Source organism: Microbacterium suaedae (assembly GCF_003254645.1).
Lineage (GTDB): Bacteria > Actinomycetota > Actinomycetes > Actinomycetales > Microbacteriaceae > Microbacterium > Microbacterium suaedae.
The window spans coordinates 1-98967 of record NZ_PNFD01000006.1 but is presented as its reverse complement, the minus strand read 5'-3'; the positions used below and the strand labels follow the sequence as shown (position 1 = coordinate 98967).

The window sequence follows — 98967 nt, the reverse complement described above, 5'->3', positions numbered from 1 at the left end:
GTTGTCGTGGTCATCGTTCTCCTTCAACGAGGGGTGCGCCGACCGGCCGGGACCGGCCGGCGCACAGGGCCGGTCACTCCTCGCCGACCTCGTTCGCGACGCGCTCCTCCGCCTCAGCAATCGCATCCTCGACGCTCGAGGATCCCGAGAGGATCGCGGAATGCAGATCGCTCAGAATGTTCTGGATCGCCGACGTCCGGTCGGAGGTCGGGTTCTCCGGCAGCGTCTGGTGCGTCTGCACCGCGAAGGTGGACAGCTCGTCGCTCGGCGCTCCGTCGGCGCTGAAGTAGGCCTCGACGACGGCGTCATCGAGGTACGCAGGCGTGATGCCGATCTCAGCGAGCGCGGCGGCGGCCTCGGAGCTGGCGGCGTAGGCGAGGAACTCCTTCGCGAGCTCCTGCTTCTCCTCGGAGATGCCGGTGTTGATGCCGAAACCTGTCGGGTCGCCGAACGTCACCGGAGTGTTCTCGGTTCCCGTCGTCGACTCGTCGATCTGCGGGATCGGCGCGATCCCCCATTCGAAGTCGTCGGCCTCGCCCGCCTCCTGCTGCGAGATGAGCGTGGCGACGTACCACGTGCCCATCGGCATCATCGCGGCGCGCTGATTGCCGAACTCGCCCTGATACGTGAGCTGGTTGGCCGAGACGGTGTTGAAGGTCTCCTGCGCGCCGGCATCCTGCAGCGCGAGCGAGCGCTCATAGAAGGGCGCAAGGTGGTCGTAGTCGCCCGCGAGGATATCGGCGCCCGACTGCGCGTTCGCGAATCCCTGCACGACCGACTGCCAGTTGTGCTGGTACGCCCCCTTCGCATCCGTCGACTCTGCGAGTTCCTCGGCCGCGACGACGTAGTCATCCCAGGTCCAGCTGCCATCGGGCTGCTCGACGCCGGCGGTCTCGAAGAGATCCTTGTTGTAGAAGAGCACCCACGCGTCCTGACGGTACGGCGTCGCGTAGGAAGATCCGTCGATCTCGTAGGCCTCGACACCGCCGATGCCGTCCGGCAGCTCGACGTCCGAGACGTCGACGAGCTGACCGCCGTCTTGGAAGGTCGTGACGTACTTGACCTCTTTCTGAGTGATGATGTCGGGCGCGCTCCCCGCGGCGAGGTCCGCCGTGACGAGCGTGTTGTACTCGGTCGGGTCGTAGTCGACGATCTCGACCGTGACGCCGTCGTTCGCGGCTTCGAAGCCGTCGGCGAGCAGCTGGAACTCGGGCGTCGTCGAGACGCTCCAGCCGGAGATCGTGAGCGTGTCGGGGTCTCCGCCGGATCCGCCGTCGGCGGAGCCGGAGCAGCCCGCGAGGAACAGGGCGGCGCCCGCGGTCGCGGCGACGCCGATCTGAGTCGAACGCTTCATTGCGTGGCCTTTCGTCATGATTTCGTGTGTCTCTCGGTGTGGGTCAGAGCCTGCGCGCGGCAGGACTCGCGGATGCCGGATCGATGTCGGTGGCGCCGCCCTCCGGCCAGGTGATGCGCCAGGTGTCGGATGCGTCGCGCGTCGCCGTGGGCGCACGCTCGGCGCTCTCGGGTTCGCCGAGGAACACGGCGGCGACGATCCACTCGCCGCTCACCGCCTCCGCCGCGATCGACGGGACGGAAGTGGTTCCTTCGAGGGGCGTCACATCCCCGAGTTCCGTCGTTCCCGCGTCTGCCGTCCCGTGTAGCGCGACAACGCGGCTCGCAAGACGATCGGTGCGGATCCACGCCTCGCCAGCGTCGACGATGTCCCCCGTGAGGGGCCAGCCGCCGATGCGAACGACGCCGTCATGGTCGACGGTCTCTCCGGCCCGGACGCGGACGAACCGCACCTCCCAGGCGCCGCGGACGAGCGAGACGGTGTCGACGAGCGGACCGACCGCGGCGCGGACGACCGCATCGCCGCTGCCATGATCCGGTTCGCCCGCCAGTTCCTCCGGCCACCGGGCGCGCGCCGTCGACGCGGCAAGCGCCGTGTTGCCGTCGCACGCCGTGAGGGCGCCGCGGGCGAAGCCGGAGCGATGACTCGCGGCGCCGCCGCGCAGCAGGCCGACGTGGCTGTCGAGGGGGTCGATGACGGTATCCCCGGCGAGTGCCGGGGCCGTGGCAGTCGAGTACCCGAGCCGCGCGTACAGCGGACCATCGGCGTCACGGGATCCCTCGTGACGATGGTCCGTCCCGTGATTCACGACCCGCACGATGCCGTCATCTGCTCCGGAGGCGATCCATCCGGGCGCCTCGATCACGCGCGTGAAGGCACCCTGCTCCGCGGGCAAGGGGAGTTCGGTCGCGCTCCACACGGAGTGGTCCTCGGGCAACGCGATGCCGAGCAGACCCTTCGCAGCCCAGTATGGCGATCCCGGCCCCGAGTACCGCTGCGCCATCGCGCGCCACGGCCCGTGCCACCCGATCGGCAGCACTCCGTCGGCGCCCGGCGCGCCGCGCGCGACGAAGTGAGCGAGCTGCCCGCTCGCGGCGCGGCGCAGGACGCCGAGATCGTGGCGCGAGGATCCCCCGAACACAGCAGCCCACGCGGGCCCCGCGGTCGCGAAGCGATAGGTGAGGCTTCGCCCCTGGAAGAGCGGGGCGCCGTCGGATCCGATGAGATGGAGCGCATCGTCGAGGTAGTCGTCGAGCGCGGCGCGGGAGCGCTCGATGCGGTCCGCCCACCGCGGATCCCCCTTGACCATGTCGGCCCAGATGACGGGGTAGAACGGCAGCGCCCAGCCGCAGTAGTGGTCGTAGGAGCGCTCGTGCCCATCCGAGGACCACCCGCCGCCGCGTTCGAAGCTGTCGAGCAGGGCGAGGTCGGACTCGATGTCGTCCGGACGGTGCTCGGCCCCGACGCTCGCCAGGAACTGTGCGACGATAATCCGGAACCACGCCCAGTTGTTCGGCGGGTACGACGCTCCGAGGAATCCGGAGAGGTAGTCGACGACGTGCGCGCGCGTCTCGTCGGAGAAACGCGCCCAGATCTGGTCGCGGGTGAGATGGAGGCCGAGTGCGAGCGCCGCTGACTCGACCTTGGCCTGGTCGACCTCATCGGGGCGCAGCCAGCGCTCGGGGGACGCGGGATCGACGCCCGCGGCGAAGCCCCGGGCGTACCGCTCGGCGAGTGCGACGGTACCGGTGGGGTCGCCGGCGATGCGGAAGGAGGCAAGCATGAACGTGCGCGCGAAGCCCTCGAGCGCGTCGACGTCCGCGCCGTACCCGCCCGGCTGACCGGGGTACCGGACGAGGGCGCCACCTGGGCTCGTGTGACGGCGCGCGCCGTCGAGGATCGCGTCGGCGACGCGGATCCAGTGCGCGCGCGTCCACCCTGTGTAGGGCGACAGCTCGCGGTCGTCTGCGGGCAGCGTGAGGAGCGTCATGCGGTCATCCCCATGTCCTGGGCGTGGATCCGGTGCATCGCCGGGCGGCCGGCGACGAACGCCTCGAGCTCGTCGATCGCGGCGTCCGCGAGACGACGCGTCTCGCCTCCGAGCGACCCCGCGATGTGGGGCGTGATCGCGACGTTCGGGAGGGCGAGGAGGGGCGACGCCGCGGGGAGCGGCTCGGGCTCGGTGACGTCGAGGATCGCGTCGATCCGGCCGGTCCGGCACTCGGCGAGCAGCGCATCGTGGTCGAGGATCGAGCCGCGCGCGGTGTTGATGAGCACGGCGCCGTCGCGCAGGGCGGCGAGCTCAGCACGCCCGATCATGTGACGGGTCGACGGCAACGACGGTGCGTGCAGCGAGAGCACGTCCACGGCCGGGATCATCTCCTCGAGGGACACGAGCTCGGCTCCCGCCGCGGCGACCCGATCTGCGTCGGCGAAGGGGTCGGACACGAGCACGCGAGCGCCTTCGAGAGCGCGCAGCTTCTCGACGACGCGGCGCCCCGTCCGCGAGAAGCCCACGACGCCGATCGCGCGGCCGAGATTGCCGTAGCCGAGGCGCGGTTCGTGCCCGAACCATCCGCGCTGGTGCTCGTGGGCGGTGCGCACGTGGAAGAACGTGCGCTTGGTCGCGAGAACGATCGCGGCGTGCGTGAACTCGGCGACGGGGATCGCGTTGGCATCCGCGGCCGTCGTGACGACGATGCCTCGCTCCCACAGGGCATCGGTCGCCACCTCTCGCACCGTGCCCGCCGCGTGGAAGACGGCCTGAAGGCGCGGCATCCGCGAAAGCGCTTCGGCGTCGAGCCGGGGCGCGCCCCATGACGTGATGAGTACCTCGGTCTCCGCGAGCGCATCGGCGTGCGCCGGGTCTTCGAGCGAGCCCAGGAAGAGCGGGTCGCCTGCATCGGCGATGGCCGCGATCCGATCACGACGCGCTTCGTCGAAAAGCAGGCGGAAGGTGTCCTCACCCATCGCGAGGTGGGTGCGCGGTGCGTAGGACATGTGCTCTCCAGCGGGGTCTTCTTCGGCCCTTGCGGGTTCGTTCACTTCCAGTAATGCTGATGAAGCACACAAGCTCAAACATAGCGAACGTAGTGGATCGTACTCGAACATGATCGAACATTCCGGGGCCGCTGACCGCCCCGTTTCCCTCATCCCTCGCGGATCCCTTCTCACCCTCTGGCGCACCGACGCGACACACGGGCTGGGGATCCCCGGATCCGACGACCGCGCCGCCTGGGACGCCGTCGCGGACCCCGTCCGCTCCGCCCTTCTCGCCCAGGCGGACGCCGACCGCGGCGAGCCGTGGCCCGAGCTGCTGCTGACGGACTGGTCGGCCTACCGAACGCGAGGAAGCCGGCTCGCCTACGAGGATCCGTTCTTCGCGCGCAGCGAGCGCACGCGGCGCGCCGTGCTGGCGGCGGCGCTCGATCCGAGCGACGAACGCCTCGCCGAGGCCGCGAACGGCCTCTGGCTGCTGTGCGAGCAGTCGAGCTGGTGCTGGCCCGCGCACGACGACGCATTCGGACGGGGCCTCCTCACGACCGACGTCGCACGCCCGTTCCTCGATCTCGGCGCGGGCGAGGCGGCCGCGCAGGCTGCCTGGGCCGACATCGTCATCGGATCGCGCCTCGAGGCCGCCTTCCCCGGCGTCCGCGCCCGCCTGCGCCACGAGGCGACGCGCCGCACGCTCGAGCCGCTTCTCGCCGAGCGCTGGCACTGGGAGGGCACCGAGGAGCGCATGCACAACTGGGCGCCGTGGATCTACGGGAATCTCTTCGTTGCGGCGCACGCCTTCGCCGACGGCGAGCTGCGCGACGCCGTCTCGGAACGCTGCATCGACGGAATCGACCGCTATCTCGCGCAGCTGCCGTCTGATGGCGCGATCGACGAGGGCTTCGCCTACTGGTGGCAGGGCGCCGCCCGCGCCCTCGACGCTCTGCACCTCGTCGACGCCGTCACGGGCGGCGCGGTCAACCGGGAAACCGCCCCCGGCGGATCGCTCGCGGGCCTCGCCGAGCTCGTGCGCTTCCCTGAGCGGGTGCATCTCGGCGGAGACTGGTACGCCAGCTGGTCCGATGCCGAGGCGCGCGCCGCGGAACCGCTCCCCTGGTCGTCGCTGCGCCGGGCCGCGCGACTGTGCCACGTGCCGTCGACCGCGGCCTTCGCGGCCGCGCACGAGGATCCCGTTGCGATGGCGACGGCCTCATCCGACACGCAGAGCGGCCTCGGTCGCCAGGTGCTCGCGCTGCTCGACGCCGATGCGCACCGCGACGGCGGGGATCCGCTGCCGGCGCGCGTCGAACTCACGTCGATCGGGATCGGGATCGCGCGCTCGCGCGAGGGATCCGCGGAGGGCCTCGCGGTCGTCGTGAAGGCGGGGCACAACGACGAGGCACACAATCACAACGACCTCGGCGCGATCGAGATCGCCGTCGACGGCGTGCCCGTCGTGATCGATCCGGGTCGCGAAACCTACACGGCGCAGACCTTCTCGGACGAGCGATATGGCCTCTGGTACGTCTCGAGCGACTGGCACAGCACGCCCCTGCCCCGCGGCCTGACGCAGCGCCCCGGCGCGGACAGCAGATCGACGGCGACGGCGGGTCCCGCAGCTTGGACGATCGATCTGAGCCGCGCCTACCCGCTCGCGTCCGAGGAGCGATGGCGCAGGCAGGTCGAGCTGGACGGTGAAACTGTGCGTATACACGACTCGTGGAGCCTTGCCGAGGGAGCCGGGGCGGTCGTCCTCGTCTGCGCCGGGACGCCCCGCGTGGACGGCGACGATCTCATCCTCCCGTCCGTCGACGGTGGCCGCGGACTGCGCATCGCGCACGACGCGGCCGCGTGCCGCATCGAGCATCGCGACATCGCGGATCCGATCATGGCACGGTCATGGGGCGATCGCCTCAGCCGCATCGTGCTCGAGGCCGCGCCGGGAAGCTCCTCGCTCGATGTGCGCGCCCGGGTGGAGGCATCGTGAGCGATCCGTCGCGCCCCTTCGGCCTCTCGAGGCGCGAGCACATCATGGACGAGCTGCGCCGCGCGGGATCCGTACGCGTGAGCGACCTTGCCCGCGCGCTCGGCGTCGCGGAGCTGACGATCCGTCGCGACATCGGGCGCCTGGCCGACGAAGGCCTCGTCACCCGCGTGCACGGCGGCGCCACCCTGCGCAGCGCACTCGACACGACCGTCCCGACGCGCGCGTCTTCCTCGGCCGCCCGGTTCCGCGTCGGGATGGTCGTGCCGTCGCTGAACTACTACTGGCCGCAGGTCGTCGTCGGAGCGCGCGCTGCGGCGACCGAGCAGAGGGTGCAGCTCGCCCTTCGCGGTGCGAGCTACGCGATCGACGACCAGCGCCGACAGATCTCGTCGCTCATCGACAGCGGCGGCGTGCACGGCCTCATCGTCGCCCCCGAGAACCTCGGCCCCGACGGCCACGCGATGCTCGAGTGGCTCGACGCGCTCCCGATCCCCGTGGTGCTCGTCGAGCGGCAGGCCCCCGCCTCGCTCGGGCTTACGCGCCTCGAATGGGTGACAACGGATCACGTGTTCGGCGGCGAGCTGGCGCTGCGCCATCTCGCGGCTCGAGGTCACCGGCGCGTCGGGCTCGTCACCTCGGCGCAGTCGCCGACATCGTCCCAGCTGCGCCGCGGCTGGCTCCGCGCGACGGCCGAGCTCGGCGTCGACTCGCCCATCGACGTGTCGGCTTCCCTGGATCAGCTAGCCAGCACGGCTCGCGGCGACGCGCTCGACACGCTGCTCGACGACGTCCGGAGCATGGAGTGCACGGCCCTGATGGTGCACTCCGATCCTCAGGCGGTGCTGCTGCAGCAGTTCGCGTCGGATCGCGGGTGGAACCTCCCCGAGGATCTCGCGATCATCGCGTACGACGACGAGATCGCCGAGGGCGCGGATCCGCCCCTCACCGCGCTGCGGCCCGCCAAGGAGCACGTCGGCCGACGCGCCGTCGAGACGATGGCGACCCGCCTGGCCGAAGGGCCCCGCCGTCCCGTCGAGCGCGTCCAGATCGTGCCGCAGCTGCGCGAGCGGGCCTCGACCCAGGGCGCGCCCCGCGACGACTGATCTGCGTCAGCCGCGACCGAACTGGGCAGCCGCAGGGCACTCGAACGGATCACGCGCCGCGAGACCCACGCGGTTGAGATACTGCACGACGATCGCGTACGACTCGATGAGCGAGGTCTCGGTGTACGGCACGTCGTGGCTCGCGCAGAAGTCGCGCACGATCTCGCGTGCCTTCGCGAGGTGCGGGCGCGCCATGCTCGGGAAAAGGTGGTGCTCGACCTGGTAGTTCAGGCCGCCCATGAGGGCTGTGGCCCACCATCCGCCGCGGATATTGCGCGAGGTGCGCACCTGCTTCGTGAAGAAGTCGAGCTTCGCATCGGGGGCGATCACGGGCATGCCCTTGTGGTTCGGGGCGAACGACGCCCCCATGTAGACGCCGAAGACCGCGAGCTGCACACCGACGAACGCGAACGCCATGCCGAGCGGCAGGAAGAGGAAGATCGGCGTGAGATAGAGGGCGAATCGGGTCACGATGATCGACAGCTCCGTCCACCGGCCCTTGACGGATCCGCGCGAGAAGAGGTGCACGAAGCTGAGGTAGTGCAGGTTCAGCCCCTCGAGGGTGAGCAGCGGGAAGAACAGCCACCCCTGGTGCTTCGTGATCATCCGGCGGAATCCACGCGCGCCCGCAGCGTCCTCGTCGAGGAACGAGATCGTGTCGACGGCGATATCCGGGTCCTTGTCGACGCGGTTCGGATTCGCGTGGTGACGATTGTGCTTCTGGTTCCACCACGCGGCGCTGAGGCCGATCGACCCCGCGAGGATCCGCGCGAGGCGATCGTTGGCGGGGCCCGTCGCGAGGATCTGGCGGTGCGCTGCCTCGTGCGCGAGGAACGCGACCTGCGTGAAGATGATGCCGAGCGCGCCAGCGATCAGGAGCTGGAGCCAGCTGTCGCCGAGGAGGATGAACCCCGTCACGGCTCCGCCGAAGGCCACGACGAGCGCGGCTCCGACGAGGGCATAGAACCAGCGGGCGCGCCGGAGGAGGCCGGTCTCACGGGCGACCTCGGACACCTGAGAGTAAGCCTTCGCGACGTGGGGGAAGTCCTCGGCGCGGGCGTAGGTCTGTCGGATGGGGCCGAGTCGGCTCGGCGCGGTGGTCTGGCTGGAGGAGATGTCAGCACCGTTTCGATCGCGACGGGCCGGAGCGCCGTCTGCGTGGAAGCCATGGGCAGTCGCCGATCGCTTTCTCCTACGGTAGGCCCTTCCACATGCAGTCCGCGGCATGCGGGCATCGTCATCTCGCTCGGCGCACGGTGCCGAACGTCTCGCACGAGTTCGTGACGATCCTGCTCATGGGCATCATCCTGGGCGCCTGGCCGCCGAGTGGAACGGTGTGAGACCGGAACCTCAGAACGTCTCGGGCTGGTATCGGTCGCCGCCGAATCCGACGATGAGGTAGCCGATCGGCGCGAGCAGCCACAGAAGGAAGAACGAGAACGCACCACCGTGACCGAAGTTCCGCCCCACCTTGATCGCGACGATGATCATCAGGATCAGGTTCACGATCGGAATCAGGTACAGAAGCGCGAGCCACATGTTCATGCGCGCGACCTTCAGGAGAAAGATCATGTTCACGATCGGGATGATCCCGAGGATCCCCGGGATGTCGGCCTTGCTGAACGTCTTCCACAGGCCGATCGCGACGAAGACGTAGATGATGATGCCGACGACGCCTCCGCCGACGCCCATCCCTGCGAGGATGCCAGCGAATGCCCCCGTTCCTCCGAAGTCCCCGTACATGTTCGTCACGAGCCCGGTCTGCTGGGCGAGCGCCAGAGTGGTCATGCGTACACGGTAGCGACGGAGTGGCTCTGTGTCACCGGGGGTGTCCGGTCAGCGCCCGGGCGGCCCCGTCGACGCGCGTGGGCGCAGCGATCGCCCTCACATGACGCACGGCGCGCACGTGATCCGCAGTCTCGGTAGGTTTGCAGCATGACTGCTCCTGTCGATCCCACCTCCACCGCAGCCTGGGCCGAGCTCGACGCGCATCGCGACGGCTTCGCCCCCGATCTCCGCACCTGGTTCGCGAACGATCCCGCCCGCGCCGAGCGCCTCACCCTCGACCTCGCCGACCTTCACGTCGATCTGTCGAAGAACCTCGTGACGGATGAGATCCTCGCATCCCTCGTGAAGCTCGCCGAGGAGACCGGCGTCGCCGAGCGCTTCGCCGCGATGCTCCAGGGCGAGCACATCAACACCACCGAGGATCGCGCGGTGCTGCACACGGCGCTGCGCCGGCCGGCGGGATCGCCGCTGGTCGTCGACGGGCAGGACATCGACGCCGACGTGCAGGGCGTGCTCGACCGCATCACCGCATTCGCTGACCGCGTCCGCTCGGGCGAGTGGACGGGCGTCACCGGCAAGCGCGTGACGCACGTGGTCAACATCGGCATCGGCGGCAGCGATCTCGGCCCCGTCATGGTCTACGAGGCACTCGCCCCGTATGCCGACGCCGGCATCGAGGCCCGGTTCATCTCGAACATCGATCCGACGGACCTCGCCCAGAAGACGGCGGATCTGGATCCCGAGACGACGCTGTTCATCGTGGCGTCGAAGACGTTCACGACGCTCGAAACGCTCACGAACGCGCGCCTCGCGCGCGACTGGCTGTGGTCGGGGCTCGGCCTGAGCGCCGACGAGGAGCGCGCCGGCGCCGTCTCGAAGCACTTCATCGCGCTGTCGACGGCGCTCGACAAGGTCGCCGAGTTCGGCATCGACACCGACAACGCGTTCGGGTTCTGGGATTGGGTCGGGGGCCGCTACTCCGTCGACTCGGCGATCGGCGCCTCGCTCGCCATCACGCTGGGGCCGGATCGGTTCCGCGAGCTGCTCGACGGATTCCACGCCGTCGACGAGCACGTGCGCACCACGCCGCTCGAGAAGAACGTTCCGGTACTCATGGGCCTGCTGAACGTCTGGTATACGAACTTCCTCGGCGCGCAGTCGCACGCCGTGCTCCCCTACGCGCAGCAGCTGCACCGCTTCGCCGCCTACCTGCAGCAGCTCACGATGGAGTCGAACGGCAAGTCGGTGCGCTGGGACGGATCGCCCGTCACGACCGACACGGGCGAGGTGTTCTGGGGCGAGCCCGGCACCAACGGCCAGCACGCGTTCTACCAGCTGATCCACCAGGGCACGCGTCTCATTCCCGCCGACTTCATCGCGTTCGCGAATCCCGCGTACCCGTTGGCCGACGGCGGGCGAGACGTGCACGGCCTGTTCCTCGCGAACTTCCTCGCGCAGACCAAGGCGCTCGCGTTCGGCAAGACGGCGGAGGAGGTCGAGGCCGAGGGCACGACGGGAGCCCTCGTTGCCGCGCGCACGTTCGAGGGCAACCGGCCGACGACGTCGATCTTCGCTCCGGCGCTCACACCGAAGGTCCTCGGCGAGCTCATCGCGCTCTACGAGCACATCACCTTCACGCAGGGAGTCGTCTGGGGCATCAACTCCTTCGACCAGTGGGGCGTCGAGCTCGGCAAGCAGCTTGCGCTGCAGATCGCCCCGGCGATCGAAGGCGACGCCGAGGCTCTGGCGTCGCAGGATCCGTCGACGCAGTCGCTCCTCGCGTACTACGCCGCGCACCGCCGCTGAGCGGAGCCCTCACCCCGACGCCGACGCCGGCGCCGCCCCTCCCGACGGCGCCGGCGTTCGGCGTTCGCGGGTGCGGTGTGGTCGTTCTCGAGGACCGAGACGACCACGCCACACCCCCGACCCCAGGGCGAGCAAAGACCCCGACGCCACCGGTGCCGAAGGGTCACACCCGACGGGGGCAACGACCACGCCGCACCCACGAAACGGGCGGGTCAGTGTGAGAGATCGCCGAAGCCGGTGCGGGGCAGGTCACGGAGCATGGCCGAGCGACGACGCGCCGCGATGACGCGGCGCAGACCCTCGGCGCGGTCTCCGAAGACGTGCGGAGACGCCAGGTGGAGATCCTGCCACCCGGCCTCGTGCAGCCGGGTCGTGCGGTCGATGTCATGCAGGAAGCGATCTCTTTCGCGGTGCACGGCGCCGTCATACTCGATCGCCAAGCGCAGGTGCGGATAGGCCAGATCCGCACAGGCGACGAAATCGCCCGATTCGTCGAAGATGTCCAGATCGAGCTCAGGCTCCGGAAGCCCGCCGTCGACGATGATCAGGCGGGTCCAGGTCTCCGGCCGCGACGACGCCCCGGTCCTTGCACGATTGAGCGCGCGACGCAGGAGCGGGCCCCCTCGCCAGCGATTGGCGGCCAGGATCTGTTCGAGATCGGCCCGGGAGGCGAAGGCACGAGTGCGGGTGAGCTGCACGAGGCCGCCAGGGCTGCGCGGTATCCGCAGCAGGTAGTCGCTGGCCGCGACCATGTCGTACTCGCCAAGGTACGGCGCGAGGCTCGCCCAGGTCGTCGCCGGATCCGCCAGACGCATCCCCGCCCAGCGCCTCGTCTCGGCGACGGAAAAGCGGCGTCCGCGGATCCCCGGGCGACGCGGCAGCGTGCGCGGGTCAAGCACGCCAACGTGCAGCTCGTCGTGCAGGCCCGACGGCAACGGCACCCCGGCGATGAGGGCAGCCGTCGGGCCGACGAAGAACGCGTGCTCCGGCATGACCGGGACGTAGGCGCGGATCCTTCGCCACGCATCCGCTTCTTCGGACTCCACGGGCGTCAGCGAATCATCCCGCGGAAGTGCGATCGACCGCGCTCCTCGAAACGGTGCCGCAAGGTCCGGTCGTCGCAGGCGCGAGCGCCCGACTCCCGCGTCGCGCGCCTCGGACACGGAGAAATCCCCACCGAGTCCCCCGGGAAGACGCTTCGGTACGCGCACGACGATCACCACGCCTCTGGCGGGTGCCGAATGGTCGATGATCGATGGTGGAACGACCACGTGGCACCCGCCAGCACAAAACTGCGACTCACGCGCACCATCGCGGCCTGCGGGATGACACCAGCGCCGTCATTGCCACGGGGAGCGGACAGCCGCTGCCTGTCCGCTGAGCCTCGGCGAGATAGGTGAGCGCGACCGGTCGCCGCCCGCGCGCCCATTGCAGCCACCCGATCGCGCAGAGCAGATGCGTCCTCAGTTCGGGCGGCGCGAGCGACGTGGCTCGCCGAAGGATCCGGATCGCCAGGCGCGTACGCTCGTCATCAGGAAGCCGACGCACTTCGCCGCCGAACTTGCGCGCGGTGCGGTTGGATGCGAGGCGCTCTGTCTCGGCGAGGTCGTCGATGTATCCGTCAACGCTGCGGTTCTTCTGTCTCGCCCGCGCGCAGGTGCGCTCGAGATCGCGAATCGTCTCCTCCCCCGCTCTCCGCCCGAAGGCCGCCTGCACGACGATCAGATCGGGAATCGCCGGGTACTCGACCATATGGATGAGCTGTGCGTACGCGGCGAGGGAGATGTCGTCGAACGAGCCCTCCAGCAGCGACTCGAAGAACGGCACGATGAGCCCCAGCGATTCCACGTGCCCGATCGAGACGACCGCGTCGACTTCGTCGGTCTCGTCGGCGAGATTCGCCAGCGCATCGAGGATGTCGTTGAGCCGCGCTACGACCTCACCAGACTCTGCGTCCGTCACCGGCGGAAGGTGCACCAGACTCTCGCCTTCGTCGAGCAATGTGTCCATGTCTCCAGTCAAGCGAGCCTGCCGCGCCAGTGAGAGGAGAGCTCAACTCTGTGGAGAACGCGTCATTCGCGGGTGCCTCGTGGTCACTCGGCCATTCGCGGGTGCCCCGTGGTCGATATCGCCCTGGGGAACGACCTGTCGGCACCCGCGACCGTGGGCGGGTCGATCTCGGTCGTGCGTGCGGTCGGGGAGGGATCTCTCGCTCGAAACGTCCTCCCTGACCGCCCGCTGACTCCGTCGGGCCCGGAAGGTGTGTACCGTCGCGGGGAACCCATCCGCATTCTGGAGGCCTGATGTCGATCACGCGCTCGTTCCTTGCCGCTTCGGTCGTCGCCACTCTCGCACTCGCTGGTTGCAGCGCAGGCGGCGACGGCGACGCCGAGGAGACCCCCGCCCCCACGGCGACCGCCGACGATTCCGCGAACGGTGCGACCGAGGCCGATCTGGAGGGCCTCCCCGACGTCGTCGCCGTCGTCAACGGCGAAGAGATCGGCCTCGACGAGTACACAACGGCCTACGAGGCACAGCTCCAGAGCGCCACCATAGCTCAACAGCAGACCGGCCAGGCCGTCGATCAGGACCAGCTCAAGCAGCAGGTGGCCGAGCTACTCGTGAACAATCGCCTGCTCACCCAGGCTGCGAGCGACGCCGGCATCGAACCGACCGAGGACGACGTCGAGACGGTGCTGATGGATGCGGCCGAGCAGAACGGACTCAGTTCGGTCGAAGAGATCCTCTCCGCGTTCAGCGATCAGGGCATCTCGGAAGAGCAGGTGCGCAAGGACGCGGCGAGCCAGTTCCAGATCGACGGCTACATCGACGCAGAGACCGATGTGCAGCCGCCGAGCGACGAGGAACTGCGCGAGCAGTACGACGCCGTCGTCGAGCAGGCGCAGTCGCAGGGCGAAGGAGCCGATGCGGCGGGTGAGATCCCGCCGTTCGACGAGGTCAAGTCGCAGCTCGCCGATCAGGCCGTCACGCAGGAACGCAACGCGGCGATCGAGCAGATCCTCGCCGAGCTCCGCGAAAGCGGAGAAGTCGAGGTGAATCTCTAGACCGCCACCTCGCCCGGCGCGAGCTCATCGTCGACGTGCACGACGGTGAGACGGATCTCGGGGCGTTCTTCGTTTCGAACGCCCACGGCCGCGCGGATCGCGTCGTGCACGTCGCGCGCGACGGATCCCGCGCCGTGCACCACGCGCACGCCGATCGCGACCTCGACCCGCACGCTCGATATTCCCTCCTCCACGCGCACACGCGGCGCCTCATCGTCGCGCACTCCGAGCAGGCGCGCGCCCACGTCCACAGCGCGAGAGACGAGCGAACCCACCGGATAGACCTCCGCGACGCCGGGTACGTCCCGCACGGCCGCCTCGATCCGTGCGGGGATGCCCTGCCGATCCTCCAAGCTCATCTGTCTTCCTCCTCGGACGACGGGAACAGCTGGATGTCGTGAACCACAACGTCGACGGCGACGACGTTCACGTCGGTGTGCCGGCGCAAGCGCCGAGCGATCTCGTCCCGGAGCCGATCCGCCATATCCGGGATCCGTCGCCCATACGGAACGCTCGCGTCGACGCGCACGCGCACGGGCTCGCCAGGAATTGTGACGTCGCCGTCAAGTTGGCACCTTCCGATGAGGGCGCCCGTCACAGCGCTCTCCGCCCCGCGGACGATGCCGCGCACGGCTCCCTCGGTGATGCCGAGATCGGCATACGCGTCGTGAGCCTCGAGGGGGATGCGGCGCCCCGCACGGGCGTCGCGGGTGATGCCCGCGAGGATCTTCTGCACCCACCCTTCATCAGCCGGCTCCTCCGCGGCGGCGTCGGCCTCGATCAGCTCAGGGGTGAGCCCGCGCAGACGTTCGAGCGCATCGAGCGCGAGCTGGCATCCGGGTGATGCCTCGATCGACGCGTCTCGCGGCGCTCGCCCGGCGTCCAGATAGTCGGAGAGCTCCTCGATCGTGTGCCCGTCGAGCGTCTCGGAGTCGAAGTCGAGGCGCTGACGTCTGGGGCTGTCATATTCGTCGGTCATCGCCACTGCTCCATCCGAACGATGATGCTCTTTCGGGCGCGGGCGAGAAGGCCGCGCACGGTGGATGCCGGGAGACCGAGGTCGTCGGCGATCTCCTCGTAGCTGTATCCCCCGATTTCGCGCAGCACCCAGCATCGGCGCTGCTCATCGGCGAGCTCCGCGAGTGCACGGCTCAGCGCGGCGACGCCGACGCGAGCCTCGACCACGTTCGGCGGCGCCGTGTGGGGCGGCGCCGCCGGATCGAACTCGTCGATGTCGTCGCTCGCCCGAAGGGCGCGGATCCGGTCGACGGCCTTGCGGCTCGTGATGCGCATGAGCCAGCTCTTCACCTTGGCCGGCTCATCGAGATCCGGCAGCCGCTCCCACGCGGTGATGAAAGCGTCCTGCACGACGTCGTCGACGTCAGCCGTCCCGGGGAGGATCCGACGGGCGTAGGCGCGCATCATCGGCGTGTACCGCCGCACGAGCACGGCGAACGCGGCCGTGTCGCCGTCCGCGGCGCGGCCGGCGACGATCCGGTCGTCCGCAGCATCCAGCGCGCCAGGATGCCTCTCGGCCCTCATTTCGCGGTTCCTCCCCGAGTGACCTGAGGCGTCATTTCGTCGTGCGACGCCCCGTGATCAGGCCGTAGACGAGCAGCACGATCAGGGATCCACCGATCGCGAGCAGCCATGTTGAGAGGGAGAAGAATCTCCCCAGGTCGACGTTGAAGATCAGACCGCCGAGCCAGCCGCCGATCATGGCGCCGACGACGCCGAGCAAGAGAGTGACGAACCAGCCGCCGCCCTGCTTACCGGGCAGGATGAGCTTCGCGATCGCCCCCGCGATCAGTCCGAGAAGAAGAAAACTGAAGAGTCCCATGACGTGTCCCTGTCTGTTGTCGTTCGGAATCGCGGGGCGGGCCTTCACGGCCCGCCCCGCATCGGCTTCACTTCTCGAAGGAGTCCTTGACGTCCTTCGCCGCGTCCTTGACCTCGCCGGCCGCATCGCGGGCGTGCCCCTTCACCTGGTCGGCCTTTCCCTCGGCGACGAGCTTGTCGTCGTCCGTGACCTTCCCGGCTGCTTCCTTGGCCTTGCCCTTCGCCTTGTCGGCAGCGGCCTTGATCTTGTCCTCAGCGCTCATTTCTCTCCCTCTCGATATCGCGCCCCGCTCGTCGGAGCGCTTCCTCGGGAACGCGGTTGCGTCCCCCGTCTTCGGCAGGTCGATTCGTCGACTCGCGCACCCGCGTCGGGGTGTGCCAGGCGTCGACCCATCGCCGGTCGGCGATGTGCACCATGACGGGCACCTCGCGCCCGGCAAGAGCATCCCACTCCGCCACTGCGGCCTCCGCCGCACGCAGGATGCGCGGCAGGTCTGCTCCACGGCGCGCGCGAATCCTCAGCGCGATCATCGGCGACGCCTTGACGAGATAGCTCCTCGTCCGCACGCCGAGCACATCGGCTCGCTCGCGCAACGCGCCGGCGAGCACGGCATCCGCAACGCTGCGATCCACGCTCACGAGACCATTGTCGACGTTCACCACCGTCGCCGTGCGCCCGCCGCCGCGCGTTGCGATGAACGCACCGAGGGCAATCACCAGAACAAGCGCCGCGCCGCCCGCGACGACGAGCACGAGCGGAATGCGCACGCCCTCCGCAAGCGTGATCGTCGGTTCCGCGAGAGCCTCGACGGACGGAAGAGCGTCCCCCGCCCGTCCGAGCCAAGCCGATCGCGATGCCGTCAGGATGAGCGCGGCGCCCGCGGTGGCGAGCACGACGCCGACGACGAGCAGAAGCCCGCGGTTGAGAGCGCGATTCGTGGCATTCATGACACCACTCCTCTCTCAGTGACACGCACTCTCATCTTCGTATCGAACCCCAGCGCCGCAAAAGAGGCGTGCGCCGCTTCGCGTACGGATCCTTCGTCGACGGGGACCCCGCTGGTCGGCGTCACCCGGACGATGGCCAGACGATGCCCGACAGTCACGGAGACGTGCTCGCGCACGACGGCGCATCGTCGCGCGACCTCGTCGGCCGCGGCTCCCGCGAGGACGCCGTCGTCGACAAGCACGGCGATGCGGCCGGCGACCCGCCCGCGGCGGGCACGACGGCCTGGAAGGACACCGAATGCGATGAGCACAGCTGCGACGACGAGCGCGACGACACCGGCGGTCGACCCGATCGCCGCCACGTCGGCGGATGCTGTCAGCTGCTCGGCCGCCGCGCGCAGCGCCGGATCCGCCATCCACCATGCACCCGCGAAGACGAGCGCCGCGGTGAGGACGGCGACGATGACGGCGGGCACCGTGCGCGCACGGTGCGTCTCGCGCCGCAGCACACGGCGATAGACGACGCTCGCCGTCATAACACCCTCCTCTTGCGTTGTCGGCGCACTCCCTCGAACCTCACGGACACGGACCCGACACGCCGAGCGGCGAGCGCGTCCATTCCGCGCGTGACCGCCGCGCGCAAGTCTGCCCCGCGCTCGACGAGGGATGTGTTCTCGATACCCCCGACGACGGCGGGCAGCGTGATCGAGACGGCCAGGCTGCCGGCTTCGTCACCGAGCGACACGACCACATCCCGCCCCGCGACGTGGCCCTCGTCGGCGACGAGGCCGACCGCCATGCGGTGCAGGGCCCGCGAAGAGATCGTCGTTCGCCCCGGCACCTCCGCGCCCGGCCGCTCGTTGCCGGTCATCATGACGAGCGGCGGCCGCGGAGGGCGTCTGCGAGGACCCGCACATCGATGCGTCCGTCAACGACGCGACCGATAATCGCGCCCGCGGCCATCGCAAGGCCGACGAGGACGAAGGCCCAGAAACCCAGCGCGATCCACGTCACTGCGAGCGCGGCACCGACGGCCGCCCCGACCGCCGTGGCGTTCACTGGACCCGCGCCTCCTGCGTGCCATCCTCGTCATCATCCGACGGGATGTGGACATCGTTGATGGTGACGTTGATCTCTGCGACGTCCATGCCGATGAGATCCGTCATCGCGCGGAACACCGCCTCTCGTACTCCATCGGCGACCTGCTGGAGGGACACGGGGTACTCGGCGACAACGCTCACGTCGACCGCAACCTCCTTCTCCCCCACCTCGACGCTGACGCCCTGAGCGAGGTCTGTGGTGTTGAGCGCCTCGCGGATGGCACCCACCACCCGTGCCGCGCCACCGCCGAGCGCGTGGACGCCCTTCGCCTCTCGCGCCGCGATACCGGCCACCTTGGCGACTACGCCGTCCTCGATTGTGGTCTTGCCGCTCGGACCCTTGACGCTCTGCTGCGCCGTGCCCTGTGAGGTGTTCTGGGAAGCGTTCGACATGGTGGACTCCTCGGATGGTCACCGCGTATGCGACGCGGGTCGCGGATTCTTGCGACATCAGTAGGACGTACGGGAGCAGGGAAACGTCACGAAATCGTCGGGATCAATTGCTCACGTCACTATTCCGGCGATCGCGGGCCGCGGCGCACTTCCCGCCTTCGCACAGCATCCGGGACGGCACACGTCGACCCACGGGCCGATTCCGGTCACGTTCGCACGGGCGCCGACAGGACGGCCGAGGAGTCGTTCGCGCACGAGGTCGACGAGCGCGTCGACGAACGCCGGTTGCACGCCGGGCGTCGCGGCACGCGCGAACCACATACCGGCGGCTTCCGCCGTCTCGCGCGCTTCGCGGTCGAGGTCCCACAGCACTTCCATATGGTCGCTCACGAAGCCGATCGGGACGACGAGCACGGCGGAACGGTCTGTGAGCGAGACGATCGCGTCGTTGATGTCGGGTTCAAGCCACGGCGTCGCCGGCGAGCCGGAGCGCGATTGGTAGACGAGCTGCCACGAGGTGCCCGGCGCGGCGGCCGCGATGATGTGCTCGGCGACAGCGAGATGCTGGGCCTCGTATGCGCCGCCGGCGACGTCACCGAAAGCGCCCCCGCCGGATAGGGCTGCGTCGGCGGAGGGGATGCTGTGCGTCGTGAAGAGTACCTCGATCGCGTCGCGCCGGTGACCAGCCCGCTGCGCCGCCGCGATACCGTCGCGCACGCCCTCGACGAACGGTTCTACGAATCCCGGATGAGAGAAGAACTGGCGAACCTTGTCGATCTGAAGCACCTCCTGCAGGCCGGCCGCTTCCAGGGCATCCGCCCAATCCTCCCGGTACTGACGGCACGACGAGTACGACGAGTACGCGCTCGTCGGGATCGCAATCACACGACGCACACCGTCCTGCGCCGCCTCCGCGAGGACGTCATCGAGGTAGGGAGCCCAATTGCGATTTCCCCAATACACCGGGAGATCGATCCCCGCCGCCGCGAGTCCGACGCGCAAGGCCTCCCGAAGCTCTCGATTCTGTGCGTTGATCGGGCTGACGCCACCGAAAGCCCGGTAGTGCTGTGCCACATCTTCGAGCCGCTCGTCAGGGATCCCGCGTCCGCGTGTGACGTTTCGCAGGAAGGGCAGGACATCGTCTTGCCCCTCCGGCCCACCGAATCCGGACAGAAGCACTGCGTCGTAGGCTACGGGCTCCGTGACATGCGGGGAACCTTGCTGCGCCGCCGCAGTCGCAGAGGCGACAATCGCGCCGGGTTCGACGTAGAGCCCGCGGGCCTGCGGGGGTTTGGTCTCGCGACGGTTCGCGGCGGAAGGGAAATCGGTCATACGTACCTCCAGGGTTCGGGAACGGTCACGATCAGGCGCCGCGCGAGGTTCCGCGCTCCGCTCTCTCCCAATCAGCGATCGGGCCGTCGACGATCGAGAACATCGGATGCGGATCGGGCAGCGGCAGGGCTCGCCAGCGCTCCCAGACCGCAGGGCTGCGCTGGCGGAGCTTGGCCAGCAGATGGGACCATTCGTAGCCGAGCTGTCCCGTCGTGACGCGGAGCGGTGTCGATGATCCCGACGCACGGATCTTCTCTCGTGCGAATCGGTAGCCGCGCACATCCGCCTCGTCGACGATCGCGATGAGAAACTCACCGACCGCGCGCTCCGGCTCTTCCGCCTCCCGGAAGCGCTGGAGCTGCGGATGGCGCGAATAGCCGCGAGCCGGATCGGAGATCACGGCTTGCGCAAGCAGACCCTCGCGCCATGCGGCGACGAGTCCGACGCGGTCGAGGTGGTGCGGATGGAAGGACCAGAGCCTCACGCTCTGCCCCGATTCGCACCCAGGAGGATGACGTGCGTCATGAGAAGAGCCCTTCTTTCATGCTGATGATGAGGAGAACGGTGACCGCGGCGCCGGCGACATAGTTGATGGCGAGGAATCGGCGCCACGCGCGATGGACGGCTCCCGATTGCTCGTCGGACACTGAAGAAAAGGGCAGCGCGCTCATCATGTACGGCATGGCAACGACCGCGGTGAGCGCGGCAGGCCACGGCGCGAACAGCATGAGCGTCCCCGCTGCCATCCACAGGGCGACCGCGAGCCGCACGGTCGTCGCGGCACCCAGCGCCGTGGCGATGGACCCGATGCCTGCGCTCCGATCCGGAACGATGTCCTGCACGGCGCCGAAGGCGTGGCTTGCCATCCCCCAGAGGAAGAACGCCACGAGGGCGAGGACGAGAGGAAGGGTGATCGTCGTTCCGGCGAGCGCGAGCGCGCAGAGCGCAGGCATGACAAAGTGCGAGCTCGACGTGAGCGAATCGAGGACAGGGATCTCCTTGAATCGCAGGCCAGGTGCCGAGTACGCGATGACTGCGAACAGGCTGATCCCGAGCATCGCCCAGCTCCAGGGACGCTCCGCCCCGAACCACGCGAGCACGACGACGAAGGGAACCGCGAGCGCGGCCGCCGCAATGAGGGTGACGCGGTGCAGACGCGGAGGCAGCGTCGCCCCCTCGGCGCCGCCCTTGCGCGGATTCGCGATGTCGGAGGCATAGTCAAAAACGTCGTTGATCCCGTACATCAGAAGGTTGTAAGGGACAAGGAAGAAAAGCGTGCCGACGACGGTCTTCGCGTCGATCGCACCCGTCGTGAGCACCATCACCGCCGCGAACGGATACGCCGTGTTGATCCAGCTCAACGGGCGGGAGACGACGACGAGCGCACGTGCCGTTGCGAGGGCGCCCGTCATGAGCGCCTTATCCCATCGCGATCTTCAAGCAGCTCGAGCGCCCCCGCGAGGAGCAGTGAGCCGACGCTCGGATACAGAAGATCTTCGAGCGGTATGAGCCCCCATCGTATGCCCGTGGTGTGCCCCTCGCCGTAGTCGAAGAGACCCGCCGCCATCATCGCGTTGTCAAAGACCACGGTAAGGATGAGAAGGCACACCATCGTCCCCGCCCAGCCGCGGAGATATCGAGGAAGATCGCGCCGTCGGGATGCGCGGAGCGCGCCGAGCGAGAAGACGAGCAGACCCGCGGCGGCGAACGGTACGGACATGAGCAGGTAGGTCATCGCCCATCCCTCCGCGCGGGGATCCGTCGCCAGGCGCCGAGCAGCACAAGCGTCAGATACGTGAGGAACGCCACGAACATCAGCTCCTCGACCGGAAGCTGCGGTGCAAGCATGATGCCCGTCGCCCAGCGAGAGTCGAGGTGGCGGAAGACGCCGAGCCAGATGCCGACGGCATCCCACGCGAGGAAAAACACGATGCCGACCCCGAGCAGCGTGGCTGTGCGGCGCGGCGCGCGGCCGAAAGCGAGATGAAAGCGTCGGTCGAGGAGGGCGATCCCGGCCGCGCTTGCGAGGAGCGCGGCGGCATAGGCGAGGATCACGATTCCTCCAGTGGTCCTGCGGAGCGATCGCCTCGCACGTGCTTGAGGACGATCTCGGCGCCGATCAGGCACATGGGAACCCCCACGCCCGGCACCGACGTGGCTCCGGTGTAGTAAAGACCGGGGACCCGTCGCGATCGCGTCCGACCACGGAGGAAGGCGCTCTGTCTCAGCGTGTGCGCAGGCCCCAACGCGCTCCCGCGATACGAGTGGAAGTCGTCGGAGAAGTCGCCTGGTCCGACAGTGCGCCTGACGACGACGCGCTCCGCGAGGTCGGGGATGCCCGCCCACTCGGACAGCTGGTCAATGGCGCAGTCGGCGATCTCGGCGACGGTGCGGTCTCCTGCGCTGTCGACGCCCCCGCGGCCGATCGAGACGTCCGGCGGGACGGGGATGAGGAGGAAGAGGTTCTCGTGTCCTCGCGGTGCAACCCCGTCATCGGTCGCGCTCGGCATGCACACGTAGAACGAGGGCGGGTCGGGAACGCGGGGCGTGTCTCCGAATATCGCGTCGAAATTGTCGCGCCAATCGTCCGAGAACAGAAGCGTGTGGTGTCTCAGCTGCGGCAGTTCGCCCTTCACGCCGAGCATGACGAGCACGGCGCCGGGGCCCGTGACCTGTTTTCGCCAGCGCGCATCGGGATAAGAACGGTCGCCCACGGCGAGCAGCGATGTTTCGGTGTGGTGCTCGTCGATCGCGGACACGACGATGTCTGCGTCAAGAATGCGACGCTCACCGAACCGCTCGACCTCGACGCCGGTCACGCGCGATGCATCCCGTCGGATCGCGACGGCCTCGCAGCGCGTCTCGATGGTGACGCCCTTCTCCCGAGCGATATTCACGAGAGACTCTGCGAACCGGCGGAATCCCCCGATCGGGTACCGCACGCCGTCGACGAGATCCATGTGACTCATCAGGTGGTACAGGGCTGGCGCGTCGAATGGCGACGTGCCAAGGAACACAGCCGGATACCCGAGGATCTGACGGAGCCGCCGATCAGCGAAACGACGACGAATCATCGTCCAGAGCGAGCGCGCGAGCAGCGGTATGACCGCGGGGGCATTCCGAAGCACCCGCGGGGCGAGGAAGGCGCGCCAGGACGAGAACGGGTTGTAGAGATACGCCTCCCGCGCGGCTTGGTAGGCCCGCGTCGCGGACCGGAGGTACCGCCGAACGCGCCGCCCCGCGCCCGGCTCGCGGCTTTCGAACAAGGCGACGACAGCGTCACACCCCGCGGGCACGTCGATCGCGGCTTCTTTCGTTCCCTCGTTCGGCTCGCCGTATACGCGATATCCCGGGGCGAGGTCGACGAGGTCAAGGTGGTCGGAGGTCGTGGTACCGACCATTCGGTAGAAGTGCTCGAACACCTCGGGCATGAGATACCAGGACGGCCCCGTGTCGAAGACGAAGCCATCGCGCTCCCACGTCCCCATGCGCCCGCCGAGCTCCGAACGACGCTCGATGAGCGTGACGTCATGCCCTTCCCGGGCGAGCAGGCTCGCCGTGGCGAGTCCGCTCACGCCGCCGCCGATGACCACCGCACGCGATCCGGTCATCGTGCGATCTTCCGAGCGAGGGCGCGGAGAAGGATCCGCGCCTTGACGTGGTCCGACACTCGCACGCGCTCGCGGACGAGGACGGAGACCGGTGCGCGATCGAGCCGTTCGACGAGTTCGCCGAAGAGAGAGCGCGCGGCCCAGACCGCCGCTCGCGACGACGGATCGAGGAGCGGAATCGCGGCATCCGCGATGGCGAGATCGTTCCGAATACCGCGCACGACCTCGGCCTTCGCTGCGTGAGTGAGGTCGCCATCAGGTCCGGACAGATAGCGTCGTCCGAGATCGTCGCGATCACCCGCGTAGTCGCGCAGGAAGTTGATCTTCTGAAAGGCGGCGCCGAGCCGCTGGGCGCCGTCCGCAAGCTTCGCGCGTTCGTGGTCGTTTCGGCGCCGTCCGCGTTCGAACACGGCCAGGCACATGAGGCCCACGACTTCGGCCGAACCGTGAATGTACGCCGCGAGCGTGACGTCGTCGAATTCGACGGGAGCGATGTCGGCCCTCATCGACGCGAAGAAGGGAGCCGTCAGCTCTTCGCCGATGCCATGCTCACGCGCCGTGATCGCGAACGCGTGAACGACGAGGTTCGTGCTGTATCCGCGTTCGATGGCGCGCGTCGTCTCGCGCTCGAGAGCGTCAAGCAGCGCGCGACGCTCGTCCCTGTCGACGCCCGCCGCCTCCGCCGGACCGTCGACGAGTTCGTCCGCGACTCTCACGAGAGCGTAGATGCGTGCGATGTGTGTTCGAATGCGCGGGTGCATGAGACGGCTGGCCCACGCGAACGACGTCGAGTACCGGCGGATCACGACCGTGGCGCTCTCGGTCGCGGCCCGGTCGTAGAGGGCCAGATCCGTTGCATTCAGGAGCGGCGCGTGCTGCACGACTCGCTCACCTCCATGAGGATGGCCACCAGATCAGCGGGGAGCCCGGAGTTGCGAAGGCGTCGTGTCGCCTCGACGCGGCGCTCCTCGATCGTCGCCTCGACCTTGCGCCGGGCGCCGGATCTCTCGACGACGTCGCGAATGCGCGCCCCTTCGGCCGCTGTCAGCTCCGAATCCCCGACATGCGGTGCGACGGTCGCCCACTCGGAGTGCGAACGCGCGTATGAGATCAGGAGGGTCTCCTTGCCTTCTCGGAGATCGCTCAGCACGGATTTGCCGGTCTCTCTCTCGTCACCGAACACGCCGAGCACGTCGTCGCGTAGCTGATAGATCACTCCGATATCCCGCGCGATGCCGTCCAGCTCATCGATCGCACCGCTCGGCGCACCGGCGAGGATCGCGCCGAGCAGGAGCGGCGCTCGGAACGAGTAGACGGCGGTCTTCCGCTCTGCTGTCGCCATGATCTCCTCGGGCGACGCGGTTTCCAGCTGCAGGCTGAGTCGCACATCGGCGTGCTCGCCGGCTGCGCTCTCGAAGACCGTTTCGTCGAAGATCTTCAGGGCGGCGTCTCGGCGCCAGGCCTCACACGCGAGACCGGCAATGAGACCGTGGGCGGTCGTGAGCATGAGGTCGCCGGCGATGATCGCGGACGCGTCGCCCCAGGTTCGGGAGGCGTGGGCGGAAGCTCCGGCCTGTCGCGCATCCGTTGCGAACCATCCGGCCACATTCTCACGACCGCGTCGGGTCAGGTCCCCGTCGATGACATCGTCGTGCGTCACAAGGGCCGCGTGCAGGAGCTCGACGGCGCAGGCCGCGTCGACAGCAATGCTCTCCTTACGACCGCCGAACCCGCGATACGCGTCGAGGACCAGCTGAGGCCGGATCCGCTTCCCTCCGCGCACGATCGATTCGATTGAGTTCCACAGGTCGACGAACGCCGGCGAGCAGGGAAGAGCGCGTGCACGTGCGCCCGCGAGGATCTCGTCCAACCGACTCTCGAAGGCCGATTCGAGCAAGACGGCTCCAGACGGATTCGTGGCGTCGGGAAGATGCGCCAGCACGCCGTCGAGGTGGCTGACGAGCCACGGGCTGAAGGCCCATGGAGCGGCGCCGACCGCCACCGCGAGATCGTTCTGCTCAACCCATCGGATCTCCGCGACCTCGTCGCGATTGGGCGCCGGTTCGGACAGGGCGCGCGCCACGAATACCGGACAGTGCTCGTTCTCCTCGATCCCGGACGCATCCCGGGCGGTGTATCCGAAGTCGGGCAGGGGGCACGACACAATCTCAATCTCGAGACCGAGTTCGAACTCCGCTCGCCGATGCAGGGCGTCCTCCCATGTCTCGCCAGGCTGCGGATGTCCGCAGAAGGTGTTGGTCCAGACACCAGGCCAGGTCCGTTTACCGAGAGCCCGGCGAGTGAGGAGTACTGCTCCGTCCTCCCGCACGACGTGGCACGAGAATGCGAGATGCCGGGGCGTCGACACGCCGTGGACGGTCGCTTTGGGATGCGTGCCGACCGCCACCCCGTCCCCGTCGACCAGGACGACTTCTTCCACGGATCCCCCTTTTCTTTCGCCAGGCGAGAATTCAACCTAGCATAGAAACGGTAGGATCGAGAGGTGGTCGAGAATCAGCACCAGTCAGCAGGCGCGCGACGCGACTCGATCGACCCTGACCTTGTCGATACACAGAACCTCGAGGAAAGCGATGTCGCGCAGGCATTCGACGTGATGGAAGCGCTCGCAGAGTGGCAGGGCGCATCGCGCACCCTCGCGGAGTTGTCTGCGCGCTATATGCATCTCAACGAGACCGATATGCGGGCGATCCGGATGATCATGCGCGCGCAGCAGCGCGGGGAGATCGTCACACCGAAGGACATCGCACACGAAGTCGGTATCTCCAGCGCATCGACGACGAAGCTCGTCGACCGGCTGGTCGACGGCGGACACCTCATCCGCACAGCTCACCCTTCTGACCGTCGCACGACGCGGATCCGAGTCACGGAGTCGACCCGCCGCGCTGCACGCGAGACGGTCGGAAGGCAGCACGCCCGGCGCTTCGCCGCGGCGGCCGCGCTGTCACGCGACGAACGGACCGCCGTTATCCGCTTCCTCCGGACGCTCACCGAGGCCGATGCCCCGCAGGGGAGTCTCCGCCGACCGCCGGAGGATGCCGGAGACCGATGATGCTCGGGCTCGTCGCACGGGCGTAGGCGACCAGCGCGACGCCACCACGTCGTCCACCTCCTATGGGAGGGGCCTGTCGTCCCCGACCGTCACGATCCGCCCGTTCCGCGGAAGCTCACCACCGAAGCGCGTGGGCACGGCGCGCGCGGTACGCGGATCCGCCTGGGTCATCGCCTGCACGTGGAGGTGCGGCTCGGTGCTGTTGCCCGAGTTGCCGCAGGCGGCGATGCGGTCTCCGGGCTGCACGGCATCGCCGACCGATGGCTCCACGCTGCCGCGGCGCAGATGGCAGAGCGCAACCACGGTTCCGGTGCCGGTCTCGATGAGCAGGTGATTTCCGGCGAGCGCCTCCCATCCCTCCGCCAGACGCCGCCGCTGCGTGAGCGCGTACGCCACCGATGGGAACCCGCGATGCGCGGCGTGGTCCTCGAACCGGTCCACGGCCGCCACAACGCGTCCGGCGAGCGGCGCGAGGATCGCACGCCCGAAGCCCGGGAACCTCTCAGGCGGCTCGGGGCGAAGGATCGTGCGCCCCGTGATGGGCGCGGAGCGGCCGTCCTCGCCGACCGGGACGAAGTCGATCGCGTGTGCCGAGGCGAACACCTCAGTGCCGTGGCTCGGCACACGGTCTGCCGGGCTGTTCTGGACGAGCCATCGGCCCGAGAACGGGTAGGCGAGATCGATCGCGGTCGGTCCCGCCGGAGCCCCGGTCATGGATCCAGTCTGCCCCGCGCGAGGCGCGACGTCGATGGGGGTGGGCGCCCCGGATCAGCGCGTCGCCGGCCCCGTGATGGGTGTGCGCAGCGTGCCGAGGCGCTCGACCTCGACCTCGACGACGTCGCCGTCGTGCAGGAGCCATTCGGGATCGCGCGCGTAGCCGACGCCCGAAGGCGTACCCGTGCACAGGATGTCTCCGGAGCGCAGCGTGAACGTCTGCGAGATGAGGGACAGCGTCGCGCCCGCCTCGTAGATCTGCCGGTCGGACGTCGATTCCTGCACGACCTCGCCGTTGACACGTGTCGTGAGGCGCAGGCCGTCGCGCAGATCCCCCGCTTCGTCGGCCGTGACGAGCGGACCGATGGGGCCCGAGCGGTCGCCGTTCTTGCCCAGGATCCACTGCGACGTGAGCTTCTGGGCGATGCGGGAGGTGAGGTCGTTGAACGTGGAGTAGCCGAGGATCGCGCCTCGCGCCTCGTCCTCCGTCGCCTCGCACAGATCGGCGCCGACCCACGCGGCGATCTCGCCCTCCCAGTCGAGGCCGCGCTCGTTCGCGTTCGTCGGGGCGCTCACGCCTCCCGCGACGAGGGACTGCGTCCACCGGGCGAACAGTGTCGGATACGGCGGGTGCTCGACATGGGCGAACGAGCCCTCCGCGATGTGGTCGCGGTAGTTCAGGCCGATGCAGATGACGCGCGCCTCGGGGAGCACGGGCGGCACGACATCCGGTTCGTTCTCGCCGCCGACGTCGATGACGCGACCGTCGGGCGAGGCCATCGCGGCATGCGGATCCGCCCAGTAGGCGCGCAGGGGCGCGACGAGCGTGGCCGCTCCGATCGTCGGCGTGCTGAGCTGTTCGACGGAGGCGACCCAGACGCCGTCTTCGATGCCGGCCACGCCGTTGATGTTCACTCCGATGACCCGCATGGGACCTCCTCGTCACTCAGGGTGTCTGCGCCACAGCGCGGACAAAGTATTGAAACATTCATACCTTATGTGCCTATAGTGTTCGACATGACATCGACGTCGCATCTCGACCGCCTCTCTGTGGCGGCGCCGCGCTCGCGCGCCGACCAGCTTGCCGACACGCTCCTCACGCATATTCGGGAGCGCGGCCTACGGTCAGGAGACCGGCTCGGAACGCTCGACGAGATCCGCGACGAAGTCGGCTTTGCCCGCACGACCGTCAGCGAGGCCGTCCGACTGCTGCGCGAGCGCGGCGTGCTCGAGATCCGTCCCGGTCGCGGCGGCGGGCTGTTCATCGCCGCCGAGACCCCCGTCGTGCGCATGCGCCACACGCTCCTCACGGCGCAGGGATCCGCCGATTCCGTCCGCGACGCGATCCAGCTGCGCGAGACCCTCGAAGAGCCGATCGCGCTCGGCGCCGCCGAGCAGTGCACCGAGTCAGACGCCGCGATGCTCCGCGCGGCCGCGCAGGAGATGGCCGAGCCGGGCATCGGTTACGAGGAATTCATCCGCCGCAACTGGCGACTGCACGAGCTCATCGCAGGCCTCTCCCCCAACACGATGATGAGCGCGGTATACATCAGCTGCCTCGGCTACCTCGAGCGCTCCGAGCCGGCCTACGGCGACTCTGACCGCGAGTCCGCCTACATCTCGGGCCGCGCCGGCGTGCACCGCGAGCTCGTCGAGGCGATCGCGAACCGCGATCCCGACGGGATCCGCCGGGCCGTGCGCGCGCACAATCACGGCACCGACGAGGAGACACGATGAGTTTCCGCGAGCACCTGTTCCCGCCCGATCATCCGCGCATCGCCGAGCTCACGGGCCTCGACGCCTATTCGTACGCGCCCGTCGCGCGCCACGACGACTTCACGGGCGACCTCATCGACGGCTGGAAGCGTCTTTATGACGAACCGTTCTCGGGCGTCACCTCGGACGGCACGCTCCTCCCGGATCTCTACGAGCTGCGCACGCCCGCCCCCGAGGACGCCGCTCCCGTCGCGGAGATGACGGCCGCGGCCGAAGATCTTCTCGGGCTGCTCGACGACGAGTCTCGTGCGCGCATCCTCTATCCGATCGACTCGCAGGAGTGGCAGCACTGGGCGAACCCGGAGTTCCTGCAGTTCGACACCGGCCTGCGCCTCGAGTTCCAGCCCGCACCGGTGCGCGAGGCATTCCTCACCCTCGTCGACGCCAGCCTCAGCGCGCGCGGCGCCGAAGATGTGCGCACCATGATGCGCATCAACGGCTTCCTGGGCGACGTCGTCGGCCTGCCGGGAATCATGAACGAGTTCTCCTACAACGCGTCGATCTTCGGCACTCCGGGCACCGAAGAGCCGTGGGGATGGCAGCTCTTCGGGCATCACTGCGCCGTGAACTGTGTCGTCGTCGGCGGCCAGATGGTCGTCTCCCCCGTCTTTCTCGGCGCCGAGCCGAACGAGATCGACGCGGGCCCGCATGCCGGAACGACCGCCTTCACCGAACGGATTGCGCTCGGGCGACGGATCATGAGCGAGCTCTCGGACGAGCAGCGCGCGGACGCGGTCACCCACGAGAGCATGACCGAGCTGCCGCCGGGGCGCCTGCACCCGGGCGATGAGCGCCACCTGGCCGGCGCGTTTCAGGACAATCGCGTCATCCCCTACGAGGGCGTGCGCGTGGGCGAGATGTCGGACCCGGCCCAGGAGGCCGTGATGGCGTTCCTCGCCGATTTCGTGTCGATCCTCCCCGACGGCCCAGCGCGCCTGCGCCTGGCTGAGATCCGCGCCCACCTCGACGATTCCTGGTTCTCCTGGATCGGCGGAACCGGCGACGACGATCCGTACTACTGCCGCGTGCAGAGCCCCGTCGTGATCGCCGAGATCGACCACCACTGCGGGGTTTTCCTCACGAACGACTCCCCGCAGCCCTTCCACATCCACACCGTCCTGCGCACCCCGAACGGCAATGACTACGGCCGTTCTCTCGTGCGTCAGGCCGGCCACGCGCGATAGCGCACGAAAGAAAGAGCTCGACGTTGAGCACTGCATCCACTCTCGGCACCGGGATGACGAAGAAGTCGTCGCTGGGCATCTTCCTCCTCTGCTGGCTCGCGATCGTGGGCGACGGGTACGACCTCGCTGTCTACGGCGCCACGCTTCCCGGATTCCTCGGCCCGGACAACTGGGGCGTCACGCCGCAGCAGGCGGGCGTCGTCGGATCCGTCGCCCTCGTCGGCATGCTCATCGGCTCTCTCGGGGGCGGCATGCTCTCCGATCGCATCGGCCGCCCGCGCATGCTCGCCGCCGCCGTGATCACCTTCTCGGTGTTCATGCTGGCGTGCGCGGCGGCGCCCGACTTCACGTGGTTCGCGGTGTTCCGCTTTCTCGCGTGCCTCGGCATCGGCGGGCTCCTCCCCGTGGCCGTCTCCGTGGCGAACGAGTTCGCGGCGCCCGCGCGGAAGTCGATCGCGGTCGGACTCGTACTGACGGCACCCGCCGTCGGTCTCCTCCTGGCCGCGACCGCGTCGATGAACCTGCTCCCGCAGTTCGGCGTGCGCCCCGTCTACGCGCTCGGCGGGCTCGCCCTGCTCCTCGTTCCGTTCCTGCTGAAGGCTGTGCCAGAGTCTCCGAGCTTCCTGCGCTCGCAAGGGCGAGCGGAGGACGCAGCGCGGATCGCCGCACGATACGGCCTGCCCGAGGAGGCGCAGACGACGCGCGCCGTGCGAACCGCCGGCCGCGTCGGTGCTTTGTTCGGTGACGGGATGGCTGGTGCCACCGCGCTCATCTGGGTGGCCTGCATCATCAGCCTGCTCACCATCTTCGGCCTCACCACCTGGCTGCCCGAGATCATGCGCGAGTCCGGATTCGGCACGAGCGCCGCCATTTCGTTCCTGATCTGGTACTCGATCGGCGCGATCAGCGGCACCATCATCGGCTCCTTCGTCAGCCAGCGGACCTCGCCGAAGCTCGTCATGGGGCTCGGCTTCCTTTCCGCGACGATGGCCCTCGGCGCCATCCTCCTCGGTGTGAGCGGCGGTGCACTCATCGTCGCGGTCGTGCTCGCCGGATTCGGCGGCATGGGCACCCAGAACATGATCAACGATCACGTCGCCCAGTACTACCCGGGCGAGATGCGCGCCACCGGGCTCGGTTGGGCTCTCGGCATCGGACGCATCGGCGCGATCGCGGGCCCGACGTATGGATCCCTCGTGATCGCCAACGAGGGCGCCGCAGCCTCGGCCGCCCTCGCCTTCGGAATCCCGGCGGCGATCGGCGTCGTCGTCACCCTTCTCCTGCCCCGACGGCGAAAGGCCGCGCACACGTGAATGCCCCCACTGCCACGACCCGATTGAGCGACCTCCCGCGGGAGGTCCCGGTCCTCATCGCGGGAGGCGGACCTTCCGGCCTCATGATGGCGCTCGACCTCGCGAGGCGCGGCATCCGCACGCTCGTGGTCGAGCCCCGCATCGAGTTGGATCCGTATCGCCCGCGGGCGAAGACGACGAACGCGCGCACCATGACGCTGCTGCGCGGGATGGGGCTCGCCGAGCGGCTGCGCCAGGCGTCACCCCTCGACGCCGCCTATTCGGAAGACGTGGCCTTCTGCACGGGCCTCGACGGCTACGAGCTGCGGCGTTTCCGGCACGCGTTCCAGCTGTACCGCGACGGGTTCGCGCACGCGCCTGAGACCGGCCAACAGGTGCCGCAGCCCACGGTCGAGCGCGTGCTGCGCGATGCCGCCGACGAGGATCCGCTCGTCACGGTCGCCTACGGACTCCGCGTTCGCGCGGTGGAGAATCCGGACGCGCCCGTCGCGATCGTAGAGGCGACCGACGCGGATCCGTCTGACGACACGGCACGCGTCCGCGCCGACTTCCTCGTCGGCGCCGACGGCGGCGCCTCGGCCGTCCGCAAATCACTCGGGATCCGCCTCGAGGGGACGTCGGCGCCGCGCCCGAACTTCAACGTCGTCTTCCGTTCGCGCGAGCTCGCAGACCGCGTCGCCCTCGCCCCCGCCGTGCAATTCTGGGTGGTCGGCGAGGTGTCCGGCATGATCGGCCAGCTCGACCGCGACGGGCTCTGGTGGACGATCGTGCAGGGCGTCGATCCCGACGAGTGCACAGACCCCGAGGGGCTCGTGCGCCGCCTCGCGGGCGTCGGCAACGACCTCGACGTCGAGGTGCTCGGCACGGATCCGTGGACCGCCCGCATGCTTCTCGCGGAGTCGTACGGCACGGGACGGGTGTTCCTCGTCGGCGACGCCGCACACCTGAACCCGCCGTTCGGCGGACACGGCTTCAACACGTGCGTGCTCGACGCCCTCAACCTCTCGTGGAAGATCGCCGCCGTGCATCACGGACGGGCCGGCGAGAATCTTCTCGAGACTTACGAGGCCGAGCGGCGGCCTGCGGCGCGGCGCATGATCGACGTCGCCGCGCACAATACGCGACACCTCGCGTATACGTTTGCGGATCCGGCCCTCACTGCGGCCGACGCGGACGGCGATGCGGCGCGGGAGCGCGCCCGCGAGAACCTCGCGGTCAAGGCCGCCGAGTTCCACGCCGAGGGCCTCGTTCTCGGATACAGCTACCCCGACAGCCCCCTGAACGCGCCGGAAGATCGCGGCCCGGAACCGGACGCCGTCACGTATCGGCCGTCGGCCGCGCCCGGTCATCTGCTGCCGCACCTCTGGCTCGACGACGGTCGCGCTCTCTACGACGTTCTCGGCCCCGAGTTCACGATCGTGAGACTCGACGAGGCGGCGCCCGAGCCGCCGGAGACGGATTCCGGATACGTGCGGACCGTCACCGTGCGCGGCGCAGCGCGCGAACGCGCCCGCGCGCTGTGGGGCGCCGATATCGTGCTCGTGCGCCCCGATCAGATGGTCGCGTGGCGCGGCGACGCACCGGCCGGGGCATACTCGGCGCTGGATCGAATGCTGCAGACGACGATGGGAGCAGTGTGATGACGCAGGGATCGCTGGACGGCCTGCTGGTGGTGGACCTGTCGCGGGCGCTGGCCGGCCCGCACGCCGGGCAGATGCTCGGAGACCTCGGGGCCCGGGTGATCAAGGTCGAGGCTCCGAGTACGGGCGACGACACGCGATCATGGGGGCCGCCTTTCGTCGAAGGATCCGACGGCGCCGAGCATTCGACGTACTTCCTGTCGTGCAATCGCAACAAGGAGTCGATCGCGCTCGATCTGAAATCGGACGACGGTCGCGCCGTGCTGACCGAGCTGCTCTCGCGCGCCGATGTCGTGATCGAGAACTTCCGGACCGGTGTCATGGACCGCCTCGGCTTCGGCGCCGCGGCGCTCGCCGAGCTGAATCCGCGTCTCGTGCAGCTGTCGATCACGGGATTCGGGCACGACGGCCCCGAGGGCGGTCGCGCCGGATACGACCAGATCGTGCAGGGCGAGGCGGGGCTGATGTCGCTGACGGGATCAGGGCCGGACGACCCGCAGCGCGTCGGCACGCCGATCGCCGATCTGCTCGGCGGGATCCACGGGGTCGTCGGCGTTCTCGCGGCGCTCTACGAGCGGGAGAAGACCGGAGCGGGCCGCGTCGTCCGCTCCTCCCTGCTGTCGTCGATCGTCGGCGTGCACGCGTTCCAGGGCACACGCGCGACCGTCGCGGGCGAGACGCCTCAGGCGCAGGGGAATCACCACCCCTCGATCGCGCCGTATGGCCTCTTCCGGTGCCGCGACGGCGCCGTGCAGATCAGCGTCGGAAGCGACCGCCTCTGGCAGGCGTTCTGCGCAGAGTTCGGTCTTGATGCGGGCGCACCGGGCCTCGCGACGAACGCCGAGCGCGTCGCGCATCGCGGCGAGACGATCGCGTTCGTGGAGGCGGCGTTCGCCGACCACGACGCCGAGCCTCTCCTGGCACGCCTCGCGGGCGCGGGGATCCCCGCCGGCAAGGTGCGCAGTCTCGACGAGGTGTACGCCTGGGACCAGGTGCGCTCGCAGGGGCTCGTCGTCGACGTCGATCACGCGGCGCTCGGCAACATCAGCCTGCCGGGTCCGGTGCTGCGATTCTTCGACGGCGACGGCGAGAACGAGCGCGTGCGGGACGATCATCAGGCGCCGCCCTTGCTCGATCAGCACGGCGACGCGATCCGCGCCTGGCTCGCGGCGGACGACGAGGGGGCGCGGTGAACGGCGCACGCCGCGTCTCGGCAGCCGAGCTGATCGAGCTGATCGCGGACGACGGCAGCTATCGCTCCTGGGATGCCGAGCCCGCTGAGCCCGATCTCGGCGATGCGTATCGCGCGGAGCTCGCGGCCGCCGCCGAGAAATCGGGCGTCGACGAGTCGATCGTCACGGGCGAGGCGCTCATCGACGGGCGCCGGGTCGTGCTCATCGCCTGCGAGTTCGCGTTCCTCGCCGGATCTGTCGGCGTCGCGGCGGCGAATCGCTTCGTCGACGCGATGGAGCGGGCCACCGCTGAGGGACTGCCCGTTCTCGCGTCGACGGCATCGGGCGGTACGCGCATGCAGGAGGGAACCGTCGCCTTCGTCGCGATGGTCAAGATCGCGGCCGCCGTCGCTGCCCACCAGGACGCGGGACTTCCGTATCTCACGTACCTGCGGCACCCCTCGACGGGCGGCGCGCTCGCATCGTTCGGATCCCTCGGGCAGGTGACGGTCGCCGAGCCCGGTGCGCTCGTCGGCTTTCTCGGGCCCCGCGTGTACGAGGCGCTTTACGGCGAGAAGTTCCCGGACGGCGTGCAGTCGTCGGAAAACCTCGCGCGGAACGGCGTCATCGACGGCGTGCTCCCGGCCGACGGTCTGCGCGACGTCGTGCGCCGCACGCTGCGCCTGCTCGAGCGCCCCACGCACGCCGCGCTCTCGGCGCGGGCCGCGGCGCCCGGAACGGCCGACGAGGATCCGCCCGGATCGACCGATGCGTGGGCCTCGATCACGCGCACGCGCGATCGGCGTCGCCCCGGGCTGCGGCAGCTGCTGCGCCATGCCGCGACAGACGTCGTGCCGCTGTCCGGCACGGGTCAGGGCGAGCGCGATCCGGGCCTCGCCCTCTGCCTCGCCCGCTTCGGCGGAATCCCGTGCGTCGTCGTCGGCCAGGATCGCCGCACGCAGCGCGCCCACGCGCCCCTTGGCCCCGGCGGTCTTCGTGCAGCCCGGCGCGCCATGCACCTCTCTGAGGAGCTCAAACTGCCCCTCGTCACGGTGATCGACACTCCGGGCGCGGCGCTCTCGAAGGAGGCCGAGGAGGGCGGGCTCGCGAGTGAGATCGCGCGCTGTCTCGCGGATCTCACCACGCACCAGGGCGCCACGCTCTCGGTGCTCCTCGGCGAAGGCACGGGCGGCGGAGCGCTCGCGATCCTGCCGGCCGACCGCACTCTCGCCGCCGAGCACGCGTGGCTGTCGCCGCTTCCGCCCGAGGGAGCCTCCGCGATCGTGCACCGCGATACGGCCCACGCCCCGGAGCTCGCCGAACAGCAGGGCGTCTCCTCCGCACGGCTCAAGGCCGCCGGCATCGTCGACCGGATCGTCGCGGAGCGCCCTGACGCGGCCGAGGAGCGGGAGGCGTTCAGCATCCGCCTGGGCGATGCAATCGCCCAGGAGCTCGCGTCGCTGCAGCTGATGCATGCCGACCGCCGCCGCGTGCTGCGCCACGAGCGGTACCGGCGGCTGGGTCAGGTGGGCTGAGCCGCGGCTCGGAGGCGGGCCGGCGCCGCGAAGGAGATCGCGACCCGGCCCGTCGCCTCGTCGCACGAGACCACGGCTTCGACCTCGTAGACGTCCCTGATCAGCTGCGGTGTCAGGACCTCCCGCGGCGAGCCCGCGGCGACCGCGCGGCCGCGGTCGAGGACGAGGACGGAGTCGCAGAACATCGCCGCCAGATTCAGGTCGTGGATGGCGACGATGCTCGTCACGTCCAGGTTCGCGACGAGGTGAAGCAGCTCAAGCTGGTGTCGGATGTCGAGGTGATTCGTCGGCTCGTCCAGGAGAAGCTCGTGCGGCTGCTGCGCGAGCGCCCGCGCGATGTGCGCACGCTGGCGCTCCCCTCCCGACAGGGAGCGCCACAGGCGGTCGGCCCTGTCGGCGAGGTCCACACGATCAAGCGCGTCGCGGATCGCGCGCTCATCCGCGTGAGAGCCCCCTCCCCACAGCGTCCGGTGCGGCGTGCGGCCGAGACGGACGACGTCGTAGACCGTGATGTCGGTGTCGGTCTCGGCGTGCTGGGTGACCGCAGCGACCTTCCGGGCGACGGCGCGTCTCCCCTGGGCCTCGATCGGCTCTCCGTCGAGCGAGACGACGCCCGCATCGGGTCGAGCGACGCCCTGCAGCAGGCGCAGCAAGGAGGACTTGCCGGATCCGTTCGGACCGAGCAGCCCGACGGTCTCGCCGGGGCGCGGCGTAAGAGTGACCCCGTCGACGACGAGCGAACCGCCGCGCCGCCACGAGACGCCCTCGGCGTGGAGCGTCATGCGCGCGCCCCCCGTCGCACCAGGAGGAACACGAAGACAGGAACCCCGACGAGCGCCGTGCCGACACCGACCGGCAGCGGGGTCGGCGCGAACGCGACCCGAGAGGCGGCGTCCACCCACACCATGAAGATCGCGCCGAGCACTGCCGTGGCGGGAATGATGCGGGAATGGCGCTGCCCGAACATCAGGCGGGCAGCGTGCGGCAGCACGAGACCGACGAAGCCGATCGCCCCCGCGATACTCACGAGCGTCGCAGTGAGGAGCGCCGTCAGCACGAGGAGGACGATGCGGGTGCGAGCGACGTGGATCCCCAGCGAAGCGGCGACGTCCTCACCGAAGGCGAACGCGTCGAGCGAGCGCAGGTGGAGGAGGGCGACGACGACACCGACCGTCGACATCGCGCCCGCAAGCGCCACATCATCCCAGCGCATTCCCTCGAGGGATCCCAGCAGCCAGAACATCACCCCGCGCGTCGCGTCCGAGTCGGCGAAGGCGAAGATCACGAGCGAGGTGAGCGCCGAGAACAGCTGGGTGCTCGCGACGCCGGCGAGCACGATGCCCGCGGAGCCGCCGCTCGCATATCGGGCGAGCAGCAGCACGAAACCGAACGCGACGAGCGCGCCGAGGAACGCGCCGCCCGACAGCCCGATGGCCGCGCCGCCGAGCCCGAGGACGCCCACCAGCACGGCGCCGGTCGACGCCCCGGAGGAGACGCCGAGGATGAACGGGTCGGCGAGTGGGTTGCGCAGGAGGGACTGCAGGATCGCACCGCACACTCCGAGCCCGGCTCCGCACGCCGCCGCGACGAGCGCGCGGGGCAATCGCTCCTCCCAGACGATCGCGTCCTCCGACATGCGCACGGGGATATCCGTCAGGCCGAGGTGGTTCCCGACGATGTCGCGCACGTTCACGAGTGACACATCGGCCGGCCCGAGCGTCATCGCCACCCCGACCGAGAAGAGGAACACCAAGGCGCCCGCCACCGCGAAGAGGAGCGCCGGCACGGCGCGCGGTCGGCTTGTGCGCGGCGCTCGCGCCGCTGCGTCACGGAGCGGCGCCTCCGGGCGGCGCTCGACGGTCTCAGCGGTCACTGACGGCACAGGCATCGGCGTCCCGGACCCAGTCCTGGATCTTCTCGAGCCCGTCGACGTACCGGATACTCGGGTTCATCTCGGCGCCGTGCAGCGAGATGAAGCACTCGTTCTGCACGGCCTCGAGCGTGCGGGTCAGCGGATCGGTCGTCAGGAAGTCGATCTTGTCGTCGAGTCGATCCCCCGGGAAGCGGTCTCGCTGGAGATCGCCCAGCACGAGGATCTGCGGATCGGCGTCGACGACCGACTCCCACCCGATGGCGGGCCAATCGTCGCGGGTATCCGCGAGGACGTTCTCCATCCCGGTCAGCGTCGCGAGGAGAGAGGCGGATCCGAGCCCGCCCGCGACATACGGCGTACGCGTGTCGGCGAACCAGAACAGCACGCTCTTGCCGTCAAGGTCGACGCCCTCGAGAGCCGCGTCGGTTCGCGTCTCGAGCTCCGAGACGAGTTCCTCGCCTCGCGCCGGAACATCGAAGATCGCCGCCAGATCGCGGATCTCCTGATACAGCGATTCGAGTGTGAGCGGCTGCGTACGGGTGCCGCCGCCGTTGATGCTCGTTCCGCCTTCGCAGTCCGTCGGCGATAGGTAGGAGGCGATATCGGTCTCGTTCAGCCGGTCCCGCGAGACGACGCCGCCCTCCTCCCGGAAGTGGCGGCCAAACGACGCCGTCACGAAATCGGGATCGGCACCGAGCAGCACTTCGTAGGTCGGCGCATCGTCTGCGAGGCGCGGTACGTGAGCATTCGCGTCGGCCAGGGAGTCCAGGACGGGGTCCGTCCAGGAGGCCGTGCCGACCATGTACTCCTCGAGTCCGAGCGACAGCAGGAGCTCCGTCGAGTTCTGGTCGAGGGACACCGCCCGGCGAGGCGCACTGTCGAACGTGATCTCGCGACCGCAGTTCTCGATCGTGAGCGGATACTCTGTCGCTCCCTCTCCCTGCGCGACCGCCTCATCCTGCTCGACGACCTCCGAAGCACCGCATCCAGTCAGCAGCGTGACGACGAGCGACGCGGCCGCCAGACCGGAGATTCCCTTCACAGACTTCACGGCAGACGCCTCTCCTCGGCAGTTTTCGGCATACCCAAAAGAATAAGGGTAGCCTATCCTGACGAGGTTTCATGACGGCTGCCCGCGGCCGCCCGCTTCACGTCACCCGGTCGCGGGCCCCACCCAGACCTGCTGGCGATTCACGAATTCGCGGATGCCGTCGGGGCCGAGCTCGCGCCCGTAGCCCGAGCGCTTCACTCCCCCGCTGGGAAGCCGCGGATCCGTCTTCACGATGCCGTTGACCGCGACCTGGCCTGCGACGATCTCGCGCGCCAGTGCCTCGCCGCGCTCGGCGGATCCCGTCCACACGCTTGCGGCGAGACCATAGGGCGTGTCGTTCGCCATCGCCACCGCGGCGTCGGCGTTCGCCGCCGGGAGGACGACGGCGACCGGGCCGAAGGTCTCCTCCGAGCACGCCGTCATGCCCGGCTCGACGTCGGTCAACAGTGTCACGGGGTAGAAGAACCCCTCCCCATCCGGAATCTCGCCGCCGAAGTGGAGCCGCGCCCCCTGGGCGACGGACTCGGTGACCTGGCGATGGAGGTTCTCCCGCAGATCCGCTCGCGCGATCGGTCCGATCTGCGTGTCCTCCGAACGCGGATCGCCAACCCGCACCGCCGCGAGCCGCTCGGCGAACAGCGCCACGAACTCGTCGTACACCGCTTCCTCGACGATCACCCGCTTGGCGGCGATGCAGCTCTGCCCCGCGTTGATGATCCGCATCGTGGTGATCACGCTCGCCGCCTGCTCGAGGTCGGCATCGGCCAGCACGATCGCGGGATCGGATCCGCCGAGCTCCAGCACGGCCGGCTTGATCTCGCGGGCCGCGGCCTGGGCGACAGCGGCGCCCGCGCGTTCGGATCCCGTGAGGGACACCGCGCGGATCCGGCGATCCCGCAGCGCCCGCTCGGCGAGATCGTGCTCCATCGGCGCGTTCTGGAGGATGTCTCGCGGCGCCCCGTGCGCCTCCGCGACGCGGGCGATCACCTCGGCGATCGCCGCGGCGCACCCCGGCACGTGCCGGTCGTGCTTCATCACGCAGGTGTTGCCGGCCATGAGCGCGGGGGCGCAGAAGCGGAACGCGAGCCAGAACGGCGCATTCCACGGCAGCACGCCGAGCACAGGCCCGAGCGGGAGGTTCTGAACGTAGGAGCGGCTCGCATCGCTCACAAGAACCTCCGGCGCGAGGTACGCCTCGGCGTGCTCCGCGTAGTGCTCGGCGGCCCAGGCCGCCTTCGCGACCTCGCCGCGCGCCTCCGTGATCGGCTTGCCCATCTCCTCCGTCATCAGCGTCGCGAGATGCAGCGCGTCCTCGCGCATCGCAGCCGCGATGGCCCGCAGCACCCCGGCGCGCTCGGCGATCGGTCGCCGTCGCCATGCCTCGTACGCCCGCTCGGCGCGCTCAAGCACGTCTTCGAGACCCGCCTCGTCGAGCACCGGGACCTCGCGCACGATCCGCCCCGTCACCGGATCCGTCGCCGTGAACATCGTCGTCATCGTCGTCCTCCTCTCGCGGCTCACACCGCTCTCAGGCCGGCAGTCTCGTCGCCGGCGACGTCGCCCATCCCCTTCACCGTGAAGTCTTCGTCGAGCTCGAAGAACGACGCGCATCCCGTGTCGGTGATCCGGATCGTGTCGGAGATTCCGACGGTGCGCCGCCCTTCTACTCCCCACATCCACGGGATCACGTGGAACGTCATCCCCTCCTCGAGCACCGTGTAGCCGCCGGGCATGAGGCTGAGGATGTACCCCTCGTCCCAGCTCGGCGGGAAGGCGATGCCGATCGAATAGCCGGCCCGCGTCACGAGCTCGGCCCCCACGTTGTTGTCCGAGATGATCGTGCGCACGATCGAGTCGGCGTCGGAGACCGTGAGACCGGGGCGCAGCACGGCCTTCAACTCGCGCAGCGCCGTCTTCATCCGCTCCTCGGCGTGCGCCATCGCGGGCGTCATCTCGTGCAGCAGCGCCGTGCGCATCATCGCCGTGTGATAGCGCCGATAGCAGCCGGCGATCTCGAGGAAGACGGCGTCGCCCGACTGCAGCTCCCGCCCCTCCCACGTGGCGTGGCCGATCATCGTGCGCGGCCCGCTCGTCACGTACGGCATCACCGCCGGGTACTCGCCTCCCGCCGTGAACATCCCCCGCGCGATCTCGGCGGCCACATCGTTCTCCGTCACCCCCGGCTCGATCGCCGCGAGCCCCGCCCGCATGCCCGCCTCGGTCGCGTGGGCCGCGCGGCGCATCACGTCGATCTCGTACGACGACTTGCGCACCCGCCCCTGCTCCACGATGCCGAAGCAGTCCATCAGATGCCCCGCACGGAACGAGGTGTGGATCCGGTCCTGTTGGTACGCAGGGAAGAAATAGCTGTTGCGCTCATAGCCGACGCTCTTGGTGTCGAGCCCGAATTCCTTCAGCGTGGTGACGAGCTGCTGGATCGCGTCTCCCGTGTCGGGATAGGGACGGGTGATCTCGACCCAGGTGCGCTCGAGGACGTTCGACTCCTCCATCTGGCGGGTGATCATGAACGGCTCCGACTCGAGCGGAACCACGAGGGCCTGGAAGAAGGAGTACCCCGTCGTCTGATAGTCGGTGAGATACATCAGGTTCTCGGGGTCCGTGATCACGACGGCGTCGAGCAGGCGCTGCTGCATCCGGTGGCGCAGCTCGTCGATCCGGCGCTCGTATTCCTCGGCCGGGAAGGTCATGTCCTCGCGCATCCGCATTTCAGGCACCTCCCTCGGCGACGCGCGCCACGGCCCGTTCGAGGATCTCGAGGCCCTCGGCGAGGTCGTCATCCGGGGTCGTCAGCGGCGGGATCAGCTTCACGACGCGACCGTCCGTGCCGCACGGCCCGATCAGCAGGCCGTTCGCGAACGACTCTGCCTGCACGCGCTTCGCGAATGCGCCGTCCACGACGTCGAGACCCTGCATCATCCCGACGCCGCGCACCTCCCAAGCGCGTTCGGAGTGCGCCGCGGCGAGCGCCCGGAGGCGCTCCGCCATCCGCGCACCCTTCGCGGCGACCTCTTCCATGAGGTCGTCGTCCGTGAAGTAATCGAGCGCGACCGCGCCGGCGACGAAGGACAGCCCCTGGCCTCGGAAGGTCCCCGTATGCGCACCGGGGCTCCAGTGGGCGTCGATCTCAGGCTTGTTGAGGTTCATCGCGATCGGCGTCCCGTACCCGCCGAGCCCCTTCGCGAGAGTGATGATGTCGGGGTCGAGGCCCATTCCGTCGAAGCTGAAATAAGATCCGGTCCTCCCGCAGCCGGCCTGGATGTCGTCGACGATGAAGAGCGCGCCGACATCCCGAGCGAGGCGCTCGACGGCGCGGAGCCACTCCTCGCTGTGCACCCACACGCCGCCCTCGGCCTGCACCGCTTCGACGAGGAACGCCGCGGGCGGACGCAGGCCCGACGAGGCGTCGTCGAGCGCGGCGCGATAGGCGTCGAGGCTGGCAAGCCCGCCTCCCGGCGCGAACTCGTTCGGGAGCCGCACGACGTGATCCAGCGGCACCCCGGCCCAGCGACGGAAGGCCTCGTTGGCGGTCGCGGCGAGCGCGCCGAGCGTCATTCCGTGGAATCCGTGCGAGAAGGCCACGACGTCCTGCCGTCCGGTCGCGAGACGGGCGAGCTTCAGCGCCGCCTCGACGGCGTTCGTCCCCGTGGGGCCCATGAACTGCATCCGGTGGTCCATGCCGCGCGGAGCGAGGATCACGTCGTGGAACTTCGTGACGAAGTCTCGCTTGGTCGTCGTGTAGGTGTCGAGGCTGTGCGCGATGCCATCGGCCTCGAGGAACGCGATCATCGCCTTCTTCATCTTCGGGTTGTTGTGCCCGAAGTTGAGCACGCCCGCCCCGCCGAAGAAGTCGATGTAGCTGGTGCCGTCCTCCGCCACCTGGCGCGCGTTGGACGCATGAGAGAAGACCGTCGGATAGGCGCGGCAATAGCCACGGATCTCTGATTCCCACTGCTCGAACGGACTCATGTCCATGATCGGCTCCTCTCTCGTTCCCGGCTAGGTATCACTCACCCTGTGTGTGTCTTCTTCTGCTTCCCCACGCCGCGTCGCGGCGGGGAGTTCGGGAGCGCCCGCGAGGCGCGCGTAGGCGCGGACGACGGGCGCGATGAGCGCGTCGTCGAAGTCGTAGTGCGGGCTGTGGCACGAGTGCGGGCTGCCCGCGCCGACAAGAGCGAAGGCACCGGGGATCTCCGACAGATAGTCACTGAAGTCCTCCGACGCCATCACGGGGATCGGGATGTCCGGCGAGGGATCCCGCGTTCCGAACGCGTCGCGCAGTGCGGGCGCGAGCGCCTCACGCATCTGCACCGCCGCGGCCGGATCGTTGACGGTCGCCGCATAGCGCGGCGTGCTCGTCGTCTCGGCCGTGACGCCGTGCGCGCGAGCCGTCGCCTCGGCGATCTCGGCGATGAGGCGATCGACCTCCGCGCGCAGGCGAGTGTCGGGCACGCGGACGCTCCCGCCGATCCGCGCCGCGGCGGGCGTGACGGTCGGGGCGCTCGGCGCGTCGATCCACGTCACGGCGACGACGGCCGGCGTCTGGGGCGGAAGGCGGCGGGCGACGAGCTGCTGGAGCGCGACCGTGATCGCGGCGGCGGCGAGAACGGGATCCCGGGTCGCCTCGGGCTGGCTTCCGTGCCCGCCGATGCCCGCGATGTCGATCTCGAATGTGCCGTTCGCCGACATGACGGGCCCATCGGGGCACGCCATCCGGCCGCGTCCGAGCGCCGGCCAGTTGTGCCACCCAAAGATGACGTCGACGCCGTCGAGGGCGCCGTCGTCGATCATCCCCCTCGCGCCGTGGCCGCCCTCTTCGGCGGGCTGGAACACCAGCGTCACGGGGCCGGGCAGAAAGCTCTCGTGCGCGACGAGCCACCGGGCCGCACCGATCAGGGTGGCGGTGTGGCCGTCGTGGCCGCATGCGTGCATGATGCCCTCGTGGCGGGAGGCCCATGATGCCCCCGTGTCCTCGACGATCGGCATGGCGTCGATGTCGCCGCGGAGGGCCACGTGCCGTCCCGGCGCGTCCGGGGCCAGGCGCGAGACGGTGCCGGTCGTCGCGCACGCACGCCACGGGATCCCGAGCGCGTCGAGCTCGTCGCGGATGCGGCGGGCCGTCCCGTGCTCGTCCCACGCGAGCTCGGGCGCGCGGTGCAGGTCGCGGCGCAATGCGGACGCAGAGTCTGAGATGCTCTGCAGGGCGTCGATTCCGGCGCCGAGGATCCGCGCTGCCGACAACTCGCCTCCGATCCCGTTTGTCGTGCGAGGAGCCTAACCCTCGAGTGATGGTTTGTCAGCAGGTCTCATTCGCTGTCCGTCGCCGGGTCATCGTCGGCGCTGTTCTTCTTCAGCGTGCTCCGACGGAGCCGGCCGCTCGTGCTGCCCGGCAGCGACTTCGCGGGCAGCAGCCGATGCCGATACTCGGCGAGGAAATCCTGGCGCGCCATGGGCTCGACCTGGCGGCGCTGTCGGCGCAGGCCGATGATGAGCGAGACGAGCATCAGGCAGACCAGGACGAAGATGGGAAGGCCGATCACGGTGATGACCTGCCGGAGGGCCTCCAACCCGGAAGCGCCGCCCAGCACGATGAGGCTGCAGGCGACGGCACCCTCGGTGATGGCCCAGAACACGCGCTGGCGCACGGGGCCGCCCTCCGGCTCCCCCGAGCACAGCATGTCGACCACGAGCGACGCCGAGTCGGACGATGTCGCGAAGAACAGCGCGACGATCACGACGGCCAGGCCCTGCAGCACAGTGGTGAGGGGGAACTGGTCGAGATACTCGAACAGCGCGAGCGGCACGTTCTCCGCGACCGCGGCCGAGATCGGCCCGCCGTCGCCGCCGATGCCGTCCCGCTCCATCGCCGACCAGCCGAAGATCACGAACCAGACGAGCGTGAACAGCGACGGAGCAACGAGCACTCCGATGACGAACTGCCGCACGGTGCGGCCGCGCGAGATCCGCGCGAGGAACACGCCCATAAAGGGGGCCCACGTCACCGTCCACGCCCAATAGAAGACCGTCCAGCCCGCCTGCCATCCCCAGCCTTCGGGGGTGAACTCGGACATGGCGTCGTTCCAGAACGACAGCTCGATGAGGCTGCCCAGGTAGTTTCCGGCGCTCTCGATGATCTGACGCAGCAGGAACACGGTGTCAGAAAAGATGAGCACGAAGATCATCAGCCCGACAGCGGCCAGGATGTTCACGTTCGACAGGATCCGCACGCCCTTGTCGAGGCCGACCATGACCGAGATCGTCGCGACGAGGGTGAGCACGGCGATGATGGCGACCTTGGGGCCGACGGCGTCGGGGATCCCCGTCAGCGCGGTGAGCCCGGAGTTAATCTGCGAGGTGCCAAGGCCGAGCGAGACCGCGAGCCCGAACACCGTGCCGAGCACCGCGAAGATGTCGATCGCCTTGCCGATGCCGCCGTAGATCCGGTCCTTCAGCAGCGGGTAGAACACCGACGAGACGCGCATCGGCAGGTTGTACCTGTAGATGAAGAACCCGAACGCGAGCCCAGGCACGGCGAAGATCGCCCACGTGTGGAGGCTCAGGTGGTAGAGCGCGAGGTTCATCGCGCCCTCGGCCGCTTCCTGGCTGTACGGTTCCACGCCCGCGAACGGCGGGTTCGAGAAGTGCGAGATCGGCTCGGCGACGCCCCAGAACATCAGCACGGTGCCGATCCCGCCCGCGAACAGCATCGCGAACCACGAGACATTCGAATACGCCGGGCGCTCGTCTTCCTTGCCGAGCCGCAGCTTGCCGTAGCGGCTGACGGCCACCCAGATGAGGAATCCCAGCCACACGGTCACGCCGATGATGAAGAACCACCCCAGCTGCGTGACGATCCACTCCCGCGCCGCGCCGAAGACGATCCCGACCTCGTCGCTGAACACGAGGAACACGACGAGCAACCCGATGATGAGCGCCGCCGAGATGAAGAAGATGTGCGGATTGGTGCGCAGCCCGAGCCGCTCAGTCAGCCTGTTCATTCCGGTGATCCTCCCTGGCCCGACGACGGATGGTCGTCCGCGCACAAGCAGAGCGACCGCGAGTTGCACAACAGCATGGACCAGGTCGGTGCGTACCGCTACCCGTCGGCGACGCAGAGTTCTCGGTCATCCACGCCGTTGCAGGGATGGCGCGCGAGTCGCTCCGGTGTGCTCACGTCTTTGCATGCGTGAGTGCGGGGCGGGCGCCCCCGGCGCAGCTTGTGGATGCTGCCCGACGGGCGGACCCGGTCCGCGCAGACGATGGGGGCGGCGGTCGCGCCGCCCCCATCCGCTGAAGCGGTCTACCGCAGTGACTTCTTGCTCACGACGATCACGTCGCTCTCATTGCCGAGACCGTCGACGGCTCGCAGGCGGACTGTGCTCGCCGCGTCGACCTGGATCGGCCCCTCGACCTCCCGCCACTCGCCTTCGTTGCCGTGCTTGTCGATCGCGTACTCGATGAGCGAGACACCCGAGAGGTCGTCTTCCGCGTGCGCGACGATGCGCTGACGCTGGTCCAGCGACGCGCTCACGACGGGCGCGACCTCGTCGGTGACGTGCTGCGGCATCCACTGCTGCGGCGGATCCATGTTCGCGATCGGACGGATCGCGCGCACGGCGCCCACGATCTCGGCACCGACGGCACCGGAGTCGTTCGCGATCTCGAGCGCCAGGTTCGCCGCGGGTGACGAGAAGCGCAGGAAGCCGTGACCGGTGTCCTCGATGAACCAGCGCTGCAGCTCAGCGTCGGCGTCGCACTCGGACAGCAGCACCGGTGTGCCCGGCGCGCCCGATGCGTCGGCGAGGGCCACGCACTGTTCGTTCCCGGTGGCAAGCTCGCCGACGAGACGGTAGGAGTTGTCCTCGGCCGCGTCCAGGCGCCACACCTGTCCGGCTTCGCCGTCGAGGCACGCCGTCTGGGTGAGAGAGCCGTCGACAGCCGAGAGGCACTGCGTTCCTGCAACAGGGTTCTGCAGCTCATCCTCTGTCGTCACCGGCACCACGGCGGTGGCCGTGCTGCTCGACGCGGACGAGTCGACGACCTCGGATCCGCTGCCTTCGTCGAACTGGTACCACGCCACGTCGCCGCCCCCAACCGACGGACCGCCGCCGGGAGCCTCGGTCATCGCCAGCATCTCCTCGGCGGACAGCTCGCGGCTGAAGATGTTGAAGTCGTCCACGGCCCCGTTCAGCCCCGGATCGGCGGAGAACTGCGAACGCCCGATCCAGTTGTTGGTCGTGAACCCGAGGTCTGCGGGCCGCAGGGTGAAGTTCTCGTTCGTGCGAACGACCTCGCCGTCGACCCACAGCTTCGCCGTGGTTCCGGAGGCCGACACGGCGACGTGCGTCCAGTCTGTACCGACGGTGACGCTGTCGCCGGCCCCGGGAAGAAGCTCGTTTCGACCATCCGCGGTGCGCAACTCCATCCGGAGATTGCGCGGCGTGGCCGCCGCACTGGGCGTCAGGAACAGGAAGTTGTCTGTGCTGTCGCCGAAGTCGAAAAGCCGCGCCCAGTCGTTTCCGAACGTCGTACCGCGCTTGAGCCATGTAGAGATCGTGAAATCACCGTCAAGCTCGCTGACGATGCCGTCGGGCATCTCGACGTACGAGATCGGACTGTCTCCGCCCAGCTGCACCGAGGTGCCGAAGCCGTCGGGGCCGGGGACGCGCTCGATCTCCGGCATATCGAAGGGCGCGGCTTCGCTCACGAGCCGGATGTGGCTGCCGTCACCGATGTCGTAGGCGCCGCCGTCGGAATCGCTGAAGGACGGCCAGCCGTCGCGCCATTCCATCGGGCGGATCCCCATGTCGCTGCCGGCGCCGCGATACGCGTGATAAACGAAGTAGTTCACGCCGTCTTCGGTGTAGACGTCGCCTCCGGCCGGCGCGCGATAGAGACCATCCGGCGTGACGCCGTCGACCGCGTACCGGGAGTCGAGGATGACGGTTCCGCCGCCCTCGTCGAGGCGCACGCCCGCCTGGTCAACGTAAGGGCCGGTGATGTCGACCGATCGACCGACGGCCACCTTGTATGTCGAGTCTGCACCAGAGCAGCACTTGTCCCAGCTCAGCACGAGGTAGTAGTACCCGTCGCGGTGGAACAGCGCGGGGCCCTCGACGGGGTTGTCGTCGGCCTGGCGCGACGCGATGAGGCTCGGCTCGCCGACCACGCTGACGAGGTCGTCGCCGAGCTGCTGCACGACGATGCCGGCCCAGAACGATCCCCAGACCATCCACCAATCGCCGTCGGCGTCTTGGACAACCGCAGGATCGATCGCGTTGTAGGCGATCGGAAGCCCGGCATCTGCGAGTGCACCCGATTCGACGACGGGGTGCCCGACGTCGACGTAGCTGCTCGGATCGGCGGGCGTCTTGGTGGTCTTCACACCGATGGCCGAAGCGTCGGAACCGAAGCTTGACTGCGAATAGTAGTAGTAGAACGTGTCGCCGATCTTCTGCAGATGCGGCGCCCAGAGGGTGCCGGAGTTCGGGACGTCGTGGGTCCAATCGGCGCGCGGGACGTTCCCGCGGACCGTCCAGGGGCCTTCCATCGTCGGGGCGGTGCGGATCGAGTTATGGCTCGAGGCGACGACGTAGAGCCCGGCCTCTTCGTCGTAGGCCATCGTCGGATCGTGCACTCCGACGTCGCCGGTCAGGGCGAGCTGCCCCGATGGCTGCTCGGCGGGTTCTTCTTCTGTGTCTGCATACGCAGGGGCGGCGAGGAGCGCCGCCCCCAACGAGAGGGCGGCGAGCAGGGCCACCCCCGATCTGCGAAGCCGTGATGTCGACATGATGATCCTCCAGAGATCAACCGACGGCGATGTCGGCGGAGCAGGTGTGCTCCCGGACTCCTCGGTGAGTCCTACAACGTTGCAATTACAACGTTGCAAATCGCAAGCTATCGCTCATCGCCGACAAGCGTCAAGAGTTGCGGAGCAGATCCGAGCGGAGTCCCGACGCTGAGATACCGCCAGCGGGGCCTCACCGAGAAGCCGGCGCAGCCGTTGCCGATTTCTGAGCCGAAAGCCCCGCAGCGGGCCCCTTGAGCGCCCGGAGCGCGTACAGGATGGTCGCGAGGTCGACGAGCTCCTGGACGAGTGCGCCGACGACGGCGGGGATGGCGCCGGTCATCGCGACGAACATGAGCCCCAGGCTCAGCGCGATCCCGATCCAGATCGCCGTGAGGGCGACGCGGAGCGTATGCCGACCGATCGATACGGCATCGACGACCTTCGCCAGCGAGTCCACCAGGATCACGACCTCGGCTGCGTCACCGGCGGCCGTCGCGCCCTTCGCCCCCATCGCGACGCCGATGTCGGCGGCGGCGAGCGCCGGCGCGTCATTGACCCCGTCACCGACCATCATCACCGGCCTCGGCTCGATCTCCGCGGCGAGCCGCACCTTGTCCGGCGGCAGCAGTTCGGCATGCACTTCCGCGATCCCCACTTGGCGCGCGACCGAATCCGCCGTCGATTCGACATCGCCGGTGAGCATGGCCAGCCGCGTGACATCGTGCGCCCGCAACCAGGAGACGACATCGGCCGCCTCGGGCCTCGGCGGATCGGCGAGCACGAGCACACCGGCGAATCGTCCGTCCACCGCGACGTAGGCCGCCGCTTCGCTCACATCGAGCGTCGCACGCACCGTGTCGGGGGCGAGCGAGGCGACGTATGCGGGCTTCCCGACGACCACGTCCCGACCATCGATACTCGCGACCACGCCGTTCGTTGCCTCTTCCCGTGCCTCGTCGGCGGCGTGCACAGCGAGCCCACGTGATCCGGCCGCGCGCCGGATCCCGTCGGCGAGCACGTGCGAGGAGTACTGTTCGGCCGAGGCGGCGAGCTGAAGGATCTCGTCTGCGTCGAAGCCGGCCGCAGGCCGGACGTCGACGAGTTCGGGGCGCCCCTGGGTGAGCGTTCCGGTCTTGTCGAAGGCAGCCGAACGCACGCGCGCGATCCGCTCGATGACCGCGCCTCCCTTCATGATCACCCCGGACTTCGCGGCGCGAGAGAGCCCCCCGAGGAAGGCGACGGGCGCGGCGATCAGCAGCGGGCAGGGCGTCGCGAGCACGAGCACCTCCGCGAATCGCGTCGAGTCTCCCGACACCGCCCAAGCCGCACCTGCGAGCACGAGAGAGACGGCGGTGAACGGAATTGCGAAGCGGTCGGCCAGACGCACGATGGGCGCGTGGGAATCCTCTGCCTCCCGCACGAGCTCGACGATCTGCTGATACTGACTGTCCGCGCTCGTGCGGACCGCCCGGATACGCACCGCGCGGCTACCGTTGACCGCACCGGACAGCACCTCTCCCCCGGCCTCGCGCGTGACGGGCATGCTCTCGCCCGTCAGAGAGGATTCGTCGAAGCTCGCCGTGTCGGTGAGGAGCGTCCCATCCACCGGAACGATCTCCGACGGGCGCACGAGCAGGAGGTCTCCGACCGAGACCTCATCCACGGGAATGTCGCGCACCTCGTCCGATCCCTCAGCCTGCGGATCCCGGAGCACATGCGCCGTACGCGGCGACCGGTCGAGCAGCGCCGACAGATCTCGCTTGGCCCGACGTCCGGCGAAGTCCTCGAGAGCTTCTCCGCCAGACAGCATCAGAACGATGATCAGCGAGGCGATGTACTCCCCGACAGCCAATGTCGCGACCATCGCCACCACCGCCAGGATGTCGAGCCCGACATGCCCGCGGATGACGTCCCTGACCATGCCGACCACGGTCCAGGCGACGATCACCGCGACGAAGCCGGTGGCGATCCATCGCCCGGCATCCGCCGCGCCGACGCCGTGCAGGATCAGCACCCCCGCGAGAACGACGACGGCGAGCGTGATCACCGGGTATCGCCAGAGGAGGCGGAAGATTCGCATACTTCAGCTTCCCGCGGATCCGTTCCGAGCACCACAGTCGAGGAGGCAGTGGCAGGTTTTTCCCTGCTCGACGGGGAGGATCCTTCAGTCTCCCGGAGGCTTCGTTCCGGGGTCTGCATCGCGGCTCTAACGCAAGCATCGACACTTGAAGGAAACTGTGAAAACCTGTTATCTGAGTCCACCAGCTAGTGGAGGATTCAGGGGGGAAACATCGATGAGAATCCTTCGGGGCGCATACGGCCGAGCGTTCGCGGCCCTTCTTGTGGCAGGCGTCGGGTTGGGGATCGGCGGAGGGGTTGCCCCCGTACAGGCGGATGTCGACATCGCTCCCGCGAGCGTTCCCACACCCACGTCTGACGAGTCGGTCGTCACGGTCGATGTGGGAGCAGACCGCAGCGGCACCCGCACGGTGACCCCTCTTGCAGGAGTGACGCTCGGACTCTTCGCGACTGCCGACGCGGCCGACCCTGTCGACCCGGTTTGGGGCGTGTGCGAATCCGACGCCGACGGTGACTGCAGTTTCGTCGTTCCGGGCACCACATCCGGAGGCGACAACAACGGTTCCCGGTTCTGGGTACGGCAGATCGATGCGCCCACCGGCTGGTACACGAATCCCTCGTTGCGCACGGGTGCGGGGTCGGGATCAGGGTCGGTCAACAACCCCTATAGGTTCCAGACTCCGCAGCTCCAAGCGGGCCAGACGTATAGCTCGACGTCGGACTTCATGTTCGGGACCGGGGCGAGCGGTAGCGCGCAGACTTCTTCTGAGGGAGTCTGGCAGCAATCTCGCACCAACCCCCCACTGCCCGAGCGGTGTGGCCTGGATATCGCCCTCGTGTTCGATCTGTCCGCGTCGGTCAGCACGAGCGAACTGGCCGAGCTCAAGGGTGCTGCGGACACCTTCACGGATTCCCTCGTTGGTACGCCGTCCCGAATGGCTGTGTTCTCATTCGACCGGTCCTCGCCAAGCTCCAGCGTCGGATCGAATCTGCCCGAGTTGAAGAACGTCTCGACTCAACAGGCCGCCGATGAGTTCAAGTCGGCGTATGCCGGCTGGTCCACGGGAAGCGGGACGAACTGGGATCAAGGCATCTGGGCGGTCGCGCAGGCCGATCCTCACTACGAGATCGCCGTTGTCATTACCGACGGAAACCCCACACGGTTCAGCGACGACCCCCTTCTCGGAAGCGGGTCTACCACCCACTTCCGAGACGTTGAGAACGGCATCTACTCAGCGAACGCTGTCAAGGCGCAGGGAACCCGCCTTCTCGCCGTCGGCGTCGGGAGCGGCGTCGACGACACGACGCGTCTCAATCTGCGAGCGCTCTCCGGCCCCACCCGCTTCGTCGGAAGCAACATCCTCGAGGCGGACTACATGGATGCCGTGGACTACGAAGCAGCCGGTGAGGCCCTCCGCGATCTTGTCCTCTCGCAGTGTGAGGGCTCGGTCAGCGTCTTCAAAGAAATCGTTCCGGCGCAGAACACGGGCGACGACATCACGGGTTCCGTACCCGCGGGAGAAGGATGGCAGTTCGCCGCGACCACCGATGTGACGGGAGCGGTCGTCGAACCGCCGACGGCCACAACGACTGCGGACGGGACCGGTGGCGTCAGCTTCAATGTGGGGTACCCCTCTGGCGTCGAGACAGCACCCATCGCGATCACCGAGTCGCAACAGCCAGGTTTCACGATGGTCTCCCCCGGGGGACAGAACGCCATCTGCACCGATCCGACAACCCGGGACCGAGTGGGGGTCACGAACGTCGACGACCCGACGAATCCCGGCTTCATCGTCGACGTGCCGAATGCCGCGCATGTCTCCTGCACCATCTACAACCAGCCATCCGCCGGAGTCGTGGTCGACAAGGTCTGGGTGATCGATGGCGAAACATACCCCGAGGGCTCCCAGCCCGCAGAGTTCCTGGCCCGGGCCGAGCTGACCGGCCCCGGTGAGACGGTCCTGAGCACACAGCCGTGGGGCGAAGCCCGAGAAGGCTACGACGTCGACGAGAGTCTCATGATCGACGAGACATGGGAGCTACCCGCAGAATGCTCCGTCACGCAGGCGCGAGTAACGGAGGTCGACGGCGCGCCCATCGACGCGGAGCTGCCGTACTCGACGACCGCGGGCCTCCCGTTCACGCAGGTCGAAATGACGAACGAAGTGTCATGCCCGACCTTCCTCTCACTCGTCAAGGTTGTCATCAATGACGACGGCGGCGTCGCGGAAGCTTCCGATTTCCAGCTGACCGCCGACGGTCCGACGTCGTTCGAAGGCGCCGCAGAGTCGCCCCTGGTTGAGGACATCGCGGTAACTCCCGGGGTGTACACCCTGGGTGAGTCAGGACCCGAAGGATACGACAGTCTCGGGTGGAGCTGCGTCGACGATGCTGGCCAGCCTGTCACCGTCGATCAGGACACCGTGAACCTGAGCCGCGGCAGCAGCACAACGTGCACTGTCACCAACGACGACCGTCCTGTGGTCACGCCAACTCCGACACCGGACCCCACGCCGACACCGGACCCGACACCGACGCCCGACCCGACACCGGATCCCACGCCGACACCGGACCCGACACCGGACCCCACGCCGACGCCCGACCCGACACCGGACCCCACGGCAACGCCCACGTCGGATCCCACGCCGACGCCGACGCCGACGCCGACAACGTGTCCCGAAGAGCCGACGCCGGCGCCGTGTCCCGGAGACCCGACTGCCGGTCCAGGGTCCGACGAACCGACCGGAGAGCCCCTTCCGAGCACCGGAACGGATGGCATCGCACTTCTGCCCGTCGGAGCGGCGCTCCTGATGATCGGCCTGGTGCTCTCGATGATGGCGCGGGCACGCCGTTCGCGAGACGGATCGCACTGACCACGGTTCCGGATCCCGCCTCTCGACTGTTCTGCACCGATGAGAATCGGAGGCTGAGCAGCCGAGGGGCGGTGCGGCGAGGTGTCAGAGTCCGCGTCGTGGCAGGACGACCGGCGCCCCCGTCCCGGGGTCGTCGAGGATGTTCACCGGCGTTCCGTAGACGGCTTCGATGCGCTCGGATGTGAGCACCGCGCGAGGTGCATCTCGGGCGACGAGGCGCCCGCCGTGCAGCATGGCGATCTCATCCGCGTAGGCCGCGGCCAGCGAGAGGTCGTGCAGAACCACGACCACGGCACGCCCGCGGGACGCGAGGTCTCGGGCGATGCGCAGTACCTGTTCCTGATGCTGCAGATCTAGTGCGGCGGTCGGTTCGTCGAGCAGCACGACCGCAGTGTTCTGCGCCAGCACACGCGCGAGCGACACACGCGCCTTCTCCCCTCCGGAGAGCGTCGGGAACATCCTGCGGGCCAGGTGGGCGGTGTCGGTGACAGCGATCGCCGCGGCGATGGCGCGCTCGTCGGCGGCATGATCCGTACCGCCCCACGGCGCCCGCCCCATCTCGACCACCTGCCGTGCGGTGAAGGAGAACGCCACCTGGTTGGCCTGCAGCAGAACGGCACGCGTTCGCGCGAGCTCCCTCGGAGACCACTTTGGCAACGGTCGCCCGCCCGCCACGACCATCCCTGATGTCGGCGGGATGTCCCCGGCGAGCAAGCCGAGGAGCGTGGACTTCCCTGCACCATTCGGTCCGACGAGCGCGAGCACCTCGCCGTAGCGCACGTCGAGATCGACGCCCGCGACGATGCGCGATCCGCCGATCCCGTACATCACCTGTTCCGCCTTCAGCGCGCTGGGCCGCATCATGCTGCTCATGCCCACCCTCCTGCTTTGCGGCGGTTGCGGCGAATAAGCCAGTAGAAGAACGGGCCGCCCACCAGCGAGGTGAGCATGCCGATCGGCAGATCGGACGCCGCCACGAGTGTGCGGGCCAGCAGATCGGCGTAGACGAGCAGAGTCGCTCCGCCCAGCGCCGAGACGAGCAGCAGCCTGCGGTGCGAGGGACCGAGGATCATGCGCACCAGGTGCGGGACGACCAGACCGACGAAGGCGATGATGCCGACGAAGGCGACGCCGACGCCGGTCAAGAGCGCCACCAGCACGACCGACAGAATGCGCAGACGCTCCACTCCGACGCCGAGGTGCGCTGCGGTGCGGTCGCCGAGGGCGAGGAGGTCGTACTGCGGCGCAAGGCGGATCGCGATCGCCGCGGCGACGAGCCCCACGAGGGCGACGACGAACACTTCGTTCCAGCGCGAACCGTTGATGGATCCCAGCTGCCAGAACATGATCTGCTCCCGGCTCTGCGTGTCTCCCAGGAACATGATCAGGGCGAGCCCCGCCCCGGCGAACGCGTTGATCGCGATCCCGGTGAGGAGCAGGGTGACCATCTCGGTTCTGCCCTGGGCGCGGGCCGTTCCGTACACGATGAGGGTGGCGACGAGCCCGCCGAGGAAGGCGAAGGTGGCGACCGTCCAGCCCCCGAATCCCGACAGACCGAAGGCGATCGCGGCGGACGCGCCGAGCGCGGCTCCCGAAGAGACGCCGACGACGCCCGGCTCTGCCAGGGGGTTGCCGAAGATGGCCTGCATCACGCCGCCCGCGACCGCGAGAGTCGCGCCCACGAGCAGCGACATCGCGACCCGCGGGAAGCGGATCTGCCACAGCGTCTGCTCGATGAGGCGGTCGTCCGGAGCCGCGTCGTTGTCGATCCCGACGGCGCGCACGATCGATCCGACGATCTCCCCAGGACCGATGGGGAGTTGTCCCAGGCTCGCTGCCAGGACCGCGCCGACGACGAGCAGCACGGAGGTCACCGCGATCACGGGCACGCCGCGCCCGGCGCAATCGTTGAGCTGCGGACTCGGAGGCGTCGTGGTTTCGGATATCGTCACCCGTCACCGTCCGTGACCTGTGGCGCGTACACGGCGCGGGCGAGCGCATCGATCACCTCGGCAGACCGCGGCCCGAAGGAGAGAACAGCGCCGTCATCCATGTCGACGATGCGATGGTGCTCCCCCGCGGTAGTGAGCGCGATCGCCGGCTTCTCCTCAAGAAGGCCCTCGACGCCGCCGACCGATTCGATGCCGCCAGTCATGGTGAGGATCAGATCGGGGTCGGCAGCGACGAGCGCTTCATCGGTCATGGGCCTCATTCCTTCCCAGCCGAGTTCGCCCGCCACATCCACCCCGCCGAGCGCATCGATCAGCTCGTCCGCGCCGGATTCCGAGCCGAACATGTAGTAGACGCCTGCGCCGCCGCGCAGGTAGAGGAACAGCATGCGCACGCGATCCTCGTCCTGCGCGGGTGCCAGTGCCGCAACCTCATCGACAGTGCTGGCGACCTCGTGGCGGATGCGGTCGGCGAGCAGCTCGCCCGCCTCGGCGGCCCCGTAGACCGCGGCGACCTGTCGGGCCAGTTCCTCGGCCCCCCGGAACGATGCGTCGTTCTTCACGAACACGACGGCGATGCCCACGTCGCGCAATTGTTCGATGACATCGCGCGGGCCCACCGTGCCGTCGGTGATCACGACGTCTGGCGCCAGGCCAATGACCGTCTCCGCGTTTACCGTATGCCCGCCCGAGGTGACCGCCTCGATGCCCTCGGTCCCGGGGAAGGTGGTGGACTGATCGCGTCCGACCAGAGTGTCGCCGAAGCCGAGCGCCCAGATGCTGGCAGCGATCGAGCCCGCGAGGTCGACGGCGACGACGCGGCTCGCGTCGGTGATCTGGATCTGCTCCTCGGTGCCGTCCTGGCGATACGAGGTGACCGTGGCGGGGAGCGATTGCTCTGGGTTCTCCGCAACCGGATGGATCTCGTTCTGCGTGAGCGTCGCGGTCGATGCTCCCTCATATTCGCGGGGGTCGTCGAGAGCGTTGAGCTCACTCAAGTCGGGGCGGGGCTCGGACTCCGTCGCCTCGTCGCCGGTGCCACTCTCGGCACATCCGGCCAGGAACGCCATGGCGACGGCGAGAGCCGCGACGATGGTGAAGAGCCGCCGGGGCAATCCCGCGCTCATGGGGCATCTCCCGACTGCTCCCCGCCGCTCGCGTCGCGCGATGCGACACCGGAGCGGGGAAGGCGGCCTCCGATCAGCAGGCCGGCAGTGAGACCGATGATGAGCAGCGCGGCGCCGCCCACACCGATCGGAAACCACGGAACGTCACTCGGCGCGGTGGCGAGGGACTGTGCCTGCGGCTGATCAGCCTCTGCCTGCACGCCGTCGTCCACCGACGCGGCGGGAGCGGCGGCATCGCAGGCGCCGAGCTCGAGCGTGAGCGCGAGCGGATCGAGATCCGCCCCTGCCTCATAGAATCCGGCGAAGGCTCCCGCTCCAGAGTTCGTCAGGGTGACCGGCGCATCGTCGATGACCAGTTCCCCGCCACCCGGCGGAAGATCCGGGTCGGCGCTGATGTCGCCGACCCATTCCTGCTCTGCGTCGACGGCGATCTCGCCCTCCATATCGTTGCTCCGCGCGTCGAGAAGCAGCGCGGCATCGCCCTGCCCGTCGAACTCGATCGTCGGGTTCGCGAGCGTGAGGTCGAGCACTCCGTCGTGGCCGGTGAAATGCACCGTCCCGACGAATGACGCGGCGCCGACTCCTGTCTCGGGGTCGAAACTCCCCGTCGCGCCGCTCCAGCGGAACTGCGGCGTGTCGTACTCGGCGCCGCCCGAGGTCTCCCACGAACCATTGGCGATCGTCCCGCTGATGTACGCTCGGAAGCTCTCTTTCACGCCCCAGGCGAGAGTGCCGCCGGTGACCTCGCAGCCGGTCGCCGCGTCCGCGACTGCGGGCGCGGCGGGCGGCGCGAGCACGGCACCGATTGATAGAGCGGTCGCCACCGCGCCGGCGCGCATGAGGAAACGAGGATTCACGGGGTCCTTCTCTCTCCGAGGTTTGACGGACATGGGGGCTACGCAGCCGCAACAACGGGCCGGTCGGCGCGCCGCTGCCGAATCGCGAGGATCGACGTGCATCCGGCGATCGCGACGAGGCTCGCGGCGATCGTCCACCACTCCCACAGCCCCATGCCGCCCGCCGGAGCCAGCTGCCCCGGTGCGACAGGCGTCACGTCCCCGCCTGCGGGCGGAGCAAGATCCGCCGTACCTGCGAAGAGGGATCCTTCCGGCTCGAGGATCGTGATCTCGGCACCGGCATCGATGCTGCCCTGCAGGGTGATGACGTGGTCACCCGTGACGTCGTCGGGAAGGGTGCCGGACCAGCGCACGAGACCGTCGGCGTCGGCGCTCGCATCCTCATCGAGCACGATCGGCCCCGTGTCGTCACCGTTGCCGTAGAGCACGACGAGGACCCCGGTGTCATCCGCTTCGAACCCGGTTGCCTGCACCTGGATGCGGCCGCCCGAGTGGATCCGCTCGGCGGAGGTGAGGACTTCCAGCCCCGTCACGCTCGGAGCGGTATCCGCAGCCGAGTAGTTCCTGTCCTCGTCGCCAGCCGACGTCGAGCCGAACATCTCGGCGCTCGCCGCGCCAACCGTGAACGTCAGCTCGTCAAAGCCGACGCTGTTCGAGCTGCCGACCCCGGGGCCTCCCGTGAGCGAGCCTTCGATACGGACGCCCGTCCAGGTGACCGCCCCGTTCTCCCCCTCGGTCTTCGACGCGGAGGAGAGGTCGAGCGGATACGAGGAGGCCCCGAAACTCGCGGTGTTCCCCGTGTGCAGCGTGGCGGATGCCGGGCTGTGGACGGTGATGGCCGGGTTCGACACGGAGAACATCGTCATGCCGTATCCCTGGAAGCTCACCACCCCCGAGTAGCGGATCGTTCCCGTGTGATTCTCGTCGTCCCAGTCGCTCCCGGTCGCCTGCGGGAAGAGATACCCCTCGCCGACGCCGCTGGTCGAGACGCTGCCCTGGGCGCAGTGGCTGTATCCGAAGCGTTCCTTGCCCTCGCAGGTGGTGTAGGCGACGAACGCGCTCGACACGCTCCACCGCAATGAGCCGGCCGTCGCCGAGCTCTCCGCCGTCGCAGGCACCGGAGGATCCTGAGGCGGATTCGGGGCTTCGTCGGCGCGATGATCCTGGGTATTCGGAGAGTCGGCGACGCCGGTATCGCTGGCCTGCCCGATCGTGAACGTCACCCGGTCGAGGGGCTCTCCGGCGCTGTAGAACTCGTGCCCCTGGTAGGAGAAGAACTGCGCACCCGCGCGCGTGAGTGTCGCGGGCGCGCTGCGGAAGCGCACCGCTCCGCCATCGAGTTCGAGTCGCGTGGCCGATGAGAGATCGATGCTCGCGAATTCGATCGTGCTGCCGTCGTAGTCGATCCGCAGTTCCGCGCTCTCCGGGCCCGTGATCCGGATCGACGGGTTCGCGATGGTGTGGTTCAGGGCGCCACTGTGGCCGAAGAATGTCACCTGGCCCGCGTACTGGACTGTTCCCAACTCGCCGTCCCAGGTGCTGCCGGAGGAAGCCTGCGGGAAGGTGAGCACCCCGTTGCCGTCAGCCTGCTCCGCTCCCCCGGCGACGGTGATCCTGCCGCCCGCGATATCGCCGGTCACGTAGCTGCGGAAGTTGCTCTTCACGCCCCATTGCAGACTGCCTTCCGCCGAGCGTTCGCTGATCGTGATCGACACGCTCTCGGAGGCGGACTCCGCAGCGTCTTCGGCCTCCGGGACGAAACGGGCGGTGATGCTGTGTTCGCCGAGCGGCAGTTTCTTCGTCGTCATCTCGGCGGTGCCGTGGACTGTCTGCACCGAGTGGCCGAGCTGATCCTCTCCGTTCCAGAACGTGACGATGCCGGCGATGTCGGGGGCGATCTTCGCCCTCAGCGTGATCTCCTCACCGATATACGCAGAGGAGGAGCTCGCGGAGAGGGAGACAGCCGCCCTTTCCGGCTCGCCAGCCGGGAAGAGTGTGGCCCAGTCGATGGTGATGTTGGTGCGGGCGTAGAGGTTCGCCTCCGTCGGGAAGGATCGCGACGGCCACGAGATGACTTCGTAGCTGCCGGATGCTTCCAGGTCTTCGGCAGGGATCGACAGAACGTCGCTGATCCTGCCGTCGTCGTCGATGCTCGCAGAGATCGATGCCTGCGTGTCTTCCACGGCCGCCAGATCCGAGTCCTTTTCGATCACCGTGAAGTATGCATGGGGACCGTCCTGGCCGGGCAGCGCCTGAACGTCGCCAAAGCCCGCGCCGTCGATCGCGATTTCGATGCGTTCATCGGGGATCTCGGTCACCGCCGTCGTGAATGAGGGAGGTGTCGTCTCGTTCGCGACCTCCGCCGGCTCGACCGAGGGATCCGCTGCGGTCGTCGCGTGCGCGGCCAGCGGGGCAAGAAGCATCCCTCCGAAAACCAACGCCGCGGTGGCCAGCACGCTGACAGCCCCGCGCACGGACACGGATCTCGCCACAGTGCATCACTTCCCGGTTGTTCTCAGTCGGTCGTCGTTCATACGTTCATCGCGGATCCGCGGATCGGCCGCGGACCTTCGCGTCGGCTGCCGCACGACACGGCCCGTCCTCCGGCGGCGGTGTCGCCGCCGGAGAACGGATCGGATCGCGAGCCGATGCAGCAGGTGCTGTCGTCAGCGAACGCTGCCGGCGCTCGCGCGGCGGCTCGCCACCAGGACGGCGGCTCCCAGCAGCGTCAGAACACCCGCGATCCCCACAAGGACGTTGGTGGCGTCCGTGCCGGTCGCGGCAAGGGATCCGCTCCCTCCGCCGCCATTCGTCGCCGCGCTCGGGGTGGCGACGCCACCGGCGGCACCGTCATTCTGAGCATCGTCGTCCGGGCTTCCGTCCGCGCGAACCTCGAAAGCGGCGCTGTACGAATCTGAGCCGTCCGCAGATGCAAAGGTGACCGTGTGCTCGCCCGTTTCGAAGTCGTCGGGGACGGTCCACGTCGTCGAAGCGACGCCGTCCGCTCCCGCCGTCGCGGCCTCCAGCACGACAGGATCAGATTCGACGGTCACGGTGAACTGCGATCCCGCTGCAACCGGCCCGGCGGCGAACTCGATGGCGTCGCCCTGCGTCACAGACGAGACGGCCTCGCCGTCGGCGCCGGTGATCGTGACGGTGACGGGGGTCTCGTTGCTGGGGGTCTCCTCGCCGGGAGTTTCCTCCCCCGGAGTCTCCTCACCGGGCTCTTCCCCACCGGGGATCTCCTCGCCCGGGGTCTCGTTTCCGGGAGTCTCCTCCCCCGGAGTCTCCTCGCCGGGAGTCTCCTCACCGGGCTCTTCCCCACCGGGGATCTCCTCGCCCGGGGTCTCGTTTCCGGGAGTTTCCTCCCCCGGGGTCTCCTCACCGGGGATCTCCCCACCCGGGATCTCCGCGCCGGGGAAGAGAGCAGCCCAGTCGATAGTGATGTCGGTCCGGGCGTACAGGTTCTCTTCGCTCGGATTGGATCGCGACGGCCACGAGATCACCTCATACGAGGCGCCCTCCACCAGTTCGTCAGCCGGAACCGACAGAACATCGCTGAGCGTTCCGTCAGCCTCGATCGATGCCGAGATCGCCGTGTCCGTCTGGCTCACGTCCGAGAGTTCAGAGCCCTTCTCCACCACCGTGAAGTACGCGTGCGGCTCGGTCTGCCCCGGCAGCACCTGCACGTCGTCGTATCCCGCGCCTTCGATCGCGATGTCGATCCCCTCGTTCGGGGCCTCCGTTACATCCGCCGTGAAACTCGGCTGCGCCGGCTGCGGCTGCGCTTCCGCGGGGAAGAGTGCCGTCCAGTCGATCGTGACGTCTGCACGGGCATAGAGGTTTGCCTCCGTCGGGAACGAGCGGGACGGCCACGAGATCACCTCGTACGCCGTGCCCTCCTCCAGCTCGGCTCCCGGGACCGAGAGGACATCGCTGACCGTGCCGTCAGGCGCGACCTCCGCGGAGATCGCGGTGTCCGCCTGACCCACCTCCGACAGATCCGATCCCTTCTCCGTCAGAGTGAAGTACACGTGCGGCTCGGTCTGCCCCGGCAGCGCCTGGACGTCGCCGTAGCCGTCACCTTCGATCGCGATATCGATCCGCTCGTTCGCGATCTCGGTCACGTCGGCCGTGAATTCTGGCTGCGTGGCCGCGTGCGCGGCCATCGGGGCGAGGATCGCCCCTCCGAGCGCCAATGTAGCGGTGGCCAGCAGGCCGACCGCTCGCCTCCTGCGCTGTGCGCCGCGCACGGACGGCGGTGTGATCGATGCTGTCTCTGCCATGCGATTCCGTTTCCTCCGAAAGGTAGAATCAGCGTGGCCGCGCGGCCCCGCTGTTTTCAGGCGCGCCACTGGCGCGTGTCAGCCTGAGGCCGGCGGCTGGGAGCGGGCGCTGCTTCTTGGTAGGGAGGGCGCTCGCTCCGCCAACTCGGTTCGGCCGATACCCGGCCTCAGGCAGTTCTGCTTCCGAGCCCCGATGCGCCCGTGGGCGAATCGCTACTCAGGTGAACCTAACTAAGGTCACCCTAAGCGACCCCTGGATCACCCGCAACCCTCTTCTCGGGGCACTGCAACCTCGACACTCACGCGCCGATCAGATCGAGTAAGGTTTGGCTAACCTATCTGGCGCGACTGTGTCGGAGAACGAAAAAGAGGTGCCAGGCCATGACACATCAGTTCCCTGCGGACGTCGTCGATGCCGTGCTCCGGCATATGAACGACGACCATCGAGACGACAATGCCCTGATCGTTCGAGCGTTCGTCGATTCATCCGCCGCGAGTGCGACGATGACCGGCTTCGATGGCGACGGGGGCGAATGGAGCATCGTCGCCAGCGACGGGTCGACGACGACGGCCCGTGTGTCGTGGCCTGGCGGTTCGATCACGGATCGGCCGTCCGTCCGCCGCGAAGTCGTCGCCCTGTACGACGCCGCCTGCGTGAAACTCGACGTCACGCCCAGGCCGCACTGACCACATCAGCCGTAGAACGCCGCACCTGCGTGCGGCGGTGAGGACGACAGACCCACACCATGACAGACACGACTCCCCTCCCCCTCTCGGCCCTGATCCGCGAGCGCACGAAGGACGCGCACTCCTCCAGCGAGGGCGCCGGGTTCATGTCGTCTCTGCTGCGCGGTGAGCGCTCGCGCGACGACTACATCGCGCTCGTCGCCCAGCACTTCTTCATCTACGCCGCCCTCGAGTCCGGCGCGGACCGGATGCGCGAGGATCCCATCGCGGCGCGATTCATCACGAACCGCCTCACCCGCCTGCCCGCCATCGAAGCCGATCTGGAGTTCCTGCTCGGACCCGATTGGCGCGACCGGATCACCGCCCTCGACGCGACGGCACGCTACGCGACGCGGATCGAGCAGGTTGCGGAAACGTGGCCGGGCGGGTTCGTCGCGCACCACTACACGCGCTACCTCGGCGACCTCTCCGGCGGCCTCCACATCGGCAGAGTGATCAAGCGCCAATTCGGATTCGACACCAACGGCGCCCGCTTCTATGTCTTCGACGATGTCGCCGACCCGACCGAGTTCAAGAACGCCTACCGCGAGCAGCTGGACGACGCGCCCTGGGCTGAGGACGAACGTGAGCGCGTCATCGCGGAGGTCCTGTGCGCCTATCGGTTCAACACCGAAGTATTTGAGCAGCTCGCCGAAGCACACAGCCCGGGCGGTGTGGTTGTCGGCTGACCACGGAGGTCCGGGGCGCCGGACGCGACGGGGATCTCGGATCCGGGGACGGTACGCAATCGGCGGCGATGTATCGAGTAGCACGGTCAAGCGCCCTGACACGGACGGGGAGGGATCCGCGTGGTCGTTCAACCGCCGTGGTGTGGCAGCTGGAGGTGGCTCGCTGAGCGACTGGCCTGACGGGATTTGAGCCTGCGACCCCTTGGAGGATCCGGTCGATTTCCGGTCTTCGCCGATCGTCTCGGGAACTCGCGGATCCCCTTGTGTTCACAGGGAACCGGGCGGTTCGCTTGGTACGAGTGTAGCCGGTTGGTGGCGGGTCGTGGCGGGTGATTAAGGTGGGTTCCTGATGGGTCAGGCCAGACTCACGCCAAGAACAATTGACGGGCTCGCACGGGATCCGGATGGACTGGCGGATCGCTGATCGGTGGCCAGCGCCCACGATGTCCAGCTGCGTGGTGTCGTTCGGATTCAGGAGGTTGACGAACGGCTCGGCGCGTTTGGAAGCCTCGACCCGACGAAGCATCGGTGGTCGTGCGCATAGGGAGCCGCTATCGCGCAAAGCAGCTGGCGGTGCAGACGCGCACTAGACGCCACGCACGACTCGTCCTGTCCGCGCAATGACAGCCCAGGGCTCACGACGCGATTCCACGCACGTTCAGCCACCGGCTACCGGTCACACATGCCGAACGCGCACGGATGTCGTGAGGCAAGATAAGCGTGTGAATGATCTCGAAGGCCTCGTCCCTCCACATGAGCCCGCAGAGGACGCGATCGCATTCGCTGGGCGCGCAGCTCTGTCGCTAATCCCTGCCGTCGGGCCGCTCGCATCGGAGTCGCTCGCATACGCCCTGGAAGCTCGCCAGGCCCAGCGACAGCACGACTTCAACGTTCAGATCGCCCGCGCACTCACGGATACGATGCAGCGCCTCGACGCCTCCGCAACTCTTGAGGATGTCGTTAGCTCGGAAGACTTCATAGCTGGGGTCACGCGTGCTCAGCGAGCTGCCGCGGAGACCGCGAGTTCATCCAAACGGCGACGGCTGGCCGCTGCCGTTGCGAATGGCGGGGGGTGGGCGCTCTTCTCCGCAAGTGAGCGAGCGCAGTTCGTCCGCCTCGTCGAAGACTTCGACGAGTTGCACGTGTGGCTGCTCCACTACTTCCAGAACCCAGCGGAGTGGCTTCAGGCCCGCGGCTTGTACGAGGCGCATTCCCGGGTTTCCTCGGGCGGCATCGATGGCCCGCTCGGTGCGGCGCTTGGCATGCGACAGAGCGTGTGGCGGGAATCAGTCACTCAAGCTGTCGCGGACCTCGACCGTGCCGGGCTTGCTTCCATCCCGCTGACCACGATGATGAGCCGGAGCGGGATCTTCCAGTCCCGCACCTCGCCAAAGGGAGCACGCTTCCTCGAGTTCATTAACGAGCCTGACCACATCGCCGCGGAGCCACCTACCTTGACCTAGATCGAAGGGGCGGAGATCGGAGCCACGGAGGTCCCGCTCACAGGTACATGGCCCTACTCGTGGCGACCGAATGCCGACCGCTAAAGGCTCGTCCGCGCCACGCGGTCGACGGAACCGCGCCCGGTTCCTGTCGTCCGGGGCATCGCAACTCAACGAAGATCACCCTTGGGATTCTCGCCGCTCGAAGGTTTACCGTTGAAAACCGCGAAGCTCCCGACTTCCTTGCCAAGGGTCTCGCCGTAGGTCTCACGTGTGGGTTTCTCACATCCGCCGCCACCTACGCCCACTGTTTCAACCACTGACCAGAGGTTACTCCTACCATGACGCCCTCGCAAAGGAGCCTTGTCCTAAGCGGTAGCAGTCATAGCGGAACCCACCTTGTACGCCAGGAGCGAACTACCGGGAATACCGAGCATAATACCGGTAAAACTGGCAAGGCGATGACGCCTTCTCACGCATCGCTGGGAATTCAGCTGGGACTGGAGTTTATACATGACTGATGCAACGACGACTGACCAGAAAGACACCGCCGAAGCAGCCGCGCGGCTGCGCTCCAAAAACGGCGTACCGAAGCTCGGCCTCGTCACGATCGATTCGTACGCGCAGAAGATCTGGGGTGCGGCGCGCAAGGCCGACGTGGCCCCCGTGATTATCGCTCGCGCGATCACGGGCAGGGATGACTCGATGGCAAGCGGCGGCACCTGGGCAAAGCGCCTCGGTGCGCTGCGCCTGTACAACGTCGTCGACAAGGGTGCTGACGGAGTTACCGTCAAGCTCTCCCCTCTCGGCATCGCCCTCTCGAACACCACCGACGAGGCCGCGCACTCAAGGGCGCTGAAGGACGCGGTGCTCGGCGTCGCCGCCTATGCGCAGGTGCTCACTCGCTACGACGGCGGGTCACTCCCCGAGACGAGCATCGTCGCGAGCGAGTACGAGTATGCGTACGAACTGTCCAAGAAGGATGCCGCAGAAGCGGCGAAGACCTTCGTCGACAGTGCGAAGTACGCCGGCCTCGTCAACGACGACGGACAGGTGAACCTCGCGGGCGTGACTCTTCCCGATCTTGAACAGCCCGCCGGTGAGATCACCCCGCCGTCGAACAACGGCGCGCCGGGTGCGTCACCCGCTGCCCCTGCCACCCCTCCTGCAGCGCCCCAAATGCCTCGGGTGAACGTGGACACCACCCCGAGCGTCCAGAACGTGCCCCCGACACCGGCGGTGCAGCCCCTGCCCGCTGGTGCAGCACCCGTTGCACTGAGCGTGAAGCTTGACATGAGCGGCTGGGCCGTCGAAGACGTCCTGCGGGTGCTCGATGCCCTCGGCTACGAGGGCACTTCGCGTGAGTCCGTCTGAAAATGAGGGGTACCTCCTGTTCAGCGTGACACAGGAGGTACTCCTCGACGGGATCAAGAACGTCGGCACGGGTGGCTACGTCGACAGCGGCAACGACACGAAGACGGTGCTCGAACTTGCCGGCCTGTTCAAAGCGGATGACGGCAACGACGCCGAACTGTCGGAAGCCGGGGTTGATCTCTACCGCGCCGCATTCATCGTCCGGGATGCTGAGGCGACGAACCGCCTCCTCGGCCAGGCGCTGCGCGCACTCCTCCCGATCCAGGTTCTTGCGCAGGAACTTGGAAACTATCCCGCGATCCCCGAGGAGGGCGCGGTCAGCCTTCTCGCCCTCCATCGCGTCGTCGGTCCCGAGTTCACCGCCGACCTCGCGCGCCCGACCTTTAGGTGGATGAACGACCTCGGGGTGATCGTCTACTCGCGTCAGAAAAAGACCGTCCGATTTCTTCCGGACGACCCCGGCGCTGCCAAGGCGGGCGAGGTCGCGAACCTGAGCGCGATGATCTCGCCGCGCACTCCCTACTCGAACGTAGCCCGGCTCCGGAGGCTCCTCCGCACAATGACCAGCGTCGTCACCTGGGCAGACCAACACTTCGGCGCACGGGCATTCGAGGAACTGGTCGACGAGCTCGACCCCATCAAGGTCACTGAGGTTCGGATCATCTCCGGGAACGCCTCGAGTGTCGTATCCCCCAGGAGCTTCAAAGATTACGAGCGCGTCCGCGAGGAGATGAAGCTCAAGGGCATCACGGTCGAGTGGCGCGTCGATGGGACCCGCGAATGGCACGACCGCTGGCTGGTTGACGCGAAGAGCGTCCACAACCTGCCGCCTGTGAATAGCCTCTATGCGAACCAGTACTCGGAGATCCTGGCGAGCAATGAGAATCCGCCCGTCGATGAATGGTGGGCGCGTGCAACTGCGCGCACGGCTTGACGAGCCAGTAGCGTGAACATCGTGAAGTCGACGCCCACGCCGACTCCCACACCGCCGAGCAGCACGATCGTGTGCGCGGTCAGTGAGTTGACGCAGTCAGATTGATCTACGCCGATGCCGGCTGCGGTCGCACAGCGTTCGTGATGCACGCGAGCCTCCGCTCAGCGGCCAATGCCCGTTTGCGGATACTGTCAGCGCATGGTGTTGAAGAAGTTGCCTCGAAATGCAGCGATGGACGGCGTCGACCTGTACCGCAGGATCGACGTTCCCACAGACGGCTCGGGCCTGTCCGATCCCGCCCGTATCGACGCGTTCGTGAAAGAGCTGCGCACCAACCTGACGCAGAGCCTAGGCACACCTTCGACCGTAGATGGATGGCGGGCTCAGGCACTGTTCGCGTCGCTGGTGGCCGCGCTGGATGAGTGCGATCTGATGACTCTCGTCGACACTGGGGAGATCTACTACGCCGACGAGAGCGTGAAGGCACCGGACTATTTCCTACACTTGCGCTCCGGCCGGCGGATCCTCGTCGACGTGAAGAACGTCGATTTGCGACGCGATGATCCACTCGAGATGCCTATCAAGTTCTCTTCTTCCGAAGTCGCTCGGCTACGTGTCTTCGGCGACCGCTTCGGCGCTGAGGTGTTCCTCGCTTTGTACATCCCAGCGATGGCTACCTGGTCACTGGTTGACCTCGCCGACCTCGCCGACGGACCGGGCGGCGGCAAACGGATCACTATTCATCAAGCTTTGTTGCGCAATCAGCTCGCCTCACTCGGCGACCGGTATGTCGGTACGGCCTACCCACTCGAGTTTGTCTTGCGTCGCGATCCCTCGGAATCCTCAACGGTGGGGTTCGATCAGGAGGGGCACCAAAGCGTCCAGTTCCGAGTGGGCGCGGTCGAACTGCTCGCTGGAGGCGTACCGATCACCGACCCTCAGGAGCGGCGCATCATCCAGTTCTTCATGCTCTACGGCCCTTGGAACGAAGAGGAGGTTCCACTCATCGTCGATGGTGAGCTCGTCGAGGTACGGTGGCGGTTCACACCAGACGAGACACACGACGGCGGGAAAGAACTGCTAGGCACGTTAGCCTCGATGTACTCCCGGATGTTCGAGTATCAGACCACCAGCGACAGCGGTGCGGTTGCCCTCGACATCGACGTCGAGCCCGGTACTCTCATCACTCTAATCCCCCACGATTTCGATTTTGAGGCGGCGACGCTTCCCTTGATGCTCCTTTCTCCGTCCCCAGGGGAGGGCACAGAGGGCCAGATTGCAACGTCAGTCGCGTACTCTCGCAATAGTCGGGGACGGTGAAGAGCGGCGCTACAACCAGGAGATATGAGAGTGACTGCTGCGCGAGTGGGTGTCATCAGATCTGGCCTGCGCGAAGCGGCCCGTTCAACGCGCAGTGCCCGCAAGAGGAGCCTCCAACGAGCTGATTGAGCTCGCAGCATAGCCAGCCAAGCTGCGACCGACGGCGAGGCGTGTTCTGGTCGAGCGCTGCGCCCCGACGGGCGTCATTCTCGCCAGATGATCTGGTACGGATCTGCGCACGCTCACCCCGATAGACATAGGCGAGCACCACTGTTGGGGCTCCGTGAGTGTCTTCAGGTGCAACTCGCGGCGGAGCCGTGCCAACGTCTGTCGAGAAGGTCCCGGATTGTCTCCTTAGTCCACACCGTGAGTCCACCTTGGTTGGGTCGACCCTTGGCCGATCCGTGATAAGGCATCGCAGCCGTCATTCTTGCTGAAGTGAATCACGCCCTTCAAAAATCCCAACACCGCTCCCCTGCCTCTGTCTCGTTTTCGCCGCTATCGGCCGTCTCGTACGTCCGTGTCTCGACTACTCAGCAAGTAGATATGGGTGGCGAGCGAGACGGCTTCTCCATCCCAGCCCAGCGCGAGGCGAACAGAAAGCAAGCGCACAGACTGGGCGCGCTCATCTCCGCCGAGTTCATTGACCGCGGCCAGTCGGGACGAAGCACGAACCGTCCAGAGCTCCAACGGATGCTCACCTATCTGCGGGAGCTCTCCGTCGACTATGTCATCGTCCACAAGCTCGACCGGCTGGCTCGATCACGTGCCGACGACATCGCGATCACCCAGGCGGTTCGTGCCTCTGGCGCGCGTCTCATCTCAAGCACAGAGGGGATCGATACGACGCCGAACGATGTGCTTCTGCACGGGATCATGGCGTCGATCGCGGAGTTCTACTCGCGCAACCTCGCGCAAGAGGTCATGAAAGGCATGCGGCAGGAAGCCATCCAGGGCGGCTCTCCAGGACGGGCGCCGATCGGCTATCTCAACGTCCGCTGCCAGACCGCGGACGGACGCGAGTATCGAGCGATCCAACTCGACCGCGAACGAGCGCCGCACATCACCTGGTCGTTCGACACCTATGCCATCGGCGATTGGAGCGTCGCTCAGCTTGCCACGGCGCTCAGTGGCAGAGGACTCCGAACTCGGGCGACCGCTTCCCGCTCCCCCGCGGCGCTGACAGTCGCGAGCCTTCATCGTGTGCTGACGAATCCCTACTACAAGGGCATCCGTCACGCTGAACGGCGTGCAGCATGCAGGAAACCACGAGCCGCTGGTCCCGGCGAAGACCTGGGATACCGTTCAACGTCTCCTCGCCTCTCGGCGTCAAGGTGAACGAAGCCGCATCCACACGAACTACCTCAAGAGCACGGCCTGCTGCTTCAACTGCCAACGCCGGCTGCTGGTCCACAAAGCTCGGTCGAAGAGCGGGCGCGTCTACGATTACTTCGTCTGCTCCGGCCGCCAGAACGGCACACCGCGATGCACGCAGAGCGCACTGCGCATCGGCGACGTGGAGCGTCGCGTCGAGGATGCCTACGAACGGATCCAGGTTTCCACTCACCGACGCACCGAGATCGAGATGCGTTGGCAGGATCGGCTCGCGGATGAAGCATGTGGCTCCAAGCAGAAGCGGTCAGACCTCGCCGTACAGGCCCAAGAGATCCGACTGCGCCAAGAGAAGCTCCTCGAGGCCTACTACTCCGACGCCCTGCCTCGCGACCTGTTCATCAAAGAGCAGCGCAAGTTAGCCGATTCGCTCTCCCGTACCGAGGCCGAGCAGGAGCGCCTGAGCGACGACGTCGCGTTCCAGAGAAAGCACTTAACGGAATCCGCTCGATCTCCTCGAAGACGCCCGCGACCGCTACCTCGCAGCGGCTCCCGCAGACCGCAAGCAGCTGAACAACGCGTTGATGGATCGTGTACTCATCGGGCCGAACCCGGACGACATCCGCGTCGAGCTTCGCCCGGAGATCGCCAAGCTAGGGCTGCGCGGCCCAGCCGAAGAGGAGTTCGTGTAGGGCTACTTCGGTAGAACGCCGAGGTCGAGACAAAATATCACCGAGTGAGCGCGTCGATTATGGTGGGCAGATACCTGCGCACCTGCTCACGGTCACTCTCCCGCTCTTGCTCGGGCAGCTCTGCGTATGGGGTCTCGATCTGGGTCTGCCAGCGTGCCGCCAACTCGGCCGGTACTAATAGGGTTCCATCCTCTTGACGCTCGCACTGGTCGTGAACGAACTGCTGCCAGTGCGCCCAGCGCTCATGCTCGATCGCAGCGAGCCGCTCAACGGTCTGCTCATCCTCCAGCACCTCACGGATCTCATCGGGCGACGACATTAGATCAAGTCCTGCTTCACGAGCGCCCAGTAGTGCTGGCCGAGGACGGTCAACTCGCATCCCTTCGACTCCATCGCGGCATGCCACATATGCGGGGCTCCGACCGGGCGGACCAGATTCACGCGCGCCAACGACTGCAGCACTGCGAAGTCGGCATTCCTGACCGGGTCCGGACCCGGAATCGACTCGGCTTCGCTGCCGGAACGCTCGGGCTCATAGCTGGGGTCGAGCTGGAGCTGGGTGGTGGGATCCTTGAACAGGACCGTGAGCTTCTGGAGGTGGGCGAGCTCGATTGGCGCGTCTGTCTCCCGAAGTGAGACGAACCGCTTCACATTCGTCTTGAACACGGGACGCTGCGCCCAACTGCCGAGCGATTGGTCAATGTGCGCGTAGACGCTACCAGGAGTCACGTCACCTACAAGGTTGGCTGCCGCGCCATTCAGCGCATCCACGAGGAGCTTCGTAAACACTCCCGAGCCGCCCGTCTCCATCGCGTACTGGTCGGCGGTCGACGCAGTAAGAATCGTGACGCCCTCTTTGATCTCGGCAACCTGCGCAGCGGCTGGATTGCCACCCGCTACACCGCTGTGGCAGCTGTCGAGGATAATCACCTTGTTCTTCGCCGGCGAGTTGTTGGCGAAGGTCATCACGTCGAGCAGCGAGAGTCCGTCGTGCCCGGCGGTGCAGTCACTTGCGCACAAGAAGCCGCCTGCCCCGTCGACATAGCCGTGACCGGAGAAATAGAGCACTGAGATCTCGGCGTCATCCCGGAAGAGCTCCTCGACAGCCTCGCGCAGTTCGGTTCTCGTGACTGCCGCCCCGGGGCCGGTGCCGGTCATCAACCGCGGCTGAGGGAAGTTGAGGGTACCGTCCGCGTGGCGTTCGAGCACGCTCTTGACGCTGTAGGCGTCGTTCACTGCGCCCTGGAGCGATGGGATGTGGTCGTAGTGGTCGATCCCGACGATGAGGGCCTTGCGTACGTCGGACATGTCAGAGGGAGTCGATGAAGCCGGAGATGTTCGCGTCGCTCCAAGCAACCGTTCGGACACCAGCAAGCACAGTACGGTCGTTGGAGTATGCCCAGATTCCAAGGAGCGGCTTGTTCTCGTCCTTGGCACACTGGATTTCCCACTTCTGACCCTCGGAGGTGAGCGAGCTCTTGCCCACGAGGGCGATCACACCATGAGAGCGGCGAATCCGTGTACGGACCTTCTCTTTCCAGCCGGACTCGTACCGCTCCTTCACTGACATGTCGATGAACTCGTACGGTGCGCGAGGACCGAGGGACTGCCCCTTCAGGAAGTCCCGCTGTCGTTCATCCTCGATGGCGAACGCAACGAAAATGATCTTCTTCTCAGCCATGTGCGGCTCTCCTCACTGTTCGAGCCGCGACCGCTGTCGATCGCACCAGACTCACTAGGAGCGTATCCGACGCCACCGACGTTTAGACGCGCTCAAAGTGCTCGCCGTTCGGCGATCCGGCGCATGACAGTCGGGGCCTGACATTGACGACAGGGCGTTTGGTATCGAGGCTCTACCTCCGCCTACGCTTCTTGTTCTTGCGGCGAGTCGCTGGCTTTCGTTCCGAAGGTCGCGGGGGTGACACCTTGTCAGGCGGGAAGAGTCCCGCGATTGCCCGGTCCATCTCCGGGTCCGGTGCCGGGATAGTGCCGTCATAGACGACCTCGACGAGTTCCTTGGTCTCCTGGTCGAAGATGAAGGCGGCACCCCGACTGAACTTCAACTGATATTTTTTCGCGCGCAAGTAGTTGCTGGCGAGCTCAGCGATATCAGTGAGCGTGTGATGTGCCGGCTTAGTAATCCACACGAGCAGCCAGGCGTTGCTGAGCCTGGTACCGATCGGCACAGCCTGGGTGCGTTCCCGACCGTTAGGATCAGGCGAGGCAAGCAGCTTGCCGGGGATGCGGGCCATATCCGCCTGTGATTTCGTTGACGCTGACAGCAGCGTCGCACCCGTACTGAGCCAGCCGAAGGCTCCACGAGTCCGCAGCTCGTCCACGAACGCGATCATCGGTGAGCCGGTCAGTGTCGGCTTTTCGGTGCGGGGCCGTTCAGGGTCAAGCTCAGAGTAGTGCCAAGCGTCGAGAGGATCAGTTCGGCTCGCGATGATGCTCCGCCCCTGCTGCTTGCGTCGTCGAACATCCTTAGCGCTGGGAGCGGTAATGTAGGGCAACTCGGCCGCCATGACTTCTGGATCAGGTGCGACGTACAGTCCCGCTTCGTAGAAGTAGAGGAATAGGTCGAGTTCGTCTGGCGCAGCGTAGGCGAGCGATACTTCCGGATCACGGCGACGACGAAGGTAGAGGAGGAACTCTGCCGGTCTGTCGACGAGGCGGGCGATGAGCTGAAGGTCGTGGATAGACACGACCCATGGGATCCGTTCAGCCTCGAGGAGGCCTGCAGCGACAAGGTCACTCGTAGCGGTTGCCACGCCGGACAGGTCTTCCAAGCTGAGAGCGACTGTGTGGATCTCCCGAATGTGAGACAGATCTAGCCATCCGGTTTGGTGGAGCCTCACACCGCCGTCACCCTCTATGCGCTTCTGCAACCGAGATGCCTGCTCAGATGCTTTGCTGATGATGCCCGTCAGATCTCGACGCAATCGTCGTGTCTGCCCCGCTCTGGACTCTGGAGTGATGGCGACCGCTTTGGCCTCGACGATGATTGCCACGTCATCGAGCACTACCAGAATGTCTCCTTCGACCTTCTTCGTGTATCCGACCGGGTCGCCCTCGGCTTCCTTCTCATTCACCGGAACGAAATAGTCGAATGACGCATATGTGCTCGCTCCGGGGAGCATGCTCTCGAGCACCGCCTTCCCCAAGTCCTCCAGAAGGGTGCCACGCCACTTCTGGTATTGCTCCCATTCGGGCAGCGCCTTGAGTTCTTGCTCAAGGTTCTCTCGGATCGCTGGCAGGACCAAAGCATCATGTACGAGCATGAATGTGCCTCGGTCGGTGGCAATCACCGGGTTCGTGCGCAGCGAGTTGTCGCCACCGATGAACGCATCCAAGATGTCGCGAGCGCTTGCGTGCGCGGTGTCGACGGCGAAGCGGCTCAGTACCGCTTCTACTCTCGCTACGTCCTGTCCGAGCGAAGTTGCGACCTCCGCAGCTGGGATGGCGACCAAGTCTGCGGTCGGCTGCCAACCGCGATTGTGCAGTGCGCGAAGTCGATTTCGAGTCTCTTCATCAGTCGGAATCTGTCCACGGTTCGACGTCTCGTATTCGTCATGCAAAGCACGGAATCCGGCCTCCCAACGTTCATTCATGGCATCGACCTGCAACTCATGGAGTCGCGTGAGAACCTCGATAGCGTCGACGGCGTCGAAGCCGAGGTGTTTCGTCAGCGCAGTTCTCACCTCCTGCTTCCCAAACAATGATTCATAGGTTGTTCGCACCATGTCGGGGTACGAACTGCTTCTGATCCAGATCGAATTAGAGCGAGCGGAGAAGGCGAGGAAGTCCAGGCTGTCCACCGGGCGGCTACGCACCTCGATCAGCTCCCGCGTCTGCGCCAACTCGATCAGCCGCCCCACCGACTCAGCCCACTCATGGGCTGCTTGATAGAGCGAGTTTGGTTGCTCGTCGACCGCAGACCCATCACCCTCACCCATGCTCAGGGCTTGAGCGAGCAATGCGAGGATCTCGGCTTTAGTGACCCCGCCCTCGGTGTCCGGTTTGACCTTCCCGCCCACTGACCAGGGCAGGCAAGCGATACGCGCGAGTTCGACAACTCGCTCAGGTCTGTGTGAGATCAGCTCATTGTCGAGCATAGACAGCTCAGCCTCGATACGACGGTCAAGCTCGTCAAGCGGCGACTCGAATCCATCCAACTCTTCTACCAGTGACACGTGGCGGTCGACCGACCGCATGATGGTCTGACTGTGCGGATCGAGCGGGACTCGCCGAACACGAGCCGTACGAGTTCTCGCCTTCTGCCGCCGGGATTTTCGATTAGCCATGCCCCAACCCAACCATGTAGCTAGGACACGCTGGTGGCAGCCGGGTCTGCTGAACGGATAGGTGACAGGGGTTAGTCAGGCCGCGAGGGCCATGGACGGTCTCATCGTGGCCTCGAACTCGACCGGGGTCAACTTCTCCAGACGGGCCTGTCGCCTGCGGCGGTGGTAGGTGCGTTCGATCCACGTCACGATCGCGATGCGCAGTTCCTCGCGCGTCGCCCAGGAGCGCCGGTTGAGGACATTCTTCTGCAGGAGGCTGAAGAACGATTCCATCGCAGCGTTGTCGCCGGCCGCGCCAACTCTGCCCATCGATCCGACCAGGCTGTGACGGGCCAGCGCGCGCACGGTCTTCCGAGCGCGAAACTGACTGCCTCTATCGCTGTGAACGACACAGCCGGCGACGTTGCCGCGCAGCGCGACCGCGTTATCGATGGCGTTCACGACCAGGCGGGACTTCATCCTCGAGTCGATCGAGTAGCCGACGATCTTGCCGGAGAAGGCGTCCTTGATCGCGCAGAGGTAGAGCTTGCCCTCGCCGGTCTTGTGCTCGGTGATGTCCGTCAGCCACAGCCGGTTCGGCGCATCGGCGACGAACTCTCGTTGCACGAGATCGTCGTGCACGGGCGGACCAGGCCTCTTGCCCGCCCCGCGGGCCTTCTTCTTCCCGAACGCCGACCACCAGCCATTCTGCGAGGTGATCTTCCACGCCGTCCGGTCCGACATCGCCTCCCCCGGCGTTACGGGCTTCGTCAGGGAGGGATCGGTGCCCTAACTCGGGATCGTCCCGGTGGGCGCCGAACAGCGCGCTCGCGCGATACGCCTCGGTCAGCTCAGCCTCGGTGATTGGGCTCTTCAGCCAGCGGCAGTACGGCTGGCGAGCGAGCTTCAGTACCCGGCACGTCACCGCGACGGGGATCCCGTCGACGGCGAGCTCCGTCACGAGCGGGTAGAGCCATTTCCCGGCAGATGCGCCTGGGACAGACACGCGGTCGCTCGGCGGAGGACCTCGTTCTCCTGCTCGAGGAGACGGATCCGCTTGTTCGCCTCCCGCAGCTGCTCGGTCTGCGCCGTGGTCGGCATCGCGGCGGTCGGATCCGTGTCGCCGCGGTCGATGCGAGCGCGTTGGAGCCACTTCTGCAGCGTCATGGGGTGAACGCGAAGTCCGTCGCGATCTGCTCGATCGTGACGCCGGGCTCACGGTTCTCCGCGTCGCGAACGACGTTGTCGCGGAACTCCAGAGGGTAGGGAGCGGGCATGGTGTCTTCCTTCCAGGCGCGCCCTCCGGGCACGCCATCTCAGATGTCACCCATTCGTTGAGCAGACCCGGACTTGACCACGTCGCGAGGTGGCCGAGCGAGCCGTGCATCCACTCGCTGATGATCTACAACTCCAGCTCCGCCAGCTTCACCCTCCCCCATTCCTCACCCGGTACTGCTCGTACGCCCTGAGATGGACGTAGTGCATTCCGCGCATCGCCTCGAGCGGGATCAGATAGAACGTGAAGTCGCCGTCGATGATGAAGAAGTCGTCGATCTCATCCGCCGTGTAGACACGGCGATCGCGACGTCCGTTCGTCGACACAAAACGTGAGGGGCAGAGAAATGCATCCCTGCCCCTCACGCTCACTGTCGGGATGACAGGATTTGAACCTGCGACCCCCTGACCCCCAGTCAGGTGCGCTACCAAGCTGCGCCACATCCCGTTGTTCACTTCATGCTGCCGCGCGGGCAACTCCACAAGTCTACCCGACGCCTCACGACGGTGCGAATCACGGGCGCCGCCGGGCGCGTCCGGCACACCGCGCGGAATCACGAAGCAGGGGCTGCGCCCCACCCTCTGCGCCACAATGGACGGATGACCGAACCGGCATCCGTACGCGTGGACGTGTGGCTGTGGGCCGTGCGCGTCTACAAGACTCGATCGGCCGCGACCACCGCGATCCGTGGCGGCCATGTGCGCGTCAACGGGGATCCCGTCAAGGCCTCGTACTCGCTCAAGGTGGGCGACGAGGTGCGGGCGCGAATCCAGGGCTTCGATCGGATCCTCGGCGTGAAGAAGCTGCTGCTCAAGCGCGTCGGCGCCCCGGTCGCAAAGGAGGCGTTCGAGGATCGCACTCCTCCCCCGCCTCCGCGCGAGTTCGTCGCGCCGATCGTCACGCGCGACCGCGGATCCGGCCGCCCGACGAAGCGCGAGCGTCGCGAGATCGACCGGCTGCACGGGCGGGATCCGCGCAGCTACTGACGTCCCTGCCGCGTTTCGCGGGTGCCGCGTGGTCAGTTCGCCCCCTCGGAACAACCATTCCGCACCCGCGAACGAACGCGTACGGCCTCGCGGACGCCCAGTACGCGGCGCGCTACTGCAGGAACGCGCTCAACATCGCCATGACGCCCGTGACGCCCCACGCGCCGACCTCAGCGGTTGTGTCCCACACGCCCGCGTCAGCGCCGGTCGGCAGCTGATCGCGCAGCCAACGCGCACCCCGCACCTCCGCGCCGATCTGCTCGAGGCGTCCGCACAGTTCCCGGTCGGAGGTCACCGCGGTCACCCGCAACCCGGAGCGCACCATCGCGTCGGCGCGCGTGACGATCTCGTCGTCGCCAGATCGCTCCGCACGGAACACCGCGACGGATCCTGTGCCATTCTCGACCGAGCGCGCCGCCCCCTCGACGACCATCGCGATGATCGGGCGCCACCAGTACAGGTCGAGTCCGAGCTCGTTCGAGTCGACGCCCGTGCCTGCCAGCGACTCGAGGCGACCGCGGAGCCGGCCTGTTGCCCCCGCCCGGTCCTTCCACCATCCGTCGGGCACGGACCCCACGACGTTCGCGGCGTCCACGAGCAGGATCGGGCGCACGTCGAGCGCCGCGCGCAGCTGCGGCCACGCCGCTTTGAACCCGGGATGCAGCTCAAGCCGCCCCACCTCGTCCACGGGAACCCACGCCAGCTCGAGCGACTCGGGGTCGCTGATCACCGGCTCGAACGGGTCCGCGACGTCGGCGATCACGGTCGTGTACCGCCACACGTCGAGATCGAGCACATGCTCCGCGCGCGGCACGACCGCCCCATCGGGCACGCCGGCCTCCTCCTGCGCCTCGCGCAGAGCGCCCGCGACCGGCGCTTCTCCTTCGTGCAACGCGCCGCCCGGAAGTCCCCAGGTTCCACCGAAGTGACTCCACCCCACGCGATGCTGCATCAGCACACCGCGCGCTGGGTCGAACGCCAGCAGCCCAGCTGCCCCGAAGCTCCCCCAAAAGCGCCGACCGTCCGGCGTCTCAACCCACGCGTCCCCGGAGTTCCTCGGCATCGGCGGGCGCGAATCAGTCACGCGCCCAGCCTAGGAGATCCCGAGGGGCCCGGAGTCGAAACGGCGATTGCCGAGACGCGGCAGAATCGCCGAGAGATGTCCCCTCGCCGAAGATCCGCCTCCCGCCGACGCATCGGCCTCATCTCGGAAAGCACCGTTCCCTGTCAGATGCCAGGCTCGACGCGCCATTCGAACGAACCGCGGTACTCGGTGACCGTGCCGAGGAGCGGGTTCCCAGCGCGCGCCCGCACCGTCTGGCGCCCCGTGGTGTCGTCGTAGCCATCCTCGACCTCGACGTGCACGGCGAGCACGCCCGGCAGGCGCACACGCAACCGGCCCATCCGAACCCAGCATCCGTCCGAGGCCAGCCGCAGGTGCCCTTCGCCAGTGACCGTGCACCGCAGACGCAACTCAACGCGATGCGCGTCGCCCAGCAGATTCACGAGGGTCCCCGGCGCCGACCCGGGGCGCAGCACGTCGGCGAAGACCTGCCGCCCGCCGACGAAGTCGAAGATCCGCGTGGCATGCACCTCGCCGCCGACCGGCCCTTCTCGCCGGCGATTCTCCACGCGGAACGGGACGCCCCGCCCCGATGACGTCAGCACCAAGCGTGGCCCGACGAAGGGACGCAGCAGGAGCCCGAGTCGCCCGAAGCGGCTCCCCGCGACCTCGAAGATCCCCTCGCCGATCACGTCGCCCTCGGCGGCGGCGTAGCGCGCCACCTCCGGGCGAAGCCGCCCAGCTGCATCTCCGAGCGCGGTGAGGAACACGGATGTCACTCGCGACGTTCCTCGCGGTACGGCTTCAGAGAGACGGGAACGTCGGTGGTGAGAGGGAATTCGCACGTGAACTCGCCCCGATACCCGAACAGCAGCCCGACCAGTCGGTTCCGCACTTCGAGGTCGATGACATAGCGCTCGCGCTCGTCGTCATAGTGCTCGCTCAGGTAAGCACGCCCGCTGAACAGCATCGGGAAGCGGAACGCGACCGGACCCTCGTAGAAGCGCTGCTCGCCCGAGACCAGGCGCAGCCCGCCATCGTCCGTGACCGAGAGATCGAGGTCCACGGCGAGGTGCTGGTGCGTGCCGAGATAGTCAACAACGCGCCCGCGACGCTCGCTGTAGATCATCGTCGCGTCGAAGCGCCGCCGCCGCCCCGGACGCGTCCCCATCGTGCGCACGAACGTGACGGTCTCGCGCCCGAAGTCGTCGACGTAGGCGTGATTGTCGATTCGAAACGGCACATTCCTCCCGGCCTCGGGAAACATGATGTTCCGCAGCGTGCCGAATCGCAGGAAAGGGCGCACCCACCACGGACCGCGCCGGATCTCGTGCATCGTGCCCGTACCCACACAGCCGTGCCCGGCCGCGATGCTCACGCCGAAGCGGCGCCGCATCATCGGATGCAGGCGCGCGAAGTCCGCACCGAGGGCGCGCTCGAACACGCCGCTACTCATTCGCGGTGATCCTCCCGAGCGACTCCGGCGCATCGGCCATGACGTCCCGTGCGGGTCGCATCGGACGATCCCGGCACCGCCCGGCCCGCGCGCGTAGCCGGGCGCGCTCGGGCGGGACGCCCTCCTCCGCCCAGATCCGCAGCCGATCGAAGCTCCAGGCCGTGAGCCACCACATGACCCGGCGCACGATCAGTCGGTCGAGCATCCGCCCCACCCCGCCGAGCCCCGGCTCATAGTCATAGCCCGTGAGGAACCGCACGCCATCGGGGTGCGGCACGTACCTCCAGTATCCGCGCCCGGCACCGACCGGCGAGAGGCGGTCGGCAGTGTCGAACAGAAGCGCCGATGTGCGTGCGCCGCCGGAGGATTCCCTCTCGCCGAGCGACGCCCCGGTCCCGCGGATCGTGTGCAATGGCAGTTCGAGCTCGTATCGGAACTCCTGCGCCCCGTCGGCGCGCACGCCCGTCGGCACGATCCGCGTGAAGCGCGCGTCCCACCGGGCGTGCAGCTCGGGATCCTGCGTCAGCTCCCACACCCGTTCGATGGGCGCGCGGATCAGCGTCTCGACGTACAGCGGACGCGCTCGGCTCACGCTGTCACGCTATCGCGGCGCGGGCGGCGCCGAGAATCTGACAATCGCGCGAGATATCCACGGATCTCGCGAATCCGTCAGAATCTCAGCGCGATGTCAGTACCTCAGCGCGAGCGCTACCGCTTCCGCTTCTCCCGCACGCGCATGTTCACGACGATCGGGGTGCCCTCGAACGGGTACAGCTCCCGCAACCGGCGCTGGATGAAGCGCCGGTACCCGGGGTCGAGGAACCCCGTCGTGAACAGCACGAAGGTCGGCGGGCGGGTCGACGCCTGCGTCCCGAAGAGGATCCGCGGCTGCTTGCCGCCGCGCAGGGGGTGCGGGTGCTCCGCGACGAGCTCGGTGAGGAACGCGTTGAACTTGCCCGTCGGGATCCGTCGATCCCAGTTCTCGAGGGCCGTCTCGAGCGCGGGCACGAGCTTGTCGAGGCGGCGCCCCGTCTTCGCCGAGATGTTCACGCGCGGCGCCCAGGCCACGTGGGCGAGGTCTTGTTCGATCTCGCGCTCGAGGAAGCGACGGCGCTCCTTCTCTTCCATCTCGGGCTCGTCGAGCATGTCCCACTTGTTGAAGGCGAGCACGAGGGCGCGGCCCGATTCGAGCACGAGCTCGATGATGCGCACGTCCTGCTCGCTGATCGGCTCGGTCACGTCGAGCACGACGACCGCGACCTCGGCCTTCTCGAGAGCGGTCGAGGTGCGCAGGCTCGCGTAGAAGTCGGCGCCCTGCTGCATGTGCACGCGGCGGCGGATGCCGGCGGTGTCGACGAGCGTCCACAGCTTGCCGCCGAGCTCGACGACCTCGTCGACGGGATCGCGGGTGGTGCCCGCGAGGTCGTTGACGACGACGCGCTCCTCCCCCGCGGCCTTGTTCAGCAGCGACGACTTGCCGACGTTCGGGCGCCCGAGGATCGCGACGCGGCGCGGCCCACCGATCTCGTGCTTCGCGACGGCCGAGATCTTCGGGGTCTTCGCCATGACGGCGTCGAGCAGATCGGCGACTCCGCGGCCGTGGATGGCCGAGACGGGGTGCGGCTCGCCGAGGCCGAGGTTCCACAGCACCGCCGCCTCCGCCTCGTGCGAGGCGTCGTCGATCTTGTTCGCGACGAGGAACACGGGCTTGTTCGACTTGCGCAGCAGCCGCACGACGTGCTCGTCGGTCGACGTCGCGCCGACCTTCGCATCGACGACGAAGAGGATCACATCGGCGAGGTCGATCGCGACCTCGCTCTGCGCGGCGACCGACTTGTCGATGCCCTTCGCGCTCGGCTCCCAGCCACCCGTGTCGACAAGTGAGAAGCGACGCTCGAGCCACTCAGCCTTGTACGTCACGCGGTCACGGGTGACACCCGGGGTGTCCTCGACGACCGCCTCGCGGCGGCCGAGGATCCGGTTCACGAGCGCCGACTTGCCCACGTTCGGGCGGCCCACGATCGCCACCACAGGCAGCGCGGGCAGGAACTCGTTGCCGTCGTCATCGACGCGGATCCCCTCCAGGAGTTCCGCGTCTTCCTCATCGAGGTCGTAGTCGGCGAGGCTGCGGCGCAGCGTCTCCGCGCGCGCCTCGACGAGTTCGTCGTCGAGATCCTCAAGACGCTCGGCAAGATCGTCTTCGGGCTCGAAGTCTTCGTAGTCAGCGGCCATCGAGGCCTCCTTCTCGTCGTTCGCCGATCGCCGCGAGAACGGCGTCGACGGACTGGTCGAAATCCAGGTGGGTCGTGTCGATCGCCGTCACGCCTTCAGCGGCGTTCAGGAAGTCGACGACCGTGCTGTCGCTCGCGTCGCGGCGGCGCATGGCCTCCGCAACCTTGGCGATGTCGTCGGCGCCCATCTCGGCGCTCCGACGCGCCGCCCGCACGTCCGGGTGGGCGGTGAGCAGGATCCGCACGGGCGCGTCGGGGGCGACGACGGTCGTGATGTCGCGCCCTTCGACGATGACGCCGGGCTGCGGCGCCTCGGCCACGATGCGGCGGAACAGGGCATTGATCCGCTCGCGCACGGGCAGCGTCCTCGCGACGCCCGCAACGGCGGCCGTCGTCTCGGGCGTGCGGATCGCGTCGGTGACGTCCTCGCCGCCGACGCGCACGGTGCGCGCATCGGGGTCGAGGCCGATCTGCGGCTCGAAGGTGTCGAAGCCCGCCTCGACGGCAGCCGGATCATCGGTCGTGTCGCCGCGGTGCAGAACGTGCCACGCGAGCGCGCGGTACACGGCCCCGGTGTCGAGATAGCCGAAACCCAGCCGCCTGGCGGCCTGCTTCGACACGCTCGATTTGCCGGATCCGGCGGGCCCGTCGATACCGACGAAGAAGGTCTCAGTCACTCGTCCCCGCAATCCGCCAGCCGCGCGACGTGATCCCGTCGACCGCGGCCTGCAACGTCGCCGGATCCACGGAGATCTCGGCGAGCCCGAGCTGGGCACCCGGAGAGTGCTCCAGCCGGAAGTCTTCCACGTTCACGCCCAGCTCTCCCAGATCGCCGAAGAGGCGCCCGAGCTGACCGGACGCGTCGTCCACCATGACGACGAACGACTCGAAGCGGCGCCGCTGCCCGTGCTTGCCGGGCAGGCGCTCGACGCCCACGTTCCCCGAGCGGATCACGTCGGCCGTGGTCCGCCGCGCGCCCGGCTCATCGGGTGCGCGAAGCGCGTCGGCGACGCGCTGCAGATCGGCCGCGAGCATGTCGAGCTGCGCGACGACCGGATCCGCGTTCGCGGCGAGGATCTGCACCCACAGCTCCGGAGCCGATGCCGCGATACGAGTCGTATCGCGCACGCCCTGGCCCGCGAGGGCGAGCGACTGCTCGGGCGCATCGGCGAATCGCGCCGCGAGGAGCGATGCGACGACCTGCGGCACGTGCGAGACGAGCGCGACGGAGCGGTCGTGCTCGTCGGGCGTCATCTCCACGGGCACGGCGCCCAGGTCGAGCGCCAGGTCCTCGACGAGCGCGAGCGCCGCCGTCGGCGTCTCGCCGTCTCGGCAGATCACCCACGGACGCCCCGCGAAGATGTCGGCGCGCGCCGAGATCGCTCCCCCGCGCTCGCGCCCCGCCATCGGGTGCGATCCGATGTAGTTCGTCAGGTCGACGTCCCGCTCGCGCAGGACGCGCAGGGGCTCGAGCTTGACCGACGCGACGTCGGTGACGACGGCGCGCGGAAAGCGTCGCAGCGCGTCGGCGATCGTGTCGGCGACGACATCGGGCGGCGTGCACACGACCACGAGATCGGGATCGTCGCCCTCCTCGGCGGCGCGGCCGGCGCCGTAGTCGACCGCGAGCCGAAGCTGCGCGGGCGATGTGTCGGCGAGCGCGACGTCGACGCCGTTCTGCCGCAGCGCGTGTCCGATGCTCGAACCGAGCAGTCCCGCGCCGACGATGCGCACGGTTCCCGTCACGCGGGCACGTCGGCCCGGAACAGTCGCCGCGTCTCCGCGCGCCTCCGACGGTGCGCTCGACGACGCGGGCGGCGTGGGCCGCTCTGCTGCGCGAGCTGTCACGTCGTCTCCTTCTCGTCGCCCGACTCGGGCGGATCCTCGGCATCCTGGCGCGAGAGCGTCAGCAGGGCGCCGCGCTCCACCTTATCCAGTTCGCGGGTGCGCCCCGCGGGCAGGGTCCCGAGATGGAGCGGCCCGAACTGGCGACGCACGAGCTCGGTCACGGGATGGCCGACGGCCGACATCATGCGCCGGACGATGCGGTTGCGCCCCGAGTGCAGGGTCAGTTCGACGAGGCTGGATCCGCCGGACGAATCGAGCACGCGTGCCTTGTCGGCCGCGATGGGGCCGTCGTCGAGTTCGATGCCACGAGTCAGCTGCGCGACCGTCGCGGCCGAGACCCGGCCCGTCACCTTCGCGATGTAGACCTTGGTGACGCCGTACCGGGGATGTGCGAGCACATTCGCGAGGTCACCGTCGTTCGTGAGCACGAGCAGGCCCGAGGTGTCGGTGTCGAGCCGGCCGACGTTGTAGAGACGCTCTTCCCAGTCGCGGGTGAACTCGCGCAGATCACGGCGGCCCTGATCGTCCTTCATCGTGCTGACGACGCCCGTCGGCTTGTTGAGCATGACGTAGCGCTTGGTCGTGTCGAGCTGCACGGCCTGCCCGTCGACGTCCACGAGGTCGACATCGGGATCGATGCGGGCCCCGAGCTCGCTCACGACGGATCCGTTCACCCGCACGCGCCCCGCGACGATGAGGTTCTCGGACGCGCGACGCGACGCGACGCCGGCGTTCGCCAGAACCTTCTGCAGGCGCACGCCCTCGGCGGCAGGAGTCTCGGAGGTGTCGGGCATCCCTCTATCATGACGGATCCGGGCTGAGAGTCGTCTCGTCTGCGCTCAGCTCGCGAGCCGCCGTCAGGCGACGCCGTCGATCCCCTCGAAACCGTCGGCGCCGTCGTCGAGCAGCGGCGAGATGGGCGGCAGCTCGTCGATTGAGTTGATGCCGAGCTTCTGCAGCAGCAGATCGGTCGTGCCGTAGTGCATCGCGCCCGTCTCGGGATCGCTGTGCATCTCGGTGATGAGACCGCGCGCCAGGAGCGTGCGCACGACGGAGTCGACGTTGACGGCACGGATCTGCGCCACCTGCGACCGCGTGACGGGCTGCTTGTAGGCGATGACGGCGAGGGTCTCGAGAGCGGCCTGCGACAGCCGGGCGGGAGCCTGACTGCCGATGAAGTCGGTGACGACGCCGTCGAGATCCGCGCGGACGTAGATCCGCCACCCTCCGGCGATCTCGCGCAGCTCGAAACCGCGCTCGGGCCCGTCGCCCTCACCGTCGTAGTCGGCGCGCAGCGTCTTCAGCGCCGCGCGCACGCCTGTCACGGGGGCGCCCACGGCCGTCGCGAGATTCACGACGCTCATCGGCTCGTCGGCGATGACGAGCATCGCCTCGAGCCGCTTCATCAGCTGGCGATCGTCAAGTGTCATAGTCGGCTCCCAGTGTCGCGAGGGTCTCATCGCTCCAGGTCTCGGCGACCCAGCGCACCGTGAGCTCACCGAGCGGTTCGAGCTGCTCAAACGACACGGCCGCATGCCGATACAGCTCGAGGATCGAGATGAAGCGGGCCACGATGACGCCGGGCCCGTCGGCGCCCGCCGCAAGCTCGCGGAAGGTCACGGATCCGCGCGTGCGCAGCGACGACACGACGATCGCCGCCTGCTCACGGATCGACACCTGCGGCGCGTGCAGGTGATCGAGGCCGACGGTCGGGATCTCGCGGGGCGCGAAGGCCAGCGTCGCGAGGGCGGCGAAGTCGTCGAGCGACACCGTCCACTGCAGCTCCGGCGTCTTCGCGCGATACTTCTCGTCGAGCGGAACGTCTCGCGTATGCCGCGCGTCCTCGCGCGCCAAGTGCTCGGCGAACCAGCTGCCCGCCACCTCTTTGAACGCCCGGTACTGCAGGAGCCGCGCGAACAGGAGATCCCGCGCTTCGAGAAGCGCGACGGCCTCGGCATCGACGAGCTCCCCCTGCGGGAGGAGGCCGGCAACCTTCATATCGAGAAGCGTCGCGGCGACGACGAGGAACTCGCTCGCCTCGTCGAGGTTCTCTTCGGGGCCGAGCTCGGCGAGGTACGCGATGAACTCGTCGGTCACCGCCGACAGCGACACCTCGGTGATGTCGAGCTCGCGCTTCGTGATGAGGTTCAGCAGCAGGTCGAACGGGCCGTCGAAGTTCGACAGCGAGACGCGGAAGCCGCTCTCGTCGATCTCCCCCGACGCCCGTTCGTCGGCCGACATGGCCTCAGGCGACGGCGCCGCGGTGCACCAGCTCGCGGGCGAGGCGCAGATACGCCTGCGCCGCGTCATGCTGCGGCGCGTACTCGATGATCGGCACGCCCGACACAGACGCGTCGGGGAACTTCACGGTGCGGCCGATGACGGTTTCGAAGACCTTCTCGCCGAACGTCTCGACGATGCGCTCGAGCACCTCACGCGAGTGCAGGGTGCGCGCGTCGTACATCGTCGCGAGCAGGCCGTCGAGCTCAAGCGAGGGGTTGAGGCGGTCCTGCACCTTCTCGATCGTCTCGATGAGCAGGGCGACGCCGCGCAGCGCGAAGAACTCGCATTCGAGCGGAATCAGCACGCCGTGCGCGGCCGTGAGCGCGTTGACCGTGAGCAGCCCGAGCGACGGCTGGCAGTCGATGAGGATGACGTCGTACTCGTGCGACACCTTCCGCAGCACGCGGGCGAGGATCATCTCGCGGGCGACCTCGTTGACGAGGTGCACCTCGGCGGCCGACAGATCGATGTTGGCGGGGAGCACGTCGAGCCCGTCGACATGGGTCGGCACGATCGCCTCATGCGGGTCGCGCTTGGTGTCGAGCATGAGGTCGTAGATCGTCGTCACGTCGTGCGTCGAGATTCCGAGACCGGCCGACAGCGCGCCCTGCGGATCGAAGTCGACGGCCAGCACCTTGCGCCCGTACTCGGCGAGCGACGCCGCGAGGTTAATGCTCGTCGTCGTCTTGCCGACGCCGCCCTTCTGATTGCACAGCGCGATCACGCGCGCCGGGCCGTGGCGCTCGAGCGCGCCCGGCGTCGGGAACCCGTTGTATGGGCGTCCCGTAGGGCCGAGGACGATGTCATCGCGCTTCTTCGGCTTGTTCTGGGTGTTCGCCACCGATGATCCTCCTGACGGAGACGCCGGCCGGAGGGCCGCCGGATCCGTCCGTACCTGTTCGTCGACGGACAGCCGCCGACCTGCTCCGACGAGTGTATCCGCATCGTTACCTCGCGGCCCGGAGGATCGCCGCCGCGCCGACAACCGGGCATGTCGGATCCGCCCCGGAGATCAGTTCTTTCGGTTGTAGATGTACATCGAGATCGGTCCGAAGATCGCGACGAGCACGCCGCAGTACACGAGCACGACGCCGATCGACCCGATGTCGTAGACGCCGTTCATGAGATCGCGGATCGTGGCGACGACGACGCTCACGGGGTTCACGTCGACGAAGGCCTGCAGCCACCCGGGCATCGTGCGCGGATCCACGAAGATGTTCGACACGAACGTCAGCGGCATGAGGATGAACATCGACACACCCATGGCGGCCTGCTCCGTCCGCATGATCAGGGCGACCATCGTCCAGACCCACGACATGCAGAAGCTGAACACGAGCAGCAGGACGAACGACGCGGCGACCCCCGAGATTCCGCCGGCGGGCCGGAAGCCCATAAGGAAACCGACGATGAGGATGATCACGCCCGCGATCGTGTAGCGCACCTGATCGCCGAGGAGCGCGCCGACGAGCTGCGAGGGGCGCCAGACCGGAAGGGAGCGGAAGCGGTCGAAGACGCCCTTCGAGATGTCGCGATTGAGCGTGAGCCCGGTGTACATCGTGATCATGATGAGGGTCTGCACGAAGACCCCGGGGATGAGCCACTGGATGTAGTCGCCGATGCCCCCAGCGAGCGCCCCGCCGAAGATCGTCGAGAACATCACGGTCATCATGACGGGGAAGATCGTGACGTCGAACAGCTGCTCGGGGATGTGCTTGATCTTGAGCAGCGCGCGCCAGCCGTAGGTGATCGACGAGCTGAGAGGGCCGGCCGGGCGCGGACGCTCGCTCTCGGGCAGAAGGACCGTGCGGACTTTCTCGGTGTGCTGCTGCACGTCGGTGCTCATCGAGCCGCCTCCTCGGTCTCGGGCTCGTCAGCGGAATCGTGTTCCTCCGCGGGCTTTCCCGTCAGCGCGAGGAACACCTCGTCGAGGCTCGGCTGCCCGATCGAGAAGGTCTCGATCTCGATGCCGGAGCGATCGAGCGCGGCGAGCGCCTCGGCTGCTGTTCGGTTCTCGGCGAGGCTCGCGGTGAGCGCGGCCGGATCGGCCTCGCGCGTGATGTCGGTTCCGAGGACGCCCGAGAGGATCTCCTCGGCGGCGGGCCGGTCGGCGGGATCGATCACGCGCACGGAGAGCGCGCCCTGACCGATCTGCGCCTTGAGCTGGCCGGGCGTGCCCTCGGCGATGACGCGGCCGTGGTCGATGACGGCGAGGCGGCCGGCGAGCTGGTCGGCCTCTTCGAGGTACTGGGTCGTGAGGAGGATCGTCGTGCCGCCGTCGACGAGCGTGCGGATGATGTCCCACACCTGATTGCGGCTGCGCGGATCGATGCCCGTCGTCGGCTCGTCGAGGAACATCAGCCGCGGCGTCACGATGAGGGATCCGGCGATGTCGAGCCGGCGACGCATGCCGCCCGAGAACTTCTTCACCTGGCGACCCGCGGCATCGGTCAGGCCGAACGCGTCGAGGAGGTCCATTCCGCGGCGGCGCGCCGCGGCGGGTGCGAATCCGTACAGCCGCCCGAGAAGCACGAGGTTCTCGATGCCCGTCAGATCCTCGTCGAGCGACGCGAACTGGCCCGTGAGCGCCACGAGCTCGCGGATCCGCTTCGGCTCGGTGAACACGTCGTGACCGAGCACGCGCGCCTCGCCGGAATCGGGGCGCAGCAGCGTCGCGAGCATCCGCAGAGCCGTCGTCTTGCCAGCTCCGTTCGGCCCCAGCACACCGTAAATGCCGCCCCGCGGGATCGCGAGATCGATGCCATCGACGGCCCGATTGCTGCCGAATGATTTGACGAGCCCGTGCGCCTCGACAGCGAGGGCCTCCTCGGCGGTTCCGGTCATGGCTCCCCTTCCTGCGGAATCGCTCCATCGTCCACGATAGGCGCACGGTTCCGCACCGAGAAGGGGGTTATCCTCACACCGCGCGCGGGTGCGCCGTCTGGTACATGTCGCGGAGCGTGTCAGCCGAGACGTGCGTGTAGATCTGGGTCGTCGCGACGGACGCGTGGCCGAGCAGCTCCTGCACGACGCGCACATCGGCGCCGCCCTGCAGCAGGTGCGTCGCGAACGAGTGCCGCAGCGTGTGCGGCGAGACGTGCGCCGTGAGATGCGCCTGCTCGGCGGCCTTCTGGATCACGAGCCAGGCGCTCTGCCGCGACAGCGGTGCGCCGCGCGCACCGAGGAACAGCTTGGACGTCGCCCGTCCCTTCGCGGCGAGCGCCGGCCGCACACGCGTGAGGTAGGAGTCGACGGCCTCGCGGGCGTACGACCCGACGGGGACGATCCGCTCCTTGTCGCCCTTTCCGCGCAGACGCAGCACCTCCCCCGCCTGCAGGTCGTCGACGTCGAGCCCGATCGCCTCCGACACGCGCGCGCCCGTCGCATAGAGCAGCTCGAGCAGGGCGCGGTCGCGGATGCCGATCGGATCCTCTCCGCTCGGCGCCGCGAGCAGCTGCGCGACCTGCTCGATCGTGAGCGCCTTCGGCAGCTTCTGCGGCTGCTTCGGCGGGGTGAGCCGTGCCGTGGGATCGTGTTCCACGATCCCCTCGCGGGCGAGGAACCGGTGCAGCCCGCGCACGGAGGACTGCAGGCGCGCGAGCGACGACGACGCGGGCGGCGGATCCGCGCGCGCCCGCTCGGCGGCGAAGTCGGCGACGAGATCGGGCGTGACCGATGCGGGATCCTCGATCCCTCGGTCCTCGATCCAGGCGGTGTACACGCCGAGATCGCGCCGATAGGCCGAGACCGTGTGGTCGCTGAGGCCGCGCTCGATCGCGAGGTGCCGCAGATAACTGTCGACGGCGCGCCCGAACTGCACGGTTCAGCCGATCATGCGCCGCAGCGCCGCGCGGCGAGCAGGATCCCGATCGTCATCGCCGCGTTGTGGACGCGCCCCTCGGTCACCGCGCGCACGGCTTCGGCGATCGGCACCCATTCGGCACGGATGTCGGCCTCCTCCGCGTCGCGCGCGAAAGACTGCTCCGTCGGGCGCACGCCCGTCGCGAGGAAGATCCGGATGAACTCGTCGGATCCGCCGGGCGACATCGCGAACGAGCCGAGATCCTCCCAATGCTCGGCCGTGAGATCGGCCTCCTCGGCGAGCTCGCGCTCGGCCGCGGCCCGCGGCTCCTCGTTCGCGATGTCGAGGAGCCCCGCGGGGATCTCCCAGTCGCGCAGACGGATCGGGTGACGGTACTGCTGGATCAGCAGAACGCGGTCATCCTCGTCCATTGCAACGACCGCGACGGCGCCCGTGTGATCGAGATAGTGCCGCACGAGCTCCGTGCCGCCGTATCGGAAATGGTCCTCGCGGACGTCCCACACATAGCCGTTGTAGACGATCTCGCTGCGCGTGATCTCGACCTCGTGCGGCTCATCGCGCAGCTGATCCGTCACTCCTCGACCTCGAACAGCTCGCTCGAGCTGCGACGCTCGACGGCTGCGCCGACGAGGCCGCGGAAGAGCGGGTGCGCCTGGGTCGGACGCGAGCGCAGCTCGGGGTGCGCCTGCGTCGCGATGTAGTACGGGTGCGTCTCACGGGGCAGCTCGACGAACTCGACGAGGTCGAGCTTCGGGTTGATCCCGGAGAACGACAGGCCCGCCGCCGCGATCTGCTCGCGGTAGGCGTTGTTGACCTCGTAGCGGTGACGGTGACGCTCCTCCACCTGCACGGCCCCGTACACCTCCGCGGCGATCGACCCATCGGCGAGCGCCGCCGGGTACAGCCCGAGGCGCATCGTCCCGCCGAGGTCGCCCCCGTCGAGGATCTCGACCTGCTCGGCCATCGTCGCGATCACGGGAGCCGTGGTCTCGGGGTCGAACTCGCTCGACGAGGCGCCCTCGATCCCGGCGACGTTGCGCGCGAACTCGATGACCATGCACTGCAGGCCCAGGCAGAGGCCGAGCGTCGGGATCCCCTGCTCGCGCGCGAAGCGGAGCGCGCCGAGCTTGCCCTCGATGCCGCGGATGCCGAAGCCGCCGGGCACGCAGATTCCGTCGAGGGGAGACAGCTGCTCGCGCGCGCCCTCGGGCGTCTCGCAGAGATCGGACGGGATCCAGCGGATCTCGACCTTCGTGTCCTGCGCGAAACCGCCGGCCTTCAGCGCTTCGGTCACCGACAGATAGGCGTCGGGGAGGTCGATGTACTTGCCGACGAGCCCGATCGTCACCTCGTGCTTCGGGTGGTGCACGGCGTCGAGCACCTTCTGCCAGCGCGACCAGTCGACCTCGCCCGCCTTCGAGAGACCGAGCCTGCGCACGATCACGCCGTCGAGGCCCTGTACATTGAGCGTCGACGGAATGTCGTAGATGCTCGGCAGGTCGACCGTGTTCACGACCGCGTCGGACTCGACGTCGCACATGAGCGCGATCTTGTTCATGTTCTGCTCGGTCACGGGCCGGTCGCTGCGCAGCACGAGGGCGTCGGGCTGGATGCCGACCTGGCGGAGAGCCGCGACGGAGTGCTGCGTCGGCTTCGTCTTCTGCTCACCCGACGCGCCCATGAACGGCACGAGCGAGACGTGCACGAAGAACACGTTGTCGCGCCCAAGCTCGTGGCGGATCTGACGAGCCGCTTCGAGGAACGGCTGCGACTCGATGTCGCCGACCGTGCCACCGACCTCGGTGATGATGACGTCGGGCTTCGGCTCATCCGCCGCCTGCAGGCGCATGCGGCGCTTGATCTCGTCGGTGATGTGCGGGATCACCTGCACCGTGTCGCCGAGGTACTCACCGCGGCGCTCGCGGGCGATCACCTCGGAGTAGACCTGTCCGGTCGTCACGTTCGCCGCCTGCGACAGATTGATGTCGAGGAAGCGCTCGTAGTGGCCGATGTCGAGGTCGGTCTCGGCACCGTCGTCGGTGACGAACACCTCGCCGTGCTGGAACGGGTTCATCGTCCCGGGATCGACATTCAGATAGGGGTCGAGCTTCTGCATCACGACGTGCAGTCCGCGCGCCGTGAGGAGGTTGCCGAGACTGGCCGCGGTGAGGCCCTTCCCCAAAGAAGAGACGACACCGCCCGTCACGAAGATGTGCTTGGTGGTGTCGCCGGTCGCCGCGTCAGAAGTCTGCATCACGGGCTTCAATCCTAACCCCCGGGTTCGGGATCCAGGTGTGTGCGGCTCGTCGGCGCGCTGGGAATGGACTGTGGACGAGCATACTCACTCCGCCGCACGCAGCGAGAGCAGCTCGCGCGCGTGGCTGAGGGCCGCGTCGCTGTCGGCGAGCCCGGAGAGCAGACGCGCCATCTCGGCCTCCCTCGCCTCCCCCGCGAGTCGCGTGACCGAGGAGGCCGTGATGGACCCGTCGCTCGACTTGACGACGCTCAGGTGGTTCGATGCGAAAGCCGCGACCTGCGCGAGGTGGGTGACGGCGATCACCTGCGACGATTCGGCGAGCTTCGCGAGGCGACGCCCGACCTCGATGGCGGCCGCCCCGCCGATCCCCGCGTCGACCTCGTCGAAGATGAACGTCGGCACGGGATCCGTCGCCGCGACGACGACCTCGATCGCGAGCATGACGCGGCTGAGCTCGCCTCCCGAGGCGCCCTTCGCGACCGGCCGTGGCGCGGCGCCGGGGTGCGGCGCGAGGAGGAACGAGATCTCGTCGTGTCCGTGCGCCGACTCCGCACCGCTCGTCACCTCGACGACGAGCGTCGCGTCCGGCATCGCGAGCGCGTGCAGCTCGTCGGTCACCCGCGCACCGAGACTCTCGGCCGCCGACCGCCGTTCGGCGCTCAACCGCTCCGCGGCCGCGTCGAGCTCGGTGCGGGCCGCGTCGCGGCGATTCGCGAGGCGCGTCACGCGCTCGCCGTCGTCATCGAGCTCGGCAAGGCGCGCGGATCCGGTCTCGAGCAAGGCGAGCGCCTCGTCGAGGGATCCGTGCGCACGCACAAGATCCGCGATCGCCGCACGGCGCTCCTCGACGGCGGCAAGCTCCTGCGGGCCCTGCTCGTCGAGGTCGGCGAGGTAGCTCGACAGCTCGACGGCGAGGTCGCTCGCGCGGTAGCTGAGGTCGGCGATCTGGGATCCGATCTGCTCGAGAGCGGGATCCGCGGCGCGGTCGAGGGCACGCGCTGCGTCGCCCAGGAGCGCCGACACGTCGGCGGTGCCCTCCTCGCTCGAGAGAGCCTCGCGCGCGACGAGAGCCGACTCGCGCAGCTGCTCCGCGTTGGCGAGCCGCTCCGCGCGCTCGGCGAGCCGGGTGTCCTCGCCCTCTTCCGGCGCGACGGCCTCGATCTCGCTGAGGGCCGCACGCAGGCGCTCCGCCTCGTCTGCCCGGGCATCGCGCTCGGCGACGAGCTTGCCGAGCTCGCGATCCGTCGTCGTCCATTCCTCATACGCCGTGCGGTAGACGGCGAGCGCATCGCGTACCCGGTCGCCGCCGAAGCGGTCGAGAGCGTCGCGCTGCGCCACCTGAGACTTCAGGCGCAGCTGATCGGTCTGCCCGTGCACGGCGACGAGGAGCGAAGCGAGGTCCACGAGCACTCCGGCCGGGGCCGAGCGTCCGCCGACGGCGGCGCGGCTGCGCCCCTCGGCGGCGATCGTCCGCGAGAGATACAGCTCACCGCGTTCGTCGCCCGCCGGCTCCAGGTCGCCGCCCGCGTCGTGCACGCGATCCGCGACAGCGCCCGCGCTCGGCACATTCCAGACCCCCTCGACCACCGCCTGGGACGCGCCGGACCGGACCGTTCCGCTGTCGGCGCGCTGCCCCATGAGCAGACCGAGCCCCGTGACGACCATCGTCTTTCCGGCGCCGGTCTCGCCCGTGATCGCCGTGAATCCCGGCCCCATGGGCAGGGTGGCGTCGGCAATGACGCCGAGGTCGCGCAGGCGCATCTCCTCGATCACGCGGTGGGGGTCCCTTCGTCGGATTTCGTGTGGGGGGCGGGCGGGATGACGGCGACGGCGTCGGTCATGACGGTTCCGCTCGGGCCGCGCCATCCGTGCACGGGCAGCTGAAACTTGCGCACCAGCCGATCGGTGAAGGCCGCCGGGTGGAGGCGGGCGAGGCGTACGGGGTCTTCCGAGGGACGGACCGAGACGCGCGCTCCGGGAGGAAGCGGATGGGTGCGGCGTCCGTCGCACCAGAGCACACCGTGGGATCCGGCGACGCCCGTGACCTCGACGGCGATCGCGTGCTCGGGGCCGACGACGAGGGGGCGAGCGAACAGCGCGTGCGCCGAGATCGGCACGACGGTCATCGCCTGCACGTTCGGCCACACGATCGGACCGCCCGCAGAGAAGTTGTACGCCGTGGATCCTGTCGGTGTCGCGATGACGCAGCCATCAGCGCCGAAGCTCGACAGGGGGCGGCCGTCGATCTCGACGACGAGCTCGATCATCCGCTCGCGCGCCTCCTTCTCGATGGAGGCCTCGTTGAGCGCCCAGGTCTCGTAGACGACCGCGCCCGACTGATCTCGCACCTTCACCGAGAGGGCGAGGCGCTCTTCGACAGCGAAGTCTCCGTCGAGGATGCGGTGCACGGCTTCATCCATGTCGTCGCGCTCGGTCTCGGCAAGGAAGCCGACGTGCCCCATATTGATGCCGAGCACGGGCGCCGTTCCTCCGCGCACGAGCTCGGCGGCGCGCAGGATCGTGCCGTCCCCGCCGAGGACGACCGCGGCGTCGATGCGCTCCAGCGGCACGTCGACGCCCAGCACGGCCGCGTCGGCGAGCTCAGGGACGATCTCGGCAAGTTCGGCGCGATCATCCGCATCGAAGACGGGCGTGGCACCCTGCTGGCGAATGATGGAGGCGATGCGCGCTGCGGCCTCGACCGTGTCGTCTCGATACGCGTGAGCGACGATCAGGATGCTGCGCGCGTTCATCGTCTCCCTCTGAGTGCTGGGTCCACCGCCGGACGGCTGGCTTCGTCCTTCCATTGTGTCGGATCCGCTCCGCCGCGGGCGACTTGCGGGCCAGCTTCTCGCGATCGTCACCACAGCACCCGGATCAGGACGCCCGCCGGACGAGCGCGTCGACGTCGAGCGCTCCCGGCGCCGAGTCGCTCCGCACGAGGCGCACGACGAACTCGCGATTGCCGTGCGTCCCCGCCAGAGGGCTCGGAATCGCGTCGACCGCGCCGACCCCCAGGGCCTGCGCCGCGTCGAGCACGGCGCGCACAGCGCCGGCCTGAAGCGTCGGATCCTCGACGACGCCGGCGCGGATCCGCTCACGGCCGACTTCGAACTGCGGTTTGACGAGCAGCACGAGATCCGCCGACGGATCGGCCACCGAGACCGCCGCAGGCAAGACCTGCGTGAGCGAGATGAACGAGAGATCGCCCGTGACGATCGTCGGCGGATCCACAACCCCCGTCGCCTCGGCGAGCGATGCGGGCGTCATGAATCGCACGTTCATCCCCTCGACGACGCGCACATCGGGGTCCGCCGCCACGTCCGGGGCGATCTGCCCATGGCCGACGTCGACGGCGAGGACGGGAGCGGCGCCGCGCTCGCGCAGCACCTGCGTGAATCCGCCCGTCGACGCGCCCATATCGAGAGCCGTGCGGCCGGACACATCGATGCCGAACGCATCGAGAGCCGCGATGAGCTTGTGAGCGGCGCGGCTGACGTAGTGGTCGTCTTCTACCTCGATGTGCGCGCCGGAGCCGATCTTCACCGACGCCTTCCGAGCGATTTCGCCGCCGAGCCGCACCCGCCCCTCGGCGATGAGACGCGCGGCGTGCGTTCGCGAGCGGGCGAGCCCGCGCGCCGCGAGCTCGGCGTCAAGCCGGCCGCTCACGCCTCGGACTCGGGCGCCCGTTCGAGCGTGCGCGCGAGCTCATCGTGCAGCGACTGGTACGCCTCCGTGCGCTCAGCGAGAGGCTGCTTCTCGATGAGGCCGAGCCGGTCCACCAGGCTGTCGTCGGTCATGCGTCCACGATACGTCGCGGCCGACCCGACGGCCGCCTGCGAAATGCGCGGCGCGCCCACGGCACCGCGTGATGCTCGCCTTCAGGGGCGGTGGAACGTGTCGCGGTAGAGCCGCTCGGGCACGTCGAAGCCGAAGATCTGCCGGCCCGTCGCCCAGATCGCGTGGGCGCCCGCCCGCAGCAGATCGATGTCGCGGGATCCCTCGCTGAGGATCTCGACCTCCGGCCCATCGCCGACACGCACGCGAGCATCGCCGACCGTCGTCACGTCGCCGCGGCGCGTGACGGCCGGGTACGGCTCGAACATCTCACGCAGATCACCCAGGATGTACGTCGGACGCGCGTGCGTCGGGGCAGCGAGGACGTGCTTGGGCCGGTCAATCCCCGTGAGCACGATCGCCGACTCGACGCCCGCGGCCTGCGCGCCCTGGATGTCGGTGTCGAGCCGGTCGCCGAGCATGAGGGGCTTCGTCGCGCCGAAGCGGGCGACGGCCGCGTGGAAAATGGGAGCCTCCGGCTTGCCCGCGACGGTCGCAAGCCGGCCGACAGCCGTGTGGACCGCGGACACGAGCGTGCCGTTGCCGGGCGCGACGCCGCGATCGCGCGGGATCGTCCAGTCGGTGTTCGTCGCGATCCACGGGATCCCGCCCTCGTCCTCGGGTGTCGCGAGCGCGAAGGCCGCTTCAGCGAGATCTGTCCACGCGACGTCGGGGTTGAAGCCCTGCACGACGGCGGCAGGTGCGTCCTCCGCGCTGCGCGTGACGACGTATCCGGCCTTCTCGAGCTCGACGACGAGCCCCTCACCGCCCACGACGAGGATCGTGGATCCGGCTGGAACCTTCTCTGCCAGCAGGCGCGCGGCGGCCTGAGGGCTCGTCACGACGTCATCCGCTCGCGTCCCAAGCCCGAGATCGGCGAGGTGCGACGCGACGGCGGCATCGGTGCGCGAGGCATTGTTCGTGATGTAGCCGAGGCGACGCCCCTCGGAGGCGGCCCGGTTCAGGCTCTCGATCGCGTGCGGAACGGCGCCCGGCCCTGCGTAGACGATGCCGTCGAGATCGGCGAAGACGACGTCCACGCCGTCGAGCGGGCTCGGGTTGGTCTTCTTAGAAAAGAGCGCCATCGGGGCGTTCATCCTCCGGTGCGTCGGTCGCGGGGCGCGAGGTGGCAGGGGCGTCACCGGACGCGTCCACGGGCTCATCGGCGCGAGCAGCTCCCGACTCACCGGTCCCATCGTCGGCACCGGAATCAGGGCCATCGGCGCCACCGAGGTCGCCCGAGGCGCCATCCTCATCGTCGACGATCCCCGCCTCGGCGAGGATCTCCGCGACCTCGTCCGCGATGCTCGCGTCGTCGACGGGAGCGGTGTCCTCGACGGAGACGTCGTTCGCGCTCCGGGGCTCCGATGCGCTGTCCTCCGGCGTCGCTGCGCCCGGCACGGGCGCGGCGCCGTCGGCCGGCGCATCAGCGGCACGCTGTTCCTCCGCTTCGGAGGGCGCGTCACGGCCCGAAGGCTCCTCCGCTTCCGCTGCAGCTTCCGCGTCTGCTGTGCCCGCGTCGACCGTGGCCGCGGAGTCACCGGACGTCTGGGCGTCGCCACCAGCGGAAAGGTCGGACTCCGACGCGGTTCCGGCACCGGCCTCAGCCGAGGCCTCGCCGCCGTCCCCGCGTTCGGTCGCCTGCTCAGGGTCGCCGTCGCCGACGGAGGCCCCGGTGTCCTCGCGCGCGTCCTCGGCCCCGGCACGGGGGTGGTCGATGACGATCTCGTCGATGACCACGGTGTCGTCTTCGGCGAGTCGCGACGCGATCGCATCCTCCGCGATCTGTGCGCGGCGCAGCCACTCCGAGGCTTCCTCCGTGCGCCCAAGATCCTCGAGCACGGCCGCGCGAGCCGCGAACAGCCCGGCGCTCCACTCGAAGGCACGATTCGGATCGTCCTCGGGGATATCAAGTTCGTGCAGCGCGAGCTCGACCTGGCCGAGATCGAGTCGTGCCCCGGAGAGCGCGATCGCGAGTTCGACGCGCTGCGACACCTCGAGGGTGTCGCGATCGACGTGACGCCCTTCCTCGAGCGCCTTCTCGGGGCGGCCGACACCGCGCTCGCTGTCGACGATCATCGCAATGTGATCGTTCCGCCCCGTGATGCGCCGCACCGTGCGCAGCTCGCGAAGCGCGAGAGCGAAGTCGCCCGTGGCATAGGCCGTGATCGCGAGCGTCTCGCGGACGACGCCGACGCGTCCCGCATGGCGCATGGCCGCCTGTGCATGCTCGTGAGCGAGCTGCGGGTCGTCGTCGATCGCGCGGGCCGCCATCGCCATGTGGCGCGCGACGCGCTCCGCGTTGTCGTCGCTGAGTGTCTTCAGTTCATTGCGCGCCGACGGCAGCAGGTCCTTCGGCGTGATGTCGTCCGGAAGGACCGGATCGGGGGTGCGGTCGAAACGGCGGTCGTCGTCACGCTCGGAGCGACGGTCATCGCGCCGGTCGAAGCCGCGGTCATCACGGCGCCCGCCGCGGTCGTCGCGGCGCGGCCCGCGTGATTCGTATCCGCGTCGATCGTCCCGGCCTGCGCCTCGGTCGTCACGGCGCGGCCCGCCACGGAAGGCCCCCTCGCGGGATCCACCGTCGCCGCCGCGATATCCGCCACGGCCGCCGTCACGGGAACCACCATCGCGACCGCGGTAACCACCGCGATCGCCGTCGCGCGAACCACCAGCACCACTGCGGTAGCCACCACGGTCACCGTCGCGCGATCCACCGTCGCCGCCGCGATATCCGCCACGGCCGCCGTCGCGGGATCCACCGTCACGACCGCGGTAACCACCACGGTCACCATCACGCGAACCACCGGCACCACCGCGGTATCCACCACGGTCGCTGTCGCGCGATCCACCAGCACCACCGCGGTATCCACCACGGTCACCGTCACGGTATCCACCTCGGCCGCCGTCGCGGTATCCACCACGGTCACCATCGCGGGAACCACCGGCACCACCGCGGTAGCCACCCCGGTCGCCCCCCGCGTTACCGCGGGGCCCACCGCGACCGCCATCGCGGGATGCGTCATCACGTCCGCGATAGCCGCCGGAGTCTCGGGCACCACTGTGGGAGCCGCGGCGGTCCCCGCCGTCGCGCGAACCACCATCGCGCCCACGGAAGCCCCCACGATCGGATCCACCGCGATCATCGCGGGATCGATCGCGGCCCGATCCGGAGCGACCGGAGTCACGCGAACCGCCATCTCGGCCTCGGTGCGAGCCGGAGCCGCCCGAGCGGGGAGGACGACCATCGCCGCCACGGCGGTCGCGCCTGTCGTTGCTGTCGTCGGTGGCCATGTCCACTCCCCTATTGTGCGCGGGGCTCCCCCACGCGTTCGTCAACCTGCTGCGTCGAGCCTAGAACTTGCCCGTAACGCACGAAAGGGCCGCCCAACAATGGGCGACCCTTCCGTCTAAGTAAAGTCCGGCGGCGACCTACTCTCCCACACCGTCCCCGGTGCAGTACCATCGGCGCTGAGAGGCTTAGCTTCCGG

The 98967-nt window shown here is 68.3% G+C and carries 92 protein-coding genes, 1 tRNA gene, 1 rRNA gene and 1 pseudogene; 21 read left to right on the top strand and 74 right to left on the bottom strand.

Annotated features, from left to right (window positions below; all coding sequences use genetic code 11):
• Nucleotides 1–73: 73 nt before the first annotated feature.
• The 3 genes from C0012_RS14970 to C0012_RS14960 are packed head-to-tail and all read right to left on the bottom strand — an operon-like array spanning nt 74 to nt 4354.
• Nucleotides 74–1354 carry an ABC transporter substrate-binding protein gene (locus C0012_RS14970; protein WP_110590467.1) on the bottom strand — a complete coding sequence of 427 codons (1281 nt, stop codon included), beginning with the start codon at nt 1352–1354 and terminating at the stop codon, nt 74–76.
• A gap of 43 nt (nt 1355–1397) precedes the next feature.
• The gene (locus tag C0012_RS14965; RefSeq protein ID WP_110590466.1) at nt 1398–3344 is read right to left on the bottom strand and encodes a DUF2264 domain-containing protein; all 1947 of its coding nucleotides are present in this window, start codon (nt 3342–3344) and stop codon (nt 1398–1400) included.
• Nucleotides 3341–4354: a hydroxyacid dehydrogenase gene (locus C0012_RS14960; RefSeq protein ID WP_110590465.1), complete on the bottom strand. Its 1014-nt coding sequence runs from the start codon at nt 4352–4354 to the stop codon at nt 3341–3343. The genes C0012_RS14965 and C0012_RS14960 overlap by 4 nt, the downstream gene beginning before the upstream one ends.
• A 109-nt stretch (nt 4355–4463) precedes the next feature.
• Here C0012_RS14960 and C0012_RS14955 point away from each other — a divergent pair, with 109 nt between their 5' ends.
• Nucleotides 4464–6335 carry a heparinase II/III domain-containing protein gene (locus C0012_RS14955; protein WP_110590464.1) on the top strand — a complete coding sequence of 624 codons (1872 nt, stop codon included), beginning with the start codon at nt 4464–4466 and terminating at the stop codon, nt 6333–6335.
• Entirely contained in the window at nt 6332–7438 is a 1107-nt protein-coding gene (locus tag C0012_RS14950) for a substrate-binding domain-containing protein (RefSeq protein WP_232527959.1), read from the top strand. The genes C0012_RS14955 and C0012_RS14950 overlap by 4 nt, the downstream gene beginning before the upstream one ends.
• 6 nt (nt 7439–7444) lie before the next feature.
• Here C0012_RS14950 and C0012_RS14945 read toward each other — a convergent pair whose 3' ends face one another.
• Nucleotides 7445–8554 carry a fatty acid desaturase family protein gene (locus tag C0012_RS14945; RefSeq protein ID WP_232527964.1) on the bottom strand — a complete coding sequence of 370 codons (1110 nt, stop codon included), beginning with the start codon at nt 8552–8554 and terminating at the stop codon, nt 7445–7447.
• Nucleotides 8555–8649: 95 nt separating this feature from the next.
• Here C0012_RS14945 and C0012_RS15830 point away from each other — a divergent pair, with 95 nt between their 5' ends.
• The gene (locus tag C0012_RS15830; protein WP_269777964.1) at nt 8650–8778 is read left to right on the top strand and encodes a hypothetical protein; all 129 of its coding nucleotides are present in this window, start codon (nt 8650–8652) and stop codon (nt 8776–8778) included.
• 10 nt (nt 8779–8788) lie between these two features.
• On the opposite strand, the gene C0012_RS14940 is transcribed toward C0012_RS15830, so the two are convergent.
• On the bottom strand, nt 8789–9226 hold the full coding sequence (locus C0012_RS14940) for a DUF5684 domain-containing protein (RefSeq protein ID WP_232527958.1): 438 nt from the start codon (nt 9224–9226) through the stop codon (nt 8789–8791).
• 147 nt (nt 9227–9373) lie between these two features.
• Here C0012_RS14940 and pgi point away from each other — a divergent pair, with 147 nt between their 5' ends.
• Complete coding sequence (pgi, locus tag C0012_RS14935) at nt 9374–11032, top strand: glucose-6-phosphate isomerase (protein WP_110590462.1); 1659 nt, start codon at nt 9374–9376, stop codon at nt 11030–11032.
• A 212-nt stretch (nt 11033–11244) separates the two neighbouring features.
• On the opposite strand, the gene C0012_RS14930 is transcribed toward pgi, so the two are convergent.
• Both C0012_RS14930 and C0012_RS14925 read right to left on the bottom strand, forming a co-directional pair.
• Nucleotides 11245–12078 (bottom strand): PDDEXK family nuclease, encoded by an 834-nt coding sequence (locus tag C0012_RS14930; protein WP_162621959.1) that lies wholly within the window; start codon nt 12076–12078, stop codon nt 11245–11247.
• 253 nt (nt 12079–12331) lie between these two features.
• Complete coding sequence (locus tag C0012_RS14925) at nt 12332–13042, bottom strand: hypothetical protein (RefSeq protein WP_110590460.1); 711 nt, start codon at nt 13040–13042, stop codon at nt 12332–12334.
• A gap of 293 nt (nt 13043–13335) precedes the next feature.
• On the opposite strand from C0012_RS14925, the gene C0012_RS14915 reads away from it, so the two are divergent.
• Entirely contained in the window at nt 13336–14097 is a 762-nt protein-coding gene (locus C0012_RS14915; RefSeq protein ID WP_110590458.1) for a SurA N-terminal domain-containing protein, read from the top strand.
• On the opposite strand, the gene C0012_RS14910 is transcribed toward C0012_RS14915, so the two are convergent.
• The 18 genes from C0012_RS14910 to idi form a co-directional block, all read right to left on the bottom strand.
• Nucleotides 14094–14456: a hypothetical protein gene (locus C0012_RS14910; protein WP_110590457.1), complete on the bottom strand. Its 363-nt coding sequence runs from the start codon at nt 14454–14456 to the stop codon at nt 14094–14096. The genes C0012_RS14915 and C0012_RS14910 overlap by 4 nt on opposite strands.
• Nucleotides 14453–15076, bottom strand: coding sequence for an Asp23/Gls24 family envelope stress response protein (locus tag C0012_RS14905; RefSeq protein ID WP_110590477.1), 624 nt, complete (start codon nt 15074–15076; stop codon nt 14453–14455). The genes C0012_RS14910 and C0012_RS14905 overlap by 4 nt, the downstream gene beginning before the upstream one ends.
• Entirely contained in the window at nt 15073–15639 is a 567-nt protein-coding gene (locus C0012_RS14900) for an RNA polymerase sigma factor (protein ID WP_110590456.1), read from the bottom strand. Before C0012_RS14900 ends, C0012_RS14905 begins: the two co-directional genes overlap by 4 nt.
• A gap of 31 nt (nt 15640–15670) precedes the next feature.
• The gene (locus C0012_RS14895) at nt 15671–15937 is read right to left on the bottom strand and encodes a GlsB/YeaQ/YmgE family stress response membrane protein (protein WP_110590476.1); all 267 of its coding nucleotides are present in this window, start codon (nt 15935–15937) and stop codon (nt 15671–15673) included.
• Between the two features lie 67 nt (nt 15938–16004).
• On the bottom strand, nt 16005–16199 hold the full coding sequence (locus C0012_RS14890; protein WP_110590455.1) for a CsbD family protein: 195 nt from the start codon (nt 16197–16199) through the stop codon (nt 16005–16007).
• Nucleotides 16189–16884 (bottom strand): hypothetical protein, encoded by a 696-nt coding sequence (locus C0012_RS14885; RefSeq protein ID WP_110590454.1) that lies wholly within the window; start codon nt 16882–16884, stop codon nt 16189–16191. Before C0012_RS14885 ends, C0012_RS14890 begins: the two co-directional genes overlap by 11 nt.
• Nucleotides 16881–17420, bottom strand: a complete 540-nt coding sequence (locus C0012_RS14880) for a hypothetical protein (protein WP_110590453.1) — start codon at nt 17418–17420, stop codon at nt 16881–16883. Before C0012_RS14880 ends, C0012_RS14885 begins: the two co-directional genes overlap by 4 nt.
• A complete protein-coding gene (locus C0012_RS14875) occupies nt 17417–17755 on the bottom strand; it encodes a hypothetical protein (protein WP_110590452.1) in 339 nt (112 codons plus the stop codon). Before C0012_RS14875 ends, C0012_RS14880 begins: the two co-directional genes overlap by 4 nt.
• Nucleotides 17755–17943 (bottom strand): DUF2273 domain-containing protein, encoded by a 189-nt coding sequence (locus C0012_RS14870; RefSeq protein WP_110590451.1) that lies wholly within the window; start codon nt 17941–17943, stop codon nt 17755–17757. The genes C0012_RS14875 and C0012_RS14870 overlap by 1 nt, the downstream gene beginning before the upstream one ends.
• On the bottom strand, nt 17940–18377 hold the full coding sequence (locus tag C0012_RS14865) for an Asp23/Gls24 family envelope stress response protein (protein WP_110590450.1): 438 nt from the start codon (nt 18375–18377) through the stop codon (nt 17940–17942). Before C0012_RS14865 ends, C0012_RS14870 begins: the two co-directional genes overlap by 4 nt.
• Before the next feature lie 111 nt (nt 18378–18488).
• Complete coding sequence (locus tag C0012_RS14860; protein WP_110590449.1) at nt 18489–19709, bottom strand: ferrochelatase; 1221 nt, start codon at nt 19707–19709, stop codon at nt 18489–18491.
• A 31-nt stretch (nt 19710–19740) separates the two neighbouring features.
• Entirely contained in the window at nt 19741–20193 is a 453-nt protein-coding gene (locus tag C0012_RS14855; RefSeq protein WP_110590448.1) for a pyrimidine dimer DNA glycosylase/endonuclease V, read from the bottom strand.
• 37 nt (nt 20194–20230) lie between these two features.
• A complete protein-coding gene (locus tag C0012_RS14850; RefSeq protein WP_110590447.1) occupies nt 20231–21121 on the bottom strand; it encodes a prenyltransferase in 891 nt (296 codons plus the stop codon).
• Nucleotides 21118–21444, bottom strand: coding sequence for a lycopene cyclase domain-containing protein (locus C0012_RS14845; RefSeq protein WP_110590446.1), 327 nt, complete (start codon nt 21442–21444; stop codon nt 21118–21120). The genes C0012_RS14850 and C0012_RS14845 overlap by 4 nt, the downstream gene beginning before the upstream one ends.
• Nucleotides 21441–21764, bottom strand: coding sequence for a lycopene cyclase domain-containing protein (locus C0012_RS14840; RefSeq protein WP_110590445.1), 324 nt, complete (start codon nt 21762–21764; stop codon nt 21441–21443). The genes C0012_RS14845 and C0012_RS14840 overlap by 4 nt, the downstream gene beginning before the upstream one ends.
• Nucleotides 21761–23320 (bottom strand): phytoene desaturase family protein, encoded by a 1560-nt coding sequence (gene crtI / locus C0012_RS14835; protein WP_110590444.1) that lies wholly within the window; start codon nt 23318–23320, stop codon nt 21761–21763. The genes C0012_RS14840 and crtI overlap by 4 nt, the downstream gene beginning before the upstream one ends.
• Nucleotides 23317–24201: a phytoene/squalene synthase family protein gene (locus C0012_RS14830; protein WP_110590443.1), complete on the bottom strand. Its 885-nt coding sequence runs from the start codon at nt 24199–24201 to the stop codon at nt 23317–23319. The genes crtI and C0012_RS14830 overlap by 4 nt, the downstream gene beginning before the upstream one ends.
• On the bottom strand, nt 24180–25760 hold the full coding sequence (gene idi, locus C0012_RS15770; RefSeq protein ID WP_162621958.1) for an isopentenyl-diphosphate Delta-isomerase: 1581 nt from the start codon (nt 25758–25760) through the stop codon (nt 24180–24182). Before idi ends, C0012_RS14830 begins: the two co-directional genes overlap by 22 nt.
• 63 nt (nt 25761–25823) lie before the next feature.
• Here idi and C0012_RS14820 point away from each other — a divergent pair, with 63 nt between their 5' ends.
• Complete coding sequence (locus C0012_RS14820; RefSeq protein ID WP_232527957.1) at nt 25824–26390, top strand: MarR family winged helix-turn-helix transcriptional regulator; 567 nt, start codon at nt 25824–25826, stop codon at nt 26388–26390.
• Between the two features lie 60 nt (nt 26391–26450).
• On the opposite strand, the gene C0012_RS14815 is transcribed toward C0012_RS14820, so the two are convergent.
• Together C0012_RS14815 and C0012_RS14810 are read right to left on the bottom strand one after the other, a co-directional pair.
• Nucleotides 26451–27104, bottom strand: coding sequence for a M23 family metallopeptidase (locus C0012_RS14815; RefSeq protein ID WP_110590442.1), 654 nt, complete (start codon nt 27102–27104; stop codon nt 26451–26453).
• A 54-nt stretch (nt 27105–27158) separates the two neighbouring features.
• Entirely contained in the window at nt 27159–28034 is an 876-nt protein-coding gene (locus tag C0012_RS14810; RefSeq protein ID WP_110590441.1) for a fumarylacetoacetate hydrolase family protein, read from the bottom strand.
• A gap of 87 nt (nt 28035–28121) precedes the next feature.
• Between C0012_RS14810 and C0012_RS14805 the strand changes: the two genes are divergently transcribed.
• From C0012_RS14805 to C0012_RS14780, 6 genes are read left to right on the top strand one after another with little or no spacing between them, the layout of a single operon-like run.
• The gene (locus C0012_RS14805; RefSeq protein ID WP_110590474.1) at nt 28122–28841 is read left to right on the top strand and encodes a FadR/GntR family transcriptional regulator; all 720 of its coding nucleotides are present in this window, start codon (nt 28122–28124) and stop codon (nt 28839–28841) included.
• Complete coding sequence (locus C0012_RS14800; protein WP_110590440.1) at nt 28838–30064, top strand: DUF3500 domain-containing protein; 1227 nt, start codon at nt 28838–28840, stop codon at nt 30062–30064. Before C0012_RS14805 ends, C0012_RS14800 begins: the two co-directional genes overlap by 4 nt.
• 23 nt (nt 30065–30087) lie before the next feature.
• On the top strand, nt 30088–31377 hold the full coding sequence (locus C0012_RS14795) for an MFS transporter (protein WP_232527956.1): 1290 nt from the start codon (nt 30088–30090) through the stop codon (nt 31375–31377).
• On the top strand, nt 31374–33017 hold the full coding sequence (locus C0012_RS14790; RefSeq protein ID WP_198411158.1) for an FAD-dependent monooxygenase: 1644 nt from the start codon (nt 31374–31376) through the stop codon (nt 33015–33017). Before C0012_RS14795 ends, C0012_RS14790 begins: the two co-directional genes overlap by 4 nt.
• Nucleotides 33017–34210 (top strand): CaiB/BaiF CoA transferase family protein, encoded by a 1194-nt coding sequence (locus C0012_RS14785; RefSeq protein ID WP_110590438.1) that lies wholly within the window; start codon nt 33017–33019, stop codon nt 34208–34210. Before C0012_RS14790 ends, C0012_RS14785 begins: the two co-directional genes overlap by 1 nt.
• Nucleotides 34207–35724, top strand: coding sequence for a carboxyl transferase domain-containing protein (locus C0012_RS14780; RefSeq protein WP_110590437.1), 1518 nt, complete (start codon nt 34207–34209; stop codon nt 35722–35724). The genes C0012_RS14785 and C0012_RS14780 overlap by 4 nt, the downstream gene beginning before the upstream one ends.
• On the opposite strand, the gene C0012_RS14775 is transcribed toward C0012_RS14780, so the two are convergent.
• The 10 genes from C0012_RS14775 to C0012_RS14730 all read right to left on the bottom strand — a co-directional run bounded on the left by C0012_RS14775 (nt 35712) and on the right by C0012_RS14730 (nt 50536).
• Nucleotides 35712–36506 carry an ABC transporter ATP-binding protein gene (locus tag C0012_RS14775; RefSeq protein ID WP_110590436.1) on the bottom strand — a complete coding sequence of 265 codons (795 nt, stop codon included), beginning with the start codon at nt 36504–36506 and terminating at the stop codon, nt 35712–35714. The genes C0012_RS14780 and C0012_RS14775 overlap by 13 nt on opposite strands.
• On the bottom strand, nt 36503–37597 hold the full coding sequence (locus C0012_RS14770) for a FecCD family ABC transporter permease (protein ID WP_408631146.1): 1095 nt from the start codon (nt 37595–37597) through the stop codon (nt 36503–36505). The genes C0012_RS14775 and C0012_RS14770 overlap by 4 nt, the downstream gene beginning before the upstream one ends.
• A complete protein-coding gene (locus C0012_RS14765) occupies nt 37587–38648 on the bottom strand; it encodes an ABC transporter substrate-binding protein (RefSeq protein WP_110590435.1) in 1062 nt (353 codons plus the stop codon). The genes C0012_RS14770 and C0012_RS14765 overlap by 11 nt, the downstream gene beginning before the upstream one ends.
• 102 nt (nt 38649–38750) lie before the next feature.
• Nucleotides 38751–40145, bottom strand: coding sequence for an NAD-dependent succinate-semialdehyde dehydrogenase (locus C0012_RS14760; RefSeq protein WP_198411157.1), 1395 nt, complete (start codon nt 40143–40145; stop codon nt 38751–38753).
• Between the two features lie 20 nt (nt 40146–40165).
• Nucleotides 40166–41374 carry an ectoine hydrolase gene (gene doeA, locus C0012_RS14755; RefSeq protein WP_110590434.1) on the bottom strand — a complete coding sequence of 403 codons (1209 nt, stop codon included), beginning with the start codon at nt 41372–41374 and terminating at the stop codon, nt 40166–40168.
• 1 nt (nt 41375) lies between these two features.
• On the bottom strand, nt 41376–42641 hold the full coding sequence (locus C0012_RS14750; RefSeq protein ID WP_110590433.1) for an aspartate aminotransferase family protein: 1266 nt from the start codon (nt 42639–42641) through the stop codon (nt 41376–41378).
• 24 nt (nt 42642–42665) lie between these two features.
• Nucleotides 42666–43907: a N(2)-acetyl-L-2,4-diaminobutanoate deacetylase DoeB2 gene (doeB2, locus tag C0012_RS14745; RefSeq protein WP_198411156.1), complete on the bottom strand. Its 1242-nt coding sequence runs from the start codon at nt 43905–43907 to the stop codon at nt 42666–42668.
• 65 nt (nt 43908–43972) lie between these two features.
• The gene (locus C0012_RS14740; RefSeq protein ID WP_110590432.1) at nt 43973–45664 is read right to left on the bottom strand and encodes a BCCT family transporter; all 1692 of its coding nucleotides are present in this window, start codon (nt 45662–45664) and stop codon (nt 43973–43975) included.
• A gap of 302 nt (nt 45665–45966) precedes the next feature.
• Entirely contained in the window at nt 45967–48456 is a 2490-nt protein-coding gene (locus tag C0012_RS14735; protein ID WP_110590431.1) for a family 43 glycosylhydrolase, read from the bottom strand.
• Nucleotides 48457–48646: 190 nt separating this feature from the next.
• Nucleotides 48647–50536 carry a heavy metal translocating P-type ATPase gene (locus C0012_RS14730; RefSeq protein WP_110590430.1) on the bottom strand — a complete coding sequence of 630 codons (1890 nt, stop codon included), beginning with the start codon at nt 50534–50536 and terminating at the stop codon, nt 48647–48649.
• A 214-nt stretch (nt 50537–50750) separates the two neighbouring features.
• Between C0012_RS14730 and C0012_RS15605 the strand changes: the two genes are divergently transcribed.
• Nucleotides 50751–53408, top strand: coding sequence for a VWA domain-containing protein (locus tag C0012_RS15605; protein WP_110590429.1), 2658 nt, complete (start codon nt 50751–50753; stop codon nt 53406–53408).
• An 84-nt stretch (nt 53409–53492) separates the two neighbouring features.
• On the opposite strand, the gene C0012_RS14720 is transcribed toward C0012_RS15605, so the two are convergent.
• The 6 genes from C0012_RS14720 to C0012_RS14695 form a co-directional block, all read right to left on the bottom strand.
• Nucleotides 53493–54281: a heme ABC transporter ATP-binding protein gene (locus C0012_RS14720; RefSeq protein ID WP_232527955.1), complete on the bottom strand. Its 789-nt coding sequence runs from the start codon at nt 54279–54281 to the stop codon at nt 53493–53495.
• The gene (locus C0012_RS14715) at nt 54278–55297 is read right to left on the bottom strand and encodes a FecCD family ABC transporter permease (RefSeq protein WP_232527961.1); all 1020 of its coding nucleotides are present in this window, start codon (nt 55295–55297) and stop codon (nt 54278–54280) included. The genes C0012_RS14720 and C0012_RS14715 overlap by 4 nt, the downstream gene beginning before the upstream one ends.
• Nucleotides 55298–55356: 59 nt before the next feature.
• Nucleotides 55357–56484, bottom strand: coding sequence for a heme/hemin ABC transporter substrate-binding protein (locus tag C0012_RS14710; protein WP_110590427.1), 1128 nt, complete (start codon nt 56482–56484; stop codon nt 55357–55359).
• Nucleotides 56481–57341: an HtaA domain-containing protein gene (locus tag C0012_RS14705; RefSeq protein WP_162621957.1), complete on the bottom strand. Its 861-nt coding sequence runs from the start codon at nt 57339–57341 to the stop codon at nt 56481–56483. Before C0012_RS14705 ends, C0012_RS14710 begins: the two co-directional genes overlap by 4 nt.
• A gap of 38 nt (nt 57342–57379) precedes the next feature.
• Complete coding sequence (locus tag C0012_RS14700) at nt 57380–59797, bottom strand: HtaA domain-containing protein (protein WP_162621956.1); 2418 nt, start codon at nt 59795–59797, stop codon at nt 57380–57382.
• 210 nt (nt 59798–60007) lie between these two features.
• Entirely contained in the window at nt 60008–61627 is a 1620-nt protein-coding gene (locus C0012_RS14695) for an LPXTG cell wall anchor domain-containing protein (protein ID WP_162621955.1), read from the bottom strand.
• Nucleotides 61628–62008: 381 nt separating this feature from the next.
• Between C0012_RS14695 and C0012_RS14690 the strand changes: the two genes are divergently transcribed.
• The 7 genes from C0012_RS14690 (at nt 62009) to C0012_RS14660 (ending at nt 69450) form a co-directional block, all read left to right on the top strand.
• Nucleotides 62009–62314, top strand: coding sequence for a DUF2470 domain-containing protein (locus C0012_RS14690; protein WP_110590423.1), 306 nt, complete (start codon nt 62009–62011; stop codon nt 62312–62314).
• Between the two features lie 59 nt (nt 62315–62373).
• Entirely contained in the window at nt 62374–63042 is a 669-nt protein-coding gene (locus C0012_RS14685; RefSeq protein WP_110590422.1) for a biliverdin-producing heme oxygenase, read from the top strand.
• Between the two features lie 722 nt (nt 63043–63764).
• Nucleotides 63765–64505 carry a hypothetical protein gene (locus tag C0012_RS14680; RefSeq protein WP_110590421.1) on the top strand — a complete coding sequence of 247 codons (741 nt, stop codon included), beginning with the start codon at nt 63765–63767 and terminating at the stop codon, nt 64503–64505.
• A 492-nt stretch (nt 64506–64997) separates the two neighbouring features.
• The gene (locus C0012_RS14675) at nt 64998–65858 is read left to right on the top strand and encodes a hypothetical protein (protein ID WP_110590420.1); all 861 of its coding nucleotides are present in this window, start codon (nt 64998–65000) and stop codon (nt 65856–65858) included.
• 106 nt (nt 65859–65964) lie between these two features.
• On the top strand, nt 65965–66792 hold the full coding sequence (locus C0012_RS14670) for a hypothetical protein (RefSeq protein WP_162622959.1): 828 nt from the start codon (nt 65965–65967) through the stop codon (nt 66790–66792).
• Between the two features lie 198 nt (nt 66793–66990).
• Nucleotides 66991–68112 carry a hypothetical protein gene (locus tag C0012_RS14665; protein ID WP_162621954.1) on the top strand — a complete coding sequence of 374 codons (1122 nt, stop codon included), beginning with the start codon at nt 66991–66993 and terminating at the stop codon, nt 68110–68112.
• Between the two features lie 438 nt (nt 68113–68550).
• Nucleotides 68551–69450, top strand: coding sequence for a recombinase family protein (locus C0012_RS14660; RefSeq protein ID WP_162621953.1), 900 nt, complete (start codon nt 68551–68553; stop codon nt 69448–69450).
• Nucleotides 69451–70173: 723 nt separating this feature from the next.
• Here the strand turns inward: C0012_RS14660 and C0012_RS14655 are convergent.
• The 7 genes and pseudogenes from C0012_RS14655 to C0012_RS14625 form a co-directional block, all read right to left on the bottom strand.
• Nucleotides 70174–70455: a hypothetical protein gene (locus tag C0012_RS14655; RefSeq protein WP_110590416.1), complete on the bottom strand. Its 282-nt coding sequence runs from the start codon at nt 70453–70455 to the stop codon at nt 70174–70176.
• Entirely contained in the window at nt 70455–71444 is a 990-nt protein-coding gene (locus tag C0012_RS14650; protein ID WP_110590415.1) for a caspase family protein, read from the bottom strand. The genes C0012_RS14655 and C0012_RS14650 overlap by 1 nt, the downstream gene beginning before the upstream one ends.
• A 1-nt stretch (nt 71445) precedes the next feature.
• Nucleotides 71446–71817 (bottom strand): TIR domain-containing protein, encoded by a 372-nt coding sequence (locus C0012_RS14645; protein ID WP_110590414.1) that lies wholly within the window; start codon nt 71815–71817, stop codon nt 71446–71448.
• Between the two features lie 172 nt (nt 71818–71989).
• Nucleotides 71990–74350, bottom strand: coding sequence for a preprotein translocase subunit SecA (locus C0012_RS14640; protein WP_110590413.1), 2361 nt, complete (start codon nt 74348–74350; stop codon nt 71990–71992).
• A 165-nt stretch (nt 74351–74515) separates the two neighbouring features.
• Nucleotides 74516–75696: pseudogene (locus C0012_RS15520) on the bottom strand (IS3 family transposase).
• A 148-nt stretch (nt 75697–75844) separates the two neighbouring features.
• On the bottom strand, nt 75845–76021 hold the full coding sequence (locus C0012_RS15515; protein WP_162621952.1) for a hypothetical protein: 177 nt from the start codon (nt 76019–76021) through the stop codon (nt 75845–75847).
• Nucleotides 76022–76068: 47 nt separating this feature from the next.
• Nucleotides 76069–76142: transfer RNA gene (locus C0012_RS14625), tRNA-Pro, on the bottom strand.
• Between the two features lie 152 nt (nt 76143–76294).
• On the opposite strand from C0012_RS14625, the gene C0012_RS14620 reads away from it, so the two are divergent.
• A complete protein-coding gene (locus C0012_RS14620; protein ID WP_110590410.1) occupies nt 76295–76681 on the top strand; it encodes an RNA-binding S4 domain-containing protein in 387 nt (128 codons plus the stop codon).
• A 112-nt stretch (nt 76682–76793) separates the two neighbouring features.
• On the opposite strand, the gene C0012_RS14615 is transcribed toward C0012_RS14620, so the two are convergent.
• The 24 genes from C0012_RS14615 to rrf all read right to left on the bottom strand — a co-directional run.
• Nucleotides 76794–77765: an NUDIX domain-containing protein gene (locus C0012_RS14615; RefSeq protein WP_408631145.1), complete on the bottom strand. Its 972-nt coding sequence runs from the start codon at nt 77763–77765 to the stop codon at nt 76794–76796.
• Nucleotides 77766–77908: 143 nt separating this feature from the next.
• Nucleotides 77909–78523, bottom strand: a complete 615-nt coding sequence (locus C0012_RS14610) for a DUF4166 domain-containing protein (protein WP_162621951.1) — start codon at nt 78521–78523, stop codon at nt 77909–77911.
• The gene (locus tag C0012_RS14605; protein WP_110590408.1) at nt 78520–79200 is read right to left on the bottom strand and encodes a DUF4166 domain-containing protein; all 681 of its coding nucleotides are present in this window, start codon (nt 79198–79200) and stop codon (nt 78520–78522) included. The genes C0012_RS14610 and C0012_RS14605 overlap by 4 nt, the downstream gene beginning before the upstream one ends.
• Nucleotides 79193–79792, bottom strand: coding sequence for an SRPBCC family protein (locus C0012_RS14600; protein WP_110590407.1), 600 nt, complete (start codon nt 79790–79792; stop codon nt 79193–79195). The genes C0012_RS14605 and C0012_RS14600 overlap by 8 nt, the downstream gene beginning before the upstream one ends.
• 116 nt (nt 79793–79908) lie before the next feature.
• Nucleotides 79909–81432 (bottom strand): ribosome biogenesis GTPase Der, encoded by a 1524-nt coding sequence (gene der, locus C0012_RS14595; protein WP_110590406.1) that lies wholly within the window; start codon nt 81430–81432, stop codon nt 79909–79911.
• Entirely contained in the window at nt 81422–82108 is a 687-nt protein-coding gene (gene cmk, locus C0012_RS14590; protein WP_110590405.1) for a (d)CMP kinase, read from the bottom strand. Before cmk ends, der begins: the two co-directional genes overlap by 11 nt.
• Nucleotides 82101–83177: a prephenate dehydrogenase gene (locus C0012_RS14585; RefSeq protein ID WP_232527960.1), complete on the bottom strand. Its 1077-nt coding sequence runs from the start codon at nt 83175–83177 to the stop codon at nt 82101–82103. Before C0012_RS14585 ends, cmk begins: the two co-directional genes overlap by 8 nt.
• Before the next feature lie 98 nt (nt 83178–83275).
• A complete protein-coding gene (locus C0012_RS14580; protein ID WP_110590403.1) occupies nt 83276–84073 on the bottom strand; it encodes a pseudouridine synthase in 798 nt (265 codons plus the stop codon).
• A 63-nt stretch (nt 84074–84136) separates the two neighbouring features.
• The gene (scpB, locus tag C0012_RS14575; RefSeq protein ID WP_110590402.1) at nt 84137–84709 is read right to left on the bottom strand and encodes an SMC-Scp complex subunit ScpB; all 573 of its coding nucleotides are present in this window, start codon (nt 84707–84709) and stop codon (nt 84137–84139) included.
• Nucleotides 84699–85520, bottom strand: a complete 822-nt coding sequence (locus C0012_RS14570; RefSeq protein ID WP_110590401.1) for a segregation and condensation protein A — start codon at nt 85518–85520, stop codon at nt 84699–84701. Before C0012_RS14570 ends, scpB begins: the two co-directional genes overlap by 11 nt.
• 4 nt (nt 85521–85524) lie before the next feature.
• Nucleotides 85525–86403, bottom strand: coding sequence for a ParA family protein (locus C0012_RS14565; protein ID WP_110590400.1), 879 nt, complete (start codon nt 86401–86403; stop codon nt 85525–85527).
• A gap of 171 nt (nt 86404–86574) precedes the next feature.
• Entirely contained in the window at nt 86575–87405 is an 831-nt protein-coding gene (locus C0012_RS14560) for an ABC transporter permease (protein ID WP_110590399.1), read from the bottom strand.
• Nucleotides 87402–88403 carry an ATP-binding cassette domain-containing protein gene (locus C0012_RS14555; protein ID WP_110590398.1) on the bottom strand — a complete coding sequence of 334 codons (1002 nt, stop codon included), beginning with the start codon at nt 88401–88403 and terminating at the stop codon, nt 87402–87404. The genes C0012_RS14560 and C0012_RS14555 overlap by 4 nt, the downstream gene beginning before the upstream one ends.
• Nucleotides 88404–88476: 73 nt before the next feature.
• Nucleotides 88477–89379, bottom strand: coding sequence for a site-specific tyrosine recombinase XerD (xerD, locus tag C0012_RS14550; RefSeq protein ID WP_110590397.1), 903 nt, complete (start codon nt 89377–89379; stop codon nt 88477–88479).
• An 11-nt stretch (nt 89380–89390) separates the two neighbouring features.
• Nucleotides 89391–89957 (bottom strand): NUDIX domain-containing protein, encoded by a 567-nt coding sequence (locus C0012_RS14545; protein ID WP_110590396.1) that lies wholly within the window; start codon nt 89955–89957, stop codon nt 89391–89393.
• Entirely contained in the window at nt 89954–91636 is a 1683-nt protein-coding gene (locus tag C0012_RS14540) for a CTP synthase (RefSeq protein WP_110590395.1), read from the bottom strand. The genes C0012_RS14545 and C0012_RS14540 overlap by 4 nt, the downstream gene beginning before the upstream one ends.
• Nucleotides 91637–91723: 87 nt before the next feature.
• Nucleotides 91724–93412, bottom strand: a complete 1689-nt coding sequence (recN, locus tag C0012_RS14535) for a DNA repair protein RecN (RefSeq protein ID WP_110590394.1) — start codon at nt 93410–93412, stop codon at nt 91724–91726.
• Entirely contained in the window at nt 93409–94392 is a 984-nt protein-coding gene (locus tag C0012_RS14530; RefSeq protein WP_110590393.1) for an NAD kinase, read from the bottom strand. The genes recN and C0012_RS14530 overlap by 4 nt, the downstream gene beginning before the upstream one ends.
• 124 nt (nt 94393–94516) lie before the next feature.
• Nucleotides 94517–95308, bottom strand: coding sequence for a TlyA family RNA methyltransferase (locus C0012_RS14525; RefSeq protein WP_110590392.1), 792 nt, complete (start codon nt 95306–95308; stop codon nt 94517–94519).
• A complete protein-coding gene (locus C0012_RS15825) occupies nt 95305–95439 on the bottom strand; it encodes a hypothetical protein (protein ID WP_269777962.1) in 135 nt (44 codons plus the stop codon). Before C0012_RS15825 ends, C0012_RS14525 begins: the two co-directional genes overlap by 4 nt.
• Nucleotides 95440–95520: 81 nt before the next feature.
• Nucleotides 95521–96561, bottom strand: coding sequence for an HAD-IIA family hydrolase (locus tag C0012_RS14515; RefSeq protein ID WP_110590390.1), 1041 nt, complete (start codon nt 96559–96561; stop codon nt 95521–95523).
• Nucleotides 96545–97756 (bottom strand): hypothetical protein, encoded by a 1212-nt coding sequence (locus C0012_RS14510; RefSeq protein ID WP_198411155.1) that lies wholly within the window; start codon nt 97754–97756, stop codon nt 96545–96547. Before C0012_RS14510 ends, C0012_RS14515 begins: the two co-directional genes overlap by 17 nt.
• A gap of 41 nt (nt 97757–97797) precedes the next feature.
• Nucleotides 97798–98733: a hypothetical protein gene (locus C0012_RS15510; RefSeq protein ID WP_162622958.1), complete on the bottom strand. Its 936-nt coding sequence runs from the start codon at nt 98731–98733 to the stop codon at nt 97798–97800.
• Nucleotides 98734–98895: 162 nt separating this feature from the next.
• Nucleotides 98896–98967, bottom strand: a 5S ribosomal RNA gene (rrf, locus tag C0012_RS15895); the annotation flags it as partial.

Bases quoted from the DNA above. Each gene is read 5' to 3' on its own strand.
- C0012_RS14580 (WP_110590403.1), bottom strand. From the start codon at position 84,073: ATGCCCGACACCTCCGAGACTCCTGCCGCCGAGGGCGTGCGCCTGCAG.
- C0012_RS14875 (WP_110590452.1), bottom strand. From the start codon at position 17,755: ATGACCGGCAACGAGCGGCCGGGCGCGGAGGTGCCGGGGCGAACGACG.
- scpB (WP_110590402.1), bottom strand. From the start codon at position 84,709: ATGACACTTGACGATCGCCAGCTGATGAAGCGGCTCGAGGCGATGCTC.
- C0012_RS14800 (WP_110590440.1), top strand. From the start codon at position 28,838: ATGAGTTTCCGCGAGCACCTGTTCCCGCCCGATCATCCGCGCATCGCC.
- C0012_RS15605 (WP_110590429.1), top strand. From the start codon at position 50,751: ATGAGAATCCTTCGGGGCGCATACGGCCGAGCGTTCGCGGCCCTTCTT.
- C0012_RS14865 (WP_110590450.1), bottom strand. From the start codon at position 18,377: ATGTCGAACGCTTCCCAGAACACCTCACAGGGCACGGCGCAGCAGAGC.
- C0012_RS14665 (WP_162621954.1), top strand. From the start codon at position 66,991: ATGGTGTTGAAGAAGTTGCCTCGAAATGCAGCGATGGACGGCGTCGAC.
- C0012_RS14845 (WP_110590446.1), bottom strand. From the start codon at position 21,444: ATGACCTACCTGCTCATGTCCGTACCGTTCGCCGCCGCGGGTCTGCTC.
- C0012_RS14750 (WP_110590433.1), bottom strand. From the start codon at position 42,641: ATGGACATGAGTCCGTTCGAGCAGTGGGAATCAGAGATCCGTGGCTAT.
- der (WP_110590406.1), bottom strand. From the start codon at position 81,432: ATGGCCGCTGACTACGAAGACTTCGAGCCCGAAGACGATCTTGCCGAG.
- C0012_RS14960 (WP_110590465.1), bottom strand. From the start codon at position 4,354: ATGTCCTACGCACCGCGCACCCACCTCGCGATGGGTGAGGACACCTTC.
- C0012_RS14895 (WP_110590476.1), bottom strand. From the start codon at position 15,937: ATGGGACTCTTCAGTTTTCTTCTTCTCGGACTGATCGCGGGGGCGATC.
- C0012_RS14850 (WP_110590447.1), bottom strand. From the start codon at position 21,121: ATGACGGGCGCCCTCGCAACGGCACGTGCGCTCGTCGTCGTCTCCCGC.
- C0012_RS14890 (WP_110590455.1), bottom strand. From the start codon at position 16,199: ATGAGCGCTGAGGACAAGATCAAGGCCGCTGCCGACAAGGCGAAGGGC.
- C0012_RS14915 (WP_110590458.1), top strand. From the start codon at position 13,336: ATGTCGATCACGCGCTCGTTCCTTGCCGCTTCGGTCGTCGCCACTCTC.
- C0012_RS14540 (WP_110590395.1), bottom strand. From the start codon at position 91,636: ATGCAGACTTCTGACGCGGCGACCGGCGACACCACCAAGCACATCTTC.
- C0012_RS14810 (WP_110590441.1), bottom strand. From the start codon at position 28,034: ATGCGGGTCATCGGAGTGAACATCAACGGCGTGGCCGGCATCGAAGAC.
- C0012_RS14885 (WP_110590454.1), bottom strand. From the start codon at position 16,884: ATGAATGCCACGAATCGCGCTCTCAACCGCGGGCTTCTGCTCGTCGTC.
- C0012_RS14555 (WP_110590398.1), bottom strand. From the start codon at position 88,403: ATGACCGGAACCGCCGAGGAGGCCCTCGCTGTCGAGGCGCACGGGCTC.
- C0012_RS14560 (WP_110590399.1), bottom strand. From the start codon at position 87,405: ATGAGCACCGACGTGCAGCAGCACACCGAGAAAGTCCGCACGGTCCTT.
- C0012_RS14970 (WP_110590467.1), bottom strand. From the start codon at position 1,354: ATGAAGCGTTCGACTCAGATCGGCGTCGCCGCGACCGCGGGCGCCGCC.
- C0012_RS14880 (WP_110590453.1), bottom strand. From the start codon at position 17,420: ATGACGGCGAGCGTCGTCTATCGCCGTGTGCTGCGGCGCGAGACGCAC.
- C0012_RS14940 (WP_232527958.1), bottom strand. From the start codon at position 9,226: ATGACCACTCTGGCGCTCGCCCAGCAGACCGGGCTCGTGACGAACATG.
- C0012_RS14740 (WP_110590432.1), bottom strand. From the start codon at position 45,664: ATGAACAGGCTGACTGAGCGGCTCGGGCTGCGCACCAATCCGCACATC.
- C0012_RS14510 (WP_198411155.1), bottom strand. From the start codon at position 97,756: ATGGCGATGGCGGCCCGCGCGATCGACGACGACCCGCAGCTCGCTCAC.
- C0012_RS14530 (WP_110590393.1), bottom strand. From the start codon at position 94,392: ATGAACGCGCGCAGCATCCTGATCGTCGCTCACGCGTATCGAGACGAC.
- C0012_RS14965 (WP_110590466.1), bottom strand. From the start codon at position 3,344: ATGACGCTCCTCACGCTGCCCGCAGACGACCGCGAGCTGTCGCCCTAC.
- C0012_RS14605 (WP_110590408.1), bottom strand. From the start codon at position 79,200: ATGAGTAGCGGCGTGTTCGAGCGCGCCCTCGGTGCGGACTTCGCGCGC.
- C0012_RS14910 (WP_110590457.1), bottom strand. From the start codon at position 14,456: ATGAGCTTGGAGGATCGGCAGGGCATCCCCGCACGGATCGAGGCGGCC.
- C0012_RS14570 (WP_110590401.1), bottom strand. From the start codon at position 85,520: ATGTCGGCCGACGAACGGGCGTCGGGGGAGATCGACGAGAGCGGCTTC.
- C0012_RS14640 (WP_110590413.1), bottom strand. From the start codon at position 74,350: ATGCGGTCGGTCGACCGCCACGTGTCACTGGTAGAAGAGTTGGATGGA.
- crtI (WP_110590444.1), bottom strand. From the start codon at position 23,320: ATGACCGGATCGCGTGCGGTGGTCATCGGCGGCGGCGTGAGCGGACTC.
- doeA (WP_110590434.1), bottom strand. From the start codon at position 41,374: ATGCGGATGCGCGAGGACATGACCTTCCCGGCCGAGGAATACGAGCGC.
- pgi (WP_110590462.1), top strand. From the start codon at position 9,374: ATGACTGCTCCTGTCGATCCCACCTCCACCGCAGCCTGGGCCGAGCTC.
- C0012_RS14905 (WP_110590477.1), bottom strand. From the start codon at position 15,076: ATGACCGACGAATATGACAGCCCCAGACGTCAGCGCCTCGACTTCGAC.
- C0012_RS14955 (WP_110590464.1), top strand. From the start codon at position 4,464: ATGATCGAACATTCCGGGGCCGCTGACCGCCCCGTTTCCCTCATCCCT.
- C0012_RS14860 (WP_110590449.1), bottom strand. From the start codon at position 19,709: ATGACCGATTTCCCTTCCGCCGCGAACCGTCGCGAGACCAAACCCCCG.
- C0012_RS14735 (WP_110590431.1), bottom strand. From the start codon at position 48,456: ATGTCGACATCACGGCTTCGCAGATCGGGGGTGGCCCTGCTCGCCGCC.
- C0012_RS14805 (WP_110590474.1), top strand. From the start codon at position 28,122: ATGACATCGACGTCGCATCTCGACCGCCTCTCTGTGGCGGCGCCGCGC.
- C0012_RS14760 (WP_198411157.1), bottom strand. From the start codon at position 40,145: ATGACGACGATGTTCACGGCGACGGATCCGGTGACGGGGCGGATCGTG.
- C0012_RS14815 (WP_110590442.1), bottom strand. From the start codon at position 27,104: ATGACCGGGGCTCCGGCGGGACCGACCGCGATCGATCTCGCCTACCCG.
- C0012_RS14650 (WP_110590415.1), bottom strand. From the start codon at position 71,444: ATGTCCGACGTACGCAAGGCCCTCATCGTCGGGATCGACCACTACGAC.
- C0012_RS14730 (WP_110590430.1), bottom strand. From the start codon at position 50,536: ATGCGAATCTTCCGCCTCCTCTGGCGATACCCGGTGATCACGCTCGCC.
- C0012_RS14710 (WP_110590427.1), bottom strand. From the start codon at position 56,484: ATGAGCGCGGGATTGCCCCGGCGGCTCTTCACCATCGTCGCGGCTCTC.
- C0012_RS15830 (WP_269777964.1), top strand. From the start codon at position 8,650: ATGCAGTCCGCGGCATGCGGGCATCGTCATCTCGCTCGGCGCACGGTG.
- C0012_RS14720 (WP_232527955.1), bottom strand. From the start codon at position 54,281: ATGAGCAGCATGATGCGGCCCAGCGCGCTGAAGGCGGAACAGGTGATG.
- C0012_RS14655 (WP_110590416.1), bottom strand. From the start codon at position 70,455: ATGTCGTCGCCCGATGAGATCCGTGAGGTGCTGGAGGATGAGCAGACC.
- C0012_RS14900 (WP_110590456.1), bottom strand. From the start codon at position 15,639: ATGAGGGCCGAGAGGCATCCTGGCGCGCTGGATGCTGCGGACGACCGG.
- C0012_RS14675 (WP_110590420.1), top strand. From the start codon at position 64,998: ATGACTGATGCAACGACGACTGACCAGAAAGACACCGCCGAAGCAGCC.
- C0012_RS15825 (WP_269777962.1), bottom strand. From the start codon at position 95,439: ATGACCGACGACAGCCTGGTGGACCGGCTCGGCCTCATCGAGAAGCAG.
- C0012_RS14925 (WP_110590460.1), bottom strand. From the start codon at position 13,042: ATGGACACATTGCTCGACGAAGGCGAGAGTCTGGTGCACCTTCCGCCG.
- C0012_RS14695 (WP_162621955.1), bottom strand. From the start codon at position 61,627: ATGGCAGAGACAGCATCGATCACACCGCCGTCCGTGCGCGGCGCACAG.
- C0012_RS14645 (WP_110590414.1), bottom strand. From the start codon at position 71,817: ATGGCTGAGAAGAAGATCATTTTCGTTGCGTTCGCCATCGAGGATGAA.
- C0012_RS14515 (WP_110590390.1), bottom strand. From the start codon at position 96,561: ATGGCGCTCTTTTCTAAGAAGACCAACCCGAGCCCGCTCGACGGCGTG.
- C0012_RS14690 (WP_110590423.1), top strand. From the start codon at position 62,009: ATGACACATCAGTTCCCTGCGGACGTCGTCGATGCCGTGCTCCGGCAT.
- C0012_RS14685 (WP_110590422.1), top strand. From the start codon at position 62,374: ATGACAGACACGACTCCCCTCCCCCTCTCGGCCCTGATCCGCGAGCGC.
- C0012_RS14785 (WP_110590438.1), top strand. From the start codon at position 33,017: ATGACGCAGGGATCGCTGGACGGCCTGCTGGTGGTGGACCTGTCGCGG.
- C0012_RS14775 (WP_110590436.1), bottom strand. From the start codon at position 36,506: ATGACGCTCCACGCCGAGGGCGTCTCGTGGCGGCGCGGCGGTTCGCTC.
- C0012_RS14620 (WP_110590410.1), top strand. From the start codon at position 76,295: ATGACCGAACCGGCATCCGTACGCGTGGACGTGTGGCTGTGGGCCGTG.